Consider the following 113,134-nt stretch of genomic DNA (forward strand, 5'->3'; position numbering starts at 1 on the left):
GCGCCATGCCTTGCGTCACGCGGACGAAGAACGGCTGCGGCTCGATGTCCGGCGCGAGCGTCGTGGCTTCGGGATCGAAGAACACGATGAGATCGATGTCGCTGGAATAGTTCAGCTCGCCCGCCCCCATCTTGCCCATCGCGAGCACGATCAGCCCGCAGCCTTCCTCGGGAGCTTCCGGATTGGGTGGTGAGAGCTTGCCACGTGCGGCTTCCTGCCGCAGCAGGTACTGGAGCGCCGCCTGCACCGAGGACACCGCGACGTCGGTCAGCGCCGCCGTCACCCGCATCACCGGCCAGACCCCGCCGATGTCGCACAGCGCGGTCAGCAGAGCCGCTTCCGCCTTCATGCGGCGGAGCAGACGCATCACCTCGGCTTCGTCGCCCGCCGCGAGCACTGCGCCCCTCGCCTCCGCGATCAGCGCGGGAAGATGCGCATCCGGATCGCATCCGAGCAGGCGGATCAGGCGCGGTGCATCGGCGCGCACCAGATCGAACAGATAGGGCGAGAATTCCGCGATGCCGGCCAGGATATCCCGCGCGAAGGGATGGCTCAGCAAGCCCTCGATACGGGCCGATTGTGCCGGCTCAAGTTCCGCCAGCCAGCTCTCAAAACGTCGTTCGTCGGTTGCGGAAGCGGCAATATGGGGAGCCTCCGCGAAGCGGGTCGCGAGGCTCACGCCAGTCTTGTCCGCGTTTCCCGGCGCGGAGTGGTTCATGCCACCTTCTGTGGCACATCCGGCAGCGGAGGGGCAACCCTGTCGCCTGCGCCCGCGCGCGACGGCAGCACCAGCGTGGCGACGAGGCCGGGATTGGCATCGCCCAGCCGCAATTCGCCGCCATGCAGCGTCGCAACCGCGGCGGCGAGGCTGAGGCCGAGGCCGGAGCCCGGCAGCGTGCGGCTGGCCTCCAGCCGCACGAATCGCTCGACGACATGCTTGCGGTCAGCCTCGGGGATGCCGGGGCCGCGATCGGTGACGCTGAGCAGCACCTGGTCGCCCTCGCGCTTCGCCTCGATCGTGATCTGCCGAGAATCCATGCTGACCACGGTTCCCGCCGCCTGCGCGACCGGCTTGCCATATTTGATCGCGTTCTCGACCAGATTGGCGAGCGCCTGACTGATCAGTTCGCGGTTGCCGTGAACCGGCGTCGGATCGGCCTTCACCTTCAGGGTCATGCCGTCGTCCTCGGCCAGCGGCTCGTAGAGCTCGTGGATGCCGCCGGCGACTTCGGCCGCGTCGAAATCATCCATGTTGCCGCGCGCCTGGCCGGACTCGGCGCGCGCGATCATCAGCAGCGCGTTGAAGGTGCGGATCAGCCCGTCGGATTCCTCGATGGTCCGCTCCAGCGCGGCGCGGTAATCGGCCTCGCAGCCCGATTTCGCCAGCGCCTCCTCAGCGCGATTGCGCATGCGCGTCAGCGGCGTCTTGAGGTCGTGGGCGATGTTGTCGGAGACTTCCTTCAGCCCTGCCATCAACGCCTCGATCCGCTCCAGCATCGCGTTGAGGTTTTCGGCGAGGCGATCGAGCTCGTCGCCGCTGCGTCCGACCGGCAGGCGCCCGCCGAGATCGCCGGTCATGATGCGCTGGGCCGTGCCGGTCATGGCGTCGATGCGGGTGAGCACGCGGCGCGCGACGAAAATGCCGCCGCCGAGGCCGAGCACGACCACGATCAGGATCGACCATTGCGCGGCCTTGGCGACGATGCCGAACAGGCGCCGCCGCTCGGCGAGATCGCGGCCGATCAGAAGCCGGAAGCCGTTTTCCAGCTCGGTGACGCGCACCAGCGCGCGATGATCGCGGTCATCGGCGTCCTCGATCCGCCGGTAGGCGGTCTCGGACCAGCCGATGGTCGCCATCACACCCGGCGCCAGCGAGCCGACATTGCCGGCGATCGCCTGGCCGGTGGGCGAGGTTACGAGGTAGAGATTGGCGCCAGGCCGCAACGCCCGGTACTCGATTGCACGCGCGACGTAGAACAGGCCGCGACGGCCGTAGATCTCGTTGATCTCCGAGGTCTCGGCATTCACCGTCTGCGTGATCTCTTCGGTGATCAGCCGCCGCGTGTTCCAGGCGAAATAGCCGAGCAGCGAGGCCGCGAACATCGCGAACAGCAGCAGATAGACCAGCGTCAGCCGGAACGCCGTGGTGCGGATGAGTTTACCGAATGCCGTCACGGATCATGTATCCGGCGCCGCGGATCGTGTGCAGCAGCGGCCGCTCAAAACCCTTGTCGATCTTGGAGCGCAACCGCGAGATGTGCACGTCGATCACGTTGGTCTGCGGATCGAAATGATAGTCCCAGACGTTCTCCAGCAGCATGGTGCGCGTCACCACCTGGCCGGCATGCTTCATCAGATATTCGAGCAGCCGGAACTCGCGCGGCTGGAGCGTCAGCTCGTCCTTGCCGCGGGCGACGCGGTGGGACAGCCGGTCGAGCTCGAGATCGCCGACACGATAGAGCGTGTCCTCGGCAGGTCCGCCGCGGCGGCGCGACAGCACCTCGACCCGGGCCAGCAGCTCGGCGAATGAATAGGGCTTCGGCAGGTAGTCGTCGCCGCCGGCGCGCAGGCCCTTGATGCGGTCGTCGACCTGTCCGAGCGCGGAGAGAATCAAGACCGGCGTGGTGTTGTCCTTGTCGCGCAGCGCGCCGATCACCGACAGGCCGTCGCGCTTGGGCAGCATGCGATCGACCACCAGCACGTCGTAATCGCCGTTCTCGGCCATGGCGAGGCCTTCCTCGCCGTCGGCGGCGTGATCGGCAATATGTCCGACTTCGCGAAACGCCTTCACGAGGTAATCGGCGGATTCGCGGTCGTCTTCGATGATGAGGAGGCGCATCGTGCGTTCGGCGGCGGTCAAGGAGGTCAACCTTCTCTAAACATGGCGCGAGCGGCAATCGCATGCAAGCCGAGTGGGACGGTCTCGAACCGAGAAAAAGGCGGGCGGTGAAGCTGGGGGGACTTCACCGCCCTAGGCCTTCCGACGGAGGGGGGCGTAATTCCACCGGAAGGTAGACAGGGGAAGCAAACGTTGCGCTGCTCCCCCGAAGGGCGCCGGCGGCGGGGGCGACCGATGCCGACGACACCCTTCATCTCGTAAGCCTCCTGAGGTCTCAGCCCTTGGCGATGGGCACGGCGACGAAGCGCGACTGGCCGCCGCTCTTCACGCGCATCAGGACGCTGTTCTTGTTGTCGGTCCGCGCCGCGTTGATGGCGTCGCGGACTTCGCCGGCGGTGGCCACGCTCTTGCCGCCGACCTCGAGGATCACGTCGCCTTCCTTGAAGCCGCGTTCGGCCGCGGCGCTCTTCGGGTCGACTTCGGTGACGACGACGCCTTCCTTGCCGGCGCCGGCCACGGAGTTGGCGGGGGCGACGGTCATGCCGAGCTTGGGCACGTCGGTACCCTTGGTCGCGCCCTTGCCGCTGTCATTGTCAATGTCGGCCTTGGCCTCGACCGTGTTCGGCAACTGGCCGAGCGTGAGGTTCACGACCTTGTCCTGGCCCTTGTGCAGCACGTTGAGCTTCACGGTCGCGCCGGGCGCCATGCCGCCGATGGTGCGGGCAAGCTCACGGGCATCCTTGACGGACTCGCCGTTGACCGCGGTGATGACGTCGCCGGATTCGATGCCGGCCTTGGCCGCCGGACCGTTCGCCTGCGGCTCGGCCACCAGCGCGCCTTCGGCCTTCTTCATGCCGAGGCTGTCCGCGATGTCGGAGGTCACCGGCTGGATCTGCACGCCGATCCAGCCGCGGCTGACCGAGCCCTTGTCCTTGAGCTGGGCCACCACGCTCTTCACGGTGTTGGCGGGAATCGAGAACGCGATGCCGACGCTGCCGCCGGAGGGCGAGTAGATCGCGGTGTTGACGCCCATCACCTCGCCGTTGGTGTCGAACGCCGGACCGCCGGAATTGCCCTTGTTCACGGGCGCGTCGATCTGGATGAAATCGTCATAGGGGCCGTTGCCGATGTCGCGGCCGCTGGCCGAGACGATGCCGGCGGTCACGGTGCCGCCGAGACCGAAGGGATTGCCGACCGCCAGCACCCAGTCGCCGATCCGCGGCTTGCTGTCGGCAAGCTTGGCGAACGGGAAGTTGGAGCCGCCCTCGACCTTGATCAGAGCGAGGTCGGTGCGCTGGTCGGTGCCGATCACCTTGGCGGTGTAGGTCTTGCCGTCATCGGTCGTGACCTCGACCTTGTCGGCGCCGTCGACGACGTGGTTGTTGGTCACGGCATAGCCGTCAGCCGAGATGAAGAAGCCGGAGCCCTGGCCCTGGACGACGCGGCCACGGCCGCCACCCTTCAGACCGGGAACGCCGTCCGGACCGCCGAAGCGGCGGAAGAAACGCTCCATCGGCGAGCCCGGCTGGAACGGCGACTGTGCGTCGTCGCCATCATCGTTGCTCGCGGTCTTCTCCTTGATGTTGACCTTCACCGAGATCACCGAGGGCTTCACGCGCTCGACGATGTCGGCGAAGCCGACCGGACGCTCGACCTTCCGGACCTCGTTGTTGACCTGCGCATGCGCCGGGCTGGAGAACAGGTCGGCGGGCGACACCGACGGGCTGAAGCCGTAAACGGCAGCGCCGAGGCCGGCGACGACCGAGGCCATCAGCGCGATCTTGCGCGCGGAAAACACCGACCGGCGCGACTGCCGGTAGGACGGAAGGTTCGAGAGGTCGATACGGTCGTTCATGCAGAGATCTCCAGGGCCTTGAAATCCATCTGGTGCCGGATGTCGGCACCTTTACGGACCTGAAGATGGGGACTTCCGCCTTACCGTGCGCTGGCGGCGGGGTTAAACTTTTGTAATGGAGGGGCGAGCCGGATGCGGCAGTTTATCGCAGGCCGAAAGTCGTGGTTCTTTAGGAACTTAACGGCGGTTCCCGGACGAGCCGAAAGCGAGTTGTTCCGGGCGTTTTTCCAGCTCGCCCGGACGCGCCTCAGGACGATTTCGCCTCGTCCGACATCAAGGCCGCTAGCCGCGCCTCCTCCTCGGGCGTGAGCGGCGGAGCTGGTAGATCCGCACCGCTTTTCGCGCGCCGGCGGATTTGCAGCCATAGCGCGAGGCCGCCGCCGATCAGCAGCAGCGGCGCGAGCAACCAGAGCAGCATGGTCTGCCGCTCGAAGCGCGGCTTGAGCAGTACGAACTCGCCGTAGCGCGCGACGAGAAAATCGAGCACCTGCGAATTGCTGTCGCCGGCCGCGATACGCTCGCGGACCAGAAGACGCAGGTCGCGCGCGAGCGGCGCCTCGGAATCGTCGATCGACTGGTTCTGACAGACCATGCAGCGCAGCTCGCGCGACAATTCGCGCGCGCGGGCCTCCTTCGCGGGATCCGACATGATCTCGTCGGGCTGAACGGCATGCGCCGCCGGCACGGCCAGCAGCATCAAGGCGACGAACGCGGCCATCATCCGGCGCATCACAATCACTCCGCGGGCTGGAGGCGCTGCTTGGCCCGCGCCGGCTTCGGCGCGCCGACCCGCAGGCGACGATCGGACAGCGACAGCACGCCGCCGAACGCCATCAGCACCGGTCCCCACCAGATCAGCAGCACCAGCGGCTTGTGATAGATGCGTACGGCGATTGCGCCCTCGGCGGTGGCGTCGCCGAGCGAGACGTAGAGCTGGCTCGCGCCGCGCGTCAGCAACGCCGCCTCGGTGGTCGAGGAGCCGCGCGTGGTAAAGCTGCGCTTCGACGGCGTCATGACGCTGATCGTCTCGCCGTCGCGGCTGACGTTGAACTCGGCGATCATCTCGCGGTAGTTCGGTCCCTGGCGCGAAAACAGGCCGTCGAGCTTGAGATCGTAGCCCGCGACATGGGCGACGTCGTTCTGCTTCATCGTCGCGATATATTCGCTGTTCCAGGTGGTCTCGCAAACGATCCCGATCAGCGCTACGCCGAGGCCGGCATGCGCGAAGGCCGTGCCCCAGGCCGAGCGCGGCAGGCCGCGCGCGCGATGCAGCGCCGTTGCGAACGGCAACCGCACAAGACCGGTCCTCTCGACGAGGTCGGTGACGGCGCCGGCGATGACGAAGATGCCGAGCCCGATCGCGAGCGGCGCCAGCGTCGCGCCGCCGCTCGCCCAACCCCAGGCGATGGCGACAGCGACGAGGCCGGCAACACCAGCCGCGAGCAGACGCTGCGTCACGCCGAGCAGATCGCCGCGCTTCCACGCCAGCATCGGCCCGAACGGCACGGCAAGCAGCAGCAGCGCGAATAGCGGGACGAAGGTGAGATTGTAGAAGGGCGCGCCGACCGAAATCTTGAGGTCGAGCGCTTCCATCGCCAGCGGATAGAGCGTGCCGAACAGTACGACCGCGCAGGCCACGCTGAGTAGCAGATTGTTCAGCACCAGCGCGCCCTCGCGCGAGATCGGCGCGAACAGCCCGCCCTGCTTCAACGAGGTCGCGCGGACTGCGAACAGCGACAGGCTGCCGCCGATGAACAGGCAGAGGATCAAGAGGATGAACACGCCGCGGGTCGGATCGGTGGCGAAGGCGTGCACGGAGGTGATGACGCCCGAGCGCACCAGGAAGGTGCCGAGCAGCGACAGCGAGAAGGTCAGGATCGACAGAAGGATGGTCCAGACCTTCAGCGCGTTGCGCTTCTCCATCACCAGCGCCGAATGCAGCAGCGCGGTGCCGGCGAGCCACGGCATCAGCGAGGCGTTCTCGACCGGATCCCAAAACCACCAGCCGCCCCAGCCGAGCTCGTAATAGGCCCAGTAGGATCCCATCGCGATGCCGAGCGTCAGGAAGATCCAGGCGACCAGCGTCCACGGACGCACCCAGCGCGCCCAGGCTGCGTCGATCCGTCCTTCCATCAGCGCCGCAATGGCGAACGAGAACGAGATCGAGAAGCCGACATAGCCGAGATAGAGCATCGGCGGATGCACGGCGAGACCGATGTCCTGCAGCACCGGATTGAGATCGCGTCCCTCGATCGGCGGACTGACGATGCGCAGGAACGGGTTCGAGGTCATTAGGATGAAGAGATAGAAGGCGCTGGCGATCCAGGCCTGCACGGCCAGCACATGAGCACGCAAAGACAGCGGCAGATTGTTGCCGAAGGCCGCGACGAGGCCGCCGAACAGCGCCAGGATCGACACCCACAGCAGCATCGAACCTTCATGGTTTCCCCACACGCCGGTGATCTTGTAGAGCAGCGGCTTCATCGAGTGGGAATTCTCGTAGACGTTGGCGACGGAGAAATCCGACGTCACGTGCAGCATCACGAGCGCGATGAACGAGGCGCCGACGAACAGCAGCTGCGCGAGCGCGGTGGAACGCGCCACGTTCATCAGCGCGGCATCGCGCAGGCGCGCGCCGATCAGCGGCACGATGGACTGGATCAGCGCGAGGCCGAGCGCCAGCACCAGCGCGTAATGTCCTGACTCCGCGATCACCGCACCGCTCCCTGCGGGTTGCCCTGCGCCGTCGTCGCGGCAGGCTTGCCGCCGCCAGACGCTTGCGCGCCGTAATCATCCTTCCAGTGGCCCTGCTTCTTCAGGGCATCGGCGACGTCCTTGGGCATGTAGGTCTCGTCATGCTTGGCGAGCACGGTGTCGGCCTTGAACACGCCGCTGGCGTCGAGCGCGCCCTCGGCAACGACGCCCTGCCCTTCGCGGAACAAATCGGGCAGGATGCCCTTGTAGGCGACCGGCAGCTTGGCGCTGCCGTCGGCGACCTCGAAGGTCACCGCGAGATTATCGCCGCGCTGGAGCGAGCCGGGCTGCACCAGGCCGCCGAGGCGAAACCGCTTGCCCGGCGCGACGTGCTTCTCGGCGACCATGGTCGGGGTCGAGAAGAACACGATGGAGTCGCGCAGTGCATTGAGCACCAGCGCGGCCGCGAGCGCGAGCACGGCGAGCGAGCCGCCGATGATAGTCATGCGTCGCTGCTTGCGGGTCATGGCGTGTCCGTTCTCCCGTCTCGTCCCACTATCGTCATCCGTCGAGCCCGAGCGTCTTGAGGCCCTCGTTGAGCTGGCGCAGCCGCTCGGCGTCGTTGGCGACGGCCTGCCGCGCGTCGGTCGAGGCGCCCTTCGCCTTGTCGCGGTCGCCCATCACGAGATAGGCGCGCACCAGGCGCAGCCAGCCCTCGACGTCGTCGCCGTTCTGCTTGAGGCGCGTGGCGAGACGCTCGACCATGCCGCGGATCATCGCGTTGCGATCGCCCTCGTTCATGTCCTTCGACGCTGCGATCGTCTCGTCCGACAGCGTCGGCATCGTGCTGCCGCCGCCGACCCGCGCCAGCGAGGTTTGCACCAGGGGACGCCACGGCGCATCCGCGGGCGCTTTCGCCAGCAGCGCGCGCCAGATGTTGGCGGCATCGTCCTTGCGGCCGTCCTGCTCGGCGGCAAGGCCGAGGAAGTAGTTCGCCTTGGGATCGTCGGCGTTGAGCGCATGCGCGCGCTCGAACTCGCTCTTTGCCTCCGCAGTCACCACGCCACTCGCGGCAGCCGCGATCGCTTCGCCGAGGTCGGACCTTCGCTCCGCGCTCTCGCCGTTGTAGGTGATCGAGTTGCGATAGGCGCGCACCGCATCGTCGAAGCGGCCGAGCCGCTCCAGCACCGGCGCGAGCACGTTCCAACCGCGGCCGTCGGTCGGATTCTTTTCCAGATGTTGCTCGACCTGCACGACGAGGTTCTCGAGCGACTGCGCCATGCCCGAGCCCGTCCCGCGCTCCCGCTGCGCCAGCGGAAAGTCGCGCAACAGCGGCGAGCCGAGCGGCATGTAGACGCCGATCGCAACCAGCGGCAGCCCGGCCAGCGCCAGTACGGCCGCCGCGCGGCGCCATTTGAGGTTCGATTTCGGCGCCAATGCCGGCTCGCTGCCGGCCGCGGCCAGCAGCCGGCGGCTGATCTCGATGCGCGCGGCTTCGGCTTCGGGCGCGGCGATCAGCCCCGCGGCGAGATCACGCTCGACCTCGGCCAGCTGGTCCTTGTAGACCGCGACCTCGCTACCCTGGTTTTGGCTGCCCTGATCCTGCGCGCGTCCGCTGCGGCCGAGCGGAAGGAGCACGGCGAAAATCGCCGCGACCGTCATCAGCGCGAACACGAACCATAGCGTCATCAGGCAAGCTTCCGGCAGCGCGCCACCCGCGCCCATAGCTGGCTTTACACCACGGCCGGACGATGCGGCAATTGACAATTGTCAATTTGGCGCGAGCGCACGCAGTCCCGAAACGGTGGAAATCCAACGGCTTAGCCGATCTCGAAGTCCGCGCTCTGCGCGGCGTTCTCGCCGTGCCCGTCGAAGGCCCTCAGGAAGTATGTTCCCGGCTCGATGGCGTCAGGCAATCTGATGCGCAGCGCCCCGACGGGAACGGGCGATGCAACCCTGGTGACCGTCTCAGGCAGCTGCCGCCCGCTTGCCTTCTCGACCAGCACCACCTTCGCCCCGACCATCAGCCGTTGATATTTGGCAACAATGACGCGGTTCTCGATCTCGATGGAGCTGATGACGGGTTTCATGCGCCCACAGATAGAAATTTCAAAACTTGCACGGCGACCGTAGGGCTCGCCACCGGCAGCGTCAACCACAAATTGTGATCACAAAAATATGCGCTTGGATCAGCTTGCGCGCGACGATTTGCGCTCGCCAGTAGCTGCATTCTCCGCGGCGCGGCTCATCAGCGAGGCGTAGTCATCGCCGAACAGCACTTGGCAGAAGCGAATTGCGGCCTGCACCTGCTGCTGGCGGTAGGTACGGACCTTGTGATCGGCGGCGCGCAGCGATTGCACAAGCTGCTCGGTCGAGCGCTCGACATATTGCTGGAGGTCGGAATAGGTGCGCAGCGTCACCTCGTTGATCGCAAGCTCGCTGGCATAGTTGCGGCAGGTCGCGACGAAATCGATCAGCGCCGCCGTTTCCTCGACCTCGGTGCTGTCGATCCGCGCCCCCGGCGGGATGTCCTTCTCGGGCCGCTGGCGCAGGATGCGGCGGACCCGGCCCGGAACACTGTCGATCTCCGATTGCAGCGCATTGGAGATGTCGGCCCGGATCGAGGTCAGCTGCTTGCCCCAAGTCGAATCGTTGCGCAGGTCGAGCTCGGTGCGCAGCCCGCGCACGCCGTCATGCAGCGCCTTGAGATTGTCGGCAACGTTGTCGAAATGGCCGCGCTTGATGTCCATGCGCAGGATCGCGGCGACGCAGGACAGATCGTGCAGGGCCATCGTGACCGCGACACCATAAGGCGTCGCCGCGACGCGGATCTCGTCGTCGGACGCGGCCATCTTGATGGCGAGGCGGATGATCTGCCAGGGCGCGGTCATCCGCTGCGCCACCATCGAGAGGGCGAAGGGCAGCATCTGCGGCGTCTGGAGCACGGGAATGTTGAGCGCCGCCGTCACCGAGGCGATCTGGGGCTCGCCGAAGGCGCGCAGGAAGCGCGGCAGCTTCTCGTTCAGGGTGGCGATGGCCTCCCGGACCTGGAGCACCGCCCCGATCGAATAGAGATCCTCGATCACATTGGGCGGGCCGACACGGGCGAGCGCGCGCGATTTGTCGCCGCCGCCCGGACCCGTCAGCTCGAAGATGGCATCGGCGGCCACGGCCTGGAGCTTGTGCGCGAGCGCCTCGACCTGCCCTCCCGCCTCGGCCGGCATGCGCGCCAGCGCCGCCTCGAATTCGTTGACCTTGTCCGGCGCGCCGTCGCGGCCGAGCCATTGCCAGATCGGATGCAGCGAGGCGCGACGGATCTGGCCGACCCGAATCGGAGCGCCCGCCTCGACCAGGAACGGTTCCAGCGCCTGGAACAGCAGCCGCGACAAATCATCGGTGCGCGGCAGTGGGGCTTCGTCGGCTTCGCTCTTGCGCACGATCTTGCGCAGCTGCTCCAGCACGAGGGTCGCCACGGCCGTGTCCTGGCCGCGCTCGAGCGCGCGCTCGAACTCCCGCATCAGCAGCGCCTGCGACTGCGGCGGGAGCTGCGCGAGATATTCCCTCAGCCGCTCGATCGATGTCTGGCTCATGCGCCCGGTAATGCACGGTAAAATGGCGGACGTGGGATGCGTCCGGGCGCGATCATAGGAGGCTGCGCCTTAAGAAGCGGTTGAGGACGTTGGCGCGAATGCTCCCTTTGGCTCTGCGAATTGGTCGTCCTCAAGCCGAAAACTCCCGTGGGAACAAGGGATTATATTCCTGGGAGGACCAGCTCGGCGCGCAGGCCCCCGATCGGCGCGCCACTGAGGGACAGGCTGCCGCCATAGAGCGCGGCAAGGTCGGTCACGATGGACAGACCAAGTCCCGAGCCGGGCTTGGACTCGTCCAGCCGCTGCCCGCGCCGGGAGACCTGGGCGCGCTCGGCCTCCGAAAGGCCGCGGCCGTCATCGTCGACGAGGATCCGCAGCCGGGGGCCGGTGTCCGCCTGACGCGCCGTCTCCACCAGGACCTCGATGAAGACCCGGGAGGCCGCCCATTTGCAGGCATTGTCGACGAGATTGCCGACCATCTCCTCCAGATCCTGCCGCTCGCCGCGAAACTTCGCCGACGGATCGGCCTTGGCCTCGACCAAGATGCCGCGGTCGCGGTGGATCTTCTCCATGGTCCGCCGCAGCGCCTCGATCGCAGGCGCAACCTCCGTCACGGTCGCGACCACCGAAACCCGCGCCGCGATACGGGCGCGCTCCAGGTGATGGGCGACCTGGTCGCGCATCACGTCGGCCTGCTCCATCACCTTGGCCGCGAACGGCTCGGCGGCGTGGGCGCCGGCCTCGTTGACGATGACCGAGAGCGGCGTCTTGATCGCGTGGGCGAGATTGCCGACATGGGTGCGTGCACGCTCGACGATCTCGCGATTGGCTTCGATCAGCGCGTTGGTCTCGCGCGCCAGCGGCGCGATCTCGACCGGGAATTCGCCTTCGAGCCGCTCCGCCCGCCCGGACCGGATGTCGGCGATCGATTCCGAGATGCGCTTGAGCGGCGCGAGGCCAAAGCGGACCTGGAACACCGTTGTCAGCAGCAGCACGATGCCGAGCGCGGTGAATGTGCCGCCGAGATAGTAGTCGAAGCTGCGTGTCTCGTCGAAAATCTCGGTATCGTCGCCGGCGACGCTGACGAGGAATTTGCCGTCGGCACCGAGATCGACCGGCCGCTCCACCATGCGCAGATTCTGCCCCTCGGGCCCGTCGACGTAGGCGAGGCGAATGCCGGCGGCGGTGAGCTCGGCGCCCTGCTCCTCCAGCTTCGGCAGCTTCTTGTCCCACAGCGAGCGCGAGGAGCGCACCTCCGGCTTCTCGGTGTCGGTGCGCGTGATCTGCCAGTACCAGCCGGACAGCGGCAGCTCGAACAAGGGCTCGCCCAGCGACTGGAACTGGCGGTCCGGCGGCTCGTCGGGCGTCGCGACCTCGGCGATGAGGGTGCGCAGATAGAGATTGAGCCGGCGGTCGAAGGCGCGCTCGGTGGCGTTCTTGTAGACCGACGACAGCACGACGCCGGTGATGGCCAGGATCACCACGAGCCACGCCGTCGCCGACAGGAACAGCCGGTTGGCAAGTGAGCTAGCGGCCATCGGAACGGTCCCGGCAGGCGCAGGATGTCAGGGCGTCGAACGTCATGACCGGACCAAGGCCCCTGTTCGGGCTGCCCGTCAAGCCCGAGAGGGCCTCAGGCGGCCGGCGGGGTCAGGAGATAGCCGAGCCCGCGGACGGTCTGGATGATGTCGACGTCGAGCTTCTTGCGGATGCGGCCGACGAAGACCTCGATGGTGTTGGAGTCGCGGTCGAAATCCTGGTCGTAGAGATGCTCGACGAGCTCGGTGCGGGAGACGACGCGCCCGGAATGATGCATCAGATAGGCCAGAAGCCGATATTCGTGCGAGGTCATCTTGACCGGGTTGCCCGATACGCTGACCCGGCCGGTCCTGGTGTCGAGCGTGACGGGGCCGCAAGAGAGCTCACTCTGGGCGTGGCCGGTGGAGCGGCGCAGCAGGGCGCGGATGCGCGCCAACACCTCCTCCAGATGGAACGGCTTTGCGACATAATCGTCGGCGCCGGCATCGAAGCCCTGGACCTTGTCGCTCCAGCGGTCGCGCGCTGTGAGGATCAGCACCGGCATGGTGCGGCCGTTGCGGCGCCATGCCTCCAGCACCGAGATGCCGTCTTTCTTCGGCAGGCCGATGTCGAGCACGACGGCGTCGTAGGGCTCGTTGTCGCCGAGATAATGCCCCTCCTCTCCGTCGAAGGCGCGATCGACGACGTAGCCGGCGTCGGTCAGCGCCTTGGTGAGCTGGCGATTGAGATCGGGGTCGTCCTCAACAACGAGCAGGCGCACGTTTCTCTCCAGAGATTGGCCGCATCAACTGCGCCAGAGATGAGCAATTCCGGCGTGAACTGAATATGAACGCGGGGAACTGCCTGCGTTACTTTTTAGTCATATACTAACAACGCGCCGACGCGACTGCGCCCGCCGGGCCACCGGATGAGCCGGGGCATGGCGAGCGCAATGTGCCGCTTTGCGCGGCGAGTCGGAAGGGTCTGAACGCCTCGACGTCGGCCGTCAGGTCCGGAAGAACACGAACCAGACGACGGCGAGGATCAGGATCGCCAGTCCGGTCGAGATGGCGAGCAGCGCGGCCACCGAAGGTCCGGGCTCGCCCTGGCGGGCCTCGGTCGGAGTTTCGACGATCCGGTTCTGCTCTCGCGTGGTTGCCATGATGCCCTCAATCTCTGGATGTCGCCTCCGATGGCCGGCGACCATGTCGCAGCCCCGTGTCCGGAGCCAACGCCCGATCCGATATGATGTTCCGGCTTTTGCCGCGGACTGAGGCAGCAACCGCGCGCTCAGCAGCCGGTTAACGCAGTTGCAAGATTCCGCGTCGTGCCTTGCTATGATTCGGTGTTCCCCGATGGTATCCTTGTCTGCTGTCCCCGTTGCGTTTGGAGTAGCCCATGGCCCCCCGCGCCAATTGGAAGGGTTTTCTGCGTCTGTCGCTCGTGACCTGCCCGGTCGCGCTGTATCCGGCCACTTCGGATACCGAGAAGGTCTCGTTCAACCAGATCAACCGCAAGACAGGCCACCGGATCAAGTATCTGAAGGTCGACGCCGAGACCGGTGACGAGGTGACCTCCGAGGACATCGTCAAGGGCTACAAGGTCGACACCGATACCTATATCGAGGTCACCAAGGACGAGCTCGACGACATCGCGCTCGATTCCACGCACACGATCGACATCGACGAGTTCGTGCCGAAGGCCGACATCGACAACCGCTATCTGATCCGCCCCTATTATCTCGTGCCCGACGGAAAGGTCGGCCACGACGCCTATGCGGTGATCCGCGAGACCATCCGCAGCATGGACAAGGTCGCGATCGGCCGCGTGGTGCTGACCAACCGCGAGCACATCATCGCGCTGGAGCCGCTCGAGAGCGGCCTGATGGGCACGCTGCTGCGCTATCCCTACGAGGTCCGCAGCGAGACCGAATATTTCGACGACATCCAGGACGTGAAGCTGACCAAGGACATGCTCGACCTTGCCAAGCACATCGTCGAAAAGAAGTCCGGCGCGTTCGAGCCCGAGCTGTTCGAGGACCATTACGAGAGCGCGCTGATCGACCTCATCAACAAGAAGCGCAGCGGCATGCCCATCGCCGCAAAGGCCACGCCAAAGACCAGCGGCAACGTCATCAGCCTGATGGACGCGCTGAAAAAGAGCATCGCGAACGAGAAGGATACAGCTCCCGCGGCGAAGGCCGCCAAGGAGGCGGTCAAGGGCAAGAAGCCGAAGAAGCGCGTCGAGGGCCAGCGCGAGATGCTGCTGCCGATATCAGGCAAGGGCGGCAAGGACGCTGCTGCGAAGACGGCGAAGGAGCCTGCGAGGAAGGCCGACAAGCCGGTGCGCGCGCCGGCGCGCGCGAAGAAGGCCGGCTAGCGGCATCACACCGTCGCATCGCGCAGTGATCTCTCCCCTCGCCGATCGGCCGGCCTGACATGCCCTGGTCGGCGGCGTTCGACGATCCCATTGCCTTGCGCGGCGGGCGCAAGCTGCGGACGCTGCAGGAGGCGGCCGATCACATCATGCGGCTGCCCGAGGACGCGCAGCACGCCCCTCATTGGCAGACCGCGATCGAGACGCTGATCCATGCGGCCGAGACCGGCGGCGGATGGATGATGTTCGCGCGCATCGCGATGTTGCGGGCGCTGAACGCGGACGCCGGCCGCAGCTAGGCGCTGTGTCGCGTGCAGGATGCTGCGCTCGCGTTCCTCGTGACCCGTCTCGCGAACAGCCTCAACAATCCGTTAAGCCCGCATTGTGGTTTTCGCCTGCTCTCGGACGACGCCACGTAATCCTACGGAAGACAAAATTAACCTTCGATTCCCGCTGCTCAGCGCATGGTCGCATCGTCGATTGAACCCGGGGGTTGCACCCGTGCCGCAGCAGGACGCCAGAAAGAACTACATCGGCCTCGTCAACGACACGGCCGAGGACGAGCGCCTCACCGGCGGCGCCGCGCAGTTGCAGCCGCGCGTCATGAGCTATCTGGTCGGGCGCCTTGCAGCGGTGCTGAAACGCTCCGGCAAGGCCGCGCCAGGGCGGTCGATCGCGTCCTGAACGGAGACAGCGTCAAATCCAGCCAAAGCCGGTGAGGAAACCTTAAGTCAACGAATGGCACGTATATGGCCGCAGGCAGGAAGCATCCCGCCTGCCCTTTTGCGCGCGCACGCGCCCCGAAAGTTAGTGAATCAATTTACCATTCCGAAAACGGCGCCAGCCTACGTTGGACGGATGAACAGGAGTTGACGATGACTTTGCTCAGGTCATTTCTTGCCGATGAACATGGTGCCACCGCCATCGAGTATTGCCTGATCGCCGCCGGCATCGCGCTCGCGATCGTCACCATCGTCAACAACACCGGCAGCGCGCTCCTCAACAACAAGTTCAACTCGGTCAGCTCGGCGATAAAGTAACGGCCGCTGTGGCCTGACGCGACGCCCCCTGCACGCTCGTCGGAGCCCGCCGGGTAGAGCGAAGCAAACTCCCCATTTCCGTCACCTTTGGCAGCCATTTGGGTGCTGATATTCTTCAGCACGGCATGACGCGAGCCGTCATGCTCTCGATCATTGAACCAAGGTTGTTTGAGGATGCCGATGAGACGCACGATGGTTCTGGCTGTCAGCCTCGCGTTTGTCGGCCTCTGGCCGCAGGACGGCGCGAAAGCACAGACCGCACCGCCGGTTTCGCTTGCTCCGCCGCAAGCGTCGCCGCCCCAAGGGTCGCAGCAGCAGGCATCGCCACCGCCAGCAAGCGCCAGGAATTCCCGGCCCAAGCGCGATCCTGCCTTGGTGGCCGCGCCCGGCGGAGAGGCTTCGAAGCCCGTGATTGGCGGTTTTCCGGCATCGCCCAATCCCGCCGCCGACTACGATGGCTTCAGCGTCGGCACTGAGGACAACGACACCCACGGTCAGGTGTCGCCGCCGGCCCGGTCACGCGGGGCAAGGAGCGGCTCCACGGACCCGGACTCGTTCGATCCGGAGGATGAGGCGTTGAAGCGAAAGCTGACGATCTGCAAAAACTGCAAATAGGTTGCTGACGCCGTTCACCGGCCCCCAACCTCGACCGCTTCCAAGACCACCGCCGTCCGATCAGCCAGCTCGGGAATTTTGGCCAGGTAGGCCTGGTAATGCGGCGTGGTTCGGTGAGCTTCCACGGCCGCAACGTCCCGATACAGCTCGTCGAGAACGTAGCGATCTTCATTCGATATGTCGCGCCAGACATCCCAGTGCAAGTTGCCAGGTTCGGCCCTGGAGTGCGGTGCCATGCCGGCAAGCAGTGCCCTGAGTTCAGCGGACTTGCCCGGGCGAGCAACCAGGATAGCGGTGATCTTGGATGGCGATTGCGTCATTCGACAGCTCCTGATGCGAGGGCAGGCGCGGCTTGGGAGATGCCGAGCCCCCTCGCGAATTGCGTTCACTCCGAGATTTCAGATGTTCGCGTCACCGGTCCTGTCGCTTGAGGGCGGAGAGCAACTCTTTTCCCAGCAGTCCGGCCGAAGCGGGGTTCTGCCCCGTGATGAGCCGGCCGTCGACGACGACGTGAGGCTGCCAGTTGGCGACAGACGAGTACTCGGCGCCCTCTGCCCTTAACGCGTCCTCGAGCTCGTAAGGCACATCCTCGCGGGCGTAATCGTACTCTTCCTTCTTTGAGAAGGACGTGAGCTTCTTGCCGCGCACGAAAGGGCTGCCGTCACCAAGGTCAACGCCAAGCAGCGCGCACGGCCCGTGACAGACAGCGCTGACGAGCTTGCCAGTGCTCCAGGCGCGCACGATGGCATTCTGGACCGCTGCGTTGCGCTGGATGTCCACCATGGGCCCGAGACCGCCGGGCACCAGAATGGCGTCGTAATCGGCGGCATCCACCTCGGACAATTTGCGACTGTGATTTAGGCGACGAAAGGCTTTACTCGCGAGGAAATCCTTCTGAGCGGGATCTTTCTCGTCGTACGCATCGTAAGGCGTCCATCCCCCGGCCGGGGACGCGAACTCCACCGCGACCCCGGCCTTGTCGAGCACCTCGAAAGGATGGGCGACCTCGGCGAAAAAGAAGCCGACCTTGCGATTATGCGGACCGAGCACGGCTGCGTTGGTGACGATGAAGAGGACATGTTGGGTCATGGGTTTCTCCTTTGGATAAGGCCTTGCATTCAGGCGGCCAGAGCACCATTGCTGGCCGACCAACAACTTTGCTGTCGGGATGCTGTCCCAACCATTGGGATCACGTTGACGCGACGCGGAGACGCCTCACTCCGGACAGGGCTGCCCCGCGGCGCCCCACAGCGCCATGTCCTTGACGTGATCCTCGAAGGTGCCCGGTGGCGTGGAGCGGCCTGCGCCGGGCGACCAGCCGCGGGGAATGAAGCCGTTCAATGACGCATCGTGCCGCAGGTGATCGAGGAGACCTGCGGCATCGCGCCCGCCATTGCGCGTGGGATCCTTCAGCTGCGCGCAGATCTCGGCCCCGCTCTTGCCGAACCAGATGAAGGCGACCGGCGCGAGCTGCCAGTCGATGCCGGCGCGCGGCGGCGACGGTGCCGGCTCGTTCGCCTGGGTCGAGGTCATGTGGCAGGTCGAGCACGGGATCGCCTCCGCACCGATCCGGCTCTCGCCGCCATGGATGTTCATGCCATGGACGCGCGGTTTGGTTTCCCCTGCCGGCGTCCAGATCGGGATCGCCTTGGCATCGACATGGCAATTGGCGCAGCGCGGATGCGTCACCACCGCCTCGATGCGCTTCCAGGCCAAAAGCCCCTCGGCGCGGCTGACGCTGCCCGCCGGCAGCACATCCCTGGCACCTTCCTTGGCACCTTCGTCCTTGGCCGCGACAATTCCGGTGAGAGCCGCGATCGTGGACGCGGCGAGGACGAGCGCAATCAGAGACGTCTTCATTGCTGATCCTCACACGAAATCGATGAACTTGTTGAAGGGCATTTCGCGGATCCGCAGTCCGGTCGCAGCGAAGATCGCGTTGGCGAGCGCGGGCGCGGCGGGAGGAACCGGCGGCTCTCCGACGCCTCGCACTTTCGGATCGTTCTCGAGCCCGCGCACCTCGATGACCGGACATTGGTAGATCCGCATCGCTTCGTGGTGGTTGTAGTTGGTCTGCTGCACCGCGCCCTTGGCGTAGGTGAGCTCGCAATTGATGGCGTGGCCGAGCCCCCAGACGACGCCGCCCTGCACCTGGTTCTCGAAATTGACGGGATCGACGACCTTGCCGACGTCAACCGCGACCCAGACCTTGTCGATCCTGATGCCACGATCGGTCTTCGTCACTTCGACGACTTCGGCCACCGGCGTTCCGAAGGATTCAACGAACGCGACGCCCCGCCCTCTGCCGTTACCGAGCGGTCCCTTCCAGTCCGACATCTCCGCGACCGTCTCCAGCACCTTGCGATAGGTCGGCACAGTGCACATCGCGATGCGCGCCTTCATCGGATCGAGGCCGGCGGCATGGATCAGCTCGTCGATGAAGCTTTCGGTGAAGAAGCCCGATGTCGAGGCGCCGACCGACCGCCACGTCGTGCTCGGCGAAAGCCCCTGCGCCTCGTAGCTCGTGGCGCGGAAATTGGGGATGTCGTAATAGACGTTCCACAGGCCGGCGGCCAATTGCCCGTCGGGATCCTTCGACGGCGTGCCCGAACGCTCGAGCAGCCCTTTGAGCGGAGTGGTCGAGGCCAGTTGCAGGTCGGCCGCGACGATCTTGCCCTTGTCGACGGTCCCTGTGTGCCGGGCGATCGCAATCTGCCGCGGAATGTCCTGGAGGAAATCCTCCTCGCGCGAGAACACGAGCTTGATCGGCGTTCCCTTCATCTGATTGGCGATCTCGGCGAGAACGCGGACGTTCTCGTATTCGAGACGGTGGCCAAAGCTTCCGCCAGTCCACTGATTGTGGAAAGTGACCTGCTCCGGCTTGAGGCCGATCGCCGTCGCCGCGACATACTGCACGAAGCGAGGGCTCTGATGGCCGACCCAGATCTCCATGCCCTTATCGGTGACGAGACCGATCCCGTTGAGCGGCTCGAGCGGCTGATGCGCCACGTAAGGAGCGCGATACTCGGCCTCGACGCGCGTGCCCGTCTTCAGCCCGGTTTCAATATCGCCGATCTTCTTCCACTCCTTGCCAAGGAATTCCGGCTTGAACGAGGATTCCAGCACCTTCCAATGGTCGGCCTGCTCGGCGGGATAGGCCGAGGGTGCCCACTCGCAAGCGATGGCGTCGACCGCGTTCATGGCGTACCAGCTGTTCGTCGCGATCACCGCGACGCCATTCTTGATTTCGAGGATCTTCTTGACCCCCGGCATCGCGTGCGCCTTGCCGGCATCGTAGGATTTCAGCGGCTGCCCCTTGTTGGGGTTCAGCTTGACGGAGGCATAGAGCATGCCGTCCATTTTCATATCGATGCCGAACTTCAACTCGCCCATCACTTTCGAGCGGACGTCGAGCCGCATCATCGGCTTGCCGAGCATGCGCCATTTGGACGGGTCGCGCGGCTGTGCATCGAGCACCGGCGGAATTTTTGAAGCGTCCGCGGCGAGATCGACATAGGCGATCTTCTTGCCATCGGGCAGGATCACATGGCCGGACTGGGTGCGGAGGTCGGCCATGGCCACGCCCGCGCGCTTGGCCGCAGCGGCCTTCAGCGTCTCGCGTGCCACCGCGCCGGCAACACGCAGCTTTTGATAGGTGTCCGGAATCGAGCTCGATCCACCCGTCATTTGCAAGCCGGCTTGTCGCAACCATTCGAGCGTCTTGGCACGCGCTTCCTCGGCGGCCGGGCTCTGGTCCGCGGCCACGAACGGCGCGAACTCGTCGGCGAAGCCCGTGTTGAAATAGGCGGGACTGGGACCAGCGAAGCGGATCTCGAACTGGCCGGGATCGAGGTCCATCTCCTCGGCGATCATGATCGGCTGCACGGAGCCGACGCCCTGGCCGATGTCGGCGTGCTGTGCGATCAGCGTGATCTTATCCGGGCTGATCTCGACCCAGGGATTGAAGGTCACCGAGTTCGGGGCGAGGCCCGCGGCCAGCGGATTGCCATCGGCGCTCGGCGCGGCCGCTTCGGCAGGACTATAGGCACCAAAGGCAATGCCGCCGGCGACGGTAGCGGAGCCGAAAACGAAAGCCCGACGCGAAAGGGTCTGCATGTGGCCCATCTCACTTCTCCGCAATCTTCTTGGCCGCCGCCGCATGGATCGCCGCGCGGATGCGCGGATAGGTGCCGCAGCGGCAGAGATTACCGGACATCACCTGATTGATCTGCTCGTCGGTCGGCTTGGAGATCCGCGCAAGAAGCGAGATCGCCTGCATGATCTGTCCGGTCTGGCAGTAGCCGCATTGCGGCACCTGATGCTCGATCCAGGCCTGCAGGACCGGGTGCTGGTCCTTGTTGTCCAGGCCTTCCAGCGTGACGACCGATTTGCCCGCGACCTCGCCGATATGCGACTGACAGGACCGCACCGCCTTGCCGTCGATGTGAACGGTGCAGGCCCCGCATTGCGCGACCCCGCAGCCGTATTTGGCACTGGTGATGCCGAGCTCGTCGCGCAGCACCCAGAGCAGAGGCATCTCGGGAACGACGTCGACCTGGCGCTTGATCCCGTTCACCGTGAGTTCGATCATGTCGATATATCCCCTTGCGGATCTGGTCGGCACACCAGCACTGCCCGATGCAGGCTGGGCAGTATTTCCGAATCCTGCGGGATCATGCACAATCCCTGCGGAATGCCGTATTGGCACGATCGGCTTTCACGTCAGCCTGGCCGCAGCACAATTCGCGATATTGCCCCGGCGTGAGGCTTGCGGCCTTGCGGAACACGCGCGTGAAATTGGCCTGCGAGCCGAAGCCGAACGCCAGCGCGATTTCGACCAGCGACAAGCGGTCGCGTGCGAGTTCGTGCCGCGCAGCCTGGACGCGGCGATCGGTCACATAACGGTGCGGTGACAACCCGGTCGCTTCGCGAAACAGCCGGGAGAAATGATAGGGACTGAGGCAGGCCTGGGCCGCCAGATCTTCGAGCCTGATATCGCTGCCGAGAGAAGCCTCGATATAGTCCAGCACGCGCTGGAGGCGCCGCGAGTCGAGCGACGGCGACTTGTCGGGCGCGCGCCAGCGGTCGATCGTATAGTTCCCCAGAAGGTGCGCTGCGAGCGCAACCTGGATTCCCTCCACGAAAAACGCATCGGTCGGCTGGCGCGGGCGATGAAGCAGATCGCGAAGCGGCGAGCAGATGTGGAACAGCACCTGGTCCGTCAGACCGTGCGCGTAGGCGATCTCGACTTTCGCCGGATCGATATCGAAATCCGCGAGCGCACTCTGGTCCAGCAGCGCCGGCGGCAGATAGAGATGAAGGCATTCCATCCGATCCGACAGTTCGAGATGGCTCTCCTGCGTCCCCACAGGCACGAGGTAGCTCATGCCCGGCCGCGCGAGACTTTTCTGGACTTCACCATTGCCGATCCGGCACACCATGCCGCCACCTGACAGCACCATGACGATTTCGGTGCAGATGGGGACGGGCGTTGCCTGGCGTCCCGCCTCGAACCTGCGATGCTCGATGCTCAGTCCCGGCCAATCGCTCGCCGCCGCGAGCTTCTCGCTGTTCTTGTATTTATCATCTCCATGCGTCACGAGTGCCATCACGACCTCCGCAAGTTGCGGCGAATCCCGGCCCCATATCGCAAGCGAGCGATCATTCCATCCGGTGGTGAGTTGCAGCCCCGGCCGCTGCCACGCCGATCTGCGAATTTGTCACAAGCGGCGATGACGAAGTCCAGAGGCCGCGCGGTTAAAAGAGGTAAAAGGCAGGCAAAGCAAAGGCTTGGCGCGCGGCGCGCTTTCGCTTCGAAAGCGGATTTCTCCGCGAATGAGCAAGATGCGTCGGTCATCGCGCAGGAATCGGAAATATCGCAATGCTCGCCTGCGCTAGTGAAGGGGTGATCAACGGCAATGCCGCCGTATCAAGGATCGGAGCCTGGTATGAAGTCGCTTATCTTTACGCTTGCTGCAATGTCGATCGCAGCGGCCGCCCCCGCTGTCGCGGCCGAGAGGCCCGTCTCCATCGTCCTTGTCCACGGCGCCTTCGTCGATGGCTCGGGCTGGAAGGACACCTACGACATCCTCTCGAAGGCCGGCTATGAAGTGCTCGTCGTCCAGCAGCCGACGATCTCGCTTCGAGACGACGTCGCGGAAACCGAGCGCGTGATCGCTAAGGCGCGGCATCCGGTCATTCTCGTCGGGCATTCCTATGGTGGAATGGTCATCACGGAAGCCGGCGACAATCCGAAGGTTCGCAGCCTGGTCTATCTCGCGGCATATGCTCCCGATGTCGGGGAGTCGGTCAGCACGCTGTCGGAAGCACCCGTGCCGCCCGGCGAGCACAAGGGTCCGCTGGTCACTGAGGGCAATTATCTCTTCGTCGAGCGCGATAAATTCCCGAGCTCCTTCGCCGCCGGTGTCGACCCGGCCACGACCCGCTTCATGGCTGCGGCGCAATTGCCGTTTGGACTGCAGGCGGTGCAGACCAAGGTCGAGCGCGTGGCCTGGAAGACGAAGCCGACCTATTACATGGTGACGATGGAGGATCACATTATCCCTCCGAGCTTGCTGCGCACCATGGCCAAGCGCTCGGGCGCGAAGGTGACGGAGATCAAAAGCAGCCACGCGGTGATGCTGTCGCATCCGCGCGAGGTCGCGGCGTTCATCAGAAGCGCAGACACCTCCGCGGCCGACTGAGACCGGCCGCGCCGCGCAGGAATCGTTTCGGCTGTCATACAAGGACTCGCAACATGGCTCTCAAAAATATTCTGCCGGGGAAGCTGGGTTTCGGTGCGGCGCCGCTCGGCAACATGTTCCGCGACATCCCGGAGCAGGAAGCGCTCGCGACGGTGAATGCGGCCTGGGACGACGGCATCCGCTATTTCGACACCGCGCCCTTCTATGGCGCGGGTCTTGCCGAGATCCGCATGGGCACCGCGCTCGCCGGCCGGCCGCGAAGCGACTACGTCGTCAGCACCAAGGTCGGACGCCTGATCCTGGACGAGATCGAGGATGTTAGCGCCCGCGACCTCGGCGAAAAGGGTGGCGTGTTCAAATACGGGCGCCCGAACAGGATCGTGAACGACTATTCCGGGGACGCGACGCTGCGCTCGATCGAAGATAGTCTGAAGCGGCTCGCTACCTCCCACATCGACATCGCCTTCGTGCACGACGTCGCGCAGGACTTTTACGGCGACGAATGGCTTTCGGTCTTCGAAACCGCACGCAAGGGCGCGTTCAAGGCGCTCGACCGGCTGCGCGACGAGGGCGTGATCAAGGCGTGGGGCCTCGGCGTCAACCGGGTCGAGCCGATCGAGCTGCTGCTCGCGCTCGAAGAGCCGCGCCCCGACGGCTTCCTGCTCGCAGGCCGCTACACGCTGCTCGACCATGCAAGGGCGCTGCAACGGGTGATGCCGATGGTTGCGGAGCACGAGCTCGCGATCGTCGTCGGCGGCCCCTACAGTTCGGGCGCGCTCGTCGGCGGTCCGAACTTCGAATATGCCCCCGCACCTCCGGAGATCCTCGACAAGGTGGCGCGGATCAAGGCAATCGCCGATCGCTACGGCATCAGCATGAAGGCGGCCGGCTTGCAGTTCGCGCTCGCCAATCCGGTTGTGGCGGCCGTGATTCCCGGCGCGAGCCGCCCGAGCCGCATCGCCGAGGATCGCGCCGCGCTTGAAGAAGCCATCCCCGCCGACTTCTGGCGCGAGCTCCGTTCGGAAGGGCTCGTCAATCCCGCAGCTCCGCTTCCCGTCGCCGATTGAGGCTCCGGGAGCGCAGCGGACTCATCCCGGCCGAGCGCTGCTCCGGCCGGAAGGACAACACACGCCAATCCACCTGATGATGACGGAGAGCGACATGACGGATGAAGCAGACAACGCTACCAACATGGGTCGCCGCACCCTGCTCCAGACAGCCGGCGCAGCCGTCGTCACCGGCCTCGTCGCCGGCACGGCGACCGACGCGCGGGCCGCAGCGCAGGACGCCGGCGGCATGTCGTCAGCCGCGCGCGATGAGGCGCCGCTCGGCGCGCGGCTCCAGGGCGTCCAGCATTTCGGGTTGACGGTCCAGAACATGGAACGGGCCTATCAGTTCTATACGGAGGTGCTCGGCGGCACAGAGGTGTTCCGTCACGGCGACTTCCAGGGCGACGGCGTGCAGAACACGCTGCTGGCCGACCAGGAGATCGAGGCGAATGCGCGCGGGGGTCAATCCCAGGACCATCGGCGTTCCCGACCTCAGAAGCGGTGCGCAGAGGCTCGATGTCCGCTTCATCCAGTTCGACAACATGGTGCTCGAACTGCTGCAATATCGCGAAGCCGATCAGCCGATGGGCAGTGCGAAGAGCTTTGCCGAGCCGGTGGAGCACATGAGCCCGGCATTTCCGCGCATGATGCACATCTGCTTCTACGTTCGCGACGATGTCGACTTCAACAAGTTCATCGCCGACCTCGAAGCCGAATCCGCGCGCCGCGGCATGACGCAGGTGCGAGCGAACCGCACCATCCGCGTCATGACGGAAGCAGAGCGCAAGGCGACGCCCCGCAGCGCCAACACGAACCGGGTCACCGCGGAACCCTCGAACGGCTGGGAGCTGATCTATTGCAAGGGGCCCGAGGGCGAGCAGCTCGAATTCGTCAAAGCGCTCGGCCCGGTCAAGCAGCGTTTCAGCGAGGCCCTGGCAAAGCGGCAGCAGACGATCGTGCGCTGACCCGCCAAACCTCGGGCAACCGGCGTCCGCTGGTCGCCCGGCAAGACGCCCCGATCGCAATGTGAAGGACTTCATCATGCAAACCCTCATCCGCAATTCGCTTGGCGCCCTGCTCTTCGCTGCGTCGATGGCCATGACAGCGGCACCAATCGTCGCCCAGGAAGCTCCGCGCGTGCGCTACCAGGAAATTCCGGAAGGCGCCTATTCGGTGGTGGCCCAGATCCGCGCCAAGCCAGGGAAGGAAGAGGAACTGCGCACCGCCACACTGCCACTGATTGACCTCGTTCGCGGCGATCCCAAGAACCTGGTCTATTTTCTGCAGGAAGACCGCGCCAAACCCGGGCACTTCATCTTCTACGAGGTGTTCGCCAGCCAGGCCGATTTCGACGCGCATAACGCGATGCCTTATGTGCAGGCGTGGTTCGCCAGGCTTCCGGAACTTGCCGATGGCGGCGTCGAGGTCATGCGCATGGCAGTTCTTGGCAGGCCACCAAAATAGCCCAAACCCCGCGCGAGCGGTTTTGTCGCAGCCGTCCTGCGGGCAAGCGCCCGCAGGATTCGTGCGAATTCAGAACGGCTCACTTCAACAAGTTTGCAGCGCGTGATAATTGCAGGCGATCTGTTCGATCGATTGGCAATGATCAATGCGGGCTGCCACGGAGACACGGCAACGGGGCACACGCCGGCAGGAACTCACCTACTGCTTCGGTCCGTTTCGACTGGTTCCCAGCCGACAGCTCCTCCTGCTCGACGGGCGCCCCGTCAAACTGGGCGGACGCGCATTCGAGCTCTTGCAGCTGCTGGTGCAGCGCTGCGGCGAGCTGGTCAGCAAGAATGAGCTGATGGCGGCGGCCTGGCCGGGCACCTTCCTCCACGACAGCAATCTCAAGGTCAACATGTGGAGCTTGCGGCGTTCGCTGGGAGATACCCAGATCGAGCCCGCCTACATCGCGACCGTGGCGCGCCGCGGGTACAAGTTCATCGCCGACGTCCAAGCCAGCATCGGCGAGATCGAGGACGATCCGGGGCTGGCCGATCCCCTCCCCTTGCCCAATCCGCCATTGTTGCGCGACATCGTTGGCCGTGAAACGGAGATCGTCGAAATCGCCGACCTGTTGGCCGACAACAGGCACGTGACCCTTGCTGGCGCAGGCGGGATCGGCAAGACAACCGTGGCCGTCGCGGCCGCACGGACCTACGCGCCACACTGCCGGGACGGCATCTGCTTCGTCGACCTCGCGACAATTTCCGATCCGACGCTGTTCGGCGCGGCGCTGGTGACGGCACTGGGCATCAGAGGCAATACCGACAATGGCCTGGCGGCGGCCCTCGATTATCTGAGGCCGCGGCAGATGCTGCTCATCCTGGACAATTGCGAGCATGTGCTGCCCGCTGCCACGATCTTTGCCGCCAAGTTCCTGACGGACACCTCGCCGTCCAGGCTGCTCGCGACCAGCCGCGAGCCGCTCGGCACCGCCACCGAGCATGTCGTGCGGCTTGGTTCCCTGGCCTCACCGAAATCCGGCCTTGCCCTGACCGTCGATGAGGCCCTGAGATTCCCGGCGGTGCAGCTGTTCGTCCGCCGCGCCGCCGAATGGTCGGACTATCAGTTCGCTGATGACGATTGCGAGGACGTCGCCTCGATCTGCCAATCGCTCGACGGCCTTCCGCTGGCGATCGAACTGGCGGCGGCCCAGATCGGCAGGTTCAATCCTCGCGAATTGGTGGCGCTGCTCGATCAAAAGCTGGGTTTCCGCGCCCCCAGCGCCGACGGTACGCCGCCGCGTCATGAAACCCTGATGACGACGATTGACTGGAGCTTCCGTCTGCTGTCGCAGAAGGAAGCGAGACTGTTTTGCCTGCTGTCGGTGTTCAGTGACGCCTTTGACGCCGAGGACGCGGTTTTCGTCGCCGAGGCCGCGGGGCTCATCCCGATCGACGTCGTCACCGGCCTTGGCAGTCTCGTCGCCAAATCGCTGTTGAGCGCGCAGACGCGGGGCGCGAGCCTGCGCTATCGGCTGCTCGACAGCACACGGCGGTATGCCGCCGAGCGGCGCAAGGGCGATCCGGCCTGCGACCAGGCGCTGCGCCGCCATGCACAATGCGTCCTCGCGCTGTTCGAACGGTCCGAGGAGGAGTGGAACTGGCGCGAGCCGGCTGATTGGACCCAGCGCTATCTCGGCCGCATCGCCGACTTGCGAGCTGCGCTGTCATGGGCATTTGGCGAACAAGGCGATGCCGCCCTCGGAATCAGGCTCACGGTTGCGGCGATCACCTTGTGGTCGGAAACCTCCATCCTGTCGGAAGCGCAGGCACGGTTGGAGGACGCGCTCGCGTTGGCCAAGACGGTCGCGTGCGACGATCTGCCAAAGGCAAAGCTCGCCTGCGCCCTTGGATGGAGCCTGTTCTACGCGCGTAAAATGTCGAATGAGAACGAGGTTGCCTGGCTCGACGCCATCGCCTTTGCGCGGCGGGCCGGCAACATCGAATATCAGCAGCGCGCGCTGGTGGGTTTTTCCTTTTATCTGTTGCAGATCGGCCAGATCCCGCGCGCCATAACCCATCTCGAGGAGGCCACCGCGCTCGCCGACCGCGCCCGCGATTTGACGGCAACATCCGAAGCGGATCGGGCCTTGGCCTGGGCCCGCGCCTTTGCCGGCGAGTTGAGCAAGAGCCGCCCGGTTCTGGATCGTCTTGCGGCAACCTATTCGCTGGCCGAGGGCCGTTCGCGCAAGGATGCGAACGAGGTCTACCGGTTCATCACCGTCCGCTTCAACCTGCCCTTCGTGGCGTGGATGCAAGGGCAACCCGACTATGCGGCAAGGCTAGCCCGCGACGCGGTCGACGCCGCGGACCGCGGCGGCCATTGGGTGTCGCAGTCGAACGCGCTGGGGCTTGCCGCGCTGCCTGTCGCCCTCGAAACCGGCAATCTGGATGCGCTCGAGGGCTTCACGATGCGGCTGCGTCGCAACCTGGAACGTGAGCGCATCTCGCGCTGGGTCCCGGTCGAGCGCTATTTCTCCGCCTGCCTTCGCGACTTGCGTGGCGATCCGCGCGCGGTGGAGGACATTCGCGCCGCAATCGACGAACTGATCGAATCTCGCTTCCTGATGCGGATCGGCAGCTATCTCGCGGTTCTCGCCCGCGCCTATCTGCGGCAGGGGCGGATCGCGGAGGCGTGCAAGGTCATCACGCGGGCGATCGACCATCAGGAACGTCAGGGCGAGCGCTGGTGCCGGTCGGAACTTCAACGAGTCGAAGCAGCGGTCCTTCTCCACGCCGGCGAGCCGCTGCGCGCCGAGCAGCGGCTACAGCAGGCACTCGCCGAAGCGCGCGCCATCGGCGCGATGACCTTCGCGTTGCGCATCTCCACAGACCTGGCCGCGCACTGGATTGCGACCGGCCGCAGGCCCAAGGCTGTTCGCCTGCTCGCCCCGATTTATGATGAGTTCACCGAGGGCTTCGAGACGCCGGATCTAGTGGCTGCTTCGCGCCTGCTGCAGCGCATGCGGTCGACGCCGGGCGGCTGCGGCCATTATCGCCAGCCGGGGCCGATGCACGCTCGCGGTGCATAGCTGGCCTACCGCCGCGTTCACCGCGCGCGCTTTACCCTTCCCGCATTTCCTGATCCTCTCTCTTCAACTAGCCGGGACCAACCGGCCTCGCCAGGGAGAGAGAGACGCCATGAAGCTCGGCACCGCCATTGCGGAAATCATGAGGCGCGAGGGGATCGAGATCCTCTGCGGCTATCCCGTCAATCATCTGATCGAGCACGCGGCCAAGGCCGAGATCCGCCCGGTGATGGTGCGGCAGGAGCGCGTCGGCATCCACATGGCGGATGCGATCTCGCGCCTGACGTCGGGACGCACGATCGGCGCGTTCTGCATGCAGCATGGACCAGGCGCGGAGAATGCGATGGGCGGCGTCGCGCAGTGCTTCGGCGAGTCCGTGCCCGTGCTGGTGTTGCCGATGGGCTATCAGCGCCGGCTCTCGCATATCGAGCCGAACTTCAATTCCAGCGAGGCGATGAAGCCGTTCGCAAAATCCTCGGAGCCGATCATCCTGGCCACGGAGGTAGGCAACATCTTTCGCCGCGCCTTCACGAAACTGAAGAACGGCCGCGGCGGCCCTGTGATCGTCGAGATTCCCTCCGACATGTGGAACGAGGAGGTGCCGGAGCCGCTGAACTACACGCCGGTACTGCGCACCCGCTACGGCGCCGATCCTGTGCATGTGAAGGAGGCAGCAAGCCTGCTCGTGAATGCAAGACGGCCGGTGATCTATGCCGGCCAGGGCGTGCATTACGCGCAGGCCTGGCCGCAGCTGAAACGACTCGCCGAGCGGCTCGCCATTCCCGTCACCACCAGCTTGGGTGGCAAATCGGCGTTCCCGGAGACCCATCCGCTCTCGCTCGGCTCCGGCGGCCTCGCCGTGCCGCGCGCGGTCCCGAAATTCCTCGCCGAGGCCGACGTCATCTTCGGCATCGGCTGCTCCTTCACCGAGACCAATTTCGGCATCGCGATGCCGAAGGGCAAGACCATCATCCATTCGACGCTCGATCCGAACCATCTCAACAAGGATGTCGAGGCTCAAATCGGCCTCGTCGGCGATGCCGGGCTCGTGCTCGATGCGCTGCTGGAGGAGATCGGCATGACCGTCACCGCTGATCGCGATGCCTCAACCGTCGCGACCGAGATCGCCGCCTCGCACAAGGAATGGCTGGCGAAATGGATGCCGAAACTGACCAGCAATGACGCGCCGCTCAGCCCCTATCGCGTGCTGTGGGACCTGCAACACACCGTCGACGTCAACAACACCATCATCACCCATGATGCCGGCAGCCCGCGCGACCAGCTCTCGCCGTTCTGGAGATCGGTCGAGCCCCTCACCTATCTCGGCTGGGGCAAGACGACCCAGCTCGGTTATGGCCTGGGTCTCGCGATGGGCGCCAAACTGGCAAAGCCCGACAAGCTCTGCATCAATGTCTGGGGTGACGCGGCCATCGGCTTCACCGGCATGGATTTCGAGACCGCGGTGCGCGAGCGCATCCCGATCATGTCGATCCTGCTGAATAATTTCTCGATGGCGATCGAACTGAAGGTGATGCCGGTCTCGACCGAGAAATATCGCTCGACCGACATCTCCGGCGACTACGCCGCGATGGCGCGCGCCTTCGGCGGCTATGGCGAGCGGGTAACGAAGCCCGAGGACATCATCCCCGCGATCAAGCGCGGCATCCAGAAGACGCAGGAGGGCATCCCCGTGCTGCTGGAGTTCATCACCAGCAAGGAGACCGAGGTGTCGCGGCCGGGTACGTGAGGCCGGGTCTCACTGCGGGCGCTGGCTCCGGCCGCAGAAGATGTGATAATCCGCCTTGGTGCCGCGCGGGCCGCGGCATCAGGCCGGATTGCGAATGACCAACCCTTCCAACGATGTCGCCGATGCGCTCGCTGCCGAGAACGCCCGGCTGCGCAGCGAGCTTGCGAGCGCGCGCGACCGCCAGAGCGCCAGCGCCGAGATACTGCGCACCATCGCGGCCTCGCCTTCCGACGCCCGGCCGGTGTTCGAGGCGATCGCATCCAGCTCGAAACGCCTGCTCGGCGGCTTCTCCGCCACCGTGCTCCAATTCATCGGCGATGAGCTGCATCTCGTCGCCTATACGCCGACGAGCCCGGAGGCAGACGCGGGGCTGAAGGCCTCCTTCCCGCGGAAGATCACCGAGTTTCCGACCTTCGAGCTGGTGCGCGACGGCGAGACGATCCAGTTTCCCGACAGCGAAGCCGATGACGTCCCGCAGCTCAACCGCGATCTCGCGCGGCTGCGTGGCTTCCGCAGCGTGCTTTTCATGCCGCTGATGAACCGCGGCGCACCGGTCGGCATGATCAGCGTCACCCGCGCCGAGGTCGGCGCGTTCGCGCCCGACCTCGTGCAACTGCTCCAGACCTTCGCCGACCAGGCCGTGATCGCGATCGAGAATGCGCGGCTGTTCAACGAGACGCAGCAGACGCTGGAGCGGCAGACCGCCACGGCGGACATCTTGAAGGTGATGGCCGCCTCGCCCTCCGACGTGCAGCCGATATTCGACGCCATCGCCGCCAATGCCAACCGCCTGATCGGCGGCTTCTCCACCGCGGTGCTGCGCTATATCGACGGCGCCGCGCATCTTGCCGCCTTCACGCCGACCGATCCGGCCGGCGACCGCGTGCTCCAGGCGTCCTTTCCGGTGGCGTTCGCGCAGTTTCCGCCCTACCCGCTCGTGGCGGGCGGCAGCGCGGCGCAGCTACCCGACACCGAGCTCGAGCCGGCCGCACGCGACATCGCGCGGGCGCGCGGCTATCGCAGCATGCTGTTCACGCCACTGATGAGCGAGGGCGAGGCGATCGGCGTCATCATCGCCACGCGCCGCGCGACCGGGACGTTCGATGATCATCATGTCAGGTTGCTCCAGACCTTCGCAGACCAGGCTGTGATCGCGATCAAGAATGTCAGCCTCTTCAATGCCACCAGGGAAGCGCTGGAACGGCAGACCGCGACCGCCGACATCCTCAAGGTGATCGCGGCCTCGCCGGCCGACGTCACGCCGGTGTTCCAGGCCATCTCCGACAGCGCCAAGGCGCTGGTCGGCGGGCATTCCACCGCCGTCACGCGCGTCATCGGCGGCATGCTGCATCTGGCCGCCTTCAGCACCGACAACGAGGCCGGCAACCAGGAATTGCTCAGCTCGTTTCCGGCGCCGCTGACCGCGTCGGGCATTCACAGCCGGGTGGCAGCGCGCGGCGAATACGCGTTCCGCAGCGACATGCAGAACGAGCCCGATCTCACGGAGGCCATGAAGGAACTGGCGCGGACGCGAGGCTATCGCAGCATTCTCGTGGTGCCGATGCTGCGCGACGGCGTTGCGATCGGAACCATCGGCGTGACGCGGCCTGAGGCCGGCCATTTTCCGGAGAAGGCGATCAACCTGCTCAAGACTTTCGCCGACCAGGCCGTGATCGCGATCGAGAACACCCGCCTGTTCAACGAGGTGCAGGACCGCACACAGGAGCTCGGCAAATCGCTTAACGATCTGCGCGCCGCGCAGGACCGGCTGATCCAGACCGAGAAGCTCGCCTCGCTCGGCCAGCTCACCGCCGGCATCGCGCACGAGATCAAGAACCCGCTCAACTTCGTCAACAATTTTGCATCGCTCTCGTCCGAGTTGACCGACGAGCTCAACGAGGTGCTGGCACCGGTCCCGCTCGCCGACGATGTCCGCAACGAGATTGACGAGCTGACCGGGCTCTTGAAGGACAACCTGCAAAAGGTCGTGCAGCACGGACGGCGCGCCGATTCCATCGTCAAGAACATGCTGCTGCATTCGCGCGAGGGCGGCGGCGAGCACCGCTTGAGCGACATCAACGCGCTGGTCGAGGAGAGCCTCGATCTCGCCTATCACGGCGCGCGCGCCGAGAAGCCGCAGTTCGACGTGACGGTGAAACGCGAGCTCGATCCGGCGGCCGGCTCCGCCGACGTCTTCCCGCAGGAGATCACGCGGGTGCTTTTGAACCTGGTCTCGAACGGATTTTACGCGGTGACGAGGCGCAAGGCGGACAACCGCGCCGCCGGTTACGAGCCGGTGGTGACTGCGAGCACCCGCGACCGCGGCGACCGCATCGAGATCCGCATCCGCGACAACGGCATCGGCATCCCCGACGAGGTGAAGGCGAAGATGTTCAATCCGTTCTTCACCACCAAGCCGGCCGGCGAAGGCACCGGCCTCGGGCTGTCGATGAGCCACGACATCGTGGTGAAGCAGCATGGCGGCACGATCGACGTCGCCACCGAGCCGGGCCATTTCACGGAATTCACGATCCTGCTGCCGCGCAAGAGCAGCTTCCCGGACACGAACAGAGGTTAGCGGCGATCGGAAGGGGCCTTCATGACTCTGGCGCGGCTCATTCGGCGACAATTGCTCTCGCTATCCGGCGTCGGGCTCATGCTGGGTGCGTTGTTCTTCGCGGCCGCGCTGACGCCGACGCTGGTGCCGCGCAGCTATCTCACGCAAGGCGCCCTTGCCGGCGGCTGCTTTGCGATCGGCTACCTCGCCGGCAACCTCTGGCGCTGGCTGTGGCACTATCTCGAGCTGCCCGAACCTTCGCCGCACCTGAGGTCAGGCGCCAATGCGCTGGTAGCGACCGGCTGCCTGATCGTCGTCGTCATCTATCTGTGGCGTGCCGCCGAATGGCAGAACTCGATCCGCACCGTGATGAAGATGCCGCCGGTCGAGACCGCGCATCCGCTCAAGGTCTGCGCCGTGGCGCTGATCACGTTCGTGGTGCTGCTGGTGCTGGGGCGGCTGTTCGCGCTTGTCGCTCGCGTCCTCGCCGCGCGCACGGAGCGCGTCATCCCCCGGAAGGTCGCCAACGTCATCGGCGTGCTCGTCGCAGGCCTGCTGTTCTGGTTGATCGCCAACAATGTCCTGATCCGAACGGCGTTCAACGCGCTCGATTCATCCTTCCGCGAGTTCGACGCCTTGTTCGAGCCCGAGCGGCCACAGCCGACCGATCCTGATCGAACGGGAGGTGCGGCATCGCTGGTGAAATGGAAAGAGCTCGGACGCACGGGGCGACGCTTCATCGCTTCGGGCCCGCGCGCGGCCGACATCAGCGCCGCCACGGGACAGGCCGCGCAGGAGCCCGTGCGGGTTTATGTCGGTCTCGGCGGCGCCGGCACGGCGCAAGCACGCGCCCGGCTTGCGCTCGACGAGCTCAAGCGGCAGCACGGTTTTGACCGCGCCGTTCTCGTCGTCATCACGCCGACCGGCACCGGCTGGATCGATCCGTCGGCGATGGACACGGTCGAATATCTCCACCATGGCAATGTCGCCAGCGTCGCCATGCAGTATTCCTATCTCAATAGCCCGCTGTCGCTGCTGTTTCAGCCCGAATACGGCGCGGAGGCCGCGCGCGCTCTGTTTGCGGAAATCTACGGCTACTGGACGACACTGCCGAAAGACAAGCGGCCGAAGCTGTATCTGCACGGGCTCAGCCTCGGCGCCCTCAACTCGGAGAGATCCGCCGAGCTGTTCGAGACGATCGGTGATCCCATCGCCGGCGCGCTGTGGAGCGGTCCACCGTTCGAGAGCCGCATCTGGCGCTCGGTCACCGCAAACCGCAACCCTGGCTCGCCGGCGTGGCTCCCGGAATTCCGCGACAGCCGCATCGTGCGCTTCATGAACCAGAACGGGCCCACGGTGCCGCCGGATACGCCCTGGGGAGCGATGCGCATCGTCTACCTGCAATATGCCAGCGACGCGATCACGTTCTTCGCCTACCGCGATGCCTTTCGGGCCCCGGCCTGGATGAGCGCGCCGCGCGGGCCGGACGTCTCACCGGAGCTGCGATGGTATCCGATCGTGACGATGCTGCAGCTTGCCCTCGACATGGCGGTCGCAACCAATACGCCGATGGGATTTGGCCATGTCTATGCGCCCGAGCATTACGTCGATGCCTGGGTCGCGGTCACGGATGTCCATGATTGGTCCGCCGATGCGCTGGCACGGCTCAAGAGCCATCTTGCGGCAAGAGCACGGCAGGCCGCCGCGGGCAGTTCGGACGAAGACCCCTATGCCGATCGCGGCGGCTAAAGCATGATCCGGAAAAGTGCGAAGCGGTTTTCCGGAAAGATCATGCGCAAACAACAGCCTAAAGCGCGATGACGATTCATCCAAATCTCATCGCGCTTTAGGTCCCTACTCCGCCATCTCCACATGCTTGGCGACGGAGGGACCGGCAAGCGGCCGCTCCTCCATCATGATCAGGCAGAACGCGGCGCCGGCCATCAGCGCTGTAGCGGCGCCGAACACGTAGCGGAACGCGTGCCGCATGTCCTCGGTGGGAATCACCACGCCGCCGGCGGCGTGGTGCTCTCCCGCGAGCGGGATGTCGGCGCCGAGCGCGATCAGCAGGATCGCGGCGAAGGCTGCAACCGTGAATGATGACATCAGCGAGCGGAAAAAGTTCAGCGCGCCGGTGATGGTGCCGACTTGCGGACGGGCGACCGAATTCTGCAGCGAGACCACGCAGACCGGGAAGGTCGTGCCGAGGCCGAGCGCGAACGCGGCCATCAGCGTCAGCAGAGCCCAGAGCGGCAAGGTCGTGAATGTGAGGCCGAGGCCGCACAGCGCAGCCCAGGACGTGCCGATGATGGCGACGCGCTTGTAGTGCTTGGCGCGCGCCATGGTGCGGCCGGCGATCGCCGCGCCGCAGGTCGAGACCGCCGCGAGCGGAATCAGCGCGAGGCCCGCCTCGCTGGCGCTGAGGTGATAGACGGACTCGTAATAGAGCGGCAGCTGAACCGTGAGCCCAGTGATCGCACCGAGCGCACAGCCGCCGGCCGCCAACGCGTAAGGCGCGACCGATCCGCCGAGCAGCGGCAGCGGCAGGAACGGCTCGTCGGCGCGACGCGCGTGCCAGACGAAGGCGACGGCGAGCGCGACCGCACCGCCGACCATCGCGAGCACGGTCGGCGACAGCCATGGGTAGCGCGTGCCGCCCCAGGTCAGCACCAGCATGAAGACGACGGCGGAGGCCATCAGCAGCACGCCGCCGAGCCAGTCGACCTCGCGCTTGCGGTGGAAGACCGGGATCTTCTTCATCTTCGGCAGCAGCAGCGCGAGGGCGGCGGCTGTGAGCGGCAGATTGATCCAGAAGATCATCGACCAGTGCAGATGCTCGGCGAACACGCCGCCGATCACCGGGCCCAAAATGCCGCCGACCATCCAGACGCTGGAGAAATAGGCCTGGTATTGCCCGCGCTCGCGCGGGCTCACGACGTCGGAGATCACGGTCTGCACGACCGGCATGATGCCGCCGCCGCCGAGGCCCTGCAGGCCGCGCGCGAGGATCAGCATCGGCATGTTCGGCGCGATCGCGCACAGGATCGAGCCTGCGACGAACAGGCTGAGCGAGGTGATGATCATGGCCTTGCGGCCGTAGATGTCGCTCAGCGTCCCGAACACCGGTGCAACCGCGGTCGAGGCGAGCAGATAGGCGGTGATGACCCAGGACAGGTTCGAGACGTCCTGGAACTGACGCCCGATCGTCGGCAGCGCGGTCGCGACGATGGTCTGGTCGAGCGCGGCCAGGAACATCGTCAGCATCAGGCTGATGACGATGGTGCGAACCTCGTCCGAGGTCAGCGCCGCGGGCGGCGAGATGGACGGCGCATCATCGACGCTGATGACCTCGCTCGGAAGGCGGGACAGCTCTTCGGCGATATCGTCGGGCAACGCCTGGATGTCGGCAGAACTGCTCTGCCGGTCGAACTTGTTCATCTCGATCGGACGTGATGGGGCGGCGCAACGCCGCGAAGGATTCGTTCTATGCAGGCAATGTAGAGAGCAAAATCCTTCCCAGGCAGGCACCGCTGTGCATGGGTGCATCCCGCACGGGGGCCATCCCGAACATGTGATCCCGCCTGCGGCGGATCAGTCCTTCGGCCGTCGCTTCAAGCGTGCCCGTTTCGGCAGCATAGCCGGCCATTGCACGATGTGGTCCTCGAGCTCCTCGTCCGGGATGTCCTCCTCGCTGCCCTCGACCCGGCCGCGCACGGAGACGCCGGCCTCATGCACGCTGTTGGGATCGCCGGAGACCAGCGGGTGCCACCAATAGAGGTCGCGCCCTTCGGCGACGAGCTTGTAGCCGCAGCTCGGCGGCAGCCAGTTCAGGGTGCGGACATTGGCCGGGGTCAGGCGGACGCAGTCGGGAACCTTGTCGGAACGATTCGGGTAGTCCTTGCAGGCGCAGGTGCCGGCATCGAGCAGCTTGCAGCCGACATGGGTGAAATAGATCTGGCCGGTATCCTCGTCCTCGAGCTTGTTCAGGCAGCAGCGGCCGCAGCCGTCGCACAGGCTTTCCCATTCCTCCCCAGACATCTCTTCCAACGTCTTGGTTTTCCAGAAGAATCCTTCCTGGTCGGAAGGTCGTTTGGGAGCTGCGGTCATGCGCCTCAACAAGGTTCGAAAAAGCTACGGCTAACGCCATCTAGGGCGTGCGGCCGGTATGCTGCAAGCAAGCCCCTCTCAAGGCCCGTAATGACCCGGGGTCAATTAGGCCTGTTGTTCAAAATAGCGAGCCTGACCATTGGTTTATAGGCCCCGCTCGGCTAGAAGGAACAACAAGTCCCTCGGACGCTTGCCGGGCGCCTTGGGTTTGCCGCAACATTCCCTCAAGACGTCCCGGCGCCGCCCCGGCCGGGTGCTTGAACGCTATCGTACCGAGCCTCAAGGGTTCTAGGTGGTCCAGAACACACCATCCAACTGGAAGAGCAAGGTCCGGAATTTCTTCCTGGACCTCGATGCGCGCATCGACTCTTCGCTGTTCTCCTCGGCCAAGGGCATCCGCGAGCTCTATGAGCGTTACTCGACCTTCATGGACCGCTTCTATGTCGGGCGGTGGAAGCGCTGGGTGTTCATCGAGCCACTGTCGGAGGCCGCGACCCTCGGCCTCGGCGGGCTCGTGCTGCTGCTCACGCTCGCCATCCCCGCCTTCCGCGAGACCGCCGACGAGGACTGGCTGAAGAAGTCCGACCTCGCGGTGTCGTTCCTCGACCGCTACGGCAACCCGATCGGCAGCCGCGGCATCAAGCACAACGATTCGATCCCGCTGGAAGATTTCCCCGACGTGCTGATCAAGGCGACGCTCGCAACCGAGGACCGCCGCTTCTACGACCATTTCGGCATCGACATCGCCGGCACCGCCCGCGCGCTCGTCACCAACGCGCAGGCCGGCGGCGTCCGCCAGGGCGGCTCCTCGATCACGCAGCAGCTCGCCAAGAACCTGTTCCTGAGCAACGAGCGAACCATCGAGCGCAAGATCAACGAAGCGTTCCTCGCGGTCTGGCTGGAATGGCGGCTGACCAAGAACGAGATCCTCAAGCTGTATCTGGACCGCGCCTATATGGGCGGCGGCACGTTCGGCGTCGACGGCGCAGCGCATTTCTATTTCAACAAGTCCGCGCGCGACGTGACGCTGGCGGAAGCCGCGATGCTCGCCGGCCTGTTCAAGGCGCCGACGAAATACGCCCCGCACATCAACCTGCCCGCCGCCCGCGCCCGCGCCAACGTCGTGCTCGACAACCTCGTCGATGCCGGCTTCATGACCGAGGGCCAGGTGTTCGGCGCCCGCCGCAACCCCGCCTTCGCCGTCGACCGCCGCGACGAGGCTTCGCCGAACTACTATCTCGACTACGCCTTCGACGAGATGCGCAAGTTGGTCGACACTTTCCCGAAATCCTACACCGAGCGCGTCTTCGTCGTTCGCCTCGCGATCGACGCCAACGTGCAAAAGGCCGCCGAAGACGCGATCGAGAACCAGTTGCGCCAGTTCGGCCGCGACTATCACGCGACGCAAGCCGCAACCGTCGTCGCCGATCTCGACGGCGGCATCCGCGCCATGGTCGGCGGCCGCGACTATGGCGCGAGCCAGTTCAACCGCGCCACCGACGCCTATCGCCAGCCCGGTTCGTCGTTCAAGCCCTACGTCTACACCACCGCCCTCCTGAACGGTTTCACGCCGAACTCGGTCGTGGTCGACGGCCCGGTCTGCATCGGCAATTGGTGCCCGCAGAACTATGGCCATTCCTATTCAGGCTCGGTCACGCTGACACAGGCGATCACGCGCTCGATCAACGTCGTGCCGGTGAAACTGTCGATCGCGATCGGCCAGAAGGAACACCCGAAGGCGCCGAACCCGGCCAAGATCGGCCGCGCCAAGATCGTCGAGGTCGCGCGCCGCTTCGGCCTCAAGGCTCCCCTGCCCGACACGCCGTCGCTGCCGATCGGCTCGGACGAGGTCACCGTGATCGAGCACGCCGTCGCCTACGCGACCTTCCCCAACCGCGGCAAGTCGGTGACGCCGCATTCGGTGCTGGAGGTGCGCACCGGCGCCGGCGACCTCGTCTGGCGCTGGGACCGCGACGGGCCGAAGCCGAAGCAGGCCATTCCGCCGAACATCGCCGCCGACATGGCGGGCATGATGAGCCACGTCGTCAGCGAAGGCACCGCGCGCCGCGCGGCGCTCGACGGCATTCCGACCGCGGGCAAGACCGGCACGACCAATGCGTATCGCGACGCCTGGTTCGTCGGCTACACCGGCAATTTCACCTGCGCGGTCTGGTACGGCAATGACGACTACTCGCCGACCAACCGCATGACCGGCGGCTCGCTGCCGGCGCAGACCTGGCATGACATCATGGTCGCCGCGCATCAGGGCGTCGAGGTCCGGGAGATCCCCGGCATCGGCATGGGCCAGAAGCTGCCGCCGCAGCCGAAGGATGCGAACGCGCAGGCCAGCGCGGCGCCGAAAGTGCTGGAGACCAAGCCCGGTCCGCCGCCGGTGCTGACCAAGCGCGGCGCCGACATCCTGGTGCGCGTCGAGAAGCTGCTCGACGACGCCGCCAAGACCGCGAACAAATCGGCGGCCGACGACAGCAAGCAGGCCAGGCCGTCGCCGTCGACGAGCGCGCTCGCCTTCCCGCAGAACTATGCGGAAGAGAATGCGAACGCATCCGGCCCGCGCAAGAACTGATCGACGTCCGTGCGGCTGATCCTGATCACATTGACGGCGCTTCTGCTCGCAACCGTAGTTGGCCTGGGCGCGACCTGGATGACGACGACGCGCGGCACCGAGATTGGCGCGCTGACGATCGGCCCCTGGACCGCGCGCCCGCGCACCGGCACCGCCGACGTCGATCCCTATTCGCGCGCCACCATCGTGCGCAACGGCGAGCTGCCGATCGGCACCGGTGACGGCGTCGCCTTCACCGCGACCGCGGACGACAAGAAGAAGGCGCTCGACGGCCGCTGCGACGTCGTCGTCTCCGGCGTGACGCCGCCGGCTCGGTTCTGGACGCTGACGCTCTATGACCGCAAGGGCCATCTCGTCGCCAACTCGCTCCAGCGCTACGGCTTCACCAGCCAGGAGATCGTGCGGTCGTCCGACGGCTCGTTCGAGATCCGTATCGCCTCGCGCTCGCGCGCCGGCAACTGGCTGCCGACCGGCGGCATCGAGCGCTACGCATTGATGCTGCGCCTCTACGACACCCCGGTCGGCGTTGCCACGCGCACCCAGCGCGACGCGCCGATGCCCACCATCAAGACGGTGGGCTGCTCATGATCCGCCTCTTGTTCACGATCGTCGCGGGCGTGGTGCTGGGCCTCGTGGTCCATCTCGTCAGCGTTCTGGCGCTGCCGCGGATCGCGACGCAGGACGCCTATTCGCGGCTGACGCCGATGACCAAGCTCAACGGCGTGACGCAGCTTCCCATCGCCGATCCGCAGACCTCGCCGATGCCGTTCATGGACCCGGCGTTCGCGATCGCGATCTGCCGCTATGACCTCGCGGGCGGCCCGCTCAAGCTGACGGTGCCGGTGAGCCAGGCCTATACGTCGGTGTCGTTCTACACCCGCAACGAGATCGCCTATTACGCCATCAACGACCGCTCGGCCGGCAAGAAGGTGATCGAGCTCGACCTGATGACGGAGGCGCAGCACAACGAGCTGCCCGAGGACGAGGAGATCACCGCGGCCGACCGCCTGATCATCGACTCTCCCAGCACCACCGGCCTGATCGTGATGAAGGCGCTCGCCGCCGAGCCCGGCCTGATGCCGCAGGCGCAGGCCTCGCTCCAGACTGCGACCTGCGCGCCGCAGACCGAGCCGCCGGCCAAGGCCGAGGCCCCGCGCGGACGGCGCTGAGCAGGCCGTTTCGGCCAGCTCAAAACAAAAGTGCGAAAACAACCCCATGCACAGTAGAAGGCCGCTTTCCGGCCCATGCCCTGTGCTTGCGGCGAAGCCGTTGACGTTTCGGTGCAAAACATCAGTTCGGCGCAACAGCTGAGGAACAGTCGCCTGGCTCCGCAGTTTCCTCAACTGGAGGAAACACCGATGAAAACCGCAACCCTTACTTTAGCGATCGTCCTGGCCTGCTCGACCGGCTATGCCTCGGCCCACAGCGCCAAACGCCATCATCATCACGGCTGGTTCAACTCAATGAACATGATGCACGGCCCCGGCCGGACTGCGGCCAGGACCGACCCGAACGGGACCGCAGGCGGGCCGACCAGCGTCAGCGGCACCGGCTCGTCGAAGTTCGGAGGACAGATCCCGGGAGCCAGCGGCGCGGCCCGACAGTAAGTCCGCACAGCTGCCCCCTCTAAGACTGAAAAGGCAGCGCCTTCCGGTCAGTTTGACACGTCGGGCAAAACACCGGCATGATGGCGTCGTCGAGAGTTCGTCACACCCGCGCGGAGCAATCCGCCGCGGGTGTTTTCATGTCGGGGGCAAGTGCTCTTGCGATCAGGGCTGCTTCGCGTGTGCCATCCGCGCCCACAGCAGCGCGAACGGACCTAGCGCGACGCCGACTGCAAGAACGATGAACGCCAGCAACCAACCGGTCGCGCTCTGTGGACCGCCGGCGATGTCGAGCGCTGCGCCGGTGCTCCATGCTCCAAGTGCAGACAGGCCGAAGCCGACTGTCGAGTGCAAAGCCAGGGTTGCACCGCGATGTTCGGACACAGCAGCCGCTGACATGCCCGCCGTCAGCGCGCCGGAATCCGCCGGCACCGTCAGGCCGTAGACGAGCAGCAGCAGCGCAAGCGTCCACGCCGGAGCCGTAGAACTAAGTCCGATGACCAACGCGACACAGGCAGATGCGATCATCACAATGGTGATCGCGCGGTGGCGGCCGAACTTCAGTGCGGCTTCGTTGCCGAGGATGCTGGCGGGCATCGAAATCACCGCAAAGCAAAAGCTCACCACGACGGGACTGAGCCACGAAGGCGCACCTTGATGAGCGACGACGAAGGTCCAGAACCCGACCAGCCAGGTGCGGATGCCGTACAGCTCGAAACAGTGCGCGCCATAGCCGAGGATATAGCCGAGCGCCTCGCGATTGGCGAAGACCGGCGCGAAGTTGAGCAAACGCCCCGCTTTCGGCGCGGGCTGCCGCGCGTCGATCAGCAGGCAGGCGAGGACCATTGCGAGAGGTCCGAACCCCGTCGCAAGGAAAGCAGCCCGCCATCCCCAGCTATCGGCGATCAGTTGCGCCACCAGGAACGAGACGCCGACACCGACCGAGAAGCTCGACGTGTACAGCGTGACGGCCCGCGAGGTGTCGCCGGCGGGAAGCCGGTCGGTCAGCGCCTTCAGGCCCGGCATGTAGGCGCCGGCAAATCCGAGGCCTGCAAGGGACCAGATCGCCGTGCCCGACCAAAATCCTTGCGCGAAGATGCCGAAAGCTGCCGTGGCGAGCCCGCTCACGATCGAGCCCCAGAGCAGGACGAGCCGCGCATCGATGCGGTCGGTCAACGTGGTCAGCACCGGCACCGCGAGCATGTAGCCGAAGGCATAGCCGCTCGCCATCAAACCGCCTTCGGCTGCCGAAAGACCCCACGTCGGCATCAGATGCTGGGCCAGGTTTGCGGACAAAGTCACATGCGGCAGCAGATTGCCGACCTGGCCGATGCACATCACCGCAATCAGGGACCTGCCGCTCAGCTTAGGAATTTTGCTCTCCCACCTGGAGGGGCGCTGTTGCCTGCTCCGTACGAAGCAGCAAGAGCGCAAAGAAGGCCGAGAGCGAAACGAGCGCGCTGATCCACAGCGCACTGCTGCCGATGTGCTCGACCATCAGCCCCAGCGCGAGCGGCGCGGCGGCACCCGTTACTCTGGAAGGCAGCGAGATCATGCCGACGCGCTTGCCGAAACCCGCCGGCCCAAACAGCGCCAACGGCAGCGTACCACGGGCAATGGTGATGATGCCATTGCCCGCTCCGTACAGCACCGTGAACGTCGTCGCGAGCAACGGGCCGCCCGCGACCAGTGCAACGACACCGATCGGATTCATGAGCATGGCCAGCCTCGCCGAGAGCAGCGGATGAAACCGCGCCAGCCATCCGGCCTCCAGAACGCGCGCGCCGACCTGCGCAGGCCCGACCAACGCGCCCGCGAGCAAGGCCTGTGCCGGGGTCGCACCGAACGCAACTAGCATGGTCGGCAGAATGGCCGAGATTCCCGAGCTGACGAAGCTTGCCGCGGCAAACATGTAAGCCAGCAGCACCATCGCGAAGGTCTCGCTCTGGCGTCCAGGTCGTTGGCTCGCAGCCGTGCCCGGTCGCGGCTGCTGGTCCAATGGGACGGCGCGCGGCAGCGACAGATTGAGCGGCAAGGCGAGAGCGATATGGATGATCGCCCACACCTGGCACGCGACACGCCAGCCGTACTCGGAGGCCAGCCACGTCGTGAGGGGCCAGCCGAGCGTGCTGGCGAAGCCAGCGATCAGGGTGATGCCGGTGATGGTTCGCCGCGCATTGGTGCCGTAGATGCGGGCGAGCGTCGCGAAGGCCGCCTCATAGAGGCCCATGCCCATGCCGATCCCGAGCAATATCCAGGCCGTGATCAGCACCGCTACGCCGTGGGCCACGGACAGGAGCAGCAAGCCCGCCACGAAGACGAGGTTCGAGATCGCGAGCAGGCTGCGCCCTCCGAACGTATCGATGGCATGCCCCACGCGTGGGCCGAGCAATCCGGAGATGACGAGCGCGGCCGACAGAGCTCCGAACACGTAAGCCGGCGCGAGACCGAGGTCCCGCGCGATCGGCGCAGCCAGGATCGCAGGGAGATAGTAGCTCGACGCCCACGCAATCGTCTGCGCGGTGCCGAGCGCGAGCACGACGGCGAGCGGGCCTCGGGCCTGGCCCGCAGGGACTTGCCTCATGAGCAACCGCACCCCGCAGCTCCAGCCTTCTTGGCCGATTCATCAGCGGCACAACAGGCTGACGACTCCTCCTTCGCCGGGCCGCCGCAGCAACCCGTCGCGCTGGCTGTTTCGACACCGCCGCGCGTACAGACGCCGGTCTCCGGCAGCACAAGCTCGACCCTTGTCGCGGCTTCCTTGTCGCCAGCAAGCTCCGCCGCAATCGAGCGGACCTGCTCGTAGCCTGTCATCATCAGGAAGGTCGGCGCTCGGCCATAAGACTTCATGCCAGCCAGGTAGAAACCTGGCTCGTCATGGGAGAGTTCGCGCGCGCCGTGCGGCCGCACAGTGCCGCAGCTATGCTCGTTGGGGTCGATGAGCGGCGCGAGGGCGACCGGCGCCTCGATGGCCGGGTCGAGCCGCAGGCGCAGTTCGGAAAGAAACGACAAGTCGGGACGGAAGCCCGTCGATACGATCAGCTCGTCCGCGACCACGCTGCGGCCACCGCAACAGGAGCCGGCCGCGATCTTGAGGCGACCTTCGGAGTCCGAGAGATGCGTGACGCCGAACTCTGTTTCGACCTTGATCCTGCCGGCGGCAACAAGTGCAGCGAAGGCGCTGCCAAGCTCGCCGCGCGCAGCGAGCTTGTCATTTCGACCACCACCGAAGGCCTTTGCGGGATCGGCGCCGCGCAGAAGCCAGAGGGCCTGCGTACCCGGCACTTCGTCGGCGAGATGAACGAGATCGATCAATGTGCCCACCGCCGAATGACCCGCGCCCAGGACAGCAACGGTCTTGCCGGCATATCGGGAGCGGCCCGCTCCCCGGACGTCCGGCATGCCATAGGCGATGCGGTCGCCGCGCTCGGGCTCGCCGATCGCGGGCAAGCCGTTGCGGCCGGCGGGATTGGGGGAGAACCATGTGCCTGAGGTGTCGATGACGGCGTCGGCACGCAGAACTTCGGGGCCCTTGCCGTTCTGGTAGCGGATTTCGAAAGGCGCCTGCGCTCTGCCCCTGGTCTTCGCCTTGTCGAAGCCGACGCGGCTGATGGCGGTGACGCGGCTGGAGGTCCGGATCGCCTCACGCAGCGGCGTTCGCGTTGCGAGTGGCGCGAGGTATCGGTCAAGCAGCTCGCCGCCGGTCGGATAGGACTGAGGGTCCGGCGAATTCCATCCCGTCGGGGCCAGCGTGCGCGCAGCGGCCTTGTCGACGTTGTACGCCCACGGCGAGAACAGCTGGACATGTTGCCACTGACGGACCGCGTGCCCCACTTCCGGGCCAGCCTCCAAAACGATGGGTGACATGCCGCGCTCCAGCACGTGCGCGGCCGCTGCGAGGCCGACAGGCCCTGCCCCGATGATGGCTACCGTCGTCATTTCGTTACTCCCATCATTCTAGAATCATCGAATAAGCCAGCAAAAAAATCAGGCCGCCGATTGAGCGCCCGTGCATCCGACTTCGTCCGCACAGCACTCCGCCGCCAGGAAATCCACCAGCCCCCGCATCGCGTCGAAGTTTGCGTGACAAACGAGGGTCGTGGATTCGCGGACCTGGCTGACGAGCCCGACCGCGACCAGAGACTTGATGTGGTGAGACAGCGTCGATGCCGGGATTTTCAGCTTCTCCTGCAAGCGACCGACGGGCATGCCCGAATGCCCGGCCCGGACCAGGGCGCGATAGATCTGAAGCCGGGTCTGATTACCCAGGGCTTCCAAACGTGCTGCTGCGTCGGCGATCTTCATGCCTCCACAATGCACCCGATCGCCCGCGCCGTCAACCGTGTTTCTAGAATATTCGAAATAACAGCCTGTGCAGGCACTTCGGATTTCAGATTGACGGACCCCAAATATTTCCATAACTCTGGATATATGGAAACTGAAGAGGCCGTGCTGGCGCTTGCCGCCCTGTCCCAGTCGACCCGTCTGGAGGCCTTCCGGACGCTGGTCAGGCACGAGCCCGACGGCCTTCCGGCCGGCGACCTTGCCCGGCAGCTGGAAGTCCCGCCGAACACGCTGTCGGCCCATCTGTCGATCCTGACGCGCGCGCGCCTCGTCACCTCCGAGCGCCGCAGCCGCTCGATCATCTACCGCGCCAACCTCGCCGAATTCCGCGATGTCGCGGTTTTCCTGCTGCGGGATTGCTGCGGCGGACGGCCGGAGGTCTGCGAGCCGGTGGTCGACAGCCTGCAAGCCTGCTGCTCTCCAAAGCGAAAGGGGAAAGCCCGTGTCTGATCGGATGTACAATGTGCTGTTCCTGTGCACCGGCAATTCGGCGCGCTCGATCCTCGCCGAGTCAATCCTTCGCAAGGACGGCGCCGGCCGCTTCCAGTCATTCTCCGCCGGCAGCGCCCCGAAGGGCCTGGTCCACCTCCCGCTGAGGAGCATCGACGAGCTCACGCTCGGCACCAAACTGCGCGAGATCGGCCGTGCCGATGGCGCGACAAATCCGACGCCGAAGGCCGGCTGATGGACAATTTCGATCTTCCGCGGCGCCTCGCGGCCGAAGCGCTCGGCACCGGCATTCTCGTCGCGACCGTCGTCGGCTCCGGCATCATGGCCGAGACGCTGACCAAGGACGTCGCGCTTGCGCTGCTCTGCAACACCCTGCCGACCGGCGCCATCCTGGTTGTCCTGATCACCGTGCTCGGTCGGATCTCCGGCGCGCATTTCAATCCGGCGGTGACGCTGGTCTTCACCGGCAAGCGCGAGCTGCCGGTCAACGAGGCCGTGCTCTACATCATCGCACAGATCGTCGGCGGCGCGATCGGAACGATCGCGGCGCATTTGATGTTCGCGCATCCCCTGATCGACCCGTCCATGAAGGTCCGGACCGGCGGAGCGCAATGGTTCGCGGAAGCCGTCGCGGCGTTCGGACTGATTGCCACCATCCTCGCCGGCATCCGCTTCCAGCGCACGGCCGTTCCCTGGCTGGTCGGCCTCTACATCACGGCCGCCTATTGGTTCACGGCATCGACATCGTTTGCAAATCCGGCGGTCGCGATTGCGCGCTCGCTGACGAACACCTTTTCCGGCATTCGGCCGGCCGACCTTCCCGGCTTCATCGTCGCGGAGCTGTCCGGGGCCATTGCAGGCATGCTGCTGATGAACTGGCTGCTCGGGCGCGCCGAGGCGCGCGGCCCGATTGCCATCGCGGAGACCCGATCATGAGCGTCACGATCTATCACAACCCGGATTGCGGAACCTCGCGCAACACGCTCGCGATGATCCGGCAGAGCGGTGTCGAGCCCACCGTCATCGAATATCTCAAGACGCCGCCGTCCCGCGATACGCTCAAACAGCTGATCGCAGCGATGGGCGTTCCGGTCCGCGCATTGCTGCGCGAGAAGGGCACCCCCTACAAGGAGCTCGGCCTTGCGGACCTCAAATGGACAGACGACGAGCTGCTCGACTTCATGATGGCACATCCCATTCTCATCAACCGTCCGATCGTGGTGACGGCGAAGGGCACGCGATTGTGCCGGCCTTCGGAAGCCGTCATCGACCTGTTGGACCATCCTGTCGGCAGGTTCGTGAAGGAGGACGGCGAGGTGGTCGAGGCCAAATAGGTTCGGATCGCTCCTCTGCACCTGAACATTTGTCTGCAATCCGACGCCGACCTGCCAGCCCTCGTCGTTCCTTCCCCGCATCAGTTCTTCGCGCTCGCGGTCTTGTCGAGCGCGGCGCGCAGGCCGCCCGCCAGCTTGACCGCGTCGTCGTTGGCCCAGAAGTGCATGAAGAAGAGACGCGGCTGCTCGTCCAGCATGTGACTGTGAAGCGCCGTCACGGCGATGCCGTGCGAGCGCAGCGCCGTGATCACGGGATTGACCTCGTCGCCGGCCAGCACGAAGTCGCCGGTGATCGCGGCCTTGCCGCCGCCGGTCGGCTGGAAGTTGATGCCGGTTGCGAGACCCAGCGGCGCGGCGGGGCTGAGCTGCATGCCTTCTTCCGTGACCGGATCGCGACGGGGAACGTTGAACTGGTAGACGCCGCCATTGGCCTGGCCCTTGACGCCGATGATCTGGTCGAGCTGCGCCGTGTCGAGATCGACGGCGGGCGGAGGAGCCGCTGGAGGCGGTAGCGACAGCGGCGTCTTGCTTTCGGCGAGCGCGTCTTTCAGGGCGGCCGCGATCTTGAGGGCATCGCCGTGCCCGGCCACGTGCATATAGAACGTCGCCGGGCTCGCGCCGAGCAGATGGTTATGAACGGCCGTGATCGCGAGCCCGTTTCCGATCATCTTCAGCATCACCGGATTGATCTCGGATTCGAGCAGCACGAGATCACCCATCGCCATGACGCCGCCATGCGCGGGCTTGAACGCGACCCAGCCGCCGAGCGCCAGCGCGGGCTTGATGGTTACGCCATCGAGCGTCACTGCAAGATCGGTGCGCGGGAAGCCGTAGCGATGCACATCGCTGGTGACAGCCGCCTTGCGGCCGAGCGCTTCATCGACCTTCTGCCAGTCGACGTCCTGCGCATGAGCCGCCGCGATGAAGCAGGCGGCGATGCCGATCAGCGCAGCGCAGGCGCTGGCGCGCCGTGCCACATTGGTAAGCCGAGAGGATTTGCCGGATGAGATCGTAAAAAATGACATGCTACGCCCCTACTGAACATCAGGACGCGATGCTTGGGCATGTCGCCTCACGGGGAGATCGCACATCCCCGATGCCTTAACGTAGAAACCCGGACCGCAGGGCTGTCAACCGGAGCATCCCGCAAAACCGCCGGATGCGCGTCACGAAGAATTCACCACCCGGATGGAACCGACGCTCTCTTGAAATCCAGCGAGCAATTCTGTGGGGACGATGCAGACTCCCCGTGAGACCTCGGTCCAAGCTCTGCGCAGCACGCAAATTCGTGGAGCTTGCGCATGGACACCGAACAACACTTCTCTCCCCGTCAAACCGTCGCCATCCTCTCCCGCGGAGACGCTGCCGCGCGTCGCGACACGACAGCGCAGAACAGCCGCTTCGTTCGCGTCTTCGAGGCCCTCGCCGCGCTCGGCATCGAAGCGCATCCGGTGATCTACGACGAGGCCTTCACCGACGCGGTCCGCGATCAATTGCTCGCCGCCCGTGGCGTGCTGGTCTGGGTTGATCCGATCCATCAGGGCAAGACGCGCGCCGGGCTCGACGCCCTGCTACGCGACGTCGCAGCGCAAGGGCCGTGGGTGAGCGCGCATCCCGAAATCATCCTCAAGATGGGCGTCAAGGAGGTGCTCTACAGGACGCGTCATCTCGGCTGGGGCGCCGACACGCATCGCTATGACACCGCCGCAAGTTTCCGCGCCGAATTTCCGGCGCGCCTTCGGACCGATGGCCCGCGCGTGCTGAAGCAGAACCGCGGCAATGGCGGCCAAGGCGTCTGGAAGGTGGAGGCGTTGCCCGGCACTTAAGACATAATGCGCGTGCTCCATGCGCAGCGCGGCAGCATGCCCGAGGACATGCCGCTCGATGCCCTCTTCGCGCGATGCGAGCCGTATTTCGGCTGGGGCGGCGGCATCATCGACCAGGCGTTTCAACCCCGCCTGCCCGACGGCATGATCCGCTGCTACATGAGCGGCGCCAGGGTCGCAGGCTTTGGGCATCAGAAGATCAAGGCCCTGATCCCGCCGCCGCCGGAAGGCCCTGACTCGCCCGACGCGCAGCCGGGCCCGCGGATCATGCATGGACCCGACGCTCCGGAATTCCAGGCGCTGCGGCGCGCGATGGAGGATGAACGGACGCCGCAGATGATGGCGACGCTCGGCATCGATGAGAGCTCGCTGCCGGTGATCTGGGACGCGGACTTCCTGTACGGACCGCGCGATGCGACAGGCGCCGATACTTACGTGCTCTGCGAGATCAACGCGAGCTCCTGCTTTGCAATCCCCGACGAGGCACCGGCCGCGATCGCGCGGACGGTGAGGGATCGCCTTTTGCTGAATCAAAAAGCTGGCTCCGGCAGATAGAGACCGTGGCGGGCGCGCGCCCTGCAAGGCGCTCGCTCAATGCCCTCCGCACCGGCAGCGCTCGTAATCGGCGGGATCGTGGCTGTTGACGATCCTCACGCGGTCGCCATGGCTCAGCTTCAGCGCGCGCAGCCGGTCCTGGTTTGCGATCCGCAGCTTGCGGTCCATGTCGCCCTTGCGCTGGAAATAGCCGAGCATCAACGGCACGCGCGGCGATGCGTCGAGCTGGGCGTGATGGAAATAGCTGTCGCCGGCATGCAGCAGCCAATTGTCGCCCGAGCGCACTGCAATCCCGCAATGGCCGAGCGTGTGGCCGGCGAGCGGGATCATCAGCACGTCCGCGTCCTTGTCGCCGAGCGCGCGCACGCCCTTGAAGCCGAACCAGTCCTCGCCGGCTTCGTCGTAGAACGCCCAGCGCGGACCATGACTCCACTGCCCCATGACATAGCGCCCTTGCGGCGGCGCCGGTTGGCGCAGCACCGCCATGTCGTATTCGGTACGGTGGACGTGGATGGCAGCATGGGGAAAGTCGGGCACGCCGCCGGCGTGATCGCGGTCGAGATGCGTCAACAGCACGTGGCGCACGTCGCCTGGCGAATAGCCGAACGCCTTCACCTGCTGCACCGCCGTCTCCGCCGGATCGAGCTTGGGCGTGGTCTGCCGCAGCCATCGCCGCCCCAGCCGGGCGGGTGCGGCGATATCGCCAAGGCCGATGCCGGTATCGACCAGAGCGAGCCCGTCATTGGTCTCGACCAGTAGGCAATGGCAGACCAGACGCGCACGCTGGAACAGGCTGCCGGTGCCGTTCACGAGGCGACGGCCGACCGGGCACATCGTGCCGGTGTTGAGATGGTGGATTTTCATGGATGACCCTCGCCTGTTGTGACAGGCGCGTTCTTGCCACCACGTAATCCATAGGTAAAATATCGAATATTGATGCTATCTCTAGGCCAATCCTATGGATATCCGCGAGCTTCGCTACTTCGCCGCCGTCTATCGCGAGCGCAACCTGACCGCGGCGGCGCGCGCCTGCTTCGTGTCGCAGCCGTCGATCTCGACCGCGATCACGAATCTGGAGGCCGAGCTCGGCACCACCCTGTTCATCCGGCACAAGAAGGGCGTCGCGCCGACCGCCTCGGCGGAGCAGTTTCACGTCCTCGCGCGCCGCATCATCGACGAGGCCGATGCCGCGCGCAGCCTGTTCAAGAAACCTGCGTCAAGGACTACGGTGACGCTGGGCCTGATGCGCACGCTTGACGTGCCCCGGACGATCGCACTGCTGAAGCCGCTGACGGCGCGCAGCGACATCGCTCTTCGTCTCGTCGGCAGCGACGAGCGCGCCGACGCGCGGATCATCGCGAAGAGCATGCTGCGCGCTGACGAGCATTTCGTGTCGCTGTGGAGCGAGCGCTATGTCGCGGCCCTGCCGCCGTCGCATCCGCTGACGCTGAAGGACAAGCTCCGTGCCGCCGATCTCGCCGACGTCCCCCTGATCGACCGCTGCCATTGCGAGCAGAGCGCATTCTTCGGCCGCAATGCGCAGCGGCGCCAGACCGCGGCAATCGCGCAGTCGGAAGACTGGGCGATGGCGCTGGTCGCGGCCGGCGTCGGCATCGCCATCGTCCCGGAAGGGGTGGCACGCGGCAATCCTGATGTCGCCGTGCGCGAGATCGAGGTCAAGGTGAAGCGCGAGGTCGGCCTCGCCTATCGCGCATCGGCCCCGCTGTCGGACGCGCTGAAGGAGTTTGTGGGGAAGCTGCAGAAGCTGCGGCGAAAGCCTGATCGGACGGGCGCGCGCAATGCGCCTAGCCCTTCACCACGACCGCGCGGCCGTAAGGCGGCTGGCTCATGACCGGCGGGTTGGCGGTCTGGGCGGCGAGCTCGCCGATCAGACGGTCGGCATCGGCGGCCATGCCGTCGGGCGCCTGGATCACCAGCCGCTCCAGCGCCCAACGATAGGACGAGACGCGCTGCTCCAGGCACTGCTGCACCCATTGCACGATCAGCGAGTTCTCCTGCATGCGCGCGACCGCATCGTCCCTCTCCCGCGGCGAGAGCGCGGAGACGCGCGGCATGGTGGCATCGCGCTTCCTGTCGAGGTCGATGACGCGGATCGCGGAGGCGAAGAACGGCTCGAAGCGGGTGATGTCGTTGCGGACGTCCTCGATCAGCTGCGCATAGCGCGAGGAGTGCGAGCGGTGCGGCTCGTCGATCAGCGTGCGACCGTACATGGTGCGGTCGAACACGATCTTCTGGCGCCAGGGCGAGGGCAGCGGCTTGTAGTCGCCGAACACGCTTTTCCACGCCGGGCGCGACAGCGGCGGCTCGATCATGGGATAGGCGAGATCGCGAAGCTGGCGTTCCTCGTCGGTGAGCTGGAATTGCGAAGCGTTCAGGCCGACGCTGCCGGTGGCCTCGACGCCGAGCCAGCGATGCATGTCGTCGCTGCGCATGTCGGCGCGGGTGCGGCCGAAATCGCCGCCGCTGCAGGCGGCGAGGCTCGCGCCGACGCCTGCGAGCAGGATGGGCAATAGGACTTTGCGGATCTGACGGGGGGCTTCCGGCATTGCAACAGCCGGACTAGCGGCGGCGACGACGGCGCCCCGGCGCTGTGCCCTGCTCCGGCCCGCGATCGCCGCTGGTTTCGTCGCTCTCGCGCTCGATGCGGATCACGGGGAGAATCACGATCGTTCCCGTGTCCGTGCGCGGTGTGGCGTCCCCCGACGAGCCTACCCGGCGACCGGCCGGAAATTCGATGATGGTCCCCATGTCAGCTCTCTTCAATTGCCGCGCGACCGAACGCGCCCCTGCAACATGGCTTCATTAAGATCAGCTCATGGTTAACGGGGTGTAAACATGCCCCTCGGGACCGTAACCACACGGCCCCGCCCGCCGTCCCGTTGCGGCACGATAATGCCTTAAATTGCCGAGCGGGCTTCACGCCTCGTTTTCCTTAACGAGGCTTTAAACGAACCTGCGCTAGGTTCGCGCCAAGTGTCTCTTCCAAGTTGCGTACCTCTCCATGACCAAGTCGCTGTTTCCCGGATTCGACGGGCTGATGACCCTGTCACGTCGTGAAGGCGTCGATGTTCGTCCGACGCTGCTGCGCGTGCTGACCGACCTCTATGTTCAGGCAAGCACCCACAGCGGCGACGAGCAGCGGCAATTCGTCGAGCTCGCCACGCGGCTGATCGACCAGGTCGACGATGCGACGCGCGCGGCCATCAAGGCGAAGCTCGCGATCTACCCGCAGACGCCGGTTCCGGTCCTGCAGAAGCTCGGGCTGGTCGCAACCCAGGAAGGCCGCAGGGTTCCGCTCGCGCGCGAGATCCCCGCGCCGGCATCGGCGCCCTCACCCAGCCGCGCGCCGACCGATGCAGAAGCGCGCATGGCCACCAGCATGGCGATGCAGCCCAAGGAGGCGGCCGAGATCCATGACATGTTCTTCCGCGCCGGCGCCTCCGAGCGCGCGCTGATCCTGCACAATCTGGCGCAGACGCCGCTGAAAGCCGCGCCGCGAATCCCGACCGTGCGCGCCAAGCGCGCGATCCAGATCCTGGAGATGGCGGCAATCGCCAATGACGTCGAGAACTTCACCTATGAGCTCGGCGACAGCCTGATCCTGCCCTCGCGCGTTGCCGCGCAAATCGTCGATGATGCCGGCGGCGAGGCGCTCGCGGTCGCCGCGCGCGCGCTCGACATGCCGAGCCCGAACTTCCAGCGCATCCTCTTGTTCTTCAAGCCGGAGATCGGCAACTCCGTGAACGAGGTGTACCGGCTGTCGCGACTCTACGACCGCCTCAGCGACCGCTCGGCGCTGGTGATGCTGGCGGCCTGGCGCGGCTCCACGCTCGCCGTGACGCGCGCAAAATACCAGCCCGCGCTGCATGACGGCGAGCGCCAGCGCGCCCGTGCCGGCGCGAGCCAGACGCGCCCGGGCGTGCAGCCCGGCTCCGCGCCGGCGGTGCGGACGGGAACTGACGGGTCCGACCGCTAAAGCGCGATGAGATTAGGATGAATCGTCATCGCGCTTCAGGTTGTTGTTTGAACATGATCTTTTCGGAAAACCGCTGCGCACTTTTCCGGATCATGCTTTAGGTCTTCGCCAAATCCAGAAAATGCCGCCCGGCGCGGTCTTCGGTCTCGACGATCCAGGCGTCGGGATCGAAGCGGAGCTCCTTGGTCAGGCGCTCCTCGATCGTGTGCTCCGGCAGGGGCTGCTGCGCGACCGGCACGAAGAAGCGATCGACGGGGCGGCCGTCCTCATAGACGGTCTGCGGCGCCGGCACGTAGAGCATCGCGTTGCCGTCGAGCAGCGACACCTTGACGAACACTGCGCCCGCCTCCTCGGCGCCACGGCGGCGCACCGCGCCGAACACGCCCTCGTTTTGGCAGCGGCGCAGATAAGCGGAGACCCAGATGTTTGATTTCAGGCGCATGAGCTAACCCGCCGCGGAAGTACGCTTGCGCTTCACCACCTTGAGCAATTCTTTATCGATCCTGCTCTGCCACCCCGGACCTTCCGCCTTGAAATGGTCGACCACCACGGGACTTAGGCGCAAGGTCACCTGCCGCTTTGTCGGTGCTTTATTGGGACCGCGGCCCTTCCGCATACCTGGGAAAACCTCATCGAAAGTCTTGGCCCTGGCGAAGTCATCCTTGGTCCATTCCGGATTGTCGCTCACCGCACGCATGTCCCGCGCGGTGTAACCCTTCTTAGCGACGGTTTTCTTCATAGAGCCTCCTTTCTTTCTTGCTGGCAGGGCGCATGCTGACGATGCTTACGCCCTCAGCTCCGCGGGTCGCGAAGATGACTGAGACAACGCCACGAATGTTAATGCCGATCGCGCGCCAGCGGTTGCCATAGGTGGCCAAAACCAAGGCATTGTCGAAGAAGGTCTCGTTGAGATCCGCGAAATCCATCCCGTGCTTGTCGAGATTGGCCCGGCGCTTCGGTTCGTCCCAAACGATCTTCACAGGATTATTTTGTAGCTACAAAATAATCCTAAGTCAATTGTGATGAAGTGTCCGCCCGCGCAGCGGCAGCGAGGGCCGTCAGGAGCGTGGATATGCGCAACCCCGACAATTATTCGACGGGGTGGCCGATCACGGCGGCGAGCTCGCGCAGCAGGCGATCCGACACCTGGCCGGTGACGGGCATCTTGTGCTCGCGCTCGAACTTCTGGATCGCGGACTGGGTCTCGCCGCCCATCGTGCCCGTGATCTTCAGATTGCCGTAGCCGTATTCGGACAGCGCGCGCTGCACGCCGGCGATGCGCCGCGCGGCCGGGCTCTGCGGCAGCGGGATCGGTGCCGGCGGCCGCATCGCGGACGACGGCGTCGCGGCCGTCGCCTTGACCAGATTGGTCATGGGATCGTTGCCCGCGCGCGCCGTCGATGCGGTTGCCTCGACCGGCTTCTCCACAGGCTTCTCGGCAACTCTTTCGGCGGGCTTGGGCTCGACGCGAAACTCCGTCGCCCTCGGCTCGAGCGGCGAGGTGTCGGCGCCGACGGGACGCGGACGCGGCAACGGATTCGACAGCGGCACCGACGAGGGCACGGGCAGATTGATCACGGTGCCGAACATCGGCGCCGGATGGCGGCCGGTCTGCAGGAACAGCGCATTGGCGACGATCGCGGCGATGGCGGCAACGGCGACGAGACCGGCCAGCGTGTCCTTCGGGCTGTGCAGCAGCACGCGCATCACGAGGTTACGCTCGGTCTCGACGTCGATGACCGCAGCCTTGGCCCCACCCTTGGCGCCACGGCGGCGCGGAGCGGCTTCGTCCTTGGCAGACTTCTTAGGCACTTTTCTTCACCAGAGCGGGTTGGTCGTTGAGGTCTTCGTGAATTTCTTCGTGAATTTGGTCGTAGGCTTCCTGGCGCAACACCGGCGTCAAGGTCGTGACCTTGCTGTCAAACGGCTTGCCATCGAAGATCGTGGTTTGCGGCGGCGTGTAGACGAGCGGCAGCTTGACGGTGACGGCGGTGCCCTCGCCTAACCTGCTTTGTACCGTCAATTCGCCGAGATGCAACGCCACGAGACTCTTCACGATGGAAAGTCCAAGGCCGGTGCCTTCATGGCGGCGCTGATAGGTCTTGCCGGCCTGGAAAAACGGCGCGCCGATGCGCTTGAGATCGTCGGGCGCAATGCCGACGCCGGTGTCGCTGATGCGCAGCGTGAGCTGCGAGCTTGATGCCGCGGCCGTCACGGTGACCTGGCCGCCGCGCTCGGTGAACTTGATGGCGTTGGCGACGAGGTTGAGCACGATCTGCTTGAAGGCGCGCGGATCGCCGGTGATCACGGGCAGATCCTGCGGCGCATCGGTGATGAGGTCGATGCCGTTCTCCCGCGCCTTCAGCGCCAGAAGGTTGCAGCAATGCATCAGCGAGGCGCGCGGCGCGAACGGCTCGGACGCGATCTCGAAATTGCCCGATTCCATCTTGGACATGTCGAGGATGCCGTTGACGACCGACAACAGATGCTGGCCGGACGCGTTGATGAGCTCTGCGTATTCCTTGCGCTGGGCCGCACCCAGCATCAGGGTCTGCTCCTGCGCGATCATCTCGGAGAAGCCGATGATGGCATTGAGCGGCGTGCGCAGCTCGTGGCTCATGGTGGCGAGGAAGCGCGTCTTGGCGGCATCGGCCGCCTCGGCGGCGCTGCGGGCCTGGTCGAGTGCCTGCTCGGACAGCTTGCGGTCGGTGACGTCGCGCATCACCGCGACGACCTCGGCCTCGCGCGTGACATCCCCGCTCATATCCTGATCGAGCGGCCGGCAGCGCATCTCGACCCAGATGAAATCGACGTGATAATTTCCTTGGCCGCGCTCGGCCCCATCGGGCTCGCGCCGCAGCCGGAACTCGACGCTGCGCACGTCGCCGCGCGCGGCATCCGACAGCGCGGTAAGATAGGCCGGACGATCGGCGACATGGACGCGGTCGAACAGTCCGTGACCGAGCAGCTGCGCGACCGGCATGCCGAGCATGGCCTCAACGGCCGGCGAGATGAACTGCACCGCGCCGTTGCGCTGATGCCGCGAGATGACGTCGCTCATGTTGCGCGCCAGCAGGCGATAGCGCTCCTCCTCGCGCGACAGCAGCGTCACGCTGGTGCGCGTGAGCGACTCGGCGCCGAACGCGAGGCCCGCGGAATAGAGCGTCGCGGATGCGACGCCGAAAGCCATCAGCACGCCGCGTTCGGCGGCGCTGATGTCGCCCGCCGGCAGCCAGCCGAGCTGGCTGAAGAGGATCAGCAGCGCCGCGCAGGAGAGCGCAAGCAGTGAGGCGAAGGCGGCGACGCGGCGCGAGGCCGAGAGCGCAGCTTCAAGGGGAACCACGACCAGCCAGATCGCGGCGAAGGATTCGATGCCGCCGGTGGTGCCCGCGATCGCCATGATCAGGCCGGCGAGCGCCAGCGACGACAGCACATGCGCGCCTTCGTAGCGGCCGGTGCGCGACAGGAACCAGGACAACAGGATGGGCGCGATCAGCCACGCGAAGGCGGCGACCTCGATCGCGCTCGGCGCACCGCGCATGGCAAGATAGACGGGAAATGCGGCGAAGGCGGCCAGGCTGCCGAGCAGCCGCGGCGCCATGAAGGCACGATGGCGCGCACGCGTCAGCGCATCGTAACGCGCGGAGGGATGCAGCAGCGCATCGAGACAATCGCGGATGATACTCAAAACTGTCACGGGTCTCGCGCTTCGGCTCACTCGTCAAAAGACGCGCCGGAACGCCTCCTTGTCGTTGAGCCACCGTGTCAGAGCGACCTTAAACGAGTGCTAAGGCAGCGCCGCGCGCGGCCGTACACGGTGTCAACACGGGGCTTTTTAGACGATTTGACGACGTCTTCAGCGGGGATGGTGAACACAGGGTTTCATTGTCCCGCTCATGGTTTCGAAATGGTGGATGCGGCAGCCCGAAAGATCGCTTCCGTCCCGGCATCAATCGAAATCGACGAGGCCGCGCCCTCGCGAAGTTTTTTGCGTCAATTTTCCGCGAATTAAGCTCGAAGCAATCACTTGCGATTTATCGAGAGTTGCTAGGTCGCAAGCCCGCGGACATCGCCGCGGCGGGATCTAACATACAGGTCGATCAGATGCGCTTTCTGCTCCGCATCACATTCTGGCTCGGGCTCGTGCTCGTGCTGCTGCCGCGGGACAAGACGCCCGAATCAGAGAAGCTGCCGCAGGTCGGCGCCGCCGATGCGGTGCAGGCCGCGACCGCGGCCGTGTCCGACATGAGCCAGTTCTGCAAGCGCCAGCCGGCGGCCTGCGAGGTCGGCGGACAGGCCGCGACCATCATCGGCCAGCGCGCCCAGGACGGCGCGAAGAAGATCTACCAGATCATCAACGACAAGAAAGAGCAGATCACCAACGACAAGAACGACGCCAAGAACGACAACAAGAGCTACAACAAGAAGGCGCCGGACCACACCGGCTCGATCGCGCTGGCCGGCGAAGGCGACATTGCGACGAGCGAGGCGCCGCGCGACACCCTGATCCAGGACGATCTCGCGCTGGAATGGCGCGGCCCGTCGCAGGCGAATTAGACCCCAAACCCTATCGATTTCGGCTCTTCGCGTCCCTATATTGGCTCGAACAGGAACTTTGGGCCGATATGACGACGATCGACGAAATCAGGGACAATTTCGAGCTTCTGGACGAGTGGGACGACCGCTACCGGTACGTCATCGAGCTCGGCCGCACCCTGGAACCGATGCCGGAGGCCGAGCACTCCGCCGCGAACAAGGTGAATGGCTGCGTCAGCCAGGTCTGGCTCCAGAAGCTGGTCGAGCGCGATGGTGGCGCGCCGGTCCTGAAATATCGCGGCGACAGCGACGCCCACATCGTGCGCGGCCTGGTCGCGATCGTGCTCGCGCTCTATTCGGGCCGCACGCCGCAGCAGATCCTCGATACCGACGCGATCGCCGTGTTCAACGAGTTCGGCTTCCGCGATCACCTGACCCCGCAGCGTTCCAACGGCCTTCGCTCGATGGTCGAGCGCATCAAGACCGACGCGAAAGAGGCACTGGCGGAAGCGTCGTAGGAAGTGCCGTAGGGTGGGCAAAGGCGCTCTTGCGCCGTGCCCACCAGTTGTCATTGATCACACTCGGAACGGTGGGCACGCTTCGCTTTGCCCACCCTACGAGGTCCGAGGCCGGACTACTTCCGCTTCCGCTGCTGCTGTCCGAGGCCCATCTGCTTGGCCAGTTGCGAGCGCGCCACCGCGTAGTTCGGGGCGACCATGGGATAGTCGGCCGGCAGGCCCCATTTCTCGCGGTATTGCTCCGGCGTCATGTTGTACTGCGTGCGCAGATGGCGCTTCAGCGACTTGAAGCGCTTGCCGTCCTCGAGGCACACCAGATAGTCCGGCGCGATCGACTTCTTCAGCGACACCGCCGGCTTGGCCGGCTCGAGCGGCACCCCCTCGGATCGGCCTGACGACACCCGCACGAGCGCGCCGTGCACCTGGCTGATCAGGTTCGGAATCTCGGCAGCCGGCGTCGGATTGTTGCCGACATAGGCCGACACGATGCTCGCCGTCAGCTCGATGAAATTCTTGGCCCCGGCATCCGACATGGGCTCGACCTTTCCCTAAATCTGGTCTCTGCGCAGAGACGCCACCAAAGTATTCCCTGTCAACAATACGTTCGGCTGAAATGAGACGACTGACGAATATGGGCTGATTACTGACGACGAGACAAGTACGGCAGTGCTTTACTTGGACGCGGCGGAGCTCAGCCCCGCTGGTCGAGATGGGCGCGCAGCTCGTCGATCGAGGCAAAACGCATCATGCCCTCCGGCATCTGCGCTTCGATCGAGCCGTCGGAATAGAGCGAATAGGCCATGCCGTCGACGACGCCGGATTTCAGCACCGTCACGGGCGCCTCCTCGGCCGGCGGCTCCGGCGCGGGCGGCGGCGGTGGTGGTGACGACGGAGCAGCTTCAGCAAAGCTCGATGGCGAGCGCTGTGGCGGCGGCGGGCGGCGCGGCGCGGCCGGCGGCTCGCCTGGCCGACCACGGTCCGGCCTCGGCCAGGCGTCGTCGAAGCTTGCGGGCGGCGTCTCCTGAGCCTCCGTGGGCGCTCCAGGCGGCTGCGGTGGCGCGCCCTCGGCGGCCTTCGCCTCCGCCCGCTCGCGCTCCTTGCGCGAGGTCGAGGCGAACAACAAATTGCGCCGGCGCGGCGCTTCGGGAACTGCGGGCGGAGCTTCCGGCTCCGGCGGCGATGGCTCGGCGCGCGGACGTTCGCGTGCGGCGGCTTCGCTCTGCCAGGGCGGCGGGCTTGCGGCTGGAGGTAGCGGCGGCGCGGGCTCGCTCCTTGCCGCCGGGGCAAGCGCCGGCTCGGGCGCGGGCGCGCCCGGGATCGCAAGGCCCGGCAGCACGGGCCTGACGCGAACCTCGGACGGCGCGGCCGATCCCGCCAGCCGGCGCGCGATGGCCCTCAGCTCGAGCACCACGAAATGCAGGCCGACCAGTAGCATTCCGGAGCAGACGCCAATGGTGCCCGAGATTATGAGGGTGCTGCCGAGGCTGAATTCCCTGACGGTGAAGCCAAAAGCGACCGCAAGGAGGCCCGCCACGACGGCGACGATGCCCGCGATCAACAATGCCAAGGTCATCGAACCTACCCCAGGTCGCGCATCCACACGCGACATCCTCTACGCCACGATACCGTCATACTATGTTCCACGCCAACGGCGAATTGTAGGCCGCGTTCCTAAAGGGAAGGAAATCAGGGACTTATTCACATTCCCTTCAGCTAGGATTCGCTACTGCTAGACTGCTTCATGTTCCCGGTTTTGCTGCATCGCATCAGGAATTTAGCCATAATGCCCAATTACTTGGTTATGGAACTGCGCTATACGGAGTCCGGGGAACAGGCCCGCGCGCACCAGCAGGGCCGAGAGGGGATTCCGGGTCACCAATAGCCATGACATCCATCACGACTTCGGCGATCGACACGCCTCTGCGGCGCTCGGTCGAACGGACTTGCGACGATCTCGCCATGCTGGTGCTGGCCGCGGTCGCCGTCATCGCAGGCTTGACCTTCCGCGACTACGGGCTCGGCTGGGACGACTACACCCACGCTGAATATGCCGACCTGCTGCTGCGCATGTTCGGTTCCGGCTTCAAGGACACCGCGGCGCTCTCCTTCGCCAACCTCTATATGTATGGCGGCGGCTTCGATATGGTCGCGGCCCTCCTGCACAAGGTCATTCCGCTCGAGCTGTTCGAGACGCGACGCCTGGTCGGCGCGGTTGTCGGCGTAATCGGACTCGCGGTGACGTGGCGGCTCGGCCGCCGTATCGGCGGGCCCCTTGCAGGTCTTGCCTCACTCTTGCTGCTCGCGCTGTGCCCGATCTTCTACGGCCACATGTTCATGAACCCGAAGGATGCGCCCTTCGCGGTGGCCATGATCATCCTGATGCTCGGCCTCGTCCGGCTCGCGGAGGAATATCCGCAGCCTTCGCCGCGCACGATCCTGATCGTCGGCCTGGGGGCCGGCCTTGCGCTCGGCACGCGCATTCTCGGCGGCCTTTCGCTGGTTTACGCCATGGTCGGCTTCCTGCCGCTGTTCCTGGAGGAACTTCGCAACGAAGGCTTGCGCGAGGCGGTGCGCCGCTTCGCCCATGTGGTCTATGTGCTGTTGCCCGGCCTCGTGTTCGGCTATCTCGTGATGGGCCTGATCTGGCCGTGGTCGATCATGGAGCCCGGCAATCCTTTCGAGGCGCTGACCTATTTCTCGCACTTCTTCGAGAAGCCCTGGAAGGAGATGTTCGACGGCGCGATCGTGTCCGTGCCCGACATGCCCTGGTCCTATCTGCCGACGCTGTTCGCGCTGCAGCTGCCCGAGGTGATGCTGGTGCTGATGGGCGGCGCCGTGGTCAGCACCTTCGCGCTGCTGCCGCGCCGCGAGGTCCCGGCACGCCGCAAGACCATCCTGTTGATGCTGACGCTCGCTGCGACGCTGCCGCTCGCGATCGCGATGGTGAAGCGGCCGGCGCTGTACAACGGCATCCGCCATTTCGTGTTCGTGATCCCGCCGATGGCGGTGCTGGGCGGCATCGCCTTCGCCTGGACCATGGAACGCCTGCGCGCCAACCACCGCACCTGGCAGCCGGTCGTGCTCGCGACCTTCTGCTTTGGCCTTGCGCTCTCGCTCGCCGAGATGATCCGGCTGCATCCCTATCAATACACGCACTTCAACCACATCGCCGGCACCGTGCGCGGCGCCGACGACCGCTTCATGCTGGACTATTGGGGTCTCGCGCTCAAGCAGGCCTCCGACGAGCTGCGCGAGCAGCTGGTCGAGCGCCAGGAAGTGCCGCCGGTCAATCGCAAATGGAAGGTGGCGGTGTGCGGTCCACAGCGTCCGGCGCAGGTCGCGCTCGGCCCCGACTTCACCATCGGCTGGGATTCCAACGCGGCCGACTTCGCCATGACGCTCGGCGAGTTCTACTGCAAGGGCCTCACCGCGCCCGTGATGGTCGAGATCAAGCGCGACGACGTCGTGTTCGCCCGCGTCTACGACATCCGCGGCCGCAGCATTTCCAGCCTGCTGTCGGTTCCGGCGCCGTAATAATCTTCTACAGCGCAGCCCGCTCCATGCGGGCTACGCTGAACTGCCGCGCTCTTGACGCGCCTTGCTGCAAGCTCAGACCAAGACTACGCTCCCTCCCCGCAACAACGATGTTCGGAGAGATGACCATGTCACCAGCGGAAGCGCGCCTGAAGGAAGTGCCGTCGAACATGACGGAGGCCGAGTGGCAGCAACGGGTGAATCTCGCCGCCTGCTATCGCCTCGTCGCGCTGTACGGCTGGGACGATCTGGTCGACACCCACATCTCCGCGCGCGTGCCCGGCCCCGATCATCACTTCCTGATCAACCCCTACGGGCTGATGTTCGACGAGATCACGGCCTCGAGCCTCGTCAAGGTCGACCTGCACGGCAACCAGCTCACCGAGAGCGAATACAGCATCAACCCGGCGGGCTTCACCATCCATTCGGCGATCCACGAAGTGCGCGAGGACGCGATCTGCGTGTTGCATCTCCACACACTCGACGGCACCGCGGTGTCGAGCAGCGCCGAAGGCCTCTTGCCGCTCAACCAGACCGCCCAGCTCGTCACCCACGACCTCGCCTATCACGACTATGAAGGCATCGCGCTCGACCATGACGAACGGCCGCGGCTGCAGAAGGACCTCGGCGACCACAACCACATGCTGCTGCGCAATCACGGCACGCTGACGGTCGGCCGCTCGGTCGCTTCCGCCTTCGAGCGCATGTATCACCTCGAGCGCGCCTGCTCGATGCAGGTGCGCACACGCGCGCTGGGCACGCCGGTCTATCCGGTCGAGGAAATCGCGATCGAGAAGAACACCGAGCTGCTCGCCAACCGCGACCGTGCCGAGCTGCGCGCGACCAACCTCGTCTGGCCGCCGCTGCTGCGCAAGCTCGACCGCGAGCTTCCGGGCTACCGGTCTTGAGATTCTGCGGATCTGGTGTAGGATCGTTTTCGATCGACCTCTGCACGTTTTGGAATGAAACGCCGCCCAATCCCGGGCGGCGTTTTTGTTTTGGGGCGGTCACCCGTGCCTCCACCGTCATTGCGAGGAGCTCTTGCGACGAAGCAATCCAGAGTGTTCCCGCGGAGGTATTCTGGATTGCTTCGCTTCGCTCGCAATGACGAGGAGAGAGTGTTCGTAGGCTGGAGGTCTCGTAGGGTGGGCAAAGCGGAGCGTGCCTACGTTCTTTCGTAATTATTGAGAGGTGGTGGGCACGGCGCGTTGCGCCTTTGCCCACCCTACGGCACCTCGTCTTATTTCACCTCCGCCAGTGCGGCGAGGATGCGGGCCCAGGAGCGGATGCCCTTCTGGAAGCTACGGAGGTCGTACTTCTCGTTCGGCGAGTGGATGTTGTCGTCGTCGAGGCCGAAGCCGACCAGCAGCGAGTCGAGGCCAAGCGTGCGCTTGAAGTCGGCGACGATCGGGATCGAGGCGCCCGAGCCCATCAGCACGGTCTCCTTGCCCCATTCCTCCGCCAGCGCCTTGCTGGCCGCGGCGAGCGGCTTCATGTTCCAGTCGAGCGCCACAGCGGGCGCGGCGGAATGGTCGCCGAACTCGACCTTGCAGTCGCCCGGAATCCGCGCGGTGACGTAATCGCGGAAGGCTTTCCGGATCTTCTGGGGATCCTGACCCTGGACCAGGCGGAACGAGACCTTGGCGGAGGCATGCGACGGGATCACGGTCTTCGAGCCCTCGCCGATATAGCCGCCCCAGATGCCGTTGACGTCGCAGGTCGGACGCGTGGAGGCCTGCTCGACCATCAGCCGCCCCTTCTCACCGGCGGGGAGCGACAGGCCGACCGGCTTGAGGAACGACTCCGGCGTGAAGTTGAGCTTCTTCCACTGCTCCAAGATCTCCGGCGGCGTATCCTTCACGCCGTCATAGAAGCCGGGAATGGTGATGCGATTGTCGTCGTCGAACAGGCCGCCGAGGATCTTGGTCAACACCCGGATCGGATTCATCGCCGTGCCGCCGAACACGCCGGAATGCAGATCGCGATTGGCCGCCGTGATCTTCACCTCTTCATAGAGCAGGCCGCGCAGCGCCGTCGTGATCGCCGGCGTTTCCGGGTCCCACATGCCGGTGTCGCAGACCAGCACGTAATCAGCCTTGAACTCGTCCTTGTTGGCCTCGACGAACGGCACGAAGTTCTTCGAGCCGACCTCCTCCTCGCCTTCGATCAGGAAAGTGACGTCGATCGGCAGCGAGCCCGTCACCTTCTTCCAGGCACGGCAGGCCTCGACGAAGGTCATGACCTGGCCCTTGTCGTCCTCGGCGCCGCGCGCGACGATGATCTTGCGGCCATCGGCATGGTTAGTGACCACGGGCTCGAACGGCGGGCTGTGCCAGAGGTCGATCGGATCGACCGGCTGCACGTCGTAATGGCCGTAGAAGATCACATGCGGCCGGCCGCCGGCTCCGGTCTTGCCGACGACGGCGGGATGGCCGGCGGTCGGCCTCACTTCGGTTGAGACACCGAGGCTTGCGATGTCCTTGGCGAGATGCTCGGCCGCGGCCTTGCAATCACCGGCAAAGGCCGGATCCGCGGAGATCGACTTGATCCGCAACAGCGAGAACAGACGCTCCAGGCTGTTGTCGAAATCCTTGTCGATGTGGTCGAGCACGGATTGAAGCTGCGCATTGGCCATGGTCGTCTTCCCTGCTTGCAAGTCCCGAGACATCGGGTGCTCGAGATGCCTGTTCAAGATGGCTCTTCAAGATGGTTTGGCTTTTAGCTCCGACGTGGCGCCAGAGCCGGCCGCAACCGGCGGATGGCGGATGTGCCATGCAAGGCTACCGGCGAGAATGCCGGTGGCGACGAGATTGTTGCCCCAGGCCTGGATGGCGTTGGGAAACCAGGGCAGCGCCAGCAGCAGGAGGATGCCAGCAGCGGCCAGCGCAAGCCAGGTTCCCAGCCGCACATTCGCCCGTTCGTCGAAGGCAGCGCGATGCATGAGCACCGTCATCGGGAAGAACAGCCACATGAAGTAGTATTGCCGCGCCAGAGGCGAGGCAATCGTCATCAGGCAAAACAGGATGCCGAGCTCCTCGGCATCCGAGCGCGCCGTGCGCCGCGCTTGCCGTGGCATCACCGCGACGAAGCCGAGTCCGAGCAGAGCCGACACCGCCAGCACGATCCAGTTCGCCGTTTTGTAGTCGACGTCGATGACATTCATCGTGCGCGGTGGCTTGTTGGGATCCTCCTGATTGTAGTTGATCGGCCGGACCAGGCGATGCGTTACCGCAATGATGGACTGGTTGACCCACGACCAGTTCTGCTCGTCGCGCTGGCCAAAGCCCTTTTCCGAGCTGGAGCCGACCATGCCCTGATACCAGGTCGCAAGCTCGGCCGCGTTGCGCTCGAAGCCGCGAATCGGCGCCGGGACGACATAAAGGAGAATGCCGGTGAAGGCGACCATGGCGCCGACGGCCGCCCATTTCCGCCGCCAGACCAGATAAGGCAGCACCGCGATTGGAAACACCTTGATGGCAGCGGCGAGCGCGAACATGAAGCCCGCGAGCCAGGGACGCTGATGCTGCAAGTTCCAGAAGCCCCACAACATCATCGCGAGCAGGACGAGGTTCGGCTGGCCGAGGTCGAACATGTCGAACGTAAAGGTCACGGTGACGATGACCGGCAGCGCCTCCAGCCAGGGGCCGGGCTTGCGGCCCGATCCGGTCATGACGTTGGAGAGCGTCCCGGTGTACCACCACGCCAGCACATTCAGGATCGACAGCACGGTGTAGAGCGCGATCTTGCCGAACCAGCTCGGGATCGCGAGCAAGATCGCGGACAGCGGCGGATAGATGAAGTCGAACTGGTAATGGACGTCGCTGGGATAGAGCGGCCCGCCATGCAGCACCTGCTGCCCGGCCCAATACCAGAGCGCATAATCCTTGGTCTTGCCGTTGCTGCCGAAGAGCTCGGGACCGAGGACGTCGGCTGTCAGGATGAAGCAGCAGAACAGAAACAAGAGATCCAGGGGCGCGCGCAGCGACAGGCGTCTCGGCGCATCAGGCTTGGGTAGCGGGTCGGTCGAGGTCACGGTGCGGTCCAGTCCGGCAAAAGGATAGGGCGTAGCAGACTGGGGCAAGCTTGGAGAGCCCCTTCACCCGAAATTGTGGACAGTGGCGGAGGCCAGTTTCCCCGCGGCCATCCTTTGAGATGCCCGCCTTTGGCGGGCTGCTCAGATGAGGACTTGTTTTGCCTCAAACCTAGCTTGTCTGCCTAGCGGCGCAGCAGTCCACCGAGCGCGCCGCGGACCAGCGTGCGGCCGATCGAGCCGCCGAGCTGGCCGGCGACCGATTTGCCGATATTGGCCGCCATGCCGCCGATCACCTGGTTGGTCACCGATCGCGTCACGTCGCGCGCAATGACCTGACCAGTCGACAGGCGGCCGCGCTTGACATTGGTGCCGAAGATGGTGCCGACGATCGAGCCGATCTGGCCGAGGATGCCGCCACCTCCGCCGGCCGAGCCGTCCGCTGTGGCCGCGGTGCCGACGATGCGCTTCTGGATCATCTCATACGCCGATTCGGCATCGACGGCGGTGTCGTATTTGCCCTTCACCGGGCTTGCATCCATGATCGCCTTGCGCTCTTCCGGCGTGATCGGCCCGATGCGGGCCGATGGCGGCCGGATCATCACACGCTCGACCATCGCCGGCGTGCCATTGCCTTCGAGGAAGGACACCAGCGCCTCGCCCTTGCCGAGCTCCATGATCACCTTGGCGGTATCGAGCTTGGGGTTGGGCCGGAAGGTCTGGGCCGCTGCGACGACCGCTTTCTGATCGCGTGGGGTGAAGGCGCGCAGCGCATGCTGAACCCGGTTACCGAGCTGTCCCAGCACGCGATCAGGCACGTCGATCGGGTTCTGCGTCACGAAGTAGACGCCGACGCCCTTGGAGCGGATCAGGCGCACCACTTGCTCGATCTTATCCAACAGCGCCTTCGGCGCGTCGTTGAAGAGCAGATGCGCCTCGTCGAAAAAGAATACCAGTTTCGGCTTTGGCAGGTCACCCGCTTCAGGCAGCTCCTCGAACAGCTCCGACAGCATCCACAACAGGAATGTCGCGTAAAGCCGTGGAGACTGGAGCAGCTTGTCGGCAACGAGGATGTTGACCATGCCGCGGCCGTCGCGGTCGGTCTTCATGAAATCCTTCAGCGTCAGCGCGGGCTCGCCGAAGAATTTGGTGGCGCCCTGGTTCTCCAGCACGAGCAGCTGGCGCTGGATGGTGCCGACGGTGGCCTTTGTGACGTTGCCAAAACCCTGCGCCGCCTTCTTGATGTCGGCGAGCGGGCCTTCCTCGGCATCGGCGCTTTTCTTGCCGGCATCCGGCACGATGGCGTCGAGCAGCGCGCGCAGATCCTTCATGTCGATGAGGGTCAGGCCGGCGTCGTCGGCAACGCGGAAGGCGACGTTGAGCACGCCTTCCTGCACGTCGTTCAGGTCGAGCATGCGCGCGAGCAATAGCGGCCCCATTTCCGTGACCGTCGCGCGCACCGGATGGCCCTGTTCGCCGAACACGTCCCAGAACACCGTCGAGAACTGGTCGGGCTGGAACGTCAGCCCCATCTCGGTGGCGCGCTTGACGATGAAGTCCTTGGCCTCGCCGACCTCGGAGATGCCGGAGAGGTCGCCCTTGATGTCGGCCGCGAACACCGGAACACCGGCGCGCGCAAATCCTTCCGCCATGACCTGCAGTGTCACCGTCTTTCCGGTTCCGGTTGCGCCGGTGACGAGGCCGTGGCGATTGGCGAGCGCCAGCGTCAGCCATGCCTGCTCGTCTCCCTTGCCGACGAAGATTTTCTCGTCGGTGTCGCCGAGCTTGCTGTCCTGTGCCGTCATTATTCTCTCTGATCTCTCTGCCGGGTTTCGCGTATTGAAACCGAGCGAACCTGTTCCGTAGTTTATCGCATGTCGCGCGCCATTTGAAACCGTTCAACGCGCCCCGCACATGCGGCATTGCCGGAAACATACCGGCGACCTCAGCCAAAAGTAGGAATGGTGCGTTCGCACCGCGGCATTTTTTCGCTGTTTCCGTCTCCGCACTTGCACCGTTGCAACACTTTTCGCGCCTTCGCGAGTGAATCGGAACGTCTCATGCGTTCATCGCTTGTATTTCACATCACACCGGCTCAAGATCATTTTCGAAAGCAATACTCCGGCGTGCAACCGGTTGAGGGGCGGGTCTAATGGACGAGCTGATCGGGCGGCTGGCGACAAACGCCAGCATAGATAGTGCTGTGGCTGAAAATACCGTGGGCATTATCCTGGGTTTCCTTCGCAACGAGGGCCCTTCCGACAGCGTGCAGGCCCTGATTGATCAAATTCCCGGCGCGGAGGCCGCGATCGAGGCGTCCAGGAGCGGCGGCGGACTGTCGCGGCTGATGGGCGGCGGCCTGATGGCCGTCGGCACGCGCCTGATGGGCCTGGGACTTGGCATGTCCGAGATTCAAAATGTCGCCCGTGAACTTTTCCGCTACGGCCGAGACAAAATCGGAGCGGATCAGATGGGCAAGATCATTGCGGGGACGCCGGGCCTCAGCCAGTTCGCCTGAGCGACATTTTTCATATCGAATATCATGACATATCCGATTTCCGAGATTGAGGGCCTGCCTGCTTTTGCCGCCACCAAGCTGAAGGCGCAAGGCATCCGCACGACCGACGCTCTGCTCGAGGCCGCCTCGACTGTGAAGGGCCGCAAGGCGCTGTCCGCCAAGACCGGCATCAGCGAGCAGCAGCTGCTGGAGTGGGCCAACGTCTCCGACTACATGCGCATCCCCGGCATGGGCCGGGCCAAGGTCGGCCTCGTCCGCGCCGCCGGCGTCACCACCGTGCGCGAGCTCGCCTATCGAAATCCGGCACGGCTCGCCCAGAGCATGCGCGACGCCAACGAGAAGAAGAAGCTCGTCCGCATCCTTCCTTCCGAGAAGTCGGTCGGCGACATCATCGCCAAGGCCAAGAAGCTGCCGCCGAAGATCACGTATTAGCCTGCTTACTCTCTCCGTCATCCTTCGAGGCTCGCTGAAGAGGCGAGCTACCTCAAGGTGACGTTGATACAGCGACGCTGCATCCCCAAACTCCGCCGTCATACCCCGCGAAGGCGGGGTATCCAGTACGCCGCAGCTCCTCCGTATCACCGCACTGCCTCGGAATACTGCATTGCCCGCTTTCGCGGGCAATGACAGCGAGTGTGTATGAGCCGCGCGGCACGAAACCCGGATTTCGCTTCGCTCCACCTGAGCTACGAAGGCCCCCTCCCGTCTTGACACCCCCTTCCCGACCGCGCAAAGCGGGCGGCATGAATGCCTCGCCCTCCCCATCCGTCCCGCCGGCCGGCTCGGCCGGGCTCGATGCGCTGCAGACGCTCGTGGGCCGGCCCATTCCGGCGGTGATGGGCGTGCTCAACGTCACCCCGGATTCCTTCTCCGACGGCGGCGAGTTCATCGCACCCGAGCAGGCGCTGGAGCGCGCGCGGGCGATGATCGCCGATGGCGTCGACATCATCGATATCGGCGCCGAATCAACCCGGCCCTACAAGGGCGCGAAGGCCGTCACGGCCGCGGACGAGCTGGCCCGCCTGAAGCCGGTGCTGGCAGGCGTCGTCGCGCTCGGCGTGCCCGTGTCGATCGACAGCATGAAGGCGGAGGTGGTGGCCTTCGCGCTCGATAAGGGCGCGGCGATCGCCAACGACGTCTGGGGCCTGCAACGCGATGCGGACATGGCGCCGCTGATCGCCGCACGAGGCGTCCCCGTCATCGTCATGCACAACCGCGACAGCGTCGATCCCGCCATCGACATCGTCACGGACATGAAGGCGTTCTTCCTGCGCTCGCTGGATATCGCCGCAAAAGCCGGCATCGCGCGCGAAAAAATCGTGCTCGATCCCGGTATCGGCTTCGGCAAGACCGCCGAGCAGAGCATGACGGCGCTGGCGCGCCTCGGCGAGCTCGACATGTTCGGCCTGCCGATCCTCGTCGGCGCCTCGCGAAAACGCTTCATCGCCTCGGTCTCGCCCTCGGAGCCGAAAGAACGGCTCGCCGGCTCGATCGCCGCGCATCTCATCGCCGCGCAGAAGGGCGCGAAGATCATCCGGACCCATGACGTCGCCGAGACCTTGCAGGCCCTGCGGGTCGCCAATGCAATCGAGAGCAAGCAATGACCGACACGATCTTCGTCACCGGCCTGTCGATCCATGCCCGCCATGGCGTCATGGATCACGAGACCGAGGTCGGCCAGCGTTTCGTCATCGACCTCGAGCTCTACACCGACCTGTCGGAGCCTGCCCGCACCGACCGGCTCGCCGACACGGTGTCCTATGCCGAAGTCGTGGCGACCACGACGGCGGCGTTCAAGAACACCAATTACAAGCTGCTGGAAGGCGCGGCCGGCGCGGTCGCCGATGCCATCCTGTCGCACTTCCCGCGCATTCGCGCGGTGAAGATCACCGTGCACAAGCCGCATGCGCCAATCGCGGCGATCTTCGACGACGTCGGCATCATGCTGACGCGCTCGCGACATCCCTGACATGGCGAGCGTGTTGATTGCGCTTGGCGGCAATGTCGGCGATGTCCGCGCGACATTCAAAAAGGCGATCGCAAACATCTGCGGCATGGCGCAAGCGGCGGTGATCGCGCGGTCCTCGGACTACATAACGCCGCCCTGGGGCGACGAAGACCAAAATCCCTTCATCAATGCCTGCGTCGAGATCGAAACCGATCTCGATCCGCACGCGCTCCTGTTCGTGATGCAGAAGGTCGAGCAGAAATTCGGCCGCACACGGGACAAGGAGCGTCGCTGGGGACCGCGCACGCTCGATCTCGACATGATCGCCTATGACGATGTCTCCTTGCAAAAGCCCGACCTGACCCTGCCGCATCCGCGCCTGTTCGAGCGTGCCTTCGTGCTGGTGCCGCTGGCCGAAATCGCGCCGGATCGCATCATCGCAGGCATTCGTGTGCGTGACGGGCTTGCCAGCGTCTCGACGCAAGGCATTGAGCAGCTTCCGGATACCGGTTAACCAAAAACAACCGTTTGCAGGGACGGCTCGGCGTGGCAATTTCGCCTGCGAATAACAAGCCGTTTGGGAGCCCTTGGCCGTATGACCTCCGTGACCGACGACCTGCCGCTGGCGGCCGATTTTCCCAAGGCGACCGTCGAAGACTGGCGCAAGCTAGTCGATGGCGTGCTGAAGGGTGCGCCGTTCGAGAAGCTGGTCGGCAAGACCTATGACGGCCTCAAGATCGACCCGCTCTATCCGCGTGCCAAAGGTGTCGCGCCCGTGGTGGGCCGGCCTGCGGCCGCGCCGTGGCAGATCATTCAGCGGATCGATCATCCCGATGCAGTCGCCGCGAATGCGCAAGGACTGACCGATCTGGAGAACGGCGCAACGGGACTTGCGCTGGTGTTCGCCGGCGCCAATGGCGCTCACGGCTTCGGCCTGGAGCCTTCGGCCGATGCCGTCGCGAAAGTGTTGAAGGACATTCATCTCGATGCCGGCATCGGCATCGAGCTCGAGATCGGACCGCAATCGCGGATGGCCGCGATCCATGTCGCGGAATATGTCAAGAGCAACGGCCTCGATCCCGGCGCCTGCAACATCCGCTTCGGACTCGATCCGCTCGCGGCCGGCGCAGTGTGGGGCCATAGCCCTTACACCTGGGACGAGATCGTTCCCGCCGTCACCGGCGCGATCAAGGGCCTCGCCGCACTCAGCTTCAAGGGACCGTTCGCATCCGCCGATGGACGCGTGATCCACGATGCCGGCGGCTCCGAGGTGCAGGAGCTCGCCTTCGTGCTCGCCTGCGGCGTCGCCTACTTACGCGCGATCGAAGGCGCCGGCATTCCGCTGGAGGCCGCGCAAGGCATGGTCTATGCGCGGCTTGCCGCCGATGCCGACCAGTTCCTGACCATGGCCAAATTCCGCGCGCTGCGGCTGCTGTGGGCGCGAATCGAGACCGCGTGCGGATTGACGCCAAAGCCGCTGTTCATTGCCGCCGATACGGCCTGGCGCATGCTGACGCAGCGCGATCCCTATGTGAACATGCTGCGCGCGACGATCGCGACATTTTCGGCGGGGCTCGCCGGCGCCAACGCGATCACCGTGCTGCCGCACACGCTGGCGCTCGGCCTGCCTGATGCCTTCGCGCGGCGCGTGGCGCGCAATACGCAGCTCCTGCTGCTGGAGGAAAGCAATCTCGCCAGGGTCAGCGATCCCGCCGCCGGCGCCGGCGGCATCGAGACGCTGACCGCACAGCTCTGCGAAGCGGCCTGGGCGCTGTTCCAGGAGAGCGAGAAAGCCGGCGGCGCCTTCGCCGCGCTTCAGCAGGGCTTGTTCCAGAGCAGGGTCGCGGCCGCGCGAAAGGCGCGCGATGCCAACATCGCAAAGCGCCGTGACGTCCTGACCGGCGCCAGCGAGTTTCCGAACCTGCATGAGAGCGAGACGGCGGTGCTGAAGGCTACGCCGGTCGCGCTCGCGCCCTACGGCGAGCAGAAATACAAGTTCGATCCGCTCACCCCGATCCGGCTGGCGGAACCGTTCGAGGCGCTGCGCGACAAATCCGATGCGGCGCTGAAGGCGCGCGGCGCGCGGCCGAAGGTGTTTCTGGCCAATCTCGGCACGCCCGCCGATTTCACCGCGCGTGCGACCTTTGCCAAGAGCTTCTTCGAGGCGGGCGGCATCGAGGCCCTCGACAGCGAGGGTTTTGCCGATCCGGCCAGGCTGGCGGCCGCGTTCAAGGCCTCCGGCGCCGAGCTTGCCTGTCTTTGTTCCGGCGACAAGGTCTATGCGGAACACGCCGAAGCCGCCGCGAAGGCCCTGCAAAGCGCAGGCTGCAGACATATGTATCTCGCAGGCCGCCCGACTGATGCCGAGGCGGCGCTGCGGGCTGCCGGCGTCACCGGCTTCATCTTTGCCGGGGCCGACGCGCTTGCCACGCTGCAGGACGCCTATCGACGGATGGAGCAGGCATGACCAAAGCAGGCAAACCAGTTCTCACCGGCGGCTGCCAGTGCGGCGCCGTGCGCTTTGGCGTCATGACGGCGCCGACCCGGGTTTCGATCTGTCATTGCCGGATGTGCCAGAAGGCCAGTGGCGCGCCGTTCGCCTCCTTCGCCGACGTGAACAGGACGGAGCTTGCCTGGACCAAGGGAAAGCCCTCGTTCTTCCGCTCCTCCTCGATCGCCGAACGCGGCTTTTGCCCGGCCTGCGGCACGCCGCTGAGCTTCGGCCGCATCGACGGCGACCGCATCGAGATCATGACCGGTGCGTTCGACCGCCCCGACCACGTGGTGCCGACGCGGCAGTTCGGCACGGAGTCGCGGCTTGGCTGGGTGGTCGGCATCTCCAATCTGCCGAGCCAGACCACGCAACAGAATTACGGACCGGAGAAGATGGCGACCATCGTCAGCCATCAACATCCGGATCATGATTGAGGATATGGTTGGAACCATGACCCGCATTCCCAATTTCGCCGATGTCGCCTTCGAGCGCGCCGCCACCGCGGCGCCGTCAGGCAGCGCCGAGCCGTGGCTGACGCCCGAGGGCATTCTGGTGAAGCCCGCTTATGGCGAGGCAGATCTCGCCGGTCTCGATTTCCTCGAGACCTATCCCGGCATCGCGCCCTATCTGCGCGGGCCCTACCCGACCATGTATGTCAACCAGCCCTGGACCGTCAGGCAATATGCCGGCTTCTCCACGGCGGAGGATTCGAACGCGTTCTATCGCCGCAACCTGGCTGCCGGACAGAAGGGCCTCTCGGTCGCCTTCGACCTTGCCACCCATCGCGGCTATGACTCTGATCATCCGCGCGTCGGCGGCGACGTCGGCATGGCCGGCGTGGCCATCGACTCCATCTACGACATGCGCACGCTGTTTGCGGGCATTCCGCTCGACCAGATGAGCGTGTCCATGACCATGAACGGCGCCGTGCTGCCGATCCTCGCGCTCTACGTCGCGGCCGCCGAGGAACAGGGCGTGCCGCCGGAAAAGCTCTCAGGAACGATTCAGAACGACATCCTGAAAGAGTTCATGGTGCGCAACACCTATATCTATCCGCCCGCGCCATCGATGCGGATCATCTCGGACATCTTCGCCTATACCTCGCAAAAGATGCCGAAATACAATTCGATCTCGATCTCCGGCTATCACATGCAGGAGGCCGGGGCGACGCAGGACCTCGAGCTTGCCTATACGCTCGCCGACGGCGTCGAATATCTGCGCGCCGGCCTTGCCGCGGGTCTCGACGTCGACCGCTTCGCCCCGCGGCTGTCGTTCTTCTGGGCGATCGGCATGAACTTCTTCATGGAGGTTGCCAAGCTGCGCGCCGCGCGCCTGCTCTGGGCGAAGCTGCTAAAACCCTTCAATCCGAAAGACCCGCGCTCGCTCTCCTTGCGCACACACAGCCAGACCTCGGGCTGGTCGCTGACCGCGCAGGACGTGTTCAACAACGTGATGCGCACGACGGTGGAGGCGATGGCGGCGACGCAAGGCCACACCCAGTCGCTGCACACCAACGCGCTCGACGAGGCGTTGGCGCTGCCGACCGATTTCTCGGCGCGCATCGCCCGCAACACCCAGCTCTTCCTGCAGCAGGAGAGCGGCACCACCCGCATCATCGATCCCTGGGGCGGCTCGTATTACGTCGAGCGTCTCACGCGCGACCTCGCCGCGAAAGCCTGGAGCCATATCCAGGAGGTCGAGGAGCTCGGCGGCATGGCGAAAGCCATCGAAGCCGGCGTGCCGAAGCTGCGCATCGAAGAGGCCTCGGCCAAGACGCAGGCCCGCATCGATGCCGGCAAGCAGGCGGTGATCGGCGTCAACAAGTACAAGCCGACCGACGAGGCGCCGATCGACATTCTCAAGGTCGACAATACCAATGTCCGCCGCTTGCAGATCGACAAGCTGACGAGATTGAAGTCGGAACGTAACCAGAAGGACGTCGACGCCGCGCTTGCCGCGCTGACGCGCTCGGCCGGCGAAGGCAACGGCAATCTGCTCGCGCTCGCGATCGATGCGGCGCGGGCGAAAGCGACCGTCGGCGAAATCTCGGACGCGATGGAGAAAGTGTTCGGCCGGCACCGTGCCGAGATCAAATCCATCACCGGCGTCTACAAGCGGGAGGCGTCCAGCATGGGCAACCACGTCGAGAAGGTTCAGGCGCTGATCGACGCCTTCGAGGAGGCGGAAGGACGCCGCCCGCGCATCCTGGTCGCCAAGATCGGCCAGGACGGCCATGACCGCGGCCAGAAGGTGATCGCCTCGGCCTTTGCCGATATCGGCTTCGACGTCGACATCGGGCCGCTGTTCGCGACCGCGGACGAGGCCGCGCGGCAAGCGGTCGAGAACGACGTCCACATCCTCGGCGTCTCCTCGCTCGCCGCCGCCCATCTCACCGCCGTGCCGGAGCTCAAGGCCGCGCTGAAGAAGCAGGGCCGCGACGACATCATGATCATCGTCGGCGGCGTGGTGCCGCCGCAGGATTACGACGCGCTCTACGCGGCCGGCGCGGAAGGCATCTTCCCGCCCGGCACCGTGATCGCGGAGGCGGCCGAGGAGCTGATCCGCAAGCTGAATGCCCGGCTCGGGCATAGCGAGGCGGCGGAGTAGATGATAGGCTGGCCGGGTAACCGGCCAGGTTGTGTCCATGACACGTGATGAAATCGTCGCCGCGATACGCAGGAACGCTGATGCCATCAAAGGCAAGGGCGTGTCGAAGCTTGGCATCTTCGGCTCGCGGACTCGCGATGACTATCCGCCGGCCAGCGACATTGACGTCCTGGTCGAGGTTGAACCGGCGGTCTCTTTCTCGCTACTCAACCTGATCGATGTCGAGCAGATCATCGAGGAGGCGACCGGCTTGCAGGCGCAGGCAACCGTCCGGCGCTCCATCTCCCCCCACCTTGCGCACCAGATAGCCGACGACTTCCTCGAAGTCTTTTGACGCTCAGTTAGGGAGCACAATCCTTGAAGTTCATGAGCCGTTTGAGCGTCGCCATGGCGCTTAGCGCAACGTGCGTAATATCCGCCCTTGCCGCCGACCCCAAGCCCGACGCCGTCGTCAAGAACAAGAGCATCGAGGCGCGAATCTTCCTCGACGACAAGATCAAGGCCGATGCTGCGCTGGCAGCGGATTGTCTCGCCGAAGGCAGGAAGTGGCTCGACAAGAGCGCAGCCGAAGCTGCCGCATCGCGCAAGGAAGATCCGCAGTTCTTCAGGGACGGCGGCTGGGATTTCGAGCGCAAATATGCGATCCGCTCGGTCGTTGCCGATCGTTATGTCAGCGTGCTGCGCAACGACTACATGGACACCCACGGCGCCCATCCCAACTCGGACGTGAACACGGTCCTGTGGGACAAGGCCGAGGGCAAGCGCATCTCGATCCGGCCCTTCTTCACCGAGACCGCCGACAAGGGGCCGACCATGAAAGCGATGGTGAAGACCATCATCGCCTCGCTCAAAGTCGAGAAGAAGAAGCGCGACACCAGCGAGACCGCAACCGACGAATGGTTCAAGAGCGTGGAGCCGAGCCTGCTCAAGATCGGCGCGGTGACGCTCGCGCCTTCAACCGAGGCGGGCAAGGGCTCCGGACTAACCTTCCATTATCCGCCCTATGCGGTAGGTCCCTACGCCGAAGGCGAATATGTCGCCTTCGTGCCGTGGGAGACCCTTAAGCCGTATCTCACCGCGGAGGGCATCCGCATTTTCGGCGGCGAGCGGCCGAAGGGCGACGCGGAGGAGCCGCAGTGAGCATGTTTTGAGCAGCGCCACGTTGCTCACAGCACGCTGGTAGCGCTACCTTGCGGCGGCGCCGCAAAGCCGACTAGAATGCTTTCATTGACAAGAGCGCCCGAGGTTACGGGCGCCGCTGGGAGGCATTCATGTCCAAGATGACGCGCCGCACTTTTGCGGCTTCAAGCGCCGCAGTCGCGGCATCCGCCGCTTTCGGCTTCAAGCCCGCACTGGCGCAAGCCTATCCGGCACGGCCGGTCACCGTCATCGTGCCCTGGGGCGCGGGCGGCGGCACGGACGCAACCGCGCGCATCGTCGCAGCGCTGCTCGAAAAGGACCTTGGCCAGCCCTTCAACGTGGTCAACCGCACCGGCGGCTCCGGCGTGGTCGGCCATAGCGCCATCGCGACCGCGCAGCCCGACGGCTACACCATCGGCATGCTCACGGTCGAAATCTCGATGATGCACTGGCAGGGCCTCACCGATCTGACGCCCCGGAGCTACACGCCGCTGGCGCTGATGAACGAGGACCCGCCGGGCATCCAGGTGTCCTCCTCCTCGCCCTACAAGACGGTGAAAGAGCTCGCCGAGGCGATCAAGGCGGCGCCTCCCGGCAAGTTCAAGGCGTCGGGCACGGGCCAGGGCGGCATCTGGCACCTGGCGCTGGTTGGCTGGATGCAGGCGATGGGCCTGCCCGCCAACCAGGTCGCCTGGGTGCCATCGAACGGCGCCGCACCGGCGATGCAGGACCTTGCCGCCGGCGGCCTCGACCTCACCACCTGCTCGGTGCCGGAGGCGCGCGCCATCATCGAGGCCGGCAAGGCCAGGAGCCTCGCCATCATGGCGCCGGCGCGCAATCCGATCTTCAAGGACGTGCCGACGCTGAAGGAGGCGATGGGCATCGACTACGCGACCGGCGCCTGGCGCGGCATCGGCGCGCCGAAGAACCTGCCGCCGGAGATCGCAACCAAGCTCACCGCGGCCCTGAAGAAGGTCTACGACTCCGCCGAGTTCAAGGACTTCATGAGCAATCGCGGCTTTGGCACTGTCTGGGGCGATGCCGCCCATTTCGCCGGCTTCATGGACAAGGGCGATGCCCAGATGGGCGAAGCGATGAAGGCGGCCGGCCTGAGCAAGGCGTGATTGTTCACCTCTCCCCGCTTGCGGGGAGAGGTCGAATTCGAGCTTTGCTCGAATTCGGGTGAGGGGGAGTCTCCGCGAATCCAACTCTCACCGTCCGCGCGGAAAGTCCCCTCACCCCGACCCTCTCTCCGTAAGAACGGGGCGAGGGAGAAGAACACTCATAGGACTCCTCCCATGCGTCTTCCCGACTCCGTCACGGGATCGTTTCTCGTCGTGCTCGGCGCGGCTGCCGCCTATGGCGGCTACATCCTGCCGCCGGTGCCGGGGCAGCCGGTCGGCCCCAACGTGTTCCCGCTCGTGATCGGCACCGGCCTTGCGCTGTGCGGGCTCGCGATCGTGTTCGGGATCGGCCATTCCTTCGAAGAGGAGGAAGAGCTGGTCCCGCTCGAGGACGGACAGGCGGCCGCACCGCCGCCGCAGAGCAAGCTCTACGGCCTGCGCGCCCTGCTGCCGCCGGCGCTGCTGCTGTTCTACGTCTTCGCCGCCGACCGGCTCGGCTTCATCATCACCGCGGCGATCATGGTCTACGTCACCTCCACCGCGCTCGGGGCGAAGTGGAAGCTGGCGCTGCCGCTCGCAGCACTATCGCCCTTCGCCATCCACCTCATCTTCGGCAAGCTGCTGCGCGTGCCGCTTCCCGCCGGCCTGTTGCCGACGCCCTGGTGATCCCATGCTCAAGACCCTGATTGATGCCCTCGCGCTGATCTCCACCTGGGAGGTCATCATCGCGATGTTCGCCGCCTCCGTGTACGGGCTCGTGATCGGCTCGCTGCCCGGCCTGTCGGCGACGATGGCGACCGCCCTGCTCGTGCCCGTCACCTTCTATCTGTCGCCGATCGCGGCGATCGCGACCATCGTCGCGGCGTCCTCGATGGCGATCTTCTCCGGCGACATTCCCGGCGCGCTCTTGCGCATTCCCGGCACGCCCGCCTCCGCCGCCTATGCCGACGAGGCCTATGCCATGACGCGGAAGGGCCAGGCCGAGCTCGCGTTAGGTGCCGGCGTCTGGTTCTCCGCCGTCGGCGGCATCGCCGGCGTGCTGTCGCTGATGATTTTGGCGCCGCCGCTCGCCGAGATCGCGCTGTCGTTCTCGACCTTCGAATATTTCTGGCTGGCGCTGCTCGGCCTGATGTGCGCGACCTTGGTGGCGCGCTCCTCGCCGGTGAAGGCCATCGCCGGCATGTTCCTCGGCCTGCTCGTCTCCTGCATCGGCATCGAGAATCCCGGCGGTGTGCCGCGCTTCACCTTCGGCATCACCGATCTGTTCGGCGGCATCGAGCCGATCCCGGCCCTCGTCGGCGTGTTCGCGGTGGCGCAGGTGATGCGCGCGATGCTGACGCCGGAGCCACCGCCGCTGCCGCGGCGCAAATTCGGAAGCATCATGGCCGGCCAGTGGCTTCTGACGAAGAAGTACCATTGGCAGATGACGCGCGGGAACATCGTCGGCATCATCATCGGCGTGCTGCCGGGCGCTGGCGCCGACATGGCCGCGTGGGTCTCCTACGCCATGTCGAAGCGCTTCTCCAAGGAGAAGGAAAAGTTCGGCACCGGCCATGTCGAGGGCCTGGTCGAGGCCGGCGCCAGCAACAATGCCAGCATCGCGTCGGGCTGGGTGCCCTCGCTGCTGTTCGGCATCCCCGGCGACACCATCGCCGCGATCGCGATCGGCGTGCTCTACATGAAGGGCCTCAATCCCGGCCCGACGCTGTTCACCGAGAAAGCGTCGAGCATGTACGCGATCTACCTGATGTTCATCATCGCGAACGTCCTGATGATCCCGCTCGGCATCGCCATGATCCGGGTTGCCGCCTACATCCTGCTGGCGCCGCGCTCGACCGTGATGCCGATCATCATGCTGTGCTGCGCGGTCGGCTCGTTCGCTATCGGCAACAACATGTTCGGCGTCGTCACCGTCGCCGCCTTCGGCGTGATCGGCTACGTCATGGAAGCCAACGGCTATCCCGTCGCCGCCATGGTGCTCGGCATCGTCATGGGCACCATGGTCGAGCAGGCCTTTGTGACCTCGCTGATCAAGTCCGACGGCAGCATCCTGCCGTTCTTCGAACGGCCGGTCGCCGCCATCCTCGCCTCCATGGCGATCGGCGCCCTGCTGTGGCCGGTGATGGTGTGGGTGTGGCGCAAGGTGAAACCGATGCAGACGGCGGCGGCAACGACCCGGTGATATCGGGCGGGCGGCCCTCGCCTGCCCCGGCGGGGAAGGTCGAGCTGGTTCCGCTATAGCTGGGCCGGGCGGTCGCCCTGTGCTAGTATTCGGTCATGGCCGAGGTCGCAGACATTCCACTCCAGGCGCTTGTCGGGAAGATCCGAGAGCTTGCTCCCGCCCTGAGGGCTGCGGGTGTCACGCGGCTTTACCTTTTCGGGTCTCGCGCGCGCGGCGACGCTCGGCCTGACAGCGACCTCGACATACTCGTCGAGACGACCTCGCGCGAGGAAACGACGCGGTTCGATTACTTCAGAGTCCTGCACCTGATCGAGGACCATGTCGGCCTTCGAGCGCAAATATCGATGCGAGACCTGCTGAAGCCGCGCATAGCCGAGCGGATCGCGGATGATCTGGTTGAGGTCTTCTGAATGCCGCCGACGGTGGAAGACCGACTACGAGACATTCTGGAAGCGATCACCGACATCGAAGGTGTCGTGAAGAACCTCACCCTCGATCAGTTCGTCTCTGAAAAGACCTCCCGCCTTGCAATCGAGCGGCTTCTCGAGATCATCTGCGAGGCATCGAGATTCATCCCGGATGAGGTCAAGCGAACCGAGCCCGGAATCGACTGGCGCAAGATGATCGACTTCGGAAATCTTCTGCGTCATGCCTACCATATGACGAAGGCCGAGATCGTTTGGGACATCATTCAAACCCACCTTCCACCATTGAAGTCTTGCGCCGAGAGACACATTCGCATGTCGGGCCGCTAGCGCCTGGACGCGAAAGCAATGATGACCAGTAGCAAATCCGTCGACATCAAATCCTTCGCCCGCGACCTCCGCTCCGGCAGCCGCGCGGCCCTCGCCCGGGCGATCACGCTGGTGGAGAGCCGGCGCGGCGATCACCAGGCGCTGGCGCGCGAGCTGGTGCAGATGCTGCTGCCCGACACCGGCAAGGCATTTCGCGTCGGCATCACCGGCTCGCCCGGCGTCGGCAAGTCCACCACCATCGATGGGCTCGGGACCTATCTGATCGAGCAGGGCCACAAGGTCGCGGTGCTCGCGGTCGATCCGTCCTCGGCGCGCAGCGGCGGCTCGATCCTCGGCGACAAGACGCGGATGGCGCGGCTTTCGGCCTCCAACGATGCCTTCATCCGCCCCTCGCCATCCTCGGGCACGCTCGGCGGCGTCGCGGCCAAGACGCGCGAGGCGATGCTGCTGTGCGAGGCGGCCGGCTTCGGTGTCGTGCTGGTCGAGACCGTCGGCATCGGCCAGTCCGAGACCGCGGTCTGCGACATGACAGATTTCTTCCTGGCGCTGATGCTGCCGGGTGGCGGCGACGAATTGCAGGGCATCAAGAAGGGCCTGGTCGAGCTCGCGGACATGATCGCCATCAACAAGGCCGACGGCGACAATCTCAAGCGCGCCAACATCACCGCCGCCGACTATCGCGGCGCGCTGCATATTCTCAGCCCGCGGTCCGAGCATTGGCATCCGCCTGTCGTCACCTATTCGGCACTGGCCGGCACCGGGATCGCCGAGCTTTGGCAGAAGGTTCTCGACCACCGCAAGGCGATGAACGCGTCCGGCGATTTCGCAGGCCGGCGGCGCGACCAGCAGGTGAAGTGGATGTGGTCGATGCTGGAGCAGCGCATGCTGGCGCGGCTGCGCAGCGAGGCGTCGGTGCGCACGAAGGTCCGGAAGATCGAGGCTGAAGTCGCCGATGGCCATCTCACGCCGGCGCTCGCCGCCGAGCAGATCCTGGAGTTGCTGCAATGAGCGAAAAGCTGCGCATTCTCCTGACCGGCTTCGGATCGTTTCCCGGCGCGCCCTATAATCCGACCCAGCCGCTGGTGGCACGGCTGACGCAGCTGCGCCGGCCGGCGCTCGACGATGTCACGATCGCGAGCCACATCTTCCCGGTCACTTACGCCGCGGTCGACCGGCAATTGCCGGAGGTGCTCGCAAAGGAAAAGCCCGATGCGCTGCTGATGTTCGGCCTCGCCGCTCGCACGCCCTATTTGCGCGTCGAGACTCGCGCGCGCAACGCCGTCACCATGCTCTGGCCCGATGCCGCCAACACCCGCTCGAGCAAGCGCGGCATCGCCGGTCATGCCGACGCGATGACGTTCGGCCCGCACACGGCAAGGCTGCTGCGCGCGGCGCGCCTCACCGGCATCGACGCCCGTGCCTCACGCGATGCCGGCGCCTATCTCTGCAATTATCTGAGCTGGCGCGCGATCGAGAATGTGCGGGCCGGCGGGCCCCGGCTTGCGGCGTTCATCCATATCCCGCTGCTGGCGCGCAGTGGCGCCGTACGCCGCAAGGGCGCGCCGCGGATCACGCTGGAGGAGCTGGTGGATGCGGGAGAAGCGATGCTGATGGAGCTGGTGGGGCTGGCAAGGAAGACGCGGAACACACCGGTTTCGTAGGGTGGGCAAAGGCGCGTAGCGCCGTGCCCACGATGCATCGGCATGTGCGGTGACAATGGTGGGCACGCTTGCGCTTTGCCCACCCTACGGCACCGGCTTTGCGTAAACATTTAACCCTACCGCGAACAATCCTCACGGCTCCGCCCGCCCTGCGCTACCTAACCGCTGCGGACCCCCCGCGTCCGCCGGAGGACGCGTCATGGACCTCAATCGCCGTCATCTCATCGGAGCTTCCACCGCCGGCATCGCCGGCGCGCTCGCCATGCCGGCCGATGCCGCGCGCGCGGCGCCACTGACCTCCCTGCTCGGCCGCGATGCCACGCAATATGGCGTGCGACCCAACAGCAGCGAGGATCAGACGCGCGCGCTCCAGCGCGCCGTCGATGAGGCCGCGCGGGCGCAAATGCCGCTGGCGCTGCCCCCGGGCGTCTATCGCACCGGCCTGCTGCGGCTGCCGAACGGCTCGCAGCTAATCGGCGTGCGCGGCGCGACAAAGCTCGTGTTCACCGGCGGGGCCTCGGCGATCCAGAGCGACGGCTCGGACTCGATCGGCCTCACTGGCATCACCTTCGACGGCGGCGGCATTCCGCTGCCGACGCGGCGCGGGCTGATCCACGTCCTCGGCGGGCGCGACGTCCGCATCACCGATTGCGAGATCACCGCCTCAGGGGGCAGCGGCATCTGGCTCGAGCAGGTCTCCGGCGACATCTCCGGCAACATCTTAACCAGCATCGCCGTGACCGCGGTGGTCTCGTTCGACGCCAAGGGCCTCAGCGTCTCCCGCAACACGATTCTCCGCACCAGTGACAACGGCATCGAGATCCTGCGCGCCGCGATCGGTGACGACGGCACGCTGGTCGCTGATAACCGCATCGAGGACATCAAGGCCGGGCCCGGCGGCTCCGGCCAGTACGGCAACGCCATCAACGCCTTCCGCGCCGGCAACGTGATCGTGCGTGGCAACCGCATCAAAAACTGCGACTACTCGGCGGTGCGCGGCAATTCGGCTTCCAACATCCACATAACAGGCAACAGCGTCAGCGACGTGCGCGAGGTCGCTCTTTATTCGGAGTTTTCGTTCGAGGCCGCCGTGATCGCCAACAACACGGTCGACGGCGCCGCCGTCGGCGTCTCCGTCTGCAATTTCAACGAGGGCGGCCGTATCGCGGTGGTCCAGGGCAACATCATCCGCAATCTGATCCCGAAGCGGCCGATCGGCACCGCGCCTGATGACGACGCCGGCGTCGGCATCTACATCGAGGCGGATTCATCGGTGACGGGCAACGTGATCGAGAACGCGCCGTCCTACGGCATCGTCGCCGGCTGGGGTAAATATCTGCGCGACGTCGCGATATCAGGCAACGTGATCCGGAGGGCGCTGGCCGGCGTCGGCGTCTCCGTGGTGCCGGGCGCCGGCACCGCGCTGGTCAACAACAACATGATCTCCGAAACGCCGCGTGGCGCCGTGGTCGGGCTCGACCACGCGCGCACGGTGACGTCGGACCTGTCGGCCGACGGCGCGCAGCGGTTCGCACAGGTGATGATCGGCGGGAATGCGGTGCGGCGCTAGAACGCGTTCCGCAGCAGCGGGTACTTCGCTTGCAGGCCGTCGAGGCTGAAGGTGAATTCGACCACGCGCTCGGGGGCCGCGACGATCTCGGCGGCGGGCGGGGCGAACTGCGGCAGGAGCGCAGCCATTGCGGCAGGCTGGGCCAGCGGCGCCTTCACGGCAGGGGCAGCACGCGGCGGCAGGGCTGCGAGCGCCGCGACCGGCGGCTTCACAGGGGGGGCGATGAACGGCGCCAAAGCGGCGGGCGTGGCCACCGGTGACTTCACGGCAGGTGCGGAGAGCGGCGCCCTCGCAGCGGGTGCCTTGAGCGGCGGCACCTCGGCAGGGGCGGTGAATGATGCGAACTTGGCAGCCGCCACGCGCGGCGAGACAGGAGCCTGCGGTACGAGCGGGGCTTCGGTGACTTCGGGGAGAACGTCCAGCTTGGGCGCGAGCCTGACCGGCGCGGCGGTCTCAGGCGCGATGTGGACGGCCTTCTGGACGGCCTTCGGCTGCATGGTCTGCGACGGTTGCTCGCGTGGAAACACGCGGGGCATGGTCGCCGGCGACCAGCCGAAGGCGGGCGAGACGCTCGCAGCCGCGGCGGCAACGTCACCACCGGTCGCGAGCGCGCGCCAGGTCTGGACGGCGAGTTTGGCTTCCTGGATGTTTTCGAGGAATGCGATCTCGGAGTGGTAGCGACGCCACCGTCCGGTCTCGAACATTTCGGAGAGGTGCTCCAGCCGCTGCTCGGCGAGAGCGCACCAGCGTGCCGCGATCTCGCGGCCGGCGGCCGCGCTTTGGCGATGTGTCATGAACCAGCCCGTCATGAGAAAAATACGGACGCGACGCAACGCACACGAATCAATTTAGACGCGACATGAATATTTTGTGGAAAAGTTTTGACTTGTCCAGCAACGACACGCCGTTCGTCATGAAAGACCGTAGTCGTGCGGACAATTGCTGCGATTTCGAGTCAAGCTTCGCACAAGCATGACGGCGTTGCGGCGTGCCGGTCGGCCGACGAGATGAACGTATGCGCGGTCGTTCAACCGCAAGCTGAATGGGGTGCCACGCCTCAAAGACCACAAAAGAAAAGACCCGTCCGGGGGGACAACCGGACGGGTCGAGCCATATGGGCGCTTGGGGTGGATGGGCGCTCGCGCCTGATATGACTGATGGGGAGGGATGACCGCTCCCACATAATTTGGTCGTGGCAGCTGGCTGAACGTTCAACGCGGCGCTCGATTATTTAACCTTTGGCGGGCGCGCAATCTTGTCGCAGCCGCTATCGCGGCGCCGGCCTATCCGCCTGAGAAACCGTGGCTTTATCGTCCGCGCTCGACAGCGAGGGCTGCTCGACCGCGCGAATGCCCGGCTCATCGCGACGTGGCTGCGCATCTTCACGTTTTGTTGTACCGGACGCCGCCGCCACCGGCGTCGCGCTGTCGGCGGGAACAGCCGAGACCGCGGCAAACGCATCGGCCTCGCCGTCGCCGAACAGATCATCACGCCCGGGTGAACCGAGGTCGCGGGCGGTCTTCGCAAGCGTCATGCGCAGCGCTTCCGGCTTCAGCGTGTAATTGCGCTCGAGCAGCAGCGCCGCGACGCCGGAGACATAGGCCGCCGAGAACGAGGTTCCCGAGGTCATCTGGTATTTGCCGTCGGGCGCCGGCAGGAAGATGTCGACGCCGGGCGCGGCCAGCGCGATGTAATTGCCGCGGTTGGAGGCCGAGAACAGCTTGTCCTGCTGGTCGATGGCGCTGACCGCGATCACGTTGGGATTGGCGGCCGGATAAAGCGGCGGCGACTTCGCGCCGGCATTGCCGGCGGCGGCGATCAGCACGAGGCCACGCGCGGCGGTCGCGGCAATGGCGCGCTCGATCACCGCGTCCTTCGGACCGGCAAAGCTCATATTGACGATCTGCGCGCCGTGCTCGGCGGCGTAATTCAGCGAGCGCAGGATGATGTAGGACGAGCTCTCCGCCCCTCCGCTGGTGCCGCCGAAGGCGCGGATCGCGATGATGCGCGCCTCGGGCGCGCTGCCCATCAGCTTGGCGTGCGCCACGATGGCGCCGGCGATGCCGGTGCCGTGGATGTGCGGGCCCTCGGCGCTGCCGAGCGCATCGAAATTGTCGGCGATGGAATCGGCGAGCTCCGGATGCCTCGCATCGATGCCGGAATCGATCACGGCAACGGTCACGTTGGCGCCATGCGCCAGCGTATGCGCCTGCGGCAGGCGGAGCTTTGCCAGGGCATATTGCGCGGGGTCGCCTTCGCTCAGCGTCGCCGGCTTCTGGTCCTGGAGCACGTAGCGGAAGTTCGGCTGCACCGACCGCACGCTGCCATCCGCGGCGAACTCGCGCCGTACCGTCTCGAACGGGCGGCCATCGGTGATGCGGAACAGGCCGAATGTCGCGCCGATCAGCGGGATGTTTTCCGACGATACGCGCGCAAGGCCATGGCGGCGCGCAAGCTCGTCGGCTTCGGTCAGCGTCAGCGCGCCGTCGATCTCGGCGACGAATTCATTGGCAAAGCTGCGCAGGTTCGCAGCCACCGGCGTGTTGTTGCCGCGCCCCTTGGCGGCGGTCTTCTTGCCCGACTTGCCGGTCCCCTCGCCGCCCGCGCTCGGCTGCCCAAGGCACTCGCCGTCGGCGTCGCGATAGGGTGCGGAGCAGGCCGGATAGAGGTTCGGGGAGTAGCGCGCATAGGGCAGCACCGGGGTCGGCCCCATCCGCGCCGAGAGCCGCGGCATCGCCATCGCGCGCGGGCCGCGGTCGACCGCGACCACGCGCGCAGCCACACCCGGATTGACGCGGGCGGCGACGTTGGGAGAGATGGTTGGCGTGCGCGAGGGCACGCTGATCGTCGGCGTGCGCATGATCGCCTGCGCCTCTGCAACCTCGACGCCGAGACAGGCGGCAAGCAGCAGCGCGGCACCCACCGATGAAGCGTAAGCCCCAGCGCGGATATTACTCTTGGACTTGCCTGTCATCGGTTGAAAGGCGCGCGTTTAAGGCGCTGCCACGGCGAGATTGACGAACTTCTCGCGCGACATCCTGGCAAGCAGCGCGGCGAGCTCGTCCTGGCTCATCGCCTTGTCGAACTGGAGGCGGAACATGCCACCCTTGGCATCGCCGATGATCGAGGCCTGGTAGCTGTCGAGCAGCGCGGTGATGTCGGCGACGCGCGCCTCGGGCGTGAAGCGCACCAGCGCCCGCGCCGGTGCGGCTCCGAGCTCGCGCGTGATCGGAGCGCCGATCGAGAGCGAGGCGGTCTGGAAGGTCGCGGTCTGGGTCTTCATCAGCACGGCGCCGATGATGCCGGCCTGCAGCAGCAGCGCGATGGCGCCAAGACTCGCCGACCAGGCCAGCGTGCGCGGCGACAGGCTCGCAAAGAAGGTCGAGATCCGCGTGGAGAGCGGCAACGGCGCGGCTGCCCGCGCCGGCTCGGCGTCGATCGCCGCGAACAGCTTCTGCATCGCGCGCGCCGATGGAGCCCCCAGGCTCTCGTTCAGATGGATGGTCTCTTCGTACTCGCCGCGGATCGCGGCGTACTGCCTGGCGAGCTCGGGATCACGCGCCAGCGCTTCCTCGACACGACGCGCATCGCGCGTATTCAGCGTGCCGGCGGCGTGCCAGGGCAGCAGCAGTTCAATCTCACTGGGCTCTTGCTCCAGCATCTTCTTGCTCAACGCCATCATGGCCAGCCTCGCTCAACGCCGGCTGCCTTCAGCAGTTCGGCCAGTTTCTTGCGCGCATAGAACAAGCGCGTCTTCACAGTGTTCTCCGGTATCCCGACGATTTCGGCCACCTCTTCCACGGACTTCTCGTGGTAGTAGACAAGATCGACGATTTCCCGGTGTTCCGGCGAGAGGCCCGTCAGACACTCCCGCAACGCTTCACTGGTATCCTTCTTCTGCACCACCGTTTCCGGATCATCGGACTGGTCCTCGATCGCGTTCGCGGCGTCTTCGTCCAACTCAAAATCCTTCCTGCGCCGGAGCGCCGAGAGGGCCTTGAATCGGGTGATTGCCAGCAGCCAGGTGGAAACGGCGGATCGGCCCTCGAACTTGCCGGCTTGACGCCAGACGTCGAGAAAAACCTCGCTGATGAGGTCTTCCGCCGCCTGCTCGTCCCGCACGAGCCTCAGCCCGAACCTGTAGACCCTGACATGGTGCCGCCCGTACAGCACCTGCATGGCGAGCCGGTCGCCTTGGGCGATCCTGGCGATCAGGACCTCGTCCGTAGCCGCCTGTGTCACGCTCAAAGGCCGTCTCGCAAAGTTGGTCGGGTCGATGCGGCGGAGGGTTCGACGGGCGGGACGAAATTCTTCAAGCTACCGCAGTCGTACGGGGGCCTGTGTGATCTACCCCACATACGTGCATTTTTCTCGTCCCACTTGCGGCGGTTGGCGGCCTCGATCGATGTAGGTAACATAATACTGAGACACTTTCTTGCGGAATGTCTGCCCGGCACGGGCGGGCCGATCAATTCCGGTTCCATAGCAGTCCTGCACGACGTATGTCTCACGAACCCCCGCTTTGGCTCGACCGCGTCGCAAACGATGCCTAATCGCCGGCAAATTCTCCCCGCCGGCCAACACCCTGCTGTTCTGCGCTGCACGGTTCGGATTCGGTTTCAAAGGATACCAAACCTAAAGGCTTGCCACGTAGATTTTTGGGCTGAACGGCACCATTGGCGGGACCATGAGCACGGCCGCGACGTCCTTTCCGGAGAGGAATGCCGCTGAGGCCGCGGATCTCGTCCTCGCGCCCGAGGCGGCCGCGCCCGTGGTGCGGGCGCGCAGGGCCCGGCAGCGCCGCCAGATGTATATCGGTCAGGTGGTGAGCTACTCGCTCGGCGCCTCGGTCCTGCTGCTCTACGCCTATGACGGCGCGATCTCGATCGACGTCGCCTCGCTGTTCTGGTTCGGCGGCCTCCTGATCATCGGCACGTTCGCGGTGCTGTCGGAAGCAGGCGTCGGCGACAGATTCACCGACCACTATCTCACCGTATTCCAGATCTCGGCGCACATGGCGCTGCAATTCGTGTTCCTGGTGTCGGTGCCGACCATCGGCGTCGCCTTCATCAGCGTGCTGTTCCTGATCTTCGCCTTCGGCACGCTGCGCATGACCTCGGCCCAGGCAATGCTGACCTGGGCGATCGCGACCAGCGGCCTTGCCGCCGTGTTCCTCGCCTCCGACCTGCCGATCGGCATGCCCGTTGCGACGCGGCTGCAGCGAACCGCCTCGATGCTGTGCTTCGTGCTGGTGATCGGCCAGTGCGCCTTCCTCGGCCTGTTCGGCGCCACACTGCGCAAGATCCTGTATCGGCGCAGCATCGAGCTGAAGGATGCCTATCGGCGCATCGAGGAGCTCGCCGAGCTCGACGAGCTCACCGGCTCCTACAACCGCCGCTGCATCATGCGCCTTCTGGACGCGGAGATCGAAAAGTCGCGGCAGGCGTCCACGCCCTGCGCGATCGCGCTGATCGATCTCGACTGGTTCAAGCGCATCAACGACGCCCACGGCCATCCCGTCGGCGACGAGGTGCTGCGCACCTTTGCCGTCACCGTATTCGCCAACATCCGCCCGGCCGACAGTTTTGGCCGCTACGGCGGCGAGGAATTTTTGCTGCTGCTGCCGGACACGGCAGCCGAGGCGGCCTCGCGCATGCTGGAGCGGCTGCGCGGCATCATCGCCGATCTCGACTGGAGCGCATTCTCGCCGGGCATGCGGGTGACGATTTCCGCGGGCGTCGTGACGCTGCGCGACACTGATACTGCCGACACGTTTCTCGCGCGCGCCGACAACGCGCTCTATTCCGCCAAGGCGCAAGGGCGCAACCGAATTGCAACGAGTTGACCAATCCATTTTCTCCGGGGGCGACAGAAGCCGCCGCCGGACCAAACGCTCCAGGACAGGGCAATGAGATCCAAACCCGCCAAACCATCCGAGAACCTGCTGGACGAATTGCAGGCTGCACTCTCGCACGGCACCGTCGCGCGCCGGGTCGAGACACTGCGCCGCGTCACCGATCTCTTCGTGGGCAACGCGGTGGACTATTCCGACGAGCATGTCCGCGTGTTCGACGACGTATTCCAGTGCCTGATCGAGCAGATCGAGACCTCGGCGCGAGCGCTGCTCGCCGAGCGCCTCGCACCGATCGCGGCCGCGCCGCCAAAAATCATCCGCACGCTCGCGCTCGACGAGGTCATCGAGGTCGCAGGCCCCGTGCTGTCGAAATCGGAACGGCTCGACGAGACCACCTTGCTCGAGATCGCGCGCACCAGGGGCCAGGCGCATCTCAAGGCGATCTCGCTCCGTCGCGTGCTGTCGGAAGCGTTGACCGACCTGCTGGTGACGCGCGGCAACGACGACGTGGTGCGGTCGACCGCCAGCAATCCCGGCGCGCAGCTTTCCGAGGGAAGCCTCATCGACCTCCTCACCCGTGCCGAGCGCGACGACGATCTCGCCACCTGCATCGGACTGCGGCCCGATTTGCCGCGCCATCACTATCTGAAGCTGGTCGCGAAAGCCTCCTTGAGCGTGCGCAGGAAGCTGGAGGCTGCCCATCCCGAGCTTGCGAACGAAGTCTCGAGCGTGGTGCAGGAAGCGGCCCAGCGGGTCCGCGCGGCCGCCATGACGAGGCAAACGGAGATGGCGCGCGCGCTGGTGAGGTCGCTGCACGAGGACGGCCGCCTCAGCGAATTCCAGGTCACCGCCTTCGCCGAGCAGGGCAAGTTCGACGAGACCAATGCCGGGCTCGCGGCGCTTGCGGGCGTCGCGGTCGAGACCGCCGAAAACATGATGATCGAGAGCCGCACCGAGGGCGTGATGATCCTCGCCAAGGTCGCCGGCATGCAATGGTCGAGCGTGCGCGCCATCATCGCCATGCGCGAGAAGCTCTCCGGCGGTTCGCAGACCGACATGCTGACGCTGCGCGACACCTACGAGGCGCTGCGCTCATCGACCGCGCAGCAGGTGCTGCGCTTCCACCGCATGCAGAGCACGACGCCGGCGGTGTGAAGCCGGTTCGTTTAGTATCGCAAGACTTTTGAACCGATGGCGGCGCCGATCGCGGTCACGAGCGCGGTCGCGATCGTGTACCAGGTCGCGACGAACATCGGCGAGTCGTCGGTGCAGTGCGAGGCATAGAGCGTGGCCGCAAGGCCGGCCGACACCAGGCCGGCGAGCGCACCGGCGAGCGCGGGACGCGACGGCGCGCCGTGGCGCAGGCCGAACAGCGCGCCCGCAAGCAGCGGCAGCGACATCGCGGGGATCGCCACCAGGCACACCCTGGAGTTCTTGCCCACCATGCGCATCGTCATCGGCATCGCCGGCGCCATCATCATCTCGCCGCCGATCGCGACCGCGAGCAGGCCGACGGGGAGCAGCAGCAGCCAGCCCCAGCCGCGCATCAGGGCCTCGGGCCGCGACAGATGCAGGCTGACGATGATCGCGGGGATTGCGAGCGACAGCGTGACCGCGAACTTCATGTCGAAGAACGGATTGTGCATGGCGGTCATGACGTCGGGCCGCACGCCGAGGAACGTCGCGAAGATCAGGATCGACAACGGCGCGGCCACCAGCAGCGCCATGGTCAGCACGGCGCCGACCTGCGGCGCGCGATGGGCGTTGTCGGCCGCGAGCGTGCGAATGAGTTGATCGGTATCCATGACTAATGGTCTCGCAGTTTGGCAGTCAGCGCCGCAAGTCCGCGATGCAGCGCGACCCGCACCGCACCTTCGCTCATCGAAAACTTCGCCGCCGTATCCTTGATCGAGGCGGCATCGACCGCGATCGACTGCAACACCTCGCGCTGGCGCTGCGGCAGCGTGCCCAACTGCGCGGCGACCTCGCCCGCCGACGCCGTTTCCTGCGGCGCCTCGCCCGGCAAGGTCTCGGCGAAATCGTCGATGTTGACGAAGACGCGCCTGCCGCGCCGGCGCAGCGCGTCGATCAGCTTGTTGCGGCCGATCGCGAACAGCCAGGGCGCGAAGGGGGCTTCGCTGTCCCAGGTGTGCCGCTTCAGATGCACCGCCAACAGAATCTCCTGCACGATATCCTCGGCCTGGTCGGGGGGCTGCCCGGCCCGCGCCAGGCCCCGCCTCGCGGCGGCGCGCAGCACCGGCGTGACCGCCTTCAACAGGCGATGATACGCCGCATCATCGCCAGCCATGGCCGACCGCATCAGGTCGGTCCATTCGTCCTCACGTCCGCGCACGCGCCCTCACCATGCAATTCGGCCGCTCTTTCAATTTGTTACGCGGGCTCCTGCCTGATCACGAATTCGTGATCTGCACCCGACCGCGTTGCCGAAAGGGCCGAAAAAGTCTGCGACGGCTCATAACACCGATCGGCCCGTCCCGCATCCAGCGGCCGGCCGCGAGGAACCGGATTGCCCCGTTTTCGCCCGGTGTAGCCCGAAGATTCCCACTTTCTGCCCCGCTGTGGTCACGCCCCGGCGTCTCTGTTCGTCCCGGGATGGGTGGATTGGGGAGATCGTCAACATGATGAAAGCCAGCGGGCGCGCTGCCCTGATTCTTCTGGCCGGGCTTTTCCTGCTGTTCGGAGGCGTTGCGCAGGCAGCACCGAACGAGGCTGCGAGCAGCAAATCGGACAGCGCCGGCAAACAGGCCGACGCGGACAAGCCAAGCAAGCACCGGCGCCACTATTCTCGCCGCAGCAGCAGCAAGACGGCGGAGAAGTCCTCAGACGACAAGGCCGCCAAGACGGACGCGACGAAGACCGACGAGGCGAAGGCCAATGCCGACGTGCCGGCATCCCGCCAGATGCCGCAGCAGGTCGCCAACGCCCGTGCCCAGCTCGCCGCCGCCGACACGCCGACGGCAGCCGCGGCCACCGCGATGACGGGCCGCGCCAACGACAACGTCCAGGCCGCGGCCGACGCTCCCGCCGCCTCGGACGCCGAGAGCCAGGTCGTCGCACCCGACCAGCTCAACGATCTCGATCGCGCCCTGCCACAGGACAACCCGCCGGCGCAGAAGGCGGTGATTGCCGCAACCGACGCGCAGCCGCGGCCGGCGCCCGTGATGGCGAGCAGCCAGCAGACCTCGGCCTGGGACCAGAGCTCCCTGATCGGCAAGATCTTCATCGGCGTCGGCACGCTGCTGACGCTCGCCTCCGCCGCGCGCATGTTCATGGCTTAAGAAGAACCTCCGCGCCCGGGATACGCGTCTTGCGGCGTGTTCCGGGCGACCTTTGTTCGGGCGGCCTTCAGGCCCCTTGAAGGCATCCGCGCGAGCGGGCACATTGCCCGCCCAATCAAACGCGTGGGTGGAGCATGAGCACGTTCGAACACATCATCGTCGAAAGCCAGGGCGCGGTCGGCATCGTCAAGCTGAACCGGCCGAAGATGCTCAACGCGCTCTCCTTCGGCGTCTTCCGCGAGATTGCCGCGGCCGTCGACGATCTCGAGGCCGATGACGCCATCGGCTGTATCGTCGTGACCGGCAGCGAGAAGGCCTTTGCCGCCGGCGCCGACATCAAGGAGATGCAGCCGAAGGGCTTCATCGACATGTTCTCGGAAGACTTCGCCGCGATCGGCGGCGACCGCGTCGCGCGTTGCCGCAAGCCGACGATCGCCGCCGTCGCAGGCTATGCGCTCGGCGGCGGCTGCGAGCTCGCCATGATGTGCGACATCATCATCGCCGCCGACACCGCCAAATTCGGCCAGCCCGAAATCACGCTCGGCACCATTCCCGGCATCGGCGGCACCCAGCGCCTGACCCGGGCCATCGGCAAGTCCAAGGCGATGGATCTCTGCCTCACCGGCCGCATGATGGATGCGGCGGAAGCCGAGCGCTCAGGCCTCGTCAGCCGCATCGTGCCGGCCGACAAGCTGATGGACGAAGTCATGGCCGCCGCCGAGAAGATCGCCGCGATGTCGCGCCCTGCCGCCGCGATGGCCAAGGAAGCGGTGAACCGCGCCTTCGAGACCACGCTCGCGGAGGGCATGAGCGTCGAGCGCAACCTGTTCCACGCGACCTTCGCGCTGGAGGACCGCTCCGAGGGCATGGCCGCGTTCATCGAGAAGCGCAAGCCGGTGAACAAGAACCGGTAAGTGCAAGCGAACGGTCAGGCTGGTGTAAGGCTCTGGTGCTGATCCGCAAAAATGCTGTGACGCACCTGCAACAAGCACGGAATAGATGGGGGTTTCCCCCGCGGCAGTTTGCCTGCGGGACCTCGGCTGGTTAAACAGTTAAGAGGGCCGCCGTCGGCGGGGGCGGACAGCCGGGGTTTGCGGGATTTCATGATTGGGCGTGCCGCCAGAGCTGGTCGCGTGATGACGCGGCATCGATCGGGCGTGGGTCCTGTGCTTGCGACATGGACCGCGCTGGTGCTTTGCTGCGCCCTGCCCGCGGCTGCGTCGGCAGAAGCCCTGCCAGAGGCATTGGCAAAAGCCTACCAGACCAACCCGCAGCTCAACGCCGAGCGCGCCCGCCAGCGCGCGACCGACGAGAACGTGCCGCAGGCGCTGGCCGGGTACCGGCCGCAACTCGTGGCGAGCCTCAGCGCCGGCCTGCAATCGGTGCGCAATCTTCTGCCCAACAACACCATCCAGACCGCCGATCTGAAGCCGTGGACCATCGGCGTCACGGTGACGCAGACGCTGTTCAACGGCTTCCGCACCGCCAACAATGTGCGGGCCGCTGAACTCCAGGTGCAGTCGGGCCGCGAGGCGCTGCGCAATGTCGGCCAGGGCGTGCTGCTCGACGCCGTCACCGCCTACACCAACGTGCTGGCAAACCAGTCGCTGGTCGAGGCGCAGCGCTCCAACGTCGCTTTCCTGCGCGAGACGCTCGCGGTCACGCAGCGCCGTCTCAACGCCGGCGACGTCACTCCGACCGATACCGCGCAGGCCGAAGCCCGTCTCAACCGCGGCCTTGCCGATCTCAACGCCGCCGAAGTCGCGCTCGCGATCAGCCAGGCGACTTATGCCCAGGTGATCGGCAATCCGCCGTCGCAGCTGAAGCCCGCCGAAGTGGTCGATCGCTATCTGCCGAAGAGCCGCGAGGACTCGATGACGATGGCCATCCGCCAGCATCCGGCGGTGATGGCCGCTGGCTTCGACGTCGATGTCGCGTCCACCAACATCCGTGTCGCCGAGGGCGCGCTGCTGCCGAGCGCCAGCGTCCAGGGCAGCGCCAGCAAAAGCCGGGACAGCGACCCGACGCTCGGCACCTTCGCAACCGACCAAGCCTCGATCGTCGCCAATGTCACCGCGCCGATCTATGACGGCGGACAGGCCGCCTCGCAGACTCGGCAGGCCAAGGAGGTCTCGGCGCAGAGCCGGCTCGTGCTCGACCAGGTGCGCAACCAGGCGCGCACCGCCGCCGTCAGCGCGTGGGTTGCGAACGAAGGTGCCAAGATCGCGGTCTCCGCTTCGGAGTCCGAGGTGAAGGCGGCAACCGTCGCGCTCCAGGGCGTGCAGCGCGAGGCCGCCGGCGGACAGCGCACGACGGTCGACGTCTTGAACTCGCAGGCGGACCTGATCCAGGCCAAGGCCCGCCTGATCGGCGCGCAGCGCGACCGCGTGATCGCCTCCTATACCCTGCTCAGCGCCGTCGGCCATCTCGACGTCAAGACCTTGAGCCTGAACACGCCGGACTATCTGCCCGAGGTGCACTACCAGCAGGTCCGCGACGCTTGGCACGGCCTGCGCACGCCGTCGGGGCAGTAATCTCAATCTTCTCGCGGGTGCCATGAACAGCCGCCGCATCCATCTGATGGGAGCTTCGGGCTCCGGCGTGACGACGCTCGGTCGTGCTCTCGCGGGCCGGCTTGCGCTGCCGCATCACGACAGCGATGACTATTTCTGGCTGCCGACCGTGCCGCCCTATCAGACGACGCGCCCGGCCGCCGAGCGCCTGCGCCTGATGCGCGAGATGTTCCTGCCGCGTCACGACTGGGTGCTGAGCGGGTCCATCACGGGCTGGGGCGAGGAGCTCGTCTCGTACTTCGATCTGGTCGTCTTCGTGACCACGCCGCGCGAGCTCCGGCTGAAGCGATTGCGCGCCCGCGAGGCCGCTCATTTTGGTGCCGATGCCGTCGCGCCGGGCGGCTGGCGCCATGCCGAGACTGAAGACTTCGTCGAATGGGCCTCGCACTACGAAGCCGGCGATCGCGAGGGCCGCAATCTCGCAAAGCATGAAGCCTGGCTCTCCGGCCTGCCCTGCCCGGTCGTGCGCGTTGACGGCTCACGCCCGCTTGCGGACCTCGTCGAGCAGCTATGCAGCGAAACGGAGCGGCTCCCGGGCTGATGTGATATCGTCTCGTACGGCCTCAAAAAACAAATCAGGGAGAGAAACCGTGCTTAACCGACGCAGCGTCCTGCTTGCCTCCCTCGCCGCCGGAGTAGCCATGACCAACAGAGCCCACGCCCGGGCCGCGCAGCCCGCGACGCCGGTCAATTTCGACGTCCCGCCGCAGGCCTGCGACTGCCACACCCACATCCACGGCGCTGTCGAGAAGTTTCCGTTCTTCGCCGGGCGCGTCTACACGCCCGAGCCGGCCTCGCCCGAGGAGATGGCCGCACTGCACAAAGCGCTGCATATCGAACGCGTGGTGATCGTCACCCCCAGCGTCTACGGCACCGACAATTCATCGACCCTGTTCGGCATGAAGGCACGCGGCGCGAATGCGCGCGGCGTCGCGGTGATCGACGACAAGACGCCGGAGAGCGCGCTCGACACGATGCATCAGGACGGCTTCCGCGGCGTCCGCCTCAATCTGGCGACCGGCGGCGTCAATGACCCCAATGTCGGCCGCCCCCGCTTCACCGCCGCAGTCGAGCGCATGAAGGCGCGCGGCTGGCACGTGCAGCTCTACACCACGCTGGCCATGATCTCGGCGATCAAGGACCTCGTCGAGACGGCGCCGGTGCCAGTCGTGTTCGACCATTTCGGCGGGCTCGAGGCCCCACTGGGCCTGGAGCAGCCGGGCTTCTCCGATCTCGTCGCCCTGGTGAAGTCCGGCAAGGCCTATGTGAAGATCTCCGGCGCCTACCGGTCGTCGAAGCTCGCGCCCGATTATCAGGACATGGTGCCATACGCGCAGGCGCTGATCGCCGCGAACGCGGATCGCATCGTCTGGGGCACCGACTGGCCGCATCCGGATTCGAGCCGCGTCGAGGGGCGCAAAGCCACCGACATCGCGCCGCTCTACCAGATCGACGACGGTGCCTTGCTCAACCAGCTCCCGGTGTGGGCGCCGGATGCGGGCGTGCGCAAGAAGATCCTGGTCGACAATCCGGCCCGGCTCTACGGGTTCTAGAGCATGATCCGGAAAAGTGCGCAGCGGTTTTCCGAAAAGATAATGCTCAAAAACCTAAAGCGCGATGACGATTCATCGCAATCTCATCGCGCTTTAGTTCGTCGGCCTGATCTCAGCGCGCGCGGCGCGAGAAGAAGGAGATCAGCACCGGCAAGGTCACCAGGATCACGACGGGCGCCAGCATCATGCCGGTGACGACCACGACCGCGAGCGGCTTCTGCACCTGCGAGCCGATGCCCTCCGACAGCGCCGCCGGCAGCAGGCCGACGCCGGCGACGACGCAGGTCATCAGCACGGGCCGGAGCTGCAATTCGCCGGTGCGCACCACGGCGCTCAAGCGGTCCATGCCCTCTTCGATCAACTGGTTGAACTGCGACAGGATGATGATGCCGTCCATCACGGCGATGCCGAACAGTGCGATGAAGCCGATCGCCGCGGAGACGCTGAACGCCGTGCCGGTGATCAACAAGCCCAGCACGCCGCCGAAGATCGCCATCGGGATCACGCTCATCGCCAGCAGCGTGTCGGTCATCGAGCCGAAATTGAACCAGAGCAGCACGCCGATCAGCGCCAGCGAGATCGGCACCACGATCGACAGCCTCCGGATCGCATCCTGGAGGTTGCCGAACTCGCCGACCCATTCCATGTGCGAGCCGGGCGGCAGCTGCACCTGATCGGCGATCTTCTGCTGTGCCTCGCGGATCGCGCTGCCGAGGTCGCGCTCGCGCACCGAGAACTTGATCGGCAGATAGCGCTCCTGCTGCTCGCGATAGATGTAGGCCGCGCCGGAGACGAGGCTGATGGTGGCGACCTCGCTCAAGGGGATCTGCGTGACGGTGCCGTTCGGCCCGGGCGCGCCGATGCGCAAATTCTGGATCGCCTCGGCGCTCCGGCGATATTCCGGCGCAAGGCGCACGATGATCGGGAAGTGGCGGTCGCTTCCGGGCTCATAGAGATCGCCCGCGGAGTCGCCGCCGATCGCGACCTTGATCGTGGCGTTGATGTCGCCGGGCGCAAGGCCATAGCGCGCGGCTTTGGCACGGTCGATGTCGATCTGGATGGTCGGCTGCCCGAGCGAGGTGAACACCGCAAGGTCGGTGACGCCCTGCACGGTCGACAGCACCTGCTTGATCTTGTTGGCGGTGTCGGTGAGCGCCTGGAGATCGCTGCCGAACAGCTTGATCGAGTTCTCGCCCTTCACGCCGGAGACGGCTTCGGAGACGTTGTCCTGGAGATATTGCGAGAAGTTGAACTCGACGCCGGGGAAGCGGTCGTCGAGTTGCTTGAGCAGCTGCGCGGTCAGCTCTTCCTTGTCATGCGTGCCCGGCCACTGGCTCGCGGGCTTGAGCGGGGCGAAGAACTCGGCGTTGAAGAAGCCGGCGGCGTCGGTGCCGTCGTCGGGACGGCCGTGCTGCGACACCACGGATTCGACCTCGGGCCGGGCGCGGATCACCTTGCGCATCTCGTTGACGTAGGAATTGCCTTCCTGCAGCGAGATGGTCGGCGGCAGCGTGGCGCGGATCCAGAGATTGCCCTCTTCCAGCTTCGGCAGGAATTCGAGACCGAGCAGCCGGCTCAGCGCCACCGTCATCAGCACGAGGCCGACCGCGGCGCCGAGGACGATGCTGCGGTTTGCGACCGCCCAATTCAGCACAGGCATGTAGAGCCGGTGCAGGATCTGCATGACCTTCGTCTCGGTTTCCTCGACATGTGCGGGCAGGATGATCGCTGACAGCGCCGGGGTGACGGTGAAGGTCGCAAGCAGGCCGCCGGCGAGCGCATAGGCATAAGTGCGCGCCATCGGCCCGAAGATGTTGCCTTCGACGCCTGACAGCGTGAACAGCGGGATGAACGCCGCGATGATGATCGCCGCGGCGAAGAAGATCGAGCGCGAGACGTCGGCGGCGGCGCTGAGGATGGCGTGGCTCTTCATGCCGAACAGCGTCTCGGACGACATGTGCTCGGTTTCCGACACCGGCGTCGTCTGCGTCAGGCGGCGGAAGATCGCCTCCACCATGATGACGGTGGCATCGACGATCAGGCCGAAATCGATGGCGCCGACCGAGAGCAGGTTCGCCGATTCCCCGCGCAGCACCAGGATGATCACCGCGAAGAACAGCGCGAACGGGATGGTGGCGCCGACGATCAGCGCGCTGCGGAGATCGCCGAGGAAGATCCATTGCAGCAGTACGATCAGCAGGATGCCGACCACCATGTTGTGCAGCACGGTGTGGGTGGTGAGCTCGATCAGGTCGCCGCGGTCGTAGATGCGCTCGATGCGCACGCCCGGCGGCAGGATGCTGGAGTTGTTGATGGTTTGAACGAGCTGATGGACGCGCTTGATGGTTGGCGAGCTCTGCTCGCCGCGGCGCATCAGGACGATGCCCTGCACGATGTCGTCGGAATCGTCGATGCCGGCGATGCCGAGGCGGGGCCTCTGCCCGACGGTGACGGTGGCGACGTCCTTGACCAGCACCGGATTGCCGTTGGTCTGGGCGATCATGGTGTTGGCGAGGTCGTCGATCGAGCGGATCAGGCCGACGCCGCGCACCACCGCCGATTGCTGGCCGATATTGACGGTGTTGCCGCCGACATTGACGTTGGAATTGCTGACCGCCTGCAGCACTTGCGGCAGCGTCAGGCCATTGGCGACCAGCTTGTTGTTGTCGACCTGGAGCTCGTAGGTCTTGCTCTTGCCGCCCCAGCCCGTGACGTCGATCACGCCGGGTACGGCGCGGAAGCGGCGCTGGAGCACCCAGTCCTGGATGGTCTTGAGGTCGAGCACGCTGTAGTTCGGCGGGCCGACCAGACGGTAGCGGAAGATTTCGCCGATCGGGCTCAGCGGGGAGATCTGCGGCTGCACGTTGCCCGGCAGCGGCGCGAGCTGCGCCAGGCGGTTCAGGACCTGCTGCTGCGCCTCGTCATAGGTGTAGGCGAACGAGAACTGGAGTTTGACGTCGGAGAGGCCGTAGAGCGAGATGGTGCGGATGGTCGTGAGGTTCTTCAGACCCGCCACCTGGGTCTCGATCGGGATCGTGATGTAGCGCTCGATCTCCTCCGCCGACAGGCCCGGGCTCTGCGTCACGATATCGACCATCGGCGGGGTCGGGTCGGGATAGGCCTCGATGTTGAGCTGGTTGAACGCGATCAGGCCGCCGATCAACACGGCGACGAACATGCCGACCATCAGGAAGCGCCGGTTGACGGCAAGGGCGACGAGGCGATCCATTTAGGTCTTCAGCTTGTCTTGTTTGTTAGATCGTCGATCAGCTGCCGGACGCCGCGCGGTCGATGAACAGGCTGCCCTTGACGACGATCTGCTCGCCGGGTTTCAGATTGCTGGTGACTTCGACGAGGTTGCCGTTGATGAGGCCGGTCTTGATCTCGCGCAGCTCCACCGACTTGTCCTCGCGCGCGACCCAGAGACGGACCTTGTCGGCTTCATAGATCAGCGCCTGCTTGGGCACCGCGGGCGCGGCACGGTCGCCGGCCGAATAGATCGTGACGTTGGCGAACATCTCCGGCTTGAGCAAGCCATCCTTGTTGTCGATGGTGGCGCGGACCAGGAGACGGCGGGTGCTGGGATCGATCGCGGCGGCGACGTAGTTGATCTTGGCGGTGAGCGGACGGCCCGGCAGCGCCATCACGTTGACGGTGATATCCTGACCGGTGCACACCGCTGCCGCATCGCTCTCGCGCACGAAGGCGGTGAGCCAGACCGTGGAGAGGTCGCCGACCACGAACACCGGATCGCTGGCACCGGCGTTGACATACTGGCCGGGGCCGATCTTGCGCTGCACGACGGTGCCCGCGATCGGCGAGTAGATCGTGATCTCCCGATCGATGACACCCTTGTCCTGGAACGCCTTGATGGTCTCGTCGGTGAAGCCGAGGATGCGCAGCTTGTTGTGCGCGGCCTCCAGCGCCGTCACCGACGAGCGCATGTCGTTCTGCGCCTGGACCTGGTTTGCTTCCGCCTGCTGAAAATCCTTCAGCGGAATGGCGTGGCCTTCATAGAGATCCTTGGCACGCCTGAACTGGATGTCGGCAAGATCGATCGCCGACTTCGCCTTGTTCTGCGCGGTCATCGCCGCGATGAAATCGTTCTGGGCCTGCACGGTGTCGGCGGCCTCGATCGTGAACAGCGGTTGACCCTGCTTCAGGGTCTCGCCGGGCTTGGCCAGCAGCTTGGTGACCCGGCCCGCATAGGGCGAGAACACCGGCGTCGAGCGATCCTCGTCGACCGCGACCTTGCCTTCGGTGACGTACTCGGCCCGGAAGGTCCTGGCCTTGACCGGCTCGATCGTCAGCGTGGCCCATTCGGACGGCGTCGGCGTGAAGCTCTGCGCATTCCTGCGCGACTGGCTGGAAATCTCGGAGTGGCTCTTCTCCTTGGCTCCCGCGCGGAGGAAGCCATAGGCGCCGGCACCGGCAAGAGCTAGTAAAACTACGGATGTGATAACCCGTTGTTTCGTAAGCACCTGCATTCGCTTGGTATTTTCAACTACCATGGGGCCCGGTCGTGTCTGCGACGATCTCGGCAGATGGCTGCCTTATCGGTCGCGCTAATAGTGCTGAATTGGGATTTCAAACAACCTAAAAAACGCAACGTGCCTTTCGGTTTGCGTTAAAATTTTGCGATGCGTCAGCTTCCCGTCAGCTTCGCCCCGGCCACTGTGCCGGATGGCTGCCGAGCGGCATCGCCGGACGGCTCCATTGTGCCGGCGTCCTCGAGAGCAGCGCAGAATGGCGCACCGCCTTCAACGCGCCAAAGCCAGATGGCACGGCTTCGATGAACGCAGGATGTACGGCCTCGCCCGTAAGATCCGGGGTATCCAGGCCGCCCTCGAGCCGGCCGAGATTCCACAACCAGCGGCCGGTCTGGGCCAGCGACACACGCACGTGCCAGCTGCCGCCTTCGCGGGCCTGGCGCACCTTGGCCATCATCGCGCCGAACGCCATCAGATAACCGGTGGCGTGGTCGAGCATCTGTGCCGGCAATTCCTTGGGGCCGTCGATGCCGGCAGCCTTCCCTTCCGCATCGTTGAAGCCGGTCGTGGTCTGCACCAGCGAGTCGAAGCCGCGCCGCTCGGCCCAGGGGCCGGCATGGCCGTAGGCGGACAACGTCACGTAGACGATGCCGGGATTGATCTCCGCTGCGTCCTCCGGCGCAAAGCCGAGAGCGGCGAGCGCACGCGGGCGATAACCTTGCGACAAGATGTCGGCATCCTTGAGCAGCGCGCGCATCTGTGCCCTGCCCGCCTCGCTCTTCAACTCGACGAAGGTGGTGAGCTTGCCGCGGCCGGTGTCGATGGTGAGCCAGGGAATGGCCGGCAGCTCCGGCCCCGACACCAGCAGCACGTCGGCGCCGTGCGCGGCGAGCGTGCGCCCGGCGACCGGGCCTGCAATGACGCGGGAGAGATCGAGCACGCGAATGCCAGAGAGCGGACGGTCGCCTTTGGGCCACGGCTTTGGCGGAGCATCGCCGACCTTCTCGATCGAGATCAGCGGCAATTCGGCGAGCGCACGCGCCTGCGGCAGCGCGGACCATTCGTCGTAGCTCCGCATCAAGGCAACGACACCGCCCGCGGCGTAAGCGGCGCTTTCAAAATCCTCGCCCTTCCATTGCATCAGCGCGGCCTGCACTTTCTCGCGCTCCGCCTCGCAGCCGAGCACCTTGCAGACGGCATCGCGGTGATGCGGAAAGTTGGTGTGGCAGCGGACGAAGCGGCTATCGCCGGTCCTGTAGACGCCGGCGATCGCGTCCCAGGCCGGAGGCGGCGGCTTGTCGTCAAGGCGCAGATAACGCTCGGAGCGGCATTCGGCGACAGCGTGGCGCACGTCGACGGAGACGTCCTGCGCCTCGCCGCTGCGCAGCCGCCAGATCTCGGCAGCAGCGAGGCCGGCGGCAGCGATCGTCGTCTGTCCGGCGACGGCGACGCGAAACGAGGACGGGATCTGCGGCTCTTCCCCGGTCAGCCGCACGCGCGCGAGCGCGGCTGCATCGCCGCCGGCGGAGGTCCAGATATCCCTAAGAATATCGGCGGGGGTTTGCATGACCGCTCTTCTCCCGTTCAAGTCCAGCATGATCTTTTCGGAAAACCGCTGCGCACTTTTCCGCATCATGCTGTAATTTTCGCGACCATGTCATGATCGCAGAAAGGATTGCAATGGCCGCCATCGATCCCCTCACCGCAGGCGCCGTGTTCGTCGCAACGGCGGCCACCGACGCGGTCTACGTGATGTTCACCTCGGCCGTGGTCGCGCGCAAGCGCATGCCGGCGGCGACCTGGAGCGCGATCTGGTACCTGCTCTCGTCCTATGCCGTGATCAGCTACACCGAAAACGCCTTCTATGTGGCTTTCGCCGCGATCGGCTCCTGGGTCGGCGCGTATGCATCCCTGACCTTCCTGCACCGCCCGCCCGGCGGCCCGCCGGTGGGGGCCTCGCCGGAGTGAGGGCGGCGCAGACGATGTCATGCGCGGTGTCATCATCCGCGAAGGCGGATGATCCGGTATTCCCGAGACGCCGGCGATAGAACCGAGACGTTACGGCGTACTGGATACCCCGCCTGCGGGGTATGACACCGAGAACGAATTCGATATCTTCACTCAAACAACCAAGCTCCACACGACCAGCAAGAAGGAAAGCCAACAATGGATCTCGGTCTCAAGGGAAAGAACGCCGTGGTGCTCGGCGGCACGCGCGGCATCGGGCGCGCGATCGCGGACACGCTGGCCGCTGAAGGCGCCAATGTCGCAGTGTGTGCGCGCAACGCGGATCAGGTTGCGGCGACCGTCGCTGAACTGAAGGCGAGTGGCATCCGCGCTACCGGCGGCACCGTCGACGTCACCGACGGCGCGGCGCTGAGAGCCTGGATCGAGAGCGCGGCGAAAGAGCTTGGCGGCGTCGACCTGCTGTTCTCCAATGCCGGCGCAATGGCGCAAGGCCAGGACGCCGCGTCATGGGAACAGAATTTCCGGCTCGACGTGCTCGGCGCCGTGCATGCGTTCGACGCGGCGCGGCCGTTCCTCGAAGCCGGCGGCGGGCGCAGCGGCGATGCCGCCTTCGTCATCATCTCTTCTATCGCGGCCGCGCAGGCAGATGCGGCAAGCTCCTACGGCCCGATCAAGGCGGCGCTGATCCACATGGCCAAAGGACTGGCGCGGCAATACGCCAAGAAGAAAATCCGCGTCAACGTGGTCTCGCCTGGCACGGTCTATTTCAAGGGTGGCGTCTGGAACACGATCGAGCAGAACATGCCCGATCGCTACAACGACGCGATGAAGCGCAACCCGACCGGCCGCATGGCAACGCCGCAGGAGATCGCGAACGCCGCAGTGTTTCTGGCGAGCCCGGTGTCGGCGTTCACGACGGGATCCAATCTCGTCGTGGACGGCGCGATCTCGAACCGGGTGAATTTCTAGGAAAGCGGCGCGCACCTCCCTGCGCCGTCAAGCCCGGGCATGACGACTGAGGGTATGGTGCGCGATCGGTCAACAAACTCGTCATTGCTAGCGCAGAATCTGTAGGGTGGGCAAAGCGAAGCGTGCCCACCATCTGTCAGTGATCGCAAAAGAATGGTGGGCACGGCGCTTACGCGCCTTTGCCCACCCTACGGCAGCTGAGGGTGTGGCGGCATCCCGTGCCACATCTCAATGAAAATCCCGCGATGGCGGCAGGATGCGGACGTTGCGCGGGTGGCGGTGTTTTTGCGCGGGCATGTCCGCAAGCGCGCGGGGGTCTTCGTTGAGGGGCTCGACCACGGTCGCGCCTGCCGGCACCGGATGCTTGCGGCTCAGCGCATCGTTGGCCAATCCGACCAGATCGTGCGAACGGTCGATCATGCGCTGGGCGATCAGATGCGTCACCTTTTCGGGGCTGCTCTGGATGTAGCCCTGAACCTCGATGAGGCGCGCGCCCATCACCTCCTTGCGGTACTGCTCCATCACCTTGGGCCACACCACGACATTGGCGATACCGGTCTCGTCTTCCAATGTCATGAACACGACGCCGCTGGCGCTGCCCGGCCGCTGCCGCACCAGCACCACGCCGGCGCAGCGGACGCGGCGCCGATCGTTCTCGTGGCTGATCTCCTTGCAAGCGACGACACGCTCGCGCGAAAACATCTCGCGCAAAAATTCCATCGGATGACCCTTCAGCGATAGCCGGATGGTCTGGTAATCGGCGACGACCTGCTCGGCGCGCGGCATCACCGGCAGCGGCTTTGCGTGCTCGTCCGGCTGCTCGCGTGCGGTCGCGGCCTCGAACAGCGGCAGCGGCACGTCGTCGGGCAGCCGCCGCACCTGCCACAGCGCCTCGCGGCGGTCGAGCCCGAGCGAGCGGAACGCATCGGCATCCGCCAGCAGGATCAGCGCGCGCTTGGGCAGGCCGGTGTCGCGGGCGAAGTCTTCCAGCGAGGTGAAGGGCCGGCGATTGCGGGCGGCGACGATGCGGTCGGCCCAGTCGAGTTCAACGTCTTCAACGCGCATCTGGTCCAAGGCCGCACGGGAGATGGACGGGTTCCCTCCCCCCTTGCGGCGGGGGAGGGTTAGGGAGAGGGGTGAGCCGCGCGGGCGGTGCTCGTGGCTTACCCCTCTCTCCAACTCTCCCCCGCAAGGGGGGAGAGAGCCCAACTGCTCGTGCGTCCCTGACTCAGGCGCATCGATATTTCGCATGCGGCGCAATGCCTGATCGCGCTTCAACGACTCCTCATCGGGATCGAGCCAGTGGAAGCCATCGATCTGGCGGAAGCCGAGGCGCACGGCACAATACTTGTCTTTCGTGTTCTCCAGCGTGTTCTGCGCAAAGCTGTAGGACACGTCGATGTCGCGCACCTCGACGCCGTTCTTGCGGGCATCGCCGACGATCTGCGCCGGGGCGTAAAAGCCCATCGGCTGCGAGTTCAGGAGGCCACAACAGAAGGCGTCGGGATGGTAGTGTTTCAGCCATGACGAGATGTAGACGAGCTGGGCGAAGCTCGCGGCATGGCTCTCAGGGAAACCGTAGGAGCCAAAGCCCTTGATCTGGTCGAAGCAGCTTTTGGCAAAGTTGGGATCGTAGCCGCGCGCGACCATATTGCCGATCAGCTTCTCCTCGTACTGGCCGATGGTGCCGACATTGCGGAAGGTCGCCATCGAGCGGCGCAGGCCGTTGGCTTCTTCGGACGTAAAATGTGCGGCCTCGATCGCGATGCGCATCGCCTGCTCCTGGAACAGCGGCACGCCCAACGTTTTGTGCAGCACATTGTAAAGCTCGTCCTTGTCGCCGTGATCCGGCGACGGAGACGGATAGCTCACCTTTTCCAGACCATTCCGCCGCCGCAAGTAAGGATGGACCATGTCGCCCTGGATCGGTCCCGGCCGCACGATCGCGACCTCGATGACGAGATCGTAGAACGTCCGCGGCTTCAGGCGCGGCAGCATGTTCATCTGCGCGCGGCTCTCGACCTGGAAGACGCCGAGCGACTCGCCGTCGCACAGCATGTCGTAGACCTTGGGGTCGTCCTGCGGGACGGTCGCCAGAACCCAACGCTCGCCTTTGTGCTGATCGATCAGATCAAAACACTTGCGGATGCAGGTCAGCATGCCCAGCGCAAGCACGTCGACCTTCATCATGCTGAGCGCGTCGACGTCGTCCTTGTCCCATTCGATGAAGGTGCGGTCGTCCATCGCGGCGTTGCCGATCGGCACATAGGTGTCGAGCCGGTCCTGCGTCAGCACATAGCCGCCGACATGCTGGGACAGATGGCGCGGGAATTCGATCAGCTCTGTCGCGAGCTCGACCGCGAGGTTGATCATGGGATTTTGCGGATCGAGCCCGGCCTGCCGGACCTGCATGTCGTTGAGGCCCTTGCCCCAGCTGCCCCAGACGGTGTCGGCGAGCGCGGCGGTGACGTCCTCAGTCAGGCCCAACGCCTTGCCGACGTCGCGAATGGCGCTGCGCGGACGGTAATGGATGACGGTGGCGATGATCGCGGCGCGGTGGCGACCGTAGCGGCGATAAACATATTGCATCACCTCCTCGCGCCGCGAATGCTCGAAGTCGACGTCGATGTCGGGCGGCTCCAGCCGCTCCTTGGAGATGAAGCGCTCGAACAGCAGGTCAACCTTGGTCGGGTCGACCGAGGTGATGCCGAGCACGTAGCACACGGCCGAATTCGCCGCCGAGCCGCGGCCCTGGCACAGAATGTTCTGGCTGCGCGCATAGTGCACGATGTCGTGCACGGTGAGGAAGTAATGCGCGTATTTCAGCTCGGCGATCAGCGCGAGCTCCTTGTTCAAAGTGGCGCGCAGCTTGTCGTCGATATCGTCATTGAAATATTTTTTCACGCCCGCCCAGGTCAGATCCTCCAGATGCCCCTGCGCGGTCTTGCCGGGCGGCACCGGCTCATCCGGATATTGGTATTTGAGCTGGTCGAGCGAGAAGTCGATTCTGTCCGCAAAGCGCATGGTCTCCGTGATCGCCTCGGGGAAATCGCGAAACAGCCGCGCCATCTCGCGGGGCGTCTTCAGAAAGCGCTCGGCATTGGCTTCCAGCTTGCGTCCCACCGCCTCGATCGTGGTCTTCTCCCGGATGCAGGTCAGCACGTCCTGAAGCGGACGGCGCGCGGGATGGTGGTAGAGCACCTCGTTGGTCGCGAGCAGCGGCACTTTGGCTTTTGCGGCGAGATCATCGAGCCGCGCCAGGCGGCGGCGGTCGTCGCCGCGATAGATCAGGCTCGCCGCCAGCCACACGCCCTCGGCACCGTTCGCCTTCAGCTTTGCAAGAATATCCAGCACCTGCGCCGGCTCGAAGCGATGCGGCAGCGTCAGGACCAGGAGCTGCCCTTCGGCAAACGCGAGCAGGTCAGCAAACCTGAGATGGCATTCGCCCTTCTCGATCCGTGTGATGTCGTCGCCGCGCTTGCCCCGGGTGAGGAGCTGGCACAGCCGGCCATAGGCGGCGCGGTCGCGCGGGTACACCAAAATATCGGGCGTGCCGTCGATGAAGACGATGCGCGCGCCGATCAGCAGTTTCGGCTTGTGCAGCACCTTGTCATTGTCGAGCTCCTTGTAGGCGCGCACGACGCCGGCGAGCGTGTTGTGATCGGCAATGCCGATTGCGGGGATGCCGAGGATGCTGGCCTGATGCACATAGGCGCGCGGATCCGAGCCGCCGCGCAGGAAGGAGAAATTGGTGGTGATGCCGATCTCGGCATAGGCTGATGTCGTCATGCGAAGAGACCGTGCACATACCAGTTGGGAGACGCGGGCTCGCCGTCGCCGTCGAACACCTCGTTCTCGTAGAGACCGTCGCGAAAGATCCAGAAGCGCAGGCCCTCGGCGTCCTCGATGCGGAAATAATCCCGCGTCAGCTGCTTGCCGTCCTGCCGCCACCATTCCATCGCGATGCGCTCGGGCCCTTCCACCCGCACCACCGCATGCAGCGCGCGGCGCCAGGTGAATTGATGCGGCGGACCGTCGGGCACCGTCGCGAACGGCACCTTGATCGGCTCGGGCTTCTCGAACAGACGCAACGGGCGCAGCGGCGGCTCGCTTTCGGGACGCGCCGGCCATTCGGCCTGCATGGCAGCCGCGAGATGATGCTGGGCGGGCGCGGCCAGCACGGCGCATTCGGGAATATGGGTGTCCTGCGGCAGATGCACGACGACGCGTTTCCCCCCGATCCGCGCGGCGATGCGGTCGATCAGCGCGGCAAGCTCGTCATTGTCGTGGACATGGGCGTCGAGGTCGCGCTGCTCCTGCACCACGATCTCGGTGCGGCTCGCCGACAGGCGCACCATGTCGAAGCCGAAGCCGGGATCGAGGGGATCGGCGAGCGCATCGAGGCGCTCGCGGAACAGGCGGTCGACAACCGCGCTTCGCGTCACCGGCCGCCCGGTCTCGACCATGATCGCGCGCACCACGCCGTCGGTGCGGAAGAACGCGGCTTCGAGGCGCCGTGCGCCCTTGCCCTGCTTCTCCATGGAGGCGATCAACGTATCGGCCAGCCGCGACAGCGTCATCGCGATCATGGTGTCGGTTGCGATCGGCTCGGCAAAGCGCTTCTCGACGATATAGTCGGGCAGCGGCTTGCGCGGATTGATCGGCGCATCGCCCTGCCCCAGCGCATGCGCGAGCAGCGTGGAGAACCGGGCGCCGAACCGCGCCGTGATCTCGCTCGGCGAACGCGAGGCGACATCGCCGATGGTCTTCAGACCGGCACGGCGCAGGCCGGTGGTGATGGCCTCGCCCGCGCCGAGCGCGGACACCGGAAACCGGTCGATCGCCGCCGCCTCGCCGCCGTCGGCGACGATGATGCCTGAAGTCTGCCGCGTCAGCGTGCGCGCACAGACCGAGGTGCCGGCAATTGTCGCGCTGACGGCAAAGCCTTGCCGCGCAAGCGCTCGGACCAGCGTCTGCAACAGCGCGGCCTCGCCGCCGAACAGATGCGCGCAGCCGGTGATGTCAAGGAACAGCCCATGCGGCGCGTCCAGCGCCACCAGCGGCGTGAAGCGGTCGCACCAGTCGGCGATGTCGCTGAGCGTCTTGGCATCGGCCACGACATCGGAGTCGAACACTTTCAGATCCGGACACATCGCCCGCGCATTGGCGAGCGGCTGGCCGATGTACAGGCCGAGACGCTCGGCGGCCTCGTCGAGCGCATGGATCACCAGCGCATTGTTGTCCTTGATGACGACGATGCTCGGTTCATTATTGGCCTTACCCAGCCCGGCGCTGTTGAAGAAGCGCTGGATCCGGTCGATGGGCAGGCGCGGCAGCCACAGGCTGAGAATACGTCGACGATTCACTGAACTGGCACTCATCACAATTCCATTCCATGATCCACCGGCCGCACGGGCCATGACGATTGCGCAACAGCTCGGCATCGAAGCGCGGCGCGCCCCAGGCACTCCATACTGGCCCCGGCGGCGAATGCGCCGCCCGCAGCATCCAGCGCGTCTCCGCGGTCGAGGGCAGCGGCTGCGCCGCCATCCGCAGCATCAGCCCGGTGACGCCTGAAGATTGCGCGGCGAGCGTCAGCTTGCGGCTCGCGACGAGATCGAACTGCCTGACATCACCCCAGAGCTCGAGCACCACAGCGCCGAGCGCATCGCAGGCGAGCGCGTCGGCCGAAGTGCGTAGCGCGCTCTCGACATCGGCGGCGCGCACCATCACGACGCGGCGCGGATCGAGGCCAAGCTCGGCGAGCCCGCTCATCGACAGCGCGCCTGTTTCGAGCTCCGAAAAATCCTGCCGCACCCACAGCAGCGGCCGCTGTCCCGAGACGCGCCCTGCGAGGCCCATGACAAAACCCGTCGCGGCCGTCCCCTGCCGACCCTCGCAAAACACCTCGTGGATCGCCGCGCGCGCGAGCCCGCCCTTCAGCGCGGCGTCGGCCTCGCCATGGCCGAGCGCGACCCGATCGTGATGATGCACGACCTCCGCCGTCTCGATGCGCTCGATCTGGCCGCGCAAGGTCGCAAGCGCGCTGATGCGTGCGCTGCTCATGCTCGCCGCTCCTTCAGAGGTGATTGCCGGTGGCTCTCGAAAAGAGAACCAGCGGCTGGCTCATTTGTTCATGATATGTTCTAATATAAAGCTAACGGCGCCCGAAGAGTCAATCGAATTGGCACGCCAAAGATTCATGAGTGGAATCAAAGAGATTCAAGCATGGACATACAACGCAAACTGGCAATTCTCGCGGATGCCGCCAAGTACGACGCCTCCTGCGCCTCCAGCGGCACCGAGAAGCGGGATTCCAGCGACGGCAAGGGCATGGGCTCGACCGCCCCAGGCATGGGCATCTGCCATTCCTACGCGCCGGATGGACGCTGCATCTCGCTGCTCAAGGTGCTGCTGACCAACGCCTGCAATTACGATTGCCTCTATTGCGTCAACCGCGCCTCCTCCAACGTGCCGCGCGCCCGCTTCACCATCGAAGAGGTGGTCAAGCTGACGCTCGACTTCTACCGGCGCAATTACATCGAGGGCCTGTTTCTCTCCTCCGGCATCATCCGCAGTCCCGACTACACCATGGAGCAAGTGGTGAGCGTCGCGCGAAAACTGCGCGAGGAGCATCACTTCCGCGGCTACATCCATCTGAAGACCATTCCCGAGGCCGACGACGCGTTGATCGCGGAGGCCGGCAAATATGCCGACCGTCTCTCCATCAACATCGAGATGCCGCAGGAGACGAGCCTGCAGCAATTCGCGCCGGAGAAAGATGTCCGAGCGATCCGCCGCACCATGGGCCGGCTGCGGCTGAAGCTCGACGAGGCCGAGGAAAGCCGCACCGCGAAGACGAAAGCAAAACCGCAGCGCTTCGCGCCGGCCGGCCAAAGCACGCAGATGATCGTCGGCGCCGACAACGCGAACGACCACACCATCCTCCACACCAGCGCCAATCTCTACGGCTCCTACCGGCTGCGGCGGGTCTACTACTCCGCCTTCAGCCCGATCCCCGACGCCAGCCGCGCCTTGCCTCTGGTGCAGCCGCCGCTGCTGCGCGAGCACCGGCTCTACCAGGCCGACTGGCTGATGCGGTTCTACGGATTCGACGTCGGCGAGATCGTCGACGACAGCGCGATGCTGCCGCTCGACATCGATCCGAAACTCGCCTGGGCGCTGCGCCATCGCGATCGCTTCCCGCTCGACGTCAACCGCGCCAGCCGCGAGGAGCTGCTGCGCGTGCCGGGCTTCGGCACCAAGGCGGTCGAGCGCATCATCGCGACGCGCCGCACCACCACGATCCGCCTCTCCGATCTCGCGCGCCTGCACGTGCCCCGCAACAAGGCGCTGCCGTTCATCGTCCTCAGCGATCACCGCCCCTCAGCGCACCGCCTCGATGCGGCCGGGCTGATCGAACGGTTCAAGCCGAAGGCAACGCAACTGGGGTTTGGCTTCTGATGCAGTACATCATCCTCGACACCGAAACCGATTTCGACGGCTGGCGCAAAGCGGCGCGTTCACTCGTGCTTCATCATGTGGAGCCCGCCGATGTCACCTGGGCCGTGCAGGGCGGCGAAGCCGATTTGTTCGCGCCACCCGCGCCGTCTCCGATCCTCGAGGTGAACGACGGCACCTTCAACGTTCCGGCAAAATTCGTCGAGCTCGCCCAGGCCGCGATCCTGCATCGCGATGGCGAGCGTTTTGCGATCCTCTATCGCCTGCTGTTCCGGCTGAAGGACGATCACGATCTCATCGAGGTCGCGACCGACTCCGATGTCGCGCAGGTCATTGCGATGGCGAGAGCGGTTCATCGCGACGAGCACAAGATGCATGCCTTCGTGCGCTTCCGCGAGATCGGCCGCGAGCGCGCCGCGCATTACGTC

The 113,134-nt window shown here is 65.5% G+C and carries 107 protein-coding genes and 2 pseudogenes (2 of these 109 cut by a window edge); 58 read left to right on the forward strand and 51 right to left on the reverse strand.

Annotated elements, in window-relative coordinates; translation table 11 throughout:
- The 13 genes from QA642_RS33395 to QA642_RS33455 form a co-directional block, all read right to left on the reverse strand.
- On the reverse strand, positions 1 to 718 hold the 5' end (the start) of the coding sequence (locus QA642_RS33395) for a bifunctional [glutamine synthetase] adenylyltransferase/[glutamine synthetase]-adenylyl-L-tyrosine phosphorylase (RefSeq protein ID WP_283080681.1). It extends 2,270 nt beyond the left edge of the window; only the first 718 of its 2,988 coding nucleotides appear in the window; it begins with the start codon at positions 716 to 718; the stop codon falls past the left edge of the window.
- Positions 715 to 2,175, reverse strand: coding sequence for an ATP-binding protein (locus QA642_RS33400; protein ID WP_283080682.1), 1,461 nt, complete (start codon positions 2,173 to 2,175; stop codon positions 715 to 717). Before QA642_RS33400 ends, QA642_RS33395 begins: the two co-directional genes overlap by 4 nt.
- Positions 2,159 to 2,839, reverse strand: a complete 681-nt coding sequence (locus QA642_RS33405; RefSeq protein ID WP_283080683.1) for a response regulator transcription factor — start codon at positions 2,837 to 2,839, stop codon at positions 2,159 to 2,161. Before QA642_RS33405 ends, QA642_RS33400 begins: the two co-directional genes overlap by 17 nt.
- Positions 2,840 to 3,113: 274 nt before the next feature.
- The gene (locus QA642_RS33410) at positions 3,114 to 4,694 is read right to left on the reverse strand and encodes a Do family serine endopeptidase (RefSeq protein ID WP_283080684.1); all 1,581 of its coding nucleotides are present in this window, start codon (positions 4,692 to 4,694) and stop codon (positions 3,114 to 3,116) included.
- A gap of 247 nt (positions 4,695 to 4,941) precedes the next feature.
- Positions 4,942 to 5,424, reverse strand: a complete 483-nt coding sequence (locus QA642_RS33415; RefSeq protein ID WP_283080685.1) for a cytochrome c-type biogenesis protein — start codon at positions 5,422 to 5,424, stop codon at positions 4,942 to 4,944.
- A 5-nt stretch (positions 5,425 to 5,429) separates the two neighbouring features.
- Positions 5,430 to 7,409 carry a heme lyase CcmF/NrfE family subunit gene (locus tag QA642_RS33420; RefSeq protein ID WP_283080686.1) on the reverse strand — a complete coding sequence of 660 codons (1,980 nt, stop codon included), beginning with the start codon at positions 7,407 to 7,409 and terminating at the stop codon, positions 5,430 to 5,432.
- The gene (gene ccmE / locus QA642_RS33425; protein WP_283080687.1) at positions 7,406 to 7,915 is read right to left on the reverse strand and encodes a cytochrome c maturation protein CcmE; all 510 of its coding nucleotides are present in this window, start codon (positions 7,913 to 7,915) and stop codon (positions 7,406 to 7,408) included. Before ccmE ends, QA642_RS33420 begins: the two co-directional genes overlap by 4 nt.
- Before the next feature lie 34 nt (positions 7,916 to 7,949).
- A complete protein-coding gene (gene ccmI, locus QA642_RS33430; RefSeq protein WP_283080688.1) occupies positions 7,950 to 9,077 on the reverse strand; it encodes a c-type cytochrome biogenesis protein CcmI in 1,128 nt (375 codons plus the stop codon).
- A gap of 131 nt (positions 9,078 to 9,208) precedes the next feature.
- A complete protein-coding gene (locus tag QA642_RS33435) occupies positions 9,209 to 9,478 on the reverse strand; it encodes a hypothetical protein (RefSeq protein ID WP_283087029.1) in 270 nt (89 codons plus the stop codon).
- 99 nt (positions 9,479 to 9,577) lie between these two features.
- Entirely contained in the window at positions 9,578 to 10,978 is a 1,401-nt protein-coding gene (locus tag QA642_RS33440; RefSeq protein ID WP_283080689.1) for a hypothetical protein, read from the reverse strand.
- A gap of 161 nt (positions 10,979 to 11,139) precedes the next feature.
- Complete coding sequence (locus tag QA642_RS33445; protein WP_283080690.1) at positions 11,140 to 12,516, reverse strand: sensor histidine kinase; 1,377 nt, start codon at positions 12,514 to 12,516, stop codon at positions 11,140 to 11,142.
- A 95-nt stretch (positions 12,517 to 12,611) separates the two neighbouring features.
- Positions 12,612 to 13,277 carry a response regulator transcription factor gene (locus QA642_RS33450; RefSeq protein ID WP_018315821.1) on the reverse strand — a complete coding sequence of 222 codons (666 nt, stop codon included), beginning with the start codon at positions 13,275 to 13,277 and terminating at the stop codon, positions 12,612 to 12,614.
- Between the two features lie 225 nt (positions 13,278 to 13,502).
- Positions 13,503 to 13,658, reverse strand: a complete 156-nt coding sequence (locus QA642_RS33455) for a hypothetical protein (RefSeq protein WP_162832009.1) — start codon at positions 13,656 to 13,658, stop codon at positions 13,503 to 13,505.
- Positions 13,659 to 13,894: 236 nt separating this feature from the next.
- Between QA642_RS33455 and QA642_RS33460 the strand changes: the two genes are divergently transcribed.
- The 5 genes from QA642_RS33460 to QA642_RS33480 all read left to right on the forward strand — a co-directional run bounded on the left by QA642_RS33460 (position 13,895) and on the right by QA642_RS33480 (position 16,527).
- A complete protein-coding gene (locus QA642_RS33460; protein ID WP_283080691.1) occupies positions 13,895 to 14,875 on the forward strand; it encodes a Ku protein in 981 nt (326 codons plus the stop codon).
- Positions 14,876 to 14,934: 59 nt separating this feature from the next.
- A complete protein-coding gene (locus QA642_RS33465) occupies positions 14,935 to 15,171 on the forward strand; it encodes a hypothetical protein (RefSeq protein ID WP_283080692.1) in 237 nt (78 codons plus the stop codon).
- Positions 15,172 to 15,373: 202 nt separating this feature from the next.
- Positions 15,374 to 15,556 carry a hypothetical protein gene (locus QA642_RS33470; RefSeq protein WP_283080693.1) on the forward strand — a complete coding sequence of 61 codons (183 nt, stop codon included), beginning with the start codon at positions 15,374 to 15,376 and terminating at the stop codon, positions 15,554 to 15,556.
- 191 nt (positions 15,557 to 15,747) lie between these two features.
- Entirely contained in the window at positions 15,748 to 15,912 is a 165-nt protein-coding gene (locus tag QA642_RS33475; RefSeq protein ID WP_283080694.1) for a Flp family type IVb pilin, read from the forward strand.
- A gap of 192 nt (positions 15,913 to 16,104) precedes the next feature.
- Positions 16,105 to 16,527: a hypothetical protein gene (locus QA642_RS33480; protein WP_283080695.1), complete on the forward strand. Its 423-nt coding sequence runs from the start codon at positions 16,105 to 16,107 to the stop codon at positions 16,525 to 16,527.
- A 14-nt stretch (positions 16,528 to 16,541) separates the two neighbouring features.
- Here QA642_RS33480 and QA642_RS33485 read toward each other — a convergent pair whose 3' ends face one another.
- The 6 genes from QA642_RS33485 to QA642_RS33510 all read right to left on the reverse strand — a co-directional run bounded on the left by QA642_RS33485 (position 16,542) and on the right by QA642_RS33510 (position 22,136).
- Entirely contained in the window at positions 16,542 to 16,847 is a 306-nt protein-coding gene (locus QA642_RS33485) for a putative quinol monooxygenase (RefSeq protein ID WP_283080696.1), read from the reverse strand.
- Positions 16,848 to 16,938: 91 nt separating this feature from the next.
- Positions 16,939 to 17,616: a type 1 glutamine amidotransferase domain-containing protein gene (locus tag QA642_RS33490; RefSeq protein WP_283080697.1), complete on the reverse strand. Its 678-nt coding sequence runs from the start codon at positions 17,614 to 17,616 to the stop codon at positions 16,939 to 16,941.
- Between the two features lie 126 nt (positions 17,617 to 17,742).
- Complete coding sequence (locus tag QA642_RS33495; RefSeq protein WP_283080698.1) at positions 17,743 to 18,387, reverse strand: hypothetical protein; 645 nt, start codon at positions 18,385 to 18,387, stop codon at positions 17,743 to 17,745.
- A 9-nt stretch (positions 18,388 to 18,396) separates the two neighbouring features.
- A complete protein-coding gene (locus tag QA642_RS33500; RefSeq protein ID WP_349253804.1) occupies positions 18,397 to 20,652 on the reverse strand; it encodes a molybdopterin cofactor-binding domain-containing protein in 2,256 nt (751 codons plus the stop codon).
- 1 nt (position 20,653) lies between these two features.
- Positions 20,654 to 21,118 (reverse strand): (2Fe-2S)-binding protein, encoded by a 465-nt coding sequence (locus QA642_RS33505; RefSeq protein WP_283080700.1) that lies wholly within the window; start codon positions 21,116 to 21,118, stop codon positions 20,654 to 20,656.
- Between the two features lie 82 nt (positions 21,119 to 21,200).
- Positions 21,201 to 22,136 (reverse strand): AraC family transcriptional regulator, encoded by a 936-nt coding sequence (locus tag QA642_RS33510; RefSeq protein ID WP_283080701.1) that lies wholly within the window; start codon positions 22,134 to 22,136, stop codon positions 21,201 to 21,203.
- A 339-nt stretch (positions 22,137 to 22,475) separates the two neighbouring features.
- Between QA642_RS33510 and QA642_RS33515 the strand changes: the two genes are divergently transcribed.
- The 9 genes and pseudogenes from QA642_RS33515 (at position 22,476) to QA642_RS33555 (ending at position 34,870) form a co-directional block, all read left to right on the forward strand.
- Positions 22,476 to 23,231 carry an alpha/beta hydrolase gene (locus QA642_RS33515; protein ID WP_283080702.1) on the forward strand — a complete coding sequence of 252 codons (756 nt, stop codon included), beginning with the start codon at positions 22,476 to 22,478 and terminating at the stop codon, positions 23,229 to 23,231.
- Between the two features lie 53 nt (positions 23,232 to 23,284).
- Positions 23,285 to 24,298: an aldo/keto reductase gene (locus tag QA642_RS33520; RefSeq protein ID WP_283080703.1), complete on the forward strand. Its 1,014-nt coding sequence runs from the start codon at positions 23,285 to 23,287 to the stop codon at positions 24,296 to 24,298.
- Positions 24,299 to 24,608: 310 nt separating this feature from the next.
- Positions 24,609 to 24,677: pseudogene (locus QA642_RS33525) on the forward strand (lactoylglutathione lyase); the annotation flags it as partial.
- A gap of 52 nt (positions 24,678 to 24,729) precedes the next feature.
- Positions 24,730 to 25,245: a lactoylglutathione lyase gene (locus tag QA642_RS33530; protein ID WP_283087154.1), complete on the forward strand. Its 516-nt coding sequence runs from the start codon at positions 24,730 to 24,732 to the stop codon at positions 25,243 to 25,245.
- Positions 25,246 to 25,321: 76 nt separating this feature from the next.
- Positions 25,322 to 25,744 carry a putative quinol monooxygenase gene (locus QA642_RS33535; protein ID WP_283080704.1) on the forward strand — a complete coding sequence of 141 codons (423 nt, stop codon included), beginning with the start codon at positions 25,322 to 25,324 and terminating at the stop codon, positions 25,742 to 25,744.
- 145 nt (positions 25,745 to 25,889) lie between these two features.
- On the forward strand, positions 25,890 to 28,820 hold the full coding sequence (locus QA642_RS33540; protein WP_283080705.1) for a winged helix-turn-helix domain-containing protein: 2,931 nt from the start codon (positions 25,890 to 25,892) through the stop codon (positions 28,818 to 28,820).
- A 109-nt stretch (positions 28,821 to 28,929) separates the two neighbouring features.
- Complete coding sequence (locus tag QA642_RS33545; protein ID WP_283080706.1) at positions 28,930 to 30,564, forward strand: thiamine pyrophosphate-requiring protein; 1,635 nt, start codon at positions 28,930 to 28,932, stop codon at positions 30,562 to 30,564.
- A 94-nt stretch (positions 30,565 to 30,658) separates the two neighbouring features.
- Positions 30,659 to 33,142: a GAF domain-containing protein gene (locus tag QA642_RS33550; protein ID WP_283080707.1), complete on the forward strand. Its 2,484-nt coding sequence runs from the start codon at positions 30,659 to 30,661 to the stop codon at positions 33,140 to 33,142.
- 21 nt (positions 33,143 to 33,163) lie between these two features.
- Positions 33,164 to 34,870, forward strand: coding sequence for an alpha/beta-hydrolase family protein (locus QA642_RS33555; RefSeq protein WP_283080708.1), 1,707 nt, complete (start codon positions 33,164 to 33,166; stop codon positions 34,868 to 34,870).
- A 105-nt stretch (positions 34,871 to 34,975) separates the two neighbouring features.
- Here QA642_RS33555 and QA642_RS33560 read toward each other — a convergent pair whose 3' ends face one another.
- Entirely contained in the window at positions 34,976 to 36,559 is a 1,584-nt protein-coding gene (locus QA642_RS33560) for an MDR family MFS transporter (protein WP_283080709.1), read from the reverse strand.
- A 153-nt stretch (positions 36,560 to 36,712) separates the two neighbouring features.
- Positions 36,713 to 37,228: a YcgN family cysteine cluster protein gene (locus QA642_RS33565; protein ID WP_283080710.1), complete on the reverse strand. Its 516-nt coding sequence runs from the start codon at positions 37,226 to 37,228 to the stop codon at positions 36,713 to 36,715.
- Positions 37,229 to 37,520: 292 nt separating this feature from the next.
- Here QA642_RS33565 and QA642_RS33570 point away from each other — a divergent pair, with 292 nt between their 5' ends.
- The 4 genes from QA642_RS33570 to QA642_RS33585 all read left to right on the forward strand — a co-directional run bounded on the left by QA642_RS33570 (position 37,521) and on the right by QA642_RS33585 (position 41,419).
- Positions 37,521 to 39,812, forward strand: a complete 2,292-nt coding sequence (locus tag QA642_RS33570) for a PBP1A family penicillin-binding protein (RefSeq protein ID WP_283080711.1) — start codon at positions 37,521 to 37,523, stop codon at positions 39,810 to 39,812.
- Positions 39,813 to 39,821: 9 nt separating this feature from the next.
- Positions 39,822 to 40,400: a DUF1214 domain-containing protein gene (locus QA642_RS33575; protein WP_027558791.1), complete on the forward strand. Its 579-nt coding sequence runs from the start codon at positions 39,822 to 39,824 to the stop codon at positions 40,398 to 40,400.
- Positions 40,397 to 40,981, forward strand: a complete 585-nt coding sequence (locus QA642_RS33580) for a DUF1254 domain-containing protein (protein ID WP_283080712.1) — start codon at positions 40,397 to 40,399, stop codon at positions 40,979 to 40,981. Before QA642_RS33575 ends, QA642_RS33580 begins: the two co-directional genes overlap by 4 nt.
- A gap of 189 nt (positions 40,982 to 41,170) precedes the next feature.
- Positions 41,171 to 41,419 (forward strand): hypothetical protein, encoded by a 249-nt coding sequence (locus QA642_RS33585; protein ID WP_283080713.1) that lies wholly within the window; start codon positions 41,171 to 41,173, stop codon positions 41,417 to 41,419.
- Between the two features lie 162 nt (positions 41,420 to 41,581).
- Here QA642_RS33585 and QA642_RS33590 read toward each other — a convergent pair whose 3' ends face one another.
- Genes QA642_RS33590 through QA642_RS33605 form a run of 4 tightly spaced genes read right to left on the reverse strand, consistent with a single transcriptional unit; the run spans position 41,582 to position 45,721 of the window.
- Positions 41,582 to 42,754 (reverse strand): MFS transporter, encoded by a 1,173-nt coding sequence (locus QA642_RS33590; RefSeq protein ID WP_283080714.1) that lies wholly within the window; start codon positions 42,752 to 42,754, stop codon positions 41,582 to 41,584.
- A 28-nt stretch (positions 42,755 to 42,782) separates the two neighbouring features.
- Complete coding sequence (locus QA642_RS33595; protein WP_283080715.1) at positions 42,783 to 44,000, reverse strand: MFS transporter; 1,218 nt, start codon at positions 43,998 to 44,000, stop codon at positions 42,783 to 42,785.
- Positions 43,997 to 45,355, reverse strand: coding sequence for an NAD(P)-binding domain-containing protein (locus QA642_RS33600; RefSeq protein ID WP_283080716.1), 1,359 nt, complete (start codon positions 45,353 to 45,355; stop codon positions 43,997 to 43,999). The genes QA642_RS33595 and QA642_RS33600 overlap by 4 nt, the downstream gene beginning before the upstream one ends.
- 48 nt (positions 45,356 to 45,403) lie before the next feature.
- A complete protein-coding gene (locus QA642_RS33605) occupies positions 45,404 to 45,721 on the reverse strand; it encodes a metalloregulator ArsR/SmtB family transcription factor (protein WP_283080717.1) in 318 nt (105 codons plus the stop codon).
- Positions 45,722 to 45,847: 126 nt separating this feature from the next.
- Between QA642_RS33605 and QA642_RS33610 the strand changes: the two genes are divergently transcribed.
- From QA642_RS33610 to arsC, 4 genes are read left to right on the forward strand one after another with little or no spacing between them, the layout of a single operon-like run.
- Positions 45,848 to 46,210 carry a metalloregulator ArsR/SmtB family transcription factor gene (locus tag QA642_RS33610; RefSeq protein ID WP_283087030.1) on the forward strand — a complete coding sequence of 121 codons (363 nt, stop codon included), beginning with the start codon at positions 45,848 to 45,850 and terminating at the stop codon, positions 46,208 to 46,210.
- The gene (locus tag QA642_RS33615) at positions 46,203 to 46,445 is read left to right on the forward strand and encodes a hypothetical protein (RefSeq protein WP_283080718.1); all 243 of its coding nucleotides are present in this window, start codon (positions 46,203 to 46,205) and stop codon (positions 46,443 to 46,445) included. The genes QA642_RS33610 and QA642_RS33615 overlap by 8 nt, the downstream gene beginning before the upstream one ends.
- Entirely contained in the window at positions 46,445 to 47,146 is a 702-nt protein-coding gene (locus QA642_RS33620) for an MIP/aquaporin family protein (protein WP_283080719.1), read from the forward strand. The genes QA642_RS33615 and QA642_RS33620 overlap by 1 nt, the downstream gene beginning before the upstream one ends.
- A complete protein-coding gene (arsC, locus tag QA642_RS33625) occupies positions 47,143 to 47,544 on the forward strand; it encodes an arsenate reductase (glutaredoxin) (RefSeq protein ID WP_283080720.1) in 402 nt (133 codons plus the stop codon). Before QA642_RS33620 ends, arsC begins: the two co-directional genes overlap by 4 nt.
- Before the next feature lie 80 nt (positions 47,545 to 47,624).
- On the opposite strand, the gene QA642_RS33630 is transcribed toward arsC, so the two are convergent.
- On the reverse strand, positions 47,625 to 48,569 hold the full coding sequence (locus tag QA642_RS33630; RefSeq protein ID WP_283080721.1) for a DUF1259 domain-containing protein: 945 nt from the start codon (positions 48,567 to 48,569) through the stop codon (positions 47,625 to 47,627).
- 276 nt (positions 48,570 to 48,845) lie between these two features.
- Between QA642_RS33630 and QA642_RS33635 the strand changes: the two are divergent.
- Positions 48,846 to 49,925 (forward strand): annotated as a pseudogene (locus tag QA642_RS33635) (Cj0069 family protein).
- Positions 49,926 to 49,961: 36 nt separating this feature from the next.
- Here QA642_RS33635 and QA642_RS33640 read toward each other — a convergent pair.
- Positions 49,962 to 50,789 carry an MBL fold metallo-hydrolase gene (locus tag QA642_RS33640; protein ID WP_283080722.1) on the reverse strand — a complete coding sequence of 276 codons (828 nt, stop codon included), beginning with the start codon at positions 50,787 to 50,789 and terminating at the stop codon, positions 49,962 to 49,964.
- 94 nt (positions 50,790 to 50,883) lie between these two features.
- Here QA642_RS33640 and QA642_RS33645 point away from each other — a divergent pair, with 94 nt between their 5' ends.
- The gene (locus tag QA642_RS33645; protein WP_283080723.1) at positions 50,884 to 51,777 is read left to right on the forward strand and encodes a LysR family transcriptional regulator; all 894 of its coding nucleotides are present in this window, start codon (positions 50,884 to 50,886) and stop codon (positions 51,775 to 51,777) included.
- Here the strand turns inward: QA642_RS33645 and QA642_RS33650 are convergent.
- On the reverse strand, positions 51,731 to 52,492 hold the full coding sequence (locus tag QA642_RS33650; protein ID WP_283080724.1) for a hypothetical protein: 762 nt from the start codon (positions 52,490 to 52,492) through the stop codon (positions 51,731 to 51,733). The two genes, QA642_RS33645 and QA642_RS33650, sit on opposite strands and share 47 nt — an antisense overlap.
- Before the next feature lie 13 nt (positions 52,493 to 52,505).
- The gene (locus tag QA642_RS33655) at positions 52,506 to 52,694 is read right to left on the reverse strand and encodes a hypothetical protein (RefSeq protein WP_235539389.1); all 189 of its coding nucleotides are present in this window, start codon (positions 52,692 to 52,694) and stop codon (positions 52,506 to 52,508) included.
- Positions 52,695 to 52,947: 253 nt separating this feature from the next.
- Here QA642_RS33655 and QA642_RS33660 point away from each other — a divergent pair, with 253 nt between their 5' ends.
- On the forward strand, positions 52,948 to 53,922 hold the full coding sequence (locus tag QA642_RS33660) for a DUF2336 domain-containing protein (protein WP_283080725.1): 975 nt from the start codon (positions 52,948 to 52,950) through the stop codon (positions 53,920 to 53,922).
- Positions 53,923 to 54,019: 97 nt separating this feature from the next.
- Here QA642_RS33660 and QA642_RS33665 read toward each other — a convergent pair whose 3' ends face one another.
- From QA642_RS33665 to QA642_RS33685, 5 genes are all read right to left on the reverse strand, one after another.
- On the reverse strand, positions 54,020 to 54,364 hold the full coding sequence (locus QA642_RS33665) for a DUF1491 family protein (protein WP_283080726.1): 345 nt from the start codon (positions 54,362 to 54,364) through the stop codon (positions 54,020 to 54,022).
- Positions 54,365 to 54,367: 3 nt separating this feature from the next.
- Positions 54,368 to 54,661 carry a BrnA antitoxin family protein gene (locus tag QA642_RS33670; protein WP_283080727.1) on the reverse strand — a complete coding sequence of 98 codons (294 nt, stop codon included), beginning with the start codon at positions 54,659 to 54,661 and terminating at the stop codon, positions 54,368 to 54,370.
- Complete coding sequence (locus QA642_RS33675) at positions 54,642 to 54,902, reverse strand: BrnT family toxin (protein ID WP_283080728.1); 261 nt, start codon at positions 54,900 to 54,902, stop codon at positions 54,642 to 54,644. Before QA642_RS33675 ends, QA642_RS33670 begins: the two co-directional genes overlap by 20 nt.
- Before the next feature lie 109 nt (positions 54,903 to 55,011).
- Positions 55,012 to 55,734, reverse strand: coding sequence for a peptidoglycan-binding protein (locus QA642_RS33680; protein WP_283080729.1), 723 nt, complete (start codon positions 55,732 to 55,734; stop codon positions 55,012 to 55,014).
- A complete protein-coding gene (locus tag QA642_RS33685) occupies positions 55,727 to 57,619 on the reverse strand; it encodes a PAS domain-containing sensor histidine kinase (RefSeq protein ID WP_283080730.1) in 1,893 nt (630 codons plus the stop codon). Before QA642_RS33685 ends, QA642_RS33680 begins: the two co-directional genes overlap by 8 nt.
- A 407-nt stretch (positions 57,620 to 58,026) precedes the next feature.
- On the opposite strand from QA642_RS33685, the gene QA642_RS33690 reads away from it, so the two are divergent.
- Both QA642_RS33690 and QA642_RS33695 read left to right on the forward strand, forming a co-directional pair.
- On the forward strand, positions 58,027 to 58,479 hold the full coding sequence (locus tag QA642_RS33690) for a DUF5330 domain-containing protein (RefSeq protein WP_283080731.1): 453 nt from the start codon (positions 58,027 to 58,029) through the stop codon (positions 58,477 to 58,479).
- 68 nt (positions 58,480 to 58,547) lie between these two features.
- Positions 58,548 to 58,976, forward strand: a complete 429-nt coding sequence (locus QA642_RS33695; RefSeq protein ID WP_027558762.1) for a SufE family protein — start codon at positions 58,548 to 58,550, stop codon at positions 58,974 to 58,976.
- Between the two features lie 116 nt (positions 58,977 to 59,092).
- On the opposite strand, the gene QA642_RS33700 is transcribed toward QA642_RS33695, so the two are convergent.
- Together QA642_RS33700 and QA642_RS33705 are read right to left on the reverse strand one after the other, a co-directional pair.
- On the reverse strand, positions 59,093 to 59,509 hold the full coding sequence (locus QA642_RS33700; protein ID WP_283080732.1) for a MucR family transcriptional regulator: 417 nt from the start codon (positions 59,507 to 59,509) through the stop codon (positions 59,093 to 59,095).
- A 158-nt stretch (positions 59,510 to 59,667) separates the two neighbouring features.
- Positions 59,668 to 60,549, reverse strand: a complete 882-nt coding sequence (locus tag QA642_RS33705) for a DUF308 domain-containing protein (protein ID WP_283080733.1) — start codon at positions 60,547 to 60,549, stop codon at positions 59,668 to 59,670.
- Positions 60,550 to 60,860: 311 nt separating this feature from the next.
- On the opposite strand from QA642_RS33705, the gene QA642_RS33710 reads away from it, so the two are divergent.
- Together QA642_RS33710 and QA642_RS33715 are read left to right on the forward strand one after the other, a co-directional pair.
- Complete coding sequence (locus tag QA642_RS33710) at positions 60,861 to 62,510, forward strand: glycosyltransferase family 39 protein (protein WP_283080734.1); 1,650 nt, start codon at positions 60,861 to 60,863, stop codon at positions 62,508 to 62,510.
- A gap of 128 nt (positions 62,511 to 62,638) precedes the next feature.
- Entirely contained in the window at positions 62,639 to 63,418 is a 780-nt protein-coding gene (locus QA642_RS33715; protein ID WP_063690927.1) for a class II aldolase/adducin family protein, read from the forward strand.
- 332 nt (positions 63,419 to 63,750) lie between these two features.
- Here the strand turns inward: QA642_RS33715 and QA642_RS33720 are convergent, their stop codons facing one another.
- The 3 genes from QA642_RS33720 to QA642_RS33730 all read right to left on the reverse strand — a co-directional run bounded on the left by QA642_RS33720 (position 63,751) and on the right by QA642_RS33730 (position 68,345).
- On the reverse strand, positions 63,751 to 65,145 hold the full coding sequence (locus QA642_RS33720) for a M20/M25/M40 family metallo-hydrolase (RefSeq protein WP_283080735.1): 1,395 nt from the start codon (positions 65,143 to 65,145) through the stop codon (positions 63,751 to 63,753).
- A gap of 66 nt (positions 65,146 to 65,211) precedes the next feature.
- Complete coding sequence (locus tag QA642_RS33725; protein ID WP_283087031.1) at positions 65,212 to 66,543, reverse strand: glycosyltransferase family 87 protein; 1,332 nt, start codon at positions 66,541 to 66,543, stop codon at positions 65,212 to 65,214.
- A 182-nt stretch (positions 66,544 to 66,725) separates the two neighbouring features.
- Positions 66,726 to 68,345: a helicase HerA-like domain-containing protein gene (locus tag QA642_RS33730; protein ID WP_283080736.1), complete on the reverse strand. Its 1,620-nt coding sequence runs from the start codon at positions 68,343 to 68,345 to the stop codon at positions 66,726 to 66,728.
- Positions 68,346 to 68,692: 347 nt separating this feature from the next.
- Here QA642_RS33730 and QA642_RS33735 point away from each other — a divergent pair, with 347 nt between their 5' ends.
- The 18 genes from QA642_RS33735 to QA642_RS33820 all read left to right on the forward strand — a co-directional run bounded on the left by QA642_RS33735 (position 68,693) and on the right by QA642_RS33820 (position 84,539).
- Positions 68,693 to 69,058: a DUF2267 domain-containing protein gene (locus tag QA642_RS33735; RefSeq protein ID WP_283080737.1), complete on the forward strand. Its 366-nt coding sequence runs from the start codon at positions 68,693 to 68,695 to the stop codon at positions 69,056 to 69,058.
- 24 nt (positions 69,059 to 69,082) lie between these two features.
- Complete coding sequence (locus QA642_RS33740; RefSeq protein WP_283080738.1) at positions 69,083 to 69,490, forward strand: DUF4332 domain-containing protein; 408 nt, start codon at positions 69,083 to 69,085, stop codon at positions 69,488 to 69,490.
- A gap of 311 nt (positions 69,491 to 69,801) precedes the next feature.
- Positions 69,802 to 70,662, forward strand: coding sequence for a dihydropteroate synthase (gene folP / locus QA642_RS33745; protein ID WP_283080739.1), 861 nt, complete (start codon positions 69,802 to 69,804; stop codon positions 70,660 to 70,662).
- On the forward strand, positions 70,659 to 71,027 hold the full coding sequence (folB, locus tag QA642_RS33750; RefSeq protein WP_008132622.1) for a dihydroneopterin aldolase: 369 nt from the start codon (positions 70,659 to 70,661) through the stop codon (positions 71,025 to 71,027). The genes folP and folB overlap by 4 nt, the downstream gene beginning before the upstream one ends.
- Position 71,028: 1 nt before the next feature.
- On the forward strand, positions 71,029 to 71,520 hold the full coding sequence (gene folK / locus QA642_RS33755; protein WP_283080740.1) for a 2-amino-4-hydroxy-6-hydroxymethyldihydropteridine diphosphokinase: 492 nt from the start codon (positions 71,029 to 71,031) through the stop codon (positions 71,518 to 71,520).
- 81 nt (positions 71,521 to 71,601) lie between these two features.
- Entirely contained in the window at positions 71,602 to 73,473 is a 1,872-nt protein-coding gene (locus QA642_RS33760) for a methylmalonyl-CoA mutase family protein (protein ID WP_283080741.1), read from the forward strand.
- Positions 73,470 to 73,934: a GFA family protein gene (locus QA642_RS33765; RefSeq protein WP_283080742.1), complete on the forward strand. Its 465-nt coding sequence runs from the start codon at positions 73,470 to 73,472 to the stop codon at positions 73,932 to 73,934. The genes QA642_RS33760 and QA642_RS33765 overlap by 4 nt, the downstream gene beginning before the upstream one ends.
- Before the next feature lie 16 nt (positions 73,935 to 73,950).
- Positions 73,951 to 76,107, forward strand: a complete 2,157-nt coding sequence (gene scpA, locus QA642_RS33770) for a methylmalonyl-CoA mutase (RefSeq protein WP_283080743.1) — start codon at positions 73,951 to 73,953, stop codon at positions 76,105 to 76,107.
- Positions 76,108 to 76,144: 37 nt separating this feature from the next.
- On the forward strand, positions 76,145 to 76,441 hold the full coding sequence (locus QA642_RS33775) for a nucleotidyltransferase domain-containing protein (RefSeq protein WP_283080744.1): 297 nt from the start codon (positions 76,145 to 76,147) through the stop codon (positions 76,439 to 76,441).
- A 32-nt stretch (positions 76,442 to 76,473) separates the two neighbouring features.
- On the forward strand, positions 76,474 to 77,247 hold the full coding sequence (locus QA642_RS33780) for an RsiV family protein (RefSeq protein ID WP_283087032.1): 774 nt from the start codon (positions 76,474 to 76,476) through the stop codon (positions 77,245 to 77,247).
- Between the two features lie 131 nt (positions 77,248 to 77,378).
- Positions 77,379 to 78,371: a tripartite tricarboxylate transporter substrate binding protein gene (locus QA642_RS33785; protein WP_283080745.1), complete on the forward strand. Its 993-nt coding sequence runs from the start codon at positions 77,379 to 77,381 to the stop codon at positions 78,369 to 78,371.
- A 174-nt stretch (positions 78,372 to 78,545) separates the two neighbouring features.
- Positions 78,546 to 79,037, forward strand: a complete 492-nt coding sequence (locus QA642_RS33790) for a tripartite tricarboxylate transporter TctB family protein (RefSeq protein ID WP_027558743.1) — start codon at positions 78,546 to 78,548, stop codon at positions 79,035 to 79,037.
- A gap of 4 nt (positions 79,038 to 79,041) precedes the next feature.
- On the forward strand, positions 79,042 to 80,553 hold the full coding sequence (locus QA642_RS33795; protein ID WP_283080746.1) for a tripartite tricarboxylate transporter permease: 1,512 nt from the start codon (positions 79,042 to 79,044) through the stop codon (positions 80,551 to 80,553).
- Positions 80,554 to 80,648: 95 nt separating this feature from the next.
- Positions 80,649 to 80,963, forward strand: a complete 315-nt coding sequence (locus QA642_RS33800; RefSeq protein WP_283080747.1) for a nucleotidyltransferase domain-containing protein — start codon at positions 80,649 to 80,651, stop codon at positions 80,961 to 80,963.
- Positions 80,964 to 81,308, forward strand: coding sequence for a HepT-like ribonuclease domain-containing protein (locus QA642_RS33805; protein WP_283080748.1), 345 nt, complete (start codon positions 80,964 to 80,966; stop codon positions 81,306 to 81,308).
- 21 nt (positions 81,309 to 81,329) lie between these two features.
- On the forward strand, positions 81,330 to 82,316 hold the full coding sequence (gene meaB / locus QA642_RS33810) for a methylmalonyl Co-A mutase-associated GTPase MeaB (protein WP_283087033.1): 987 nt from the start codon (positions 81,330 to 81,332) through the stop codon (positions 82,314 to 82,316).
- Positions 82,313 to 82,969: a pyroglutamyl-peptidase I gene (locus QA642_RS33815; RefSeq protein ID WP_283080749.1), complete on the forward strand. Its 657-nt coding sequence runs from the start codon at positions 82,313 to 82,315 to the stop codon at positions 82,967 to 82,969. Before meaB ends, QA642_RS33815 begins: the two co-directional genes overlap by 4 nt.
- 199 nt (positions 82,970 to 83,168) lie before the next feature.
- Complete coding sequence (locus QA642_RS33820; RefSeq protein ID WP_283080750.1) at positions 83,169 to 84,539, forward strand: TIGR03808 family TAT-translocated repetitive protein; 1,371 nt, start codon at positions 83,169 to 83,171, stop codon at positions 84,537 to 84,539.
- Here the strand turns inward: QA642_RS33820 and QA642_RS33825 are convergent.
- The 4 genes from QA642_RS33825 to QA642_RS33840 form a co-directional block, all read right to left on the reverse strand.
- Positions 84,536 to 85,333: a TIGR03809 family protein gene (locus tag QA642_RS33825; protein WP_283080751.1), complete on the reverse strand. Its 798-nt coding sequence runs from the start codon at positions 85,331 to 85,333 to the stop codon at positions 84,536 to 84,538. The two genes, QA642_RS33820 and QA642_RS33825, sit on opposite strands and share 4 nt — an antisense overlap.
- Positions 85,334 to 85,806: 473 nt before the next feature.
- Positions 85,807 to 87,513, reverse strand: a complete 1,707-nt coding sequence (locus QA642_RS33830) for a S8 family serine peptidase (RefSeq protein WP_283080752.1) — start codon at positions 87,511 to 87,513, stop codon at positions 85,807 to 85,809.
- An 18-nt stretch (positions 87,514 to 87,531) separates the two neighbouring features.
- Positions 87,532 to 88,221: a hypothetical protein gene (locus QA642_RS33835; protein WP_283080753.1), complete on the reverse strand. Its 690-nt coding sequence runs from the start codon at positions 88,219 to 88,221 to the stop codon at positions 87,532 to 87,534.
- Positions 88,218 to 88,787: a sigma-70 family RNA polymerase sigma factor gene (locus tag QA642_RS33840; RefSeq protein WP_283080754.1), complete on the reverse strand. Its 570-nt coding sequence runs from the start codon at positions 88,785 to 88,787 to the stop codon at positions 88,218 to 88,220. Before QA642_RS33840 ends, QA642_RS33835 begins: the two co-directional genes overlap by 4 nt.
- 439 nt (positions 88,788 to 89,226) lie before the next feature.
- On the opposite strand from QA642_RS33840, the gene QA642_RS33845 reads away from it, so the two are divergent.
- Entirely contained in the window at positions 89,227 to 90,384 is a 1,158-nt protein-coding gene (locus tag QA642_RS33845; protein WP_283080755.1) for a GGDEF domain-containing protein, read from the forward strand.
- A gap of 63 nt (positions 90,385 to 90,447) precedes the next feature.
- On the forward strand, positions 90,448 to 91,548 hold the full coding sequence (locus QA642_RS33850) for a DUF2336 domain-containing protein (protein ID WP_283080756.1): 1,101 nt from the start codon (positions 90,448 to 90,450) through the stop codon (positions 91,546 to 91,548).
- A gap of 11 nt (positions 91,549 to 91,559) precedes the next feature.
- On the opposite strand, the gene QA642_RS33855 is transcribed toward QA642_RS33850, so the two are convergent.
- Positions 91,560 to 92,198, reverse strand: a complete 639-nt coding sequence (locus QA642_RS33855; protein ID WP_283080757.1) for a DUF1109 domain-containing protein — start codon at positions 92,196 to 92,198, stop codon at positions 91,560 to 91,562.
- Positions 92,199 to 92,200: 2 nt separating this feature from the next.
- Complete coding sequence (locus QA642_RS33860; protein ID WP_283080758.1) at positions 92,201 to 92,746, reverse strand: sigma-70 family RNA polymerase sigma factor; 546 nt, start codon at positions 92,744 to 92,746, stop codon at positions 92,201 to 92,203.
- A gap of 286 nt (positions 92,747 to 93,032) precedes the next feature.
- On the opposite strand from QA642_RS33860, the gene QA642_RS33865 reads away from it, so the two are divergent.
- The 5 genes from QA642_RS33865 (at position 93,033) to QA642_RS33885 (ending at position 97,818) form a co-directional block, all read left to right on the forward strand.
- Positions 93,033 to 93,692, forward strand: a complete 660-nt coding sequence (locus QA642_RS33865) for a hypothetical protein (protein WP_283080759.1) — start codon at positions 93,033 to 93,035, stop codon at positions 93,690 to 93,692.
- Positions 93,693 to 93,826: 134 nt separating this feature from the next.
- Positions 93,827 to 94,606, forward strand: a complete 780-nt coding sequence (locus QA642_RS33870) for an enoyl-CoA hydratase (protein ID WP_283080760.1) — start codon at positions 93,827 to 93,829, stop codon at positions 94,604 to 94,606.
- A gap of 189 nt (positions 94,607 to 94,795) precedes the next feature.
- Positions 94,796 to 96,226, forward strand: coding sequence for a TolC family outer membrane protein (locus QA642_RS33875; RefSeq protein WP_283080761.1), 1,431 nt, complete (start codon positions 94,796 to 94,798; stop codon positions 96,224 to 96,226).
- 22 nt (positions 96,227 to 96,248) lie between these two features.
- Positions 96,249 to 96,806, forward strand: a complete 558-nt coding sequence (locus QA642_RS33880) for a hypothetical protein (RefSeq protein ID WP_283080762.1) — start codon at positions 96,249 to 96,251, stop codon at positions 96,804 to 96,806.
- A gap of 49 nt (positions 96,807 to 96,855) precedes the next feature.
- Positions 96,856 to 97,818: an amidohydrolase family protein gene (locus QA642_RS33885; protein WP_283080763.1), complete on the forward strand. Its 963-nt coding sequence runs from the start codon at positions 96,856 to 96,858 to the stop codon at positions 97,816 to 97,818.
- A gap of 112 nt (positions 97,819 to 97,930) precedes the next feature.
- Here the strand turns inward: QA642_RS33885 and QA642_RS33890 are convergent, their stop codons facing one another.
- The 3 genes from QA642_RS33890 to QA642_RS33900 form a co-directional block, all read right to left on the reverse strand.
- Positions 97,931 to 101,047 (reverse strand): CusA/CzcA family heavy metal efflux RND transporter, encoded by a 3,117-nt coding sequence (locus tag QA642_RS33890; RefSeq protein WP_283080764.1) that lies wholly within the window; start codon positions 101,045 to 101,047, stop codon positions 97,931 to 97,933.
- A gap of 37 nt (positions 101,048 to 101,084) precedes the next feature.
- The gene (locus QA642_RS33895) at positions 101,085 to 102,329 is read right to left on the reverse strand and encodes an efflux RND transporter periplasmic adaptor subunit (protein ID WP_283080765.1); all 1,245 of its coding nucleotides are present in this window, start codon (positions 102,327 to 102,329) and stop codon (positions 101,085 to 101,087) included.
- A gap of 145 nt (positions 102,330 to 102,474) precedes the next feature.
- A complete protein-coding gene (locus QA642_RS33900; protein ID WP_283080766.1) occupies positions 102,475 to 103,875 on the reverse strand; it encodes a CoA transferase in 1,401 nt (466 codons plus the stop codon).
- 113 nt (positions 103,876 to 103,988) lie between these two features.
- On the opposite strand from QA642_RS33900, the gene QA642_RS33905 reads away from it, so the two are divergent.
- Positions 103,989 to 104,276, forward strand: a complete 288-nt coding sequence (locus tag QA642_RS33905) for a hypothetical protein (protein ID WP_027558723.1) — start codon at positions 103,989 to 103,991, stop codon at positions 104,274 to 104,276.
- A gap of 198 nt (positions 104,277 to 104,474) precedes the next feature.
- A complete protein-coding gene (locus QA642_RS33910; RefSeq protein WP_283080767.1) occupies positions 104,475 to 105,245 on the forward strand; it encodes an SDR family oxidoreductase in 771 nt (256 codons plus the stop codon).
- Between the two features lie 228 nt (positions 105,246 to 105,473).
- Here QA642_RS33910 and QA642_RS33915 read toward each other — a convergent pair whose 3' ends face one another.
- From QA642_RS33915 to QA642_RS33925, 3 genes are read right to left on the reverse strand one after another with little or no spacing between them, the layout of a single operon-like run.
- Positions 105,474 to 109,034: an error-prone DNA polymerase gene (locus tag QA642_RS33915; protein WP_283080768.1), complete on the reverse strand. Its 3,561-nt coding sequence runs from the start codon at positions 109,032 to 109,034 to the stop codon at positions 105,474 to 105,476.
- On the reverse strand, positions 109,031 to 110,626 hold the full coding sequence (locus tag QA642_RS33920; RefSeq protein ID WP_283080769.1) for a DNA polymerase Y family protein: 1,596 nt from the start codon (positions 110,624 to 110,626) through the stop codon (positions 109,031 to 109,033). Before QA642_RS33920 ends, QA642_RS33915 begins: the two co-directional genes overlap by 4 nt.
- On the reverse strand, positions 110,523 to 111,311 hold the full coding sequence (locus QA642_RS33925; protein WP_283080770.1) for a DNA repair protein: 789 nt from the start codon (positions 111,309 to 111,311) through the stop codon (positions 110,523 to 110,525). The genes QA642_RS33920 and QA642_RS33925 overlap by 104 nt, the downstream gene beginning before the upstream one ends.
- Positions 111,312 to 111,473: 162 nt before the next feature.
- Here QA642_RS33925 and QA642_RS33930 point away from each other — a divergent pair, with 162 nt between their 5' ends.
- Together QA642_RS33930 and QA642_RS33935 are read left to right on the forward strand one after the other, a co-directional pair.
- A complete protein-coding gene (locus tag QA642_RS33930; RefSeq protein ID WP_283080771.1) occupies positions 111,474 to 112,709 on the forward strand; it encodes a putative DNA modification/repair radical SAM protein in 1,236 nt (411 codons plus the stop codon).
- Positions 112,709 to 113,134 carry the start of a UdgX family uracil-DNA binding protein gene (locus tag QA642_RS33935; RefSeq protein ID WP_283080772.1) on the forward strand. The gene runs 1,017 nt beyond the window's last position, so only the first 426 of its 1,443 coding nucleotides appear in the window; the start codon lies at positions 112,709 to 112,711; its stop codon lies off the right edge, out of view. The genes QA642_RS33930 and QA642_RS33935 overlap by 1 nt, the downstream gene beginning before the upstream one ends.

This window comes from Bradyrhizobium sp. CB2312 (genome assembly GCF_029714425.1).
In the GTDB taxonomy this organism is placed as follows: Bacteria; Pseudomonadota; Alphaproteobacteria; order Rhizobiales; family Xanthobacteraceae; genus Bradyrhizobium.

Excerpts from the sequence above, each read along its gene's own strand:
- QA642_RS33405 (WP_283080683.1), bottom strand. The coding sequence starts at position 2,839 with ATGCGCCTCCTCATCATCGAAGACGACCGCGAATCCGCCGATTACCTC.
- QA642_RS33410 (WP_283080684.1), bottom strand. The coding sequence starts at position 4,694 with ATGAACGACCGTATCGACCTCTCGAACCTTCCGTCCTACCGGCAGTCG.
- QA642_RS33415 (WP_283080685.1), bottom strand. The coding sequence starts at position 5,424 with ATGCGCCGGATGATGGCCGCGTTCGTCGCCTTGATGCTGCTGGCCGTG.
- ccmE (WP_283080687.1), bottom strand. The coding sequence starts at position 7,915 with ATGACCCGCAAGCAGCGACGCATGACTATCATCGGCGGCTCGCTCGCC.
- ccmI (WP_283080688.1), bottom strand. The coding sequence starts at position 9,077 with ATGACGCTATGGTTCGTGTTCGCGCTGATGACGGTCGCGGCGATTTTC.
- QA642_RS33435 (WP_283087029.1), bottom strand. The coding sequence starts at position 9,478 with ATGAAACCCGTCATCAGCTCCATCGAGATCGAGAACCGCGTCATTGTT.
- QA642_RS33440 (WP_283080689.1), bottom strand. The coding sequence starts at position 10,978 with ATGAGCCAGACATCGATCGAGCGGCTGAGGGAATATCTCGCGCAGCTC.
- QA642_RS33445 (WP_283080690.1), bottom strand. The coding sequence starts at position 12,516 with ATGGCCGCTAGCTCACTTGCCAACCGGCTGTTCCTGTCGGCGACGGCG.
- QA642_RS33455 (WP_162832009.1), bottom strand. The coding sequence starts at position 13,658 with ATGGCAACCACGCGAGAGCAGAACCGGATCGTCGAAACTCCGACCGAG.
- QA642_RS33460 (WP_283080691.1), top strand. The coding sequence starts at position 13,895 with ATGGCCCCCCGCGCCAATTGGAAGGGTTTTCTGCGTCTGTCGCTCGTG.
- QA642_RS33465 (WP_283080692.1), top strand. The coding sequence starts at position 14,935 with ATGCCCTGGTCGGCGGCGTTCGACGATCCCATTGCCTTGCGCGGCGGG.
- QA642_RS33475 (WP_283080694.1), top strand. The coding sequence starts at position 15,748 with ATGACTTTGCTCAGGTCATTTCTTGCCGATGAACATGGTGCCACCGCC.
- QA642_RS33480 (WP_283080695.1), top strand. The coding sequence starts at position 16,105 with ATGGTTCTGGCTGTCAGCCTCGCGTTTGTCGGCCTCTGGCCGCAGGAC.
- QA642_RS33485 (WP_283080696.1), bottom strand. The coding sequence starts at position 16,847 with ATGACGCAATCGCCATCCAAGATCACCGCTATCCTGGTTGCTCGCCCG.
- QA642_RS33490 (WP_283080697.1), bottom strand. The coding sequence starts at position 17,616 with ATGACCCAACATGTCCTCTTCATCGTCACCAACGCAGCCGTGCTCGGT.
- QA642_RS33495 (WP_283080698.1), bottom strand. The coding sequence starts at position 18,387 with ATGAAGACGTCTCTGATTGCGCTCGTCCTCGCCGCGTCCACGATCGCG.
- QA642_RS33500 (WP_349253804.1), bottom strand. The coding sequence starts at position 20,652 with ATGGGCCACATGCAGACCCTTTCGCGTCGGGCTTTCGTTTTCGGCTCC.
- QA642_RS33505 (WP_283080700.1), bottom strand. The coding sequence starts at position 21,118 with ATGATCGAACTCACGGTGAACGGGATCAAGCGCCAGGTCGACGTCGTT.
- QA642_RS33510 (WP_283080701.1), bottom strand. The coding sequence starts at position 22,136 with ATGGCACTCGTGACGCATGGAGATGATAAATACAAGAACAGCGAGAAG.
- QA642_RS33515 (WP_283080702.1), top strand. The coding sequence starts at position 22,476 with ATGAAGTCGCTTATCTTTACGCTTGCTGCAATGTCGATCGCAGCGGCC.
- QA642_RS33520 (WP_283080703.1), top strand. The coding sequence starts at position 23,285 with ATGGCTCTCAAAAATATTCTGCCGGGGAAGCTGGGTTTCGGTGCGGCG.
- QA642_RS33530 (WP_283087154.1), top strand. The coding sequence starts at position 24,730 with ATGCGCGCGGGGGTCAATCCCAGGACCATCGGCGTTCCCGACCTCAGA.
- QA642_RS33535 (WP_283080704.1), top strand. The coding sequence starts at position 25,322 with ATGCAAACCCTCATCCGCAATTCGCTTGGCGCCCTGCTCTTCGCTGCG.
- QA642_RS33540 (WP_283080705.1), top strand. The coding sequence starts at position 25,890 with ATGCGGGCTGCCACGGAGACACGGCAACGGGGCACACGCCGGCAGGAA.
- QA642_RS33545 (WP_283080706.1), top strand. The coding sequence starts at position 28,930 with ATGAAGCTCGGCACCGCCATTGCGGAAATCATGAGGCGCGAGGGGATC.
- QA642_RS33550 (WP_283080707.1), top strand. The coding sequence starts at position 30,659 with ATGACCAACCCTTCCAACGATGTCGCCGATGCGCTCGCTGCCGAGAAC.
- QA642_RS33555 (WP_283080708.1), top strand. The coding sequence starts at position 33,164 with ATGACTCTGGCGCGGCTCATTCGGCGACAATTGCTCTCGCTATCCGGC.
- QA642_RS33560 (WP_283080709.1), bottom strand. The coding sequence starts at position 36,559 with ATGAACAAGTTCGACCGGCAGAGCAGTTCTGCCGACATCCAGGCGTTG.
- QA642_RS33565 (WP_283080710.1), bottom strand. The coding sequence starts at position 37,228 with ATGACCGCAGCTCCCAAACGACCTTCCGACCAGGAAGGATTCTTCTGG.
- QA642_RS33580 (WP_283080712.1), top strand. The coding sequence starts at position 40,397 with ATGATCCGCCTCTTGTTCACGATCGTCGCGGGCGTGGTGCTGGGCCTC.
- QA642_RS33585 (WP_283080713.1), top strand. The coding sequence starts at position 41,171 with ATGAAAACCGCAACCCTTACTTTAGCGATCGTCCTGGCCTGCTCGACC.
- QA642_RS33590 (WP_283080714.1), bottom strand. The coding sequence starts at position 42,754 with ATGTGCATCGGCCAGGTCGGCAATCTGCTGCCGCATGTGACTTTGTCC.
- QA642_RS33595 (WP_283080715.1), bottom strand. The coding sequence starts at position 44,000 with ATGAGGCAAGTCCCTGCGGGCCAGGCCCGAGGCCCGCTCGCCGTCGTG.
- QA642_RS33600 (WP_283080716.1), bottom strand. The coding sequence starts at position 45,355 with ATGACGACGGTAGCCATCATCGGGGCAGGGCCTGTCGGCCTCGCAGCG.
- QA642_RS33605 (WP_283080717.1), bottom strand. The coding sequence starts at position 45,721 with ATGAAGATCGCCGACGCAGCAGCACGTTTGGAAGCCCTGGGTAATCAG.
- QA642_RS33610 (WP_283087030.1), top strand. The coding sequence starts at position 45,848 with ATGGAAACTGAAGAGGCCGTGCTGGCGCTTGCCGCCCTGTCCCAGTCG.
- QA642_RS33620 (WP_283080719.1), top strand. The coding sequence starts at position 46,445 with ATGGACAATTTCGATCTTCCGCGGCGCCTCGCGGCCGAAGCGCTCGGC.
- arsC (WP_283080720.1), top strand. The coding sequence starts at position 47,143 with ATGAGCGTCACGATCTATCACAACCCGGATTGCGGAACCTCGCGCAAC.
- QA642_RS33630 (WP_283080721.1), bottom strand. The coding sequence starts at position 48,569 with ATGTCATTTTTTACGATCTCATCCGGCAAATCCTCTCGGCTTACCAAT.
- QA642_RS33640 (WP_283080722.1), bottom strand. The coding sequence starts at position 50,789 with ATGAAAATCCACCATCTCAACACCGGCACGATGTGCCCGGTCGGCCGT.
- QA642_RS33645 (WP_283080723.1), top strand. The coding sequence starts at position 50,884 with ATGGATATCCGCGAGCTTCGCTACTTCGCCGCCGTCTATCGCGAGCGC.
- QA642_RS33650 (WP_283080724.1), bottom strand. The coding sequence starts at position 52,492 with ATGCCGGAAGCCCCCCGTCAGATCCGCAAAGTCCTATTGCCCATCCTG.
- QA642_RS33655 (WP_235539389.1), bottom strand. The coding sequence starts at position 52,694 with ATGGGGACCATCATCGAATTTCCGGCCGGTCGCCGGGTAGGCTCGTCG.
- QA642_RS33660 (WP_283080725.1), top strand. The coding sequence starts at position 52,948 with ATGACCAAGTCGCTGTTTCCCGGATTCGACGGGCTGATGACCCTGTCA.
- QA642_RS33665 (WP_283080726.1), bottom strand. The coding sequence starts at position 54,364 with ATGCGCCTGAAATCAAACATCTGGGTCTCCGCTTATCTGCGCCGCTGC.
- QA642_RS33670 (WP_283080727.1), bottom strand. The coding sequence starts at position 54,661 with ATGAAGAAAACCGTCGCTAAGAAGGGTTACACCGCGCGGGACATGCGT.
- QA642_RS33690 (WP_283080731.1), top strand. The coding sequence starts at position 58,027 with ATGCGCTTTCTGCTCCGCATCACATTCTGGCTCGGGCTCGTGCTCGTG.
- QA642_RS33695 (WP_027558762.1), top strand. The coding sequence starts at position 58,548 with ATGACGACGATCGACGAAATCAGGGACAATTTCGAGCTTCTGGACGAG.
- QA642_RS33700 (WP_283080732.1), bottom strand. The coding sequence starts at position 59,509 with ATGTCGGATGCCGGGGCCAAGAATTTCATCGAGCTGACGGCGAGCATC.
- QA642_RS33705 (WP_283080733.1), bottom strand. The coding sequence starts at position 60,549 with ATGACCTTGGCATTGTTGATCGCGGGCATCGTCGCCGTCGTGGCGGGC.
- QA642_RS33710 (WP_283080734.1), top strand. The coding sequence starts at position 60,861 with ATGACATCCATCACGACTTCGGCGATCGACACGCCTCTGCGGCGCTCG.
- QA642_RS33715 (WP_063690927.1), top strand. The coding sequence starts at position 62,639 with ATGTCACCAGCGGAAGCGCGCCTGAAGGAAGTGCCGTCGAACATGACG.
- QA642_RS33720 (WP_283080735.1), bottom strand. The coding sequence starts at position 65,145 with ATGGCCAATGCGCAGCTTCAATCCGTGCTCGACCACATCGACAAGGAT.
- QA642_RS33730 (WP_283080736.1), bottom strand. The coding sequence starts at position 68,345 with ATGACGGCACAGGACAGCAAGCTCGGCGACACCGACGAGAAAATCTTC.
- QA642_RS33735 (WP_283080737.1), top strand. The coding sequence starts at position 68,693 with ATGGACGAGCTGATCGGGCGGCTGGCGACAAACGCCAGCATAGATAGT.
- QA642_RS33740 (WP_283080738.1), top strand. The coding sequence starts at position 69,083 with ATGACATATCCGATTTCCGAGATTGAGGGCCTGCCTGCTTTTGCCGCC.
- folP (WP_283080739.1), top strand. The coding sequence starts at position 69,802 with ATGAATGCCTCGCCCTCCCCATCCGTCCCGCCGGCCGGCTCGGCCGGG.
- folB (WP_008132622.1), top strand. The coding sequence starts at position 70,659 with ATGACCGACACGATCTTCGTCACCGGCCTGTCGATCCATGCCCGCCAT.
- folK (WP_283080740.1), top strand. The coding sequence starts at position 71,029 with ATGGCGAGCGTGTTGATTGCGCTTGGCGGCAATGTCGGCGATGTCCGC.
- QA642_RS33760 (WP_283080741.1), top strand. The coding sequence starts at position 71,602 with ATGACCTCCGTGACCGACGACCTGCCGCTGGCGGCCGATTTTCCCAAG.
- QA642_RS33765 (WP_283080742.1), top strand. The coding sequence starts at position 73,470 with ATGACCAAAGCAGGCAAACCAGTTCTCACCGGCGGCTGCCAGTGCGGC.
- scpA (WP_283080743.1), top strand. The coding sequence starts at position 73,951 with ATGACCCGCATTCCCAATTTCGCCGATGTCGCCTTCGAGCGCGCCGCC.
- QA642_RS33775 (WP_283080744.1), top strand. The coding sequence starts at position 76,145 with ATGACACGTGATGAAATCGTCGCCGCGATACGCAGGAACGCTGATGCC.
- QA642_RS33780 (WP_283087032.1), top strand. The coding sequence starts at position 76,474 with ATGAGCCGTTTGAGCGTCGCCATGGCGCTTAGCGCAACGTGCGTAATA.
- QA642_RS33785 (WP_283080745.1), top strand. The coding sequence starts at position 77,379 with ATGTCCAAGATGACGCGCCGCACTTTTGCGGCTTCAAGCGCCGCAGTC.
- QA642_RS33790 (WP_027558743.1), top strand. The coding sequence starts at position 78,546 with ATGCGTCTTCCCGACTCCGTCACGGGATCGTTTCTCGTCGTGCTCGGC.
- QA642_RS33795 (WP_283080746.1), top strand. The coding sequence starts at position 79,042 with ATGCTCAAGACCCTGATTGATGCCCTCGCGCTGATCTCCACCTGGGAG.
- QA642_RS33800 (WP_283080747.1), top strand. The coding sequence starts at position 80,649 with ATGGCCGAGGTCGCAGACATTCCACTCCAGGCGCTTGTCGGGAAGATC.
- QA642_RS33805 (WP_283080748.1), top strand. The coding sequence starts at position 80,964 with ATGCCGCCGACGGTGGAAGACCGACTACGAGACATTCTGGAAGCGATC.
- meaB (WP_283087033.1), top strand. The coding sequence starts at position 81,330 with ATGACCAGTAGCAAATCCGTCGACATCAAATCCTTCGCCCGCGACCTC.
- QA642_RS33815 (WP_283080749.1), top strand. The coding sequence starts at position 82,313 with ATGAGCGAAAAGCTGCGCATTCTCCTGACCGGCTTCGGATCGTTTCCC.
- QA642_RS33820 (WP_283080750.1), top strand. The coding sequence starts at position 83,169 with ATGGACCTCAATCGCCGTCATCTCATCGGAGCTTCCACCGCCGGCATC.
- QA642_RS33825 (WP_283080751.1), bottom strand. The coding sequence starts at position 85,333 with ATGACACATCGCCAAAGCGCGGCCGCCGGCCGCGAGATCGCGGCACGC.
- QA642_RS33830 (WP_283080752.1), bottom strand. The coding sequence starts at position 87,513 with ATGACAGGCAAGTCCAAGAGTAATATCCGCGCTGGGGCTTACGCTTCA.
- QA642_RS33835 (WP_283080753.1), bottom strand. The coding sequence starts at position 88,221 with ATGATGGCGTTGAGCAAGAAGATGCTGGAGCAAGAGCCCAGTGAGATT.
- QA642_RS33845 (WP_283080755.1), top strand. The coding sequence starts at position 89,227 with ATGAGCACGGCCGCGACGTCCTTTCCGGAGAGGAATGCCGCTGAGGCC.
- QA642_RS33850 (WP_283080756.1), top strand. The coding sequence starts at position 90,448 with ATGAGATCCAAACCCGCCAAACCATCCGAGAACCTGCTGGACGAATTG.
- QA642_RS33855 (WP_283080757.1), bottom strand. The coding sequence starts at position 92,198 with ATGGATACCGATCAACTCATTCGCACGCTCGCGGCCGACAACGCCCAT.
- QA642_RS33865 (WP_283080759.1), top strand. The coding sequence starts at position 93,033 with ATGATGAAAGCCAGCGGGCGCGCTGCCCTGATTCTTCTGGCCGGGCTT.
- QA642_RS33870 (WP_283080760.1), top strand. The coding sequence starts at position 93,827 with ATGAGCACGTTCGAACACATCATCGTCGAAAGCCAGGGCGCGGTCGGC.
- QA642_RS33875 (WP_283080761.1), top strand. The coding sequence starts at position 94,796 with ATGATTGGGCGTGCCGCCAGAGCTGGTCGCGTGATGACGCGGCATCGA.
- QA642_RS33880 (WP_283080762.1), top strand. The coding sequence starts at position 96,249 with ATGAACAGCCGCCGCATCCATCTGATGGGAGCTTCGGGCTCCGGCGTG.
- QA642_RS33890 (WP_283080764.1), bottom strand. The coding sequence starts at position 101,047 with ATGGATCGCCTCGTCGCCCTTGCCGTCAACCGGCGCTTCCTGATGGTC.
- QA642_RS33895 (WP_283080765.1), bottom strand. The coding sequence starts at position 102,329 with ATGGTAGTTGAAAATACCAAGCGAATGCAGGTGCTTACGAAACAACGG.
- QA642_RS33900 (WP_283080766.1), bottom strand. The coding sequence starts at position 103,875 with ATGCAAACCCCCGCCGATATTCTTAGGGATATCTGGACCTCCGCCGGC.
- QA642_RS33905 (WP_027558723.1), top strand. The coding sequence starts at position 103,989 with ATGGCCGCCATCGATCCCCTCACCGCAGGCGCCGTGTTCGTCGCAACG.
- QA642_RS33910 (WP_283080767.1), top strand. The coding sequence starts at position 104,475 with ATGGATCTCGGTCTCAAGGGAAAGAACGCCGTGGTGCTCGGCGGCACG.
- QA642_RS33915 (WP_283080768.1), bottom strand. The coding sequence starts at position 109,034 with ATGACGACATCAGCCTATGCCGAGATCGGCATCACCACCAATTTCTCC.
- QA642_RS33920 (WP_283080769.1), bottom strand. The coding sequence starts at position 110,626 with ATGAGTGCCAGTTCAGTGAATCGTCGACGTATTCTCAGCCTGTGGCTG.
- QA642_RS33925 (WP_283080770.1), bottom strand. The coding sequence starts at position 111,311 with ATGAGCAGCGCACGCATCAGCGCGCTTGCGACCTTGCGCGGCCAGATC.
- QA642_RS33930 (WP_283080771.1), top strand. The coding sequence starts at position 111,474 with ATGGACATACAACGCAAACTGGCAATTCTCGCGGATGCCGCCAAGTAC.